Origin of the sequence: Chryseobacterium gregarium DSM 19109, assembly GCF_000430845.1 — a bacterium.
Classification (GTDB): domain Bacteria; phylum Bacteroidota; class Bacteroidia; order Flavobacteriales; family Weeksellaceae; genus Chryseobacterium; species Chryseobacterium gregarium.
This window is the reverse complement of the sequence record NZ_KE387264.1, coordinates 60,421-175,763: the sequence shown is the minus strand read 5'-3', so window position 1 is coordinate 175,763 and position 115,343 is coordinate 60,421. Positions and strand designations below refer to the sequence as shown.

The 115,343-nt window shown below is 39.7% G+C and carries 88 protein-coding genes and 2 pseudogenes (2 of these 90 only partly in view); 32 read left to right on the top strand and 58 right to left on the bottom strand.

Annotated elements, in window-relative coordinates; genetic code table 11:
- From H561_RS0121070 to H561_RS0120945, 25 genes are all read right to left on the bottom strand, one after another.
- On the bottom strand, positions 1-477 hold the beginning of the coding sequence (locus tag H561_RS0121070; protein WP_027388747.1) for a glycosyl hydrolase 115 family protein. It extends 2,052 nt beyond the left edge of the window; 477 of the gene's 2,529 nt are visible here — the first part of the coding sequence; it begins with the start codon at positions 475-477; its stop codon lies beyond the left edge, outside the window.
- Positions 478-737: 260 nt separating this feature from the next.
- Positions 738-2,681, bottom strand: coding sequence for a glycoside hydrolase family 97 protein (locus H561_RS0121065; protein ID WP_027388746.1), 1,944 nt, complete (start codon positions 2,679-2,681; stop codon positions 738-740).
- Positions 2,682-2,687: 6 nt separating this feature from the next.
- Positions 2,688-4,055, bottom strand: a complete 1,368-nt coding sequence (locus H561_RS0121060) for a glycoside hydrolase family 43 protein (protein ID WP_027388745.1) — start codon at positions 4,053-4,055, stop codon at positions 2,688-2,690.
- A gap of 24 nt (positions 4,056-4,079) precedes the next feature.
- The gene (locus H561_RS0121055; protein ID WP_027388744.1) at positions 4,080-5,486 is read right to left on the bottom strand and encodes a glycoside hydrolase family 43 protein; all 1,407 of its coding nucleotides are present in this window, start codon (positions 5,484-5,486) and stop codon (positions 4,080-4,082) included.
- A gap of 17 nt (positions 5,487-5,503) precedes the next feature.
- Positions 5,504-8,086 carry a glycoside hydrolase family 31 protein gene (locus tag H561_RS0121050; protein ID WP_027388743.1) on the bottom strand — a complete coding sequence of 861 codons (2,583 nt, stop codon included), beginning with the start codon at positions 8,084-8,086 and terminating at the stop codon, positions 5,504-5,506.
- Positions 8,087-8,107: 21 nt separating this feature from the next.
- Positions 8,108-10,117 carry an NPCBM/NEW2 domain-containing protein gene (locus H561_RS0121045; RefSeq protein WP_027388742.1) on the bottom strand — a complete coding sequence of 670 codons (2,010 nt, stop codon included), beginning with the start codon at positions 10,115-10,117 and terminating at the stop codon, positions 8,108-8,110.
- A 50-nt stretch (positions 10,118-10,167) separates the two neighbouring features.
- Positions 10,168-11,559, bottom strand: a complete 1,392-nt coding sequence (locus H561_RS0121040; protein WP_051349486.1) for a glycoside hydrolase family 43 protein — start codon at positions 11,557-11,559, stop codon at positions 10,168-10,170.
- Positions 11,560-11,576: 17 nt separating this feature from the next.
- Entirely contained in the window at positions 11,577-12,695 is a 1,119-nt protein-coding gene (locus tag H561_RS0121035; RefSeq protein WP_081411712.1) for a glycoside hydrolase family 43 protein, read from the bottom strand.
- An 11-nt stretch (positions 12,696-12,706) separates the two neighbouring features.
- Positions 12,707-15,226: a glycosyl hydrolase 115 family protein gene (locus H561_RS0121030; protein ID WP_228372324.1), complete on the bottom strand. Its 2,520-nt coding sequence runs from the start codon at positions 15,224-15,226 to the stop codon at positions 12,707-12,709.
- Positions 15,227-15,316: 90 nt separating this feature from the next.
- Positions 15,317-17,782 (bottom strand): glycoside hydrolase family 31 protein, encoded by a 2,466-nt coding sequence (locus H561_RS0121025; RefSeq protein ID WP_081411711.1) that lies wholly within the window; start codon positions 17,780-17,782, stop codon positions 15,317-15,319.
- Positions 17,783-17,840: 58 nt separating this feature from the next.
- Positions 17,841-19,769: an alpha/beta hydrolase gene (locus tag H561_RS0121020; protein WP_027388737.1), complete on the bottom strand. Its 1,929-nt coding sequence runs from the start codon at positions 19,767-19,769 to the stop codon at positions 17,841-17,843.
- A 365-nt stretch (positions 19,770-20,134) separates the two neighbouring features.
- The gene (locus H561_RS0121010; RefSeq protein ID WP_034763097.1) at positions 20,135-21,748 is read right to left on the bottom strand and encodes a glycoside hydrolase family 43 protein; all 1,614 of its coding nucleotides are present in this window, start codon (positions 21,746-21,748) and stop codon (positions 20,135-20,137) included.
- 121 nt (positions 21,749-21,869) lie between these two features.
- A complete protein-coding gene (locus H561_RS0121005; protein WP_027388734.1) occupies positions 21,870-23,588 on the bottom strand; it encodes a glycoside hydrolase family 43 protein in 1,719 nt (572 codons plus the stop codon).
- A gap of 19 nt (positions 23,589-23,607) precedes the next feature.
- Positions 23,608-26,070: a glycoside hydrolase family 95 protein gene (locus H561_RS0121000; protein ID WP_027388733.1), complete on the bottom strand. Its 2,463-nt coding sequence runs from the start codon at positions 26,068-26,070 to the stop codon at positions 23,608-23,610.
- Between the two features lie 25 nt (positions 26,071-26,095).
- Entirely contained in the window at positions 26,096-27,379 is a 1,284-nt protein-coding gene (locus H561_RS0120995) for an MFS transporter (RefSeq protein WP_027388732.1), read from the bottom strand.
- A complete protein-coding gene (locus tag H561_RS0120990) occupies positions 27,379-28,014 on the bottom strand; it encodes a bifunctional 4-hydroxy-2-oxoglutarate aldolase/2-dehydro-3-deoxy-phosphogluconate aldolase (RefSeq protein WP_027388731.1) in 636 nt (211 codons plus the stop codon). Before H561_RS0120990 ends, H561_RS0120995 begins: the two co-directional genes overlap by 1 nt.
- Positions 28,011-29,018, bottom strand: a complete 1,008-nt coding sequence (locus H561_RS0120985) for a sugar kinase (RefSeq protein ID WP_027388730.1) — start codon at positions 29,016-29,018, stop codon at positions 28,011-28,013. The genes H561_RS0120990 and H561_RS0120985 overlap by 4 nt, the downstream gene beginning before the upstream one ends.
- Positions 29,019-29,023: 5 nt before the next feature.
- Positions 29,024-30,442 carry a glucuronate isomerase gene (gene uxaC / locus H561_RS0120980; protein WP_027388729.1) on the bottom strand — a complete coding sequence of 473 codons (1,419 nt, stop codon included), beginning with the start codon at positions 30,440-30,442 and terminating at the stop codon, positions 29,024-29,026.
- A gap of 99 nt (positions 30,443-30,541) precedes the next feature.
- Entirely contained in the window at positions 30,542-31,357 is an 816-nt protein-coding gene (locus H561_RS0120975; protein WP_027388728.1) for an SDR family oxidoreductase, read from the bottom strand.
- Positions 31,358-31,462: 105 nt separating this feature from the next.
- A complete protein-coding gene (gene uxuA / locus H561_RS0120970; protein ID WP_027388727.1) occupies positions 31,463-32,638 on the bottom strand; it encodes a mannonate dehydratase in 1,176 nt (391 codons plus the stop codon).
- Between the two features lie 82 nt (positions 32,639-32,720).
- A complete protein-coding gene (locus tag H561_RS0120965; RefSeq protein ID WP_027388726.1) occupies positions 32,721-34,676 on the bottom strand; it encodes a RagB/SusD family nutrient uptake outer membrane protein in 1,956 nt (651 codons plus the stop codon).
- 11 nt (positions 34,677-34,687) lie between these two features.
- Positions 34,688-37,597: a SusC/RagA family TonB-linked outer membrane protein gene (locus H561_RS0120960; RefSeq protein WP_027388725.1), complete on the bottom strand. Its 2,910-nt coding sequence runs from the start codon at positions 37,595-37,597 to the stop codon at positions 34,688-34,690.
- A 95-nt stretch (positions 37,598-37,692) separates the two neighbouring features.
- A complete protein-coding gene (xylA, locus tag H561_RS0120955; protein ID WP_027388724.1) occupies positions 37,693-39,021 on the bottom strand; it encodes a xylose isomerase in 1,329 nt (442 codons plus the stop codon).
- 99 nt (positions 39,022-39,120) lie between these two features.
- Positions 39,121-40,605 (bottom strand): xylulokinase, encoded by a 1,485-nt coding sequence (locus H561_RS0120950; protein WP_027388723.1) that lies wholly within the window; start codon positions 40,603-40,605, stop codon positions 39,121-39,123.
- A 17-nt stretch (positions 40,606-40,622) separates the two neighbouring features.
- The gene (locus tag H561_RS0120945; protein WP_027388722.1) at positions 40,623-41,348 is read right to left on the bottom strand and encodes an NUDIX hydrolase; all 726 of its coding nucleotides are present in this window, start codon (positions 41,346-41,348) and stop codon (positions 40,623-40,625) included.
- A 607-nt stretch (positions 41,349-41,955) separates the two neighbouring features.
- Here H561_RS0120945 and H561_RS0120940 point away from each other — a divergent pair.
- Entirely contained in the window at positions 41,956-42,381 is a 426-nt protein-coding gene (locus tag H561_RS0120940) for a hypothetical protein (RefSeq protein ID WP_027388721.1), read from the top strand.
- Positions 42,382-42,641: 260 nt separating this feature from the next.
- Here the strand turns inward: H561_RS0120940 and ribA are convergent, their stop codons facing one another.
- Positions 42,642-43,232 carry a GTP cyclohydrolase II gene (gene ribA / locus H561_RS0120935; protein WP_034763026.1) on the bottom strand — a complete coding sequence of 197 codons (591 nt, stop codon included), beginning with the start codon at positions 43,230-43,232 and terminating at the stop codon, positions 42,642-42,644.
- A gap of 93 nt (positions 43,233-43,325) precedes the next feature.
- Between ribA and H561_RS0120930 the strand changes: the two genes are divergently transcribed.
- The 10 genes and pseudogenes from H561_RS0120930 (at position 43,326) to H561_RS0120870 (ending at position 51,347) form a co-directional block, all read left to right on the top strand.
- Positions 43,326-43,979, top strand: a complete 654-nt coding sequence (locus H561_RS0120930) for a TetR family transcriptional regulator C-terminal domain-containing protein (protein ID WP_027388719.1) — start codon at positions 43,326-43,328, stop codon at positions 43,977-43,979.
- Positions 43,980-43,998: 19 nt separating this feature from the next.
- Entirely contained in the window at positions 43,999-45,318 is a 1,320-nt protein-coding gene (locus tag H561_RS0120925) for an ABC1 kinase family protein (RefSeq protein WP_027388718.1), read from the top strand.
- 3 nt (positions 45,319-45,321) lie between these two features.
- A pseudogene (locus tag H561_RS23085) lies at positions 45,322-45,444 on the top strand (DUF2256 domain-containing protein); the annotation flags it as partial.
- A 96-nt stretch (positions 45,445-45,540) separates the two neighbouring features.
- A complete protein-coding gene (locus tag H561_RS0120915) occupies positions 45,541-45,822 on the top strand; it encodes a TIGR03643 family protein (protein ID WP_027388717.1) in 282 nt (93 codons plus the stop codon).
- Positions 45,823-46,018: 196 nt separating this feature from the next.
- A complete protein-coding gene (locus H561_RS0120910; RefSeq protein WP_027388716.1) occupies positions 46,019-46,717 on the top strand; it encodes an SDR family NAD(P)-dependent oxidoreductase in 699 nt (232 codons plus the stop codon).
- Positions 46,718-46,764: 47 nt separating this feature from the next.
- Complete coding sequence (locus H561_RS0120905) at positions 46,765-47,409, top strand: MarR family winged helix-turn-helix transcriptional regulator (RefSeq protein WP_027388715.1); 645 nt, start codon at positions 46,765-46,767, stop codon at positions 47,407-47,409.
- Positions 47,410-47,617: 208 nt separating this feature from the next.
- Positions 47,618-47,821, top strand: coding sequence for a helix-turn-helix domain-containing protein (locus H561_RS0120900; RefSeq protein ID WP_027388714.1), 204 nt, complete (start codon positions 47,618-47,620; stop codon positions 47,819-47,821).
- A 544-nt stretch (positions 47,822-48,365) separates the two neighbouring features.
- Positions 48,366-49,469, top strand: a complete 1,104-nt coding sequence (locus H561_RS0120890; RefSeq protein ID WP_027388713.1) for a calcium:proton antiporter — start codon at positions 48,366-48,368, stop codon at positions 49,467-49,469.
- 675 nt (positions 49,470-50,144) lie between these two features.
- Complete coding sequence (locus H561_RS23080; RefSeq protein WP_228372323.1) at positions 50,145-51,077, top strand: DEAD/DEAH box helicase; 933 nt, start codon at positions 50,145-50,147, stop codon at positions 51,075-51,077.
- A gap of 75 nt (positions 51,078-51,152) precedes the next feature.
- A complete protein-coding gene (locus H561_RS0120870; RefSeq protein ID WP_027388712.1) occupies positions 51,153-51,347 on the top strand; it encodes a cold-shock protein in 195 nt (64 codons plus the stop codon).
- A 257-nt stretch (positions 51,348-51,604) separates the two neighbouring features.
- Here H561_RS0120870 and H561_RS0120865 read toward each other — a convergent pair whose 3' ends face one another.
- On the bottom strand, positions 51,605-52,294 hold the full coding sequence (locus tag H561_RS0120865; RefSeq protein ID WP_027388711.1) for a phosphatase PAP2 family protein: 690 nt from the start codon (positions 52,292-52,294) through the stop codon (positions 51,605-51,607).
- A gap of 187 nt (positions 52,295-52,481) precedes the next feature.
- The gene (locus H561_RS24210) at positions 52,482-52,640 is read right to left on the bottom strand and encodes a hypothetical protein (protein ID WP_170207320.1); all 159 of its coding nucleotides are present in this window, start codon (positions 52,638-52,640) and stop codon (positions 52,482-52,484) included.
- 270 nt (positions 52,641-52,910) lie between these two features.
- Between H561_RS24210 and H561_RS0120855 the strand changes: the two genes are divergently transcribed.
- The 3 genes from H561_RS0120855 (at position 52,911) to H561_RS0120845 (ending at position 56,544) form a co-directional block, all read left to right on the top strand.
- Positions 52,911-54,338: an SDR family oxidoreductase gene (locus H561_RS0120855; protein ID WP_027388709.1), complete on the top strand. Its 1,428-nt coding sequence runs from the start codon at positions 52,911-52,913 to the stop codon at positions 54,336-54,338.
- Between the two features lie 336 nt (positions 54,339-54,674).
- On the top strand, positions 54,675-56,186 hold the full coding sequence (locus H561_RS23075; protein WP_034763089.1) for a PAS domain-containing sensor histidine kinase: 1,512 nt from the start codon (positions 54,675-54,677) through the stop codon (positions 56,184-56,186).
- Positions 56,179-56,544, top strand: coding sequence for a response regulator (locus H561_RS0120845; RefSeq protein WP_027388708.1), 366 nt, complete (start codon positions 56,179-56,181; stop codon positions 56,542-56,544). Before H561_RS23075 ends, H561_RS0120845 begins: the two co-directional genes overlap by 8 nt.
- A 305-nt stretch (positions 56,545-56,849) precedes the next feature.
- On the opposite strand, the gene H561_RS0120840 is transcribed toward H561_RS0120845, so the two are convergent.
- The 3 genes from H561_RS0120840 to egtD are packed head-to-tail and all read right to left on the bottom strand — an operon-like array spanning position 56,850 to position 59,530.
- The gene (locus tag H561_RS0120840; protein ID WP_027388707.1) at positions 56,850-57,335 is read right to left on the bottom strand and encodes a DUF4385 domain-containing protein; all 486 of its coding nucleotides are present in this window, start codon (positions 57,333-57,335) and stop codon (positions 56,850-56,852) included.
- A 16-nt stretch (positions 57,336-57,351) separates the two neighbouring features.
- Positions 57,352-58,524 carry an ergothioneine biosynthesis protein EgtB gene (egtB, locus tag H561_RS0120835; RefSeq protein ID WP_034763021.1) on the bottom strand — a complete coding sequence of 391 codons (1,173 nt, stop codon included), beginning with the start codon at positions 58,522-58,524 and terminating at the stop codon, positions 57,352-57,354.
- Positions 58,514-59,530 (bottom strand): L-histidine N(alpha)-methyltransferase, encoded by a 1,017-nt coding sequence (gene egtD, locus H561_RS23070; protein ID WP_034763019.1) that lies wholly within the window; start codon positions 59,528-59,530, stop codon positions 58,514-58,516. The genes egtB and egtD overlap by 11 nt, the downstream gene beginning before the upstream one ends.
- A 217-nt stretch (positions 59,531-59,747) precedes the next feature.
- Here egtD and H561_RS0120825 point away from each other — a divergent pair, with 217 nt between their 5' ends.
- A complete protein-coding gene (locus tag H561_RS0120825) occupies positions 59,748-60,752 on the top strand; it encodes an SDR family oxidoreductase (protein WP_027388705.1) in 1,005 nt (334 codons plus the stop codon).
- 58 nt (positions 60,753-60,810) lie between these two features.
- Positions 60,811-61,128, top strand: a complete 318-nt coding sequence (locus H561_RS0120820; protein ID WP_027388704.1) for a hypothetical protein — start codon at positions 60,811-60,813, stop codon at positions 61,126-61,128.
- 390 nt (positions 61,129-61,518) lie between these two features.
- Here the strand turns inward: H561_RS0120820 and H561_RS0120810 are convergent, their stop codons facing one another.
- A complete protein-coding gene (locus H561_RS0120810) occupies positions 61,519-61,815 on the bottom strand; it encodes a hypothetical protein (protein ID WP_027388702.1) in 297 nt (98 codons plus the stop codon).
- 413 nt (positions 61,816-62,228) lie between these two features.
- Here H561_RS0120810 and H561_RS0120805 point away from each other — a divergent pair, with 413 nt between their 5' ends.
- Positions 62,229-63,086: a lamin tail domain-containing protein gene (locus H561_RS0120805; RefSeq protein WP_027388701.1), complete on the top strand. Its 858-nt coding sequence runs from the start codon at positions 62,229-62,231 to the stop codon at positions 63,084-63,086.
- Between the two features lie 526 nt (positions 63,087-63,612).
- Here H561_RS0120805 and H561_RS23525 read toward each other — a convergent pair.
- From H561_RS23525 to H561_RS0120785, 4 genes are all read right to left on the bottom strand, one after another.
- Complete coding sequence (locus tag H561_RS23525; RefSeq protein WP_051349485.1) at positions 63,613-63,951, bottom strand: hypothetical protein; 339 nt, start codon at positions 63,949-63,951, stop codon at positions 63,613-63,615.
- Between the two features lie 231 nt (positions 63,952-64,182).
- Entirely contained in the window at positions 64,183-65,148 is a 966-nt protein-coding gene (locus tag H561_RS0120795) for a gluconolaconase (protein ID WP_027388700.1), read from the bottom strand.
- Positions 65,145-66,332 carry a PQQ-dependent sugar dehydrogenase gene (locus H561_RS0120790; protein ID WP_027388699.1) on the bottom strand — a complete coding sequence of 396 codons (1,188 nt, stop codon included), beginning with the start codon at positions 66,330-66,332 and terminating at the stop codon, positions 65,145-65,147. The genes H561_RS0120795 and H561_RS0120790 overlap by 4 nt, the downstream gene beginning before the upstream one ends.
- Positions 66,333-66,388: 56 nt before the next feature.
- Positions 66,389-66,949: a YciE/YciF ferroxidase family protein gene (locus H561_RS0120785; RefSeq protein WP_027388698.1), complete on the bottom strand. Its 561-nt coding sequence runs from the start codon at positions 66,947-66,949 to the stop codon at positions 66,389-66,391.
- A gap of 456 nt (positions 66,950-67,405) precedes the next feature.
- Here H561_RS0120785 and H561_RS0120780 point away from each other — a divergent pair, with 456 nt between their 5' ends.
- On the top strand, positions 67,406-67,777 hold the full coding sequence (locus H561_RS0120780) for a hypothetical protein (RefSeq protein ID WP_155845879.1): 372 nt from the start codon (positions 67,406-67,408) through the stop codon (positions 67,775-67,777).
- Between the two features lie 282 nt (positions 67,778-68,059).
- Here the strand turns inward: H561_RS0120780 and H561_RS0120775 are convergent, their stop codons facing one another.
- Positions 68,060-68,797 (bottom strand): SDR family NAD(P)-dependent oxidoreductase, encoded by a 738-nt coding sequence (locus tag H561_RS0120775; protein WP_027388696.1) that lies wholly within the window; start codon positions 68,795-68,797, stop codon positions 68,060-68,062.
- A 676-nt stretch (positions 68,798-69,473) separates the two neighbouring features.
- Between H561_RS0120775 and H561_RS0120770 the strand changes: the two genes are divergently transcribed.
- Genes H561_RS0120770 through H561_RS0120760 form a run of 3 tightly spaced genes read left to right on the top strand, consistent with a single transcriptional unit; the run spans position 69,474 to position 70,534 of the window.
- The gene (locus H561_RS0120770) at positions 69,474-69,812 is read left to right on the top strand and encodes a hypothetical protein (RefSeq protein WP_155845878.1); all 339 of its coding nucleotides are present in this window, start codon (positions 69,474-69,476) and stop codon (positions 69,810-69,812) included.
- Positions 69,730-70,284: a hypothetical protein gene (locus tag H561_RS0120765; protein ID WP_162143043.1), complete on the top strand. Its 555-nt coding sequence runs from the start codon at positions 69,730-69,732 to the stop codon at positions 70,282-70,284. Before H561_RS0120770 ends, H561_RS0120765 begins: the two co-directional genes overlap by 83 nt.
- Positions 70,277-70,534 (top strand): hypothetical protein, encoded by a 258-nt coding sequence (locus H561_RS0120760; RefSeq protein WP_155845877.1) that lies wholly within the window; start codon positions 70,277-70,279, stop codon positions 70,532-70,534. The genes H561_RS0120765 and H561_RS0120760 overlap by 8 nt, the downstream gene beginning before the upstream one ends.
- Here H561_RS0120760 and H561_RS23520 read toward each other — a convergent pair whose 3' ends face one another.
- Positions 70,535-70,999, bottom strand: a complete 465-nt coding sequence (locus H561_RS23520) for a hypothetical protein (RefSeq protein WP_051349484.1) — start codon at positions 70,997-70,999, stop codon at positions 70,535-70,537.
- A gap of 108 nt (positions 71,000-71,107) precedes the next feature.
- Between H561_RS23520 and H561_RS0120750 the strand changes: the two genes are divergently transcribed.
- The 4 genes from H561_RS0120750 to H561_RS23515 all read left to right on the top strand — a co-directional run bounded on the left by H561_RS0120750 (position 71,108) and on the right by H561_RS23515 (position 76,001).
- Positions 71,108-71,479: a DUF6876 family protein gene (locus H561_RS0120750; RefSeq protein ID WP_034763015.1), complete on the top strand. Its 372-nt coding sequence runs from the start codon at positions 71,108-71,110 to the stop codon at positions 71,477-71,479.
- Positions 71,480-72,152: 673 nt separating this feature from the next.
- Positions 72,153-72,950 carry an alpha/beta fold hydrolase gene (locus H561_RS0120740; RefSeq protein WP_027388691.1) on the top strand — a complete coding sequence of 266 codons (798 nt, stop codon included), beginning with the start codon at positions 72,153-72,155 and terminating at the stop codon, positions 72,948-72,950.
- The gene (locus H561_RS23055) at positions 72,940-74,073 is read left to right on the top strand and encodes a PAS domain-containing sensor histidine kinase (RefSeq protein WP_051349483.1); all 1,134 of its coding nucleotides are present in this window, start codon (positions 72,940-72,942) and stop codon (positions 74,071-74,073) included. Before H561_RS0120740 ends, H561_RS23055 begins: the two co-directional genes overlap by 11 nt.
- Positions 74,074-74,393: 320 nt before the next feature.
- Complete coding sequence (locus tag H561_RS23515) at positions 74,394-76,001, top strand: ice-binding family protein (RefSeq protein WP_051349482.1); 1,608 nt, start codon at positions 74,394-74,396, stop codon at positions 75,999-76,001.
- A 288-nt stretch (positions 76,002-76,289) separates the two neighbouring features.
- Here H561_RS23515 and H561_RS0120725 read toward each other — a convergent pair whose 3' ends face one another.
- Together H561_RS0120725 and H561_RS0120720 are read right to left on the bottom strand one after the other, a co-directional pair.
- Complete coding sequence (locus tag H561_RS0120725; RefSeq protein ID WP_027388690.1) at positions 76,290-76,796, bottom strand: DinB family protein; 507 nt, start codon at positions 76,794-76,796, stop codon at positions 76,290-76,292.
- Between the two features lie 53 nt (positions 76,797-76,849).
- Positions 76,850-77,698, bottom strand: a complete 849-nt coding sequence (locus H561_RS0120720) for a helix-turn-helix domain-containing protein (RefSeq protein WP_027388689.1) — start codon at positions 77,696-77,698, stop codon at positions 76,850-76,852.
- 546 nt (positions 77,699-78,244) lie between these two features.
- Here H561_RS0120720 and H561_RS24345 point away from each other — a divergent pair.
- Both H561_RS24345 and H561_RS0120710 read left to right on the top strand, forming a co-directional pair.
- Positions 78,245-80,620: a PAS domain-containing sensor histidine kinase gene (locus H561_RS24345; RefSeq protein ID WP_051349481.1), complete on the top strand. Its 2,376-nt coding sequence runs from the start codon at positions 78,245-78,247 to the stop codon at positions 80,618-80,620.
- A gap of 316 nt (positions 80,621-80,936) precedes the next feature.
- Positions 80,937-81,293 carry a response regulator gene (locus H561_RS0120710; protein WP_027388688.1) on the top strand — a complete coding sequence of 119 codons (357 nt, stop codon included), beginning with the start codon at positions 80,937-80,939 and terminating at the stop codon, positions 81,291-81,293.
- A gap of 112 nt (positions 81,294-81,405) precedes the next feature.
- On the opposite strand, the gene H561_RS23035 is transcribed toward H561_RS0120710, so the two are convergent.
- Positions 81,406-81,852 (bottom strand): energy transducer TonB, encoded by a 447-nt coding sequence (locus H561_RS23035; protein WP_027388687.1) that lies wholly within the window; start codon positions 81,850-81,852, stop codon positions 81,406-81,408.
- Between the two features lie 381 nt (positions 81,853-82,233).
- On the opposite strand from H561_RS23035, the gene H561_RS23030 reads away from it, so the two are divergent.
- The 3 genes from H561_RS23030 to H561_RS24205 all read left to right on the top strand — a co-directional run bounded on the left by H561_RS23030 (position 82,234) and on the right by H561_RS24205 (position 83,697).
- Positions 82,234-83,196 carry an alpha/beta fold hydrolase gene (locus H561_RS23030; protein WP_034763011.1) on the top strand — a complete coding sequence of 321 codons (963 nt, stop codon included), beginning with the start codon at positions 82,234-82,236 and terminating at the stop codon, positions 83,194-83,196.
- 184 nt (positions 83,197-83,380) lie between these two features.
- On the top strand, positions 83,381-83,524 hold the full coding sequence (locus H561_RS24090; protein ID WP_155845876.1) for a bacteriocin-like protein: 144 nt from the start codon (positions 83,381-83,383) through the stop codon (positions 83,522-83,524).
- 26 nt (positions 83,525-83,550) lie between these two features.
- Entirely contained in the window at positions 83,551-83,697 is a 147-nt protein-coding gene (locus H561_RS24205) for a bacteriocin-like protein (RefSeq protein WP_170207319.1), read from the top strand.
- Between the two features lie 186 nt (positions 83,698-83,883).
- Here H561_RS24205 and H561_RS0120675 read toward each other — a convergent pair whose 3' ends face one another.
- The 7 genes and pseudogenes from H561_RS0120675 to H561_RS0120640 form a co-directional block, all read right to left on the bottom strand.
- Entirely contained in the window at positions 83,884-84,720 is an 837-nt protein-coding gene (locus tag H561_RS0120675) for a carboxylesterase family protein (RefSeq protein ID WP_027388686.1), read from the bottom strand.
- 165 nt (positions 84,721-84,885) lie between these two features.
- Positions 84,886-86,310 carry a sugar MFS transporter gene (locus H561_RS0120670; protein ID WP_034763008.1) on the bottom strand — a complete coding sequence of 475 codons (1,425 nt, stop codon included), beginning with the start codon at positions 86,308-86,310 and terminating at the stop codon, positions 84,886-84,888.
- Between the two features lie 144 nt (positions 86,311-86,454).
- Positions 86,455-88,914: a glycoside hydrolase family 3 N-terminal domain-containing protein gene (locus tag H561_RS0120665; RefSeq protein ID WP_027388684.1), complete on the bottom strand. Its 2,460-nt coding sequence runs from the start codon at positions 88,912-88,914 to the stop codon at positions 86,455-86,457.
- Positions 88,915-89,035: 121 nt separating this feature from the next.
- Entirely contained in the window at positions 89,036-89,914 is an 879-nt protein-coding gene (locus H561_RS0120655; RefSeq protein WP_027388683.1) for an alpha/beta hydrolase, read from the bottom strand.
- Between the two features lie 260 nt (positions 89,915-90,174).
- A pseudogene (locus H561_RS23025) lies at positions 90,175-90,984 on the bottom strand (alpha/beta hydrolase).
- A gap of 452 nt (positions 90,985-91,436) precedes the next feature.
- A complete protein-coding gene (locus H561_RS0120645) occupies positions 91,437-93,728 on the bottom strand; it encodes a glycoside hydrolase family 3 protein (protein ID WP_027388682.1) in 2,292 nt (763 codons plus the stop codon).
- A gap of 9 nt (positions 93,729-93,737) precedes the next feature.
- Positions 93,738-96,005 (bottom strand): porin family protein, encoded by a 2,268-nt coding sequence (locus tag H561_RS0120640; RefSeq protein ID WP_027388681.1) that lies wholly within the window; start codon positions 96,003-96,005, stop codon positions 93,738-93,740.
- 435 nt (positions 96,006-96,440) lie between these two features.
- On the opposite strand from H561_RS0120640, the gene H561_RS0120635 reads away from it, so the two are divergent.
- On the top strand, positions 96,441-97,190 hold the full coding sequence (locus H561_RS0120635; RefSeq protein WP_027388680.1) for an NUDIX hydrolase: 750 nt from the start codon (positions 96,441-96,443) through the stop codon (positions 97,188-97,190).
- Positions 97,191-97,238: 48 nt separating this feature from the next.
- On the opposite strand, the gene H561_RS0120630 is transcribed toward H561_RS0120635, so the two are convergent.
- The 10 genes from H561_RS0120630 to H561_RS0120580 all read right to left on the bottom strand — a co-directional run bounded on the left by H561_RS0120630 (position 97,239) and on the right by H561_RS0120580 (position 114,277).
- Complete coding sequence (locus H561_RS0120630) at positions 97,239-98,369, bottom strand: serine hydrolase domain-containing protein (protein WP_162143042.1); 1,131 nt, start codon at positions 98,367-98,369, stop codon at positions 97,239-97,241.
- Positions 98,370-98,528: 159 nt separating this feature from the next.
- Positions 98,529-98,984, bottom strand: coding sequence for a GNAT family N-acetyltransferase (locus tag H561_RS23020; protein ID WP_051349479.1), 456 nt, complete (start codon positions 98,982-98,984; stop codon positions 98,529-98,531).
- Positions 98,985-99,318: 334 nt separating this feature from the next.
- The gene (locus H561_RS0120620) at positions 99,319-100,230 is read right to left on the bottom strand and encodes a carbohydrate kinase family protein (RefSeq protein ID WP_027388678.1); all 912 of its coding nucleotides are present in this window, start codon (positions 100,228-100,230) and stop codon (positions 99,319-99,321) included.
- Positions 100,230-101,771: a glycoside hydrolase family 32 protein gene (locus tag H561_RS0120615; protein WP_027388677.1), complete on the bottom strand. Its 1,542-nt coding sequence runs from the start codon at positions 101,769-101,771 to the stop codon at positions 100,230-100,232. Before H561_RS0120615 ends, H561_RS0120620 begins: the two co-directional genes overlap by 1 nt.
- 11 nt (positions 101,772-101,782) lie before the next feature.
- Positions 101,783-103,177, bottom strand: coding sequence for a DUF4960 domain-containing protein (locus H561_RS0120610; protein ID WP_051349478.1), 1,395 nt, complete (start codon positions 103,175-103,177; stop codon positions 101,783-101,785).
- 12 nt (positions 103,178-103,189) lie between these two features.
- The gene (locus H561_RS0120605) at positions 103,190-104,887 is read right to left on the bottom strand and encodes a RagB/SusD family nutrient uptake outer membrane protein (RefSeq protein WP_027388675.1); all 1,698 of its coding nucleotides are present in this window, start codon (positions 104,885-104,887) and stop codon (positions 103,190-103,192) included.
- A gap of 18 nt (positions 104,888-104,905) precedes the next feature.
- Entirely contained in the window at positions 104,906-108,013 is a 3,108-nt protein-coding gene (locus tag H561_RS0120600; protein WP_081411709.1) for a SusC/RagA family TonB-linked outer membrane protein, read from the bottom strand.
- Between the two features lie 11 nt (positions 108,014-108,024).
- Entirely contained in the window at positions 108,025-109,587 is a 1,563-nt protein-coding gene (locus H561_RS0120595; RefSeq protein ID WP_027388673.1) for a glycoside hydrolase family 32 protein, read from the bottom strand.
- Positions 109,588-109,682: 95 nt separating this feature from the next.
- Positions 109,683-110,993, bottom strand: coding sequence for a sugar porter family MFS transporter (locus tag H561_RS0120590; RefSeq protein ID WP_027388672.1), 1,311 nt, complete (start codon positions 110,991-110,993; stop codon positions 109,683-109,685).
- Positions 110,994-111,508: 515 nt separating this feature from the next.
- The gene (locus H561_RS0120580) at positions 111,509-114,277 is read right to left on the bottom strand and encodes a substrate-binding domain-containing protein (protein ID WP_051349477.1); all 2,769 of its coding nucleotides are present in this window, start codon (positions 114,275-114,277) and stop codon (positions 111,509-111,511) included.
- Positions 114,278-114,784: 507 nt separating this feature from the next.
- Between H561_RS0120580 and H561_RS0120575 the strand changes: the two genes are divergently transcribed.
- On the top strand, positions 114,785-115,343 hold the 5' portion of the coding sequence (locus tag H561_RS0120575; protein WP_027388669.1) for a pepsin/retropepsin-like aspartic protease family protein. The gene runs 377 nt beyond the window's last position; the window shows 559 of its 936 coding nt (coding positions 1-559); the start codon lies at positions 114,785-114,787; the stop codon falls past the right edge of the window.

The window sequence follows — 115,343 nt, the reverse complement described above, 5'->3', positions numbered from 1 at the left end:
AATCTGCTGAGATACTTCATAAATTCCGTAAATGGTTCCTCTTTTGTCGCTTCCTGCAATGACAATTGCTTCGGAAACTCCGGGAAACGGATTGCTGATATTCTGGATGATGTATTTTTCCCTTTTTCCGGTTAAAGATTTTCCGTCAATCTTTTTTTGTCTGATTAAATCATCAATAATAGATTTTGTTCCGACCGTTCCGATGATAATCAAAGGAGAATTCATTCCTGAAATCTGATTCAAAATAGTTGGTTGCTCACTTGTTACTTTCTGAAAATCGGACTGCAGGTTTTTTACGGCTCTTAATATTCCTGCATCGATGTTATTATTTGTAAATAATGAAATCTTGACCGATTTATCTTTCAGGAGAATAGCATCATCGCTTTTTTTTGTTGTGATAAACGGTTCTGTTGCCTGTAAATTTAAACAAGCACCAAACAGTAATATGGCAAGGAGTAGTTTCGGTAATCTTTTCATAATCTATATTTTATTTTGATTATTTGGCTTTATAATTAATTGAACCCTTTCAAGGTTCGTTTTTTGTAGTTTTTTTGTTCCATAGGCTTCGCCGAATCTCGTTCCTCGATTTCACTACGGCTATTCATATTGAACCCTTCGGGTCTTATTGTGTTGAATCTCTAGCAGCCCGGCTTGAACGGAGCTCTTTTTGTGAGGAGGAACGACGAGCAAAAAAGCGGGAGTGGAAGACGGATTAAGCTGCCCAAATCATTCTTGTCTTAATTCTTCAACACAAAACCACCATTCGGCTGGATTTCAATATCGTATGTTCCTTTTTTATTGATGGAAACTGTTTTTGTAAAAGTGTTTCCGGCTTTATCATCATTGATTAGTTCAACATTTTTGCCTATCAGCATCGGAAGATTAAGTTTAAGTTTTTTAGCAATTTTTTCCGCATTCACACCTGCGATGTACCATTTGTCCTGATGTCTTCTCGCAATGACCGAATATTTCCCGGGATAGCCGTCGATGAAAACCGTCTCGTCCCAAAGTGTGGGAACTTCTTTCATAAAATCCAATTGAAATTTTGGAGCATCGGTCAGGTTATTCGGCATTACCCCAAACATCTGAACCGGATTCTGAAACAGAACGGCTGTCGCCAGTTGGAAACCGTCGGTGGTTAGTCTTTTATTTTTGTCTTTGTTTGATTTGGTTAAAAATTTATTGAGAAAAGTTCCGCCAAACTCCATACTTCCGACCGTATTTCGAATGAACGGATGTAAAGTGGCAAAAAATGCTTCCTGTTTGCGGACATCTTCCGAAAAGTAAAGCATTTCTGAGGCAAGAACAGCTTCGCTTCCTGCATAGTTCGGATACATTACTTCCCAGCCTCTCGGCAAAGTAGCTCCGTGGAAAATAATCATCAAACCAAAATCATTGGCATCCGACAAAATATCTTCGTACAGACGCATTGTTTCTTGTTTGTCTCCTCCGAAAAAATCGACTTTCAAACCTTTTACACCGATTTGTTTCAGCCATTTCATCTCTTTTTTTCTTTCGATGGAAGAACTCATTTTATTTCTCGGTCCCATCGGTGCATCATTGGCGGTTCCGTTTGAATTGTACCAAAGCATTACCCCAACATTTTTAGATTTTGCGTATTGGATGAGTTCTTTCATTCTTTCTTTGCCGATATTTTTATCCCAAAGAGCATCAATCAAAATGAATTCATAACCGAGTTTTGATGCCAAATCAATAAAGAGAGTTTGATCATCATAATTCATACTGTTATCCTGCCATAGAATCCAGCTCCAGGTAGATTTTCCAAATTGATATTTCTGCGAAGGCTCGTAAAGTGTTTCTACAACATCAAAAGGAATGGTAGTTTCAACGATTGGTTTTAAAGATTCTCCGATTGTAATCGTTCTCCAAGGTGTTTTTCCTGGAAGAGAAAGTGATGCTCCCGAACTTCCGAAACCATTGTTTTCAGCCATATTGGGATAAGCAACTTGGTAAAGATTTTTTTCTGAAGTGGTGTCAAGATGAGAAGCACAATACAAACTGTTGACTCCCGTTTCCGAAAGTAAAATCCACCCGTCGTTTCCGATATGAAAAAGTCCCGGAAAAACGTAACCATAATCTGCTTTTGTTCCTAATTCTGCATCGGCTTTGTAACCACTTTCGTAGCTTGGTGCTGTTCGGGCAAAACCGGTCATAGGCTTCATCATTGGTGACAAAAAAGTGGTTGTTTGTGACGGAAATTTAAACCCTGTTACTTCCGATAGAATCACACAACTAAAACGGTCTTTCATTGGCAGAATATCGTATCGGAATGCAATATTATTGTCACTTACCTGAAACTCAATTCCGATATTATGTTGGTCTGCATTGGTAAAATTGACAGTCAGCGTATTGGCTTTGTACTCAACTTCAGATTTTTTGATTTTTTCGTTACTGTATCTTTTGAAAACCAAATCTTTTTTGCTGTTGATGAATTTTAAATTTTTAGAGAAATCTGATTCATTGGTGATTAAACCCAAAGGAGATTTTTCCAACATTATTTTCCCCTGAAAAGTCACGGAATACAATGCTTTTCCTTCTTCTGAAAATACATTCAGTTTCAGTTTTCCGTCTGGACTTGAAATTTCGGCAACCTGCGCTTTAATTTCCGATAAAAAACAGAAGCTTATTAATACAAAAAATAGGAGCATAATTTTTTTCATTCTAATTTATTTTGAAAACATCCAATAATCGAAAAACATAATGTCTTTTTCCGCTTTGCCATTGAACACGAAATAAAGATTATGAATACCTGTAATTTTGTTGGATACATTAATTTTAACGGTTTCATATCGGTCGTCTCCGCCAGTCATCGGGACTTTTACAGTTCCTGCAATCGGTCCATCGAAACTGTCTAAACGAACGTCCATTGTTACTCCGCTGTTATGCGTGGTTCCGACTCTTGCAGAAAAAGTTGTTGCGCCATCTTTCCCAAAATCAATATTTTTTACGCTTGTGTAAGCTCCATTTTTCTTTGCTTTAATGAAAACTCCTGCGACTTTATTCTGATAAGATTTTACATTTTCCGACCACGAAATCATCTCCGCCTGATTGAATGCGTAAGGATTAACGGTTGCAATAGCTTTCGTAATACCATTGGTCATTTTGAAAGGTGAAATAGAACCGTCTTTATTAAATTCTAATTCCTGCACACTGACCGACCTTGTGAATCCACTTCCGCCTGGCAAAGCACCGTTGTGATAGAAAAAATAGGTTTTCCCTCTGAAATCAATCACTCCGGGATGATTGGTAAAAGATTTTCCCTCGGCAGGCATTATGATTCCGCCGTATTTCCAAGGACCTTGCGGATTTTTGCTGGTGGAGTAACCTATAAACTCTGGAAGTGCACCGCCGGGCCAAAAGAGATAATATAAATTTTTGCGTTTGTACAGCCACGGACCTTCTTCATATTTCGTTGGTCTTTCCGGATTTCCTTCTCTTTTTCCGAAAGATTCTTCGGTCATCGGAACCTCAACAATATCGCCGGAATAAGAAATCATATCTTCATTCAGCTTTACATATTTAAGTTTTGGATTTCCCCAATACAGATGTGCCTGACCGTCATCGTCTATAAAAACCGTCGGGTCGATATCTCCCCATTCGCTCTGAACAAGCGGTTTTCCCAACGGGTCGTGAAACGGACCAAACGGACTGTCGGCAACCGCAACACCAATCGCTCCTTTGTTATTGGTTTTAGAAATCATCGGTACATACATAAAGAATTTGCCGTTTCTTTCGATACATTGCGATGCCCAGGCATCACGTTTTGCCCAATCAAAATCTTTATACGATAAAACAACACCGTGATCTGTCCAATTGACCATATCATTGGTGGAAAACAGTTTCCAGTCGTTCATCGTAAACCACGTAGAATCGTCTTCATCGTGACTCGTGTACACATACAAACGATCATTGAAAACCATTGGAGCCGGATCGGCTGTAAATGCAGTCTGAATGATGGGATTCTGTGCAGACAAATTTCCTACCACTCCGAGAAACAGAGCACTCAATATAGATTTTATGGTATTGATTTTCATTTTAAAATTAATTAATATTCAACATTACTTCTTCTGAAAGCTCCAATAATCAAAATTAAAAAGCTCCCGACCCGCTGTGATATTTTTTCCCTGAAAGACAAAATACACATCGTGAACGCCTGAAACGGATTCTGAAATCTGTGCAGTTAACGTTTTCCAGTCGTCCCATCCTCCTGTTCTCGGTACGTCAATTTGTGCTAATTTTATTCCCGTGACACTGTCCAAATGCACTTCCAGAATTCCGCCATCAATCCCGGAAGCTATTGATGCTGAAAACGCAGAAGCTCCCTGATTTCCGAAATCTACGGAACGGACTTTAATGAATCCATTCACTCGGGTTTCAGTTACATACACTCCGGTTTTCTTATTTTCGGTAGTTTTGCATTTCTCGGACCAAGCCATCATTTCTGCTTCGTTTCTTTTGTAAGGATTTACGGTTGCCACAGGGTTAATGCCTTCTTTGGTCATTGTGATTTTCGGAATGCTACCATCTGAATTATATTTGAATTCTTCAATCGCAGTCGACCTTCCATAACTTCCCGCACCCGGCAATAATCCGGTGTGATAGAACAGATAGGATTTCCCTTTGAAATCAATGATTCCGCCGTGGTTGGTGAAGCTGTTGGTCGGCTGGTCGGTCATTATTTTGCCCTGATACTTCCAGGGACCTATTGGTGATGAGCTCGTGGCGTAAGAAAGACATTCTGTACGTCCCGTCATTCCGGCATACATCATATAATATTGTTTATTACGCTTATAAAACCAAGGTCCTTCCACGAAAACATCTTCAAATTTCTCTTGCTTTTGCAAAACCTCATCACTTTTTCCGGGTCTTCTGAGTCCACCAAATGAATCCACCGACTGCGGAATTTCAGTAATTTTTCCTGCGTAAGAAACCATATCTTTATTAAGTTTCACATAAAAAAGATGGCCATTACCCCAATAGAGATAGGCTTGCCCGTCATCATCTATAAAAGTCGTCGGATCGATATTGTCCCAGCTTCCCGTTGTAATCAGCGGTTTTCCAAGCGCATCTTTAAATGGTCCTGTTGGACTATCCGAAACAGCAACTCCGATTGCCATATCATTATTAACGGTTTGAGCACAGATGTACCAATAAAATTTGCCGTTTCGCTGTATACATTGTGATGCCCAGGCGCGGTCACGAGCCCAACTGAAAGACTCTAGGGAAATAGGAACACCGTGATCTGTCCAGTTGACCATATCTTCAGATGAATGTACCCTCCATTTTGTCATATAATAAAAATCAAACCCCGGAATGTCGTCACCTGTGTAGACATACATTTTATCTTTGTACACCATTGGCGCCGGATCTGGTGAAAAATGGGTCTGGATCACCGGATTCTGAGCAAATATCGATGCACTTAAACTGCATAAAACCAAACTGGTTATTATTTTTATTTTTTTCATAGTTAGATTTATTTTCATTAAAATTCTGACTTTACAGCACTACCTTCATACAAAACCGTCTTGTTTATTGTTTTACCATTCAATCCAATTACACTGATGTTGAAAGTTCTTTTTTCTGTGATTCCTTCAAAAGTTCCCTGACGTGAGCCAATCTTCAAAGTTTTGTTTTTTTCGTTCCAGGTAAATGGAATTATGCTGTAATTTCCTTTTTCGTAATTGTAGTTATCGCCTTCATCTTCATAAAGTTCAAAAAAACCGTTTTTGCCTGAATAAACTTTAATCGTCATTGTTTCATTTGATTTTTCGGAAGAATATTGCATTATCGGTCCGGAAGGGATGATAGAACCTGATTTAGTAAACAAAGGGATTTTGTTTTTTGAAGCATCAGCGGTTATATTTTGTCCGCCGTCATAGCTTTTATCCGTCCAGAAGTCATACCAGGAAGTTCCATTCGGAAGATATACTTTCCAATCTTTTGCTTCCGGCATTGTAACAGGAGCAACCAATATAGACTTCCCGAACATATACTGATAAGCCTGTTTCAGAGCCTCCGAATCATCTTTGAAATCCATCACCATCGGACGCATTATCGTAGAATTATTGTGAGATACTTCCCACGACTGACTGTAGATATATGGCAACAACTGATATCGCAGATTGATTAATTCACGCATTTCTCCTTCCACTTTATCACCGTATTTCCAAGGTTCTGTTTCGGATTGATAGCCGTGAGTTCTGAAAATCGGACAAAAGACACCCCACTGAAACCAACGCATCAAAATATCGTGGTATTTCGGGTCGGTATACTGAGAAGAGCCTGGTCGGAAAAAGCCACCGATATCGGTTGTCCAATAAGGCATTCCGGTCAAAGAATAATTGAGTTCGGCAACAATCTGCCTTTTGTAGGTATCCCAATCCCAGCCGATGTCTCCCGACCAATTGATAGTCCCGTAACGTTGCTGACCCGGAAAGGCTGACCGTGTTAATATCACCACTCTTTTATCGGGATTTGTTTTCCTTTGACCTTCATAAACTGCCTGGCTTACGAACAAAGGATAAGTCAATCTGTAAAATTCACCGGCTCCGAAATACGTTTTTTTCCCCGCCAATGCATCATTTTCCGGTTCTGTGGCATCCATCCACCAGGAATCGACTCCATATTTAAAAAGGTTATCATTTAAAGCATTCCAATGAACGTTTTGGGTTTTCGGATTATAGATATCAATCCAAGGACTGTCCGGAATGTAAAGACCCTCATAATCTTTTGCAACGACCGATTTTTTATCTAAATTTTCCCATACTGATACGGAGAATTTTGAATTTAACTGATGTAATTCTTTAATAAACTGTTGCGGATCAGGGTAATTCTGTTCATCAAATTTAGGAACACCCCATCCATATTTTCCCCAATATTGCCAATCCTGGACAATCACATCCATCGGCAATTTTCTTTTTCTGAATTCTTTCACGGTCTCAACAAGATGCGATGCCGAAGTGTATCGTTCACGGCACTGCCAATATCCAAAAGCCCATTTCGGAAGCATAGGAACTTCACCTGAAATTTCACGATATGCTTCTATCACCTCATCGGTATCATTGCCTGCAAAAAAAACATAATCCAAAGCTTTGCTGTTTGGAGAGCGGAAAGTTGTGAGATTGCCCGCTTCGCTCCATTTCAAAGTTGGCGTGTTGGTGGCTTTACAAACGACCTGGATCTGATGTTCACCAGCTTTCAAACTAATTTTTGTGCTTACAGCTGGAGGTAGCCATAGATTGGACTGGTCAATCACCGGTTTTCCGTCAATCACCAAAAGATGGCGATTATCCATATCACCTAAATCCAGCATAAACGTATATTCTGAATCTTTGTTTAAGGATAATTTGCCTTTGTATGAAGCCTGCTGTTGGGAAACCTTCACGGTTCCGCTGGTCGTGGTCACTTCTTTTTCTTCTCCTTTGGAAGATGAATCCTTTTCAAGCAATATATTATTATCCGCCAGATTGAACCACGATAAGCCGTACTGATGCCACAAAATCCCATATCCTTTGGAGGAATACAGGAAAGGCAAAGCAATCTGGCTATTGACCTGAATCAGTTTTCTGCTGATATTTTTTAAATTATAATGACCATCCTGAAACTGTCCCAACCCGAAAAGATATTCATCAGGTGTTGTTTCAAAACCTTGTTCTGCAATATAGCAAGGTTCGGATGAAACGGTGTTGTCTGTTAATTTTCGACTATTAATTGCTTCAGACAGCAACACTTTTCCTTTTTTATCAAGAAAAGTAAGCCTTGAATTTTTTTTATCAAGCAAAACGGTAACGTTTCCGGATTTAAGCTTTAAAAAATCTTTATTCTCCGAACATTTAAATTTTGGAATTTCCTGCTTGTTCACAAGAACAAACTCACGCTCTTCTATCGGTAAGTCTTTTATCCATTGTATCCTGACTGCATTTTTATGAACCGGGTTTATTTTCAAAAAACCTTCTGACAGTTTCACCATCATACCATCTTTATTGACGGTATGATTGATATAGGCTTGTCCGTTCACCATTAAAGGAAACAGAATAAAAAGGTAGATGATCGTTTTCCAGTTCATATAAAATACTTTAGAATGTGATTATTTAATTCCGTTAAATTTATAATAAGCCACACCGTGTGCCGGAATATCCAGTGGTAGGCTTTCGTTAGTTGTATTTAATTTTGCAATATCTTTTTGTCTCCATAAATCACGGATGATTTGTTTTCCTGATATTCCAAGTTTTGAAAAATCTTTGTAAGAAATATTCAATTTTTCCCTTCCGAAATTGGCAAATGCAACCGCTTTGCTTCCGTCTTCCAGTTCTTTTACATAAATTTTCAGTTCTCCGATAGTTTGCAGACACTTCCCTTGTTTTCCCAGTGCATCCTGATTGACTGCTATAACTTCATCATTCGTTAAAAGATTTAATGTAAAATCATCTAATTTTTCCAAATCACAACCAATGAGCAACGGCGCTGAAAATATGCTCCAAAGGCTTATGTGCAAATACTGTTCGTCAGGTTTCAGACGGCTTTTATGAGGGTTTCCCCAACCAACTTCACCTACGACAAGCATATCTGCATCATTCCAATTGCCAGGTTTTGCAAACGGAGTGGCTTTGTCCTGAGCCAATGCAATGTTTTTGACACTTGCCCAGGTATCAGTAATATCATTGGTAGTCCTCCAAGACTGTGCATTTACTTTATCGCCCCATTTCCAGACATCTCCCATTCCGTACTGACAAAGATTGTAGACAATATCTCTCGGTTGGCGACGAAGCAAATCGCCCATTATTTTGAAAGGCTTTACTCCTTTTTCCGGGTCGCCTCCGCCCTGAAAAGCGAGGGAAGGAACTTTGAAAGGGTCGTTTTCCGGCAGACCGTCTATCACTCCGCCATAACTGCACCAGTCGTATTTCAAGTAATCAATTCCCCATTTTGTGTAGCTTTCTGCATCCTGTCTTTCGTAGCCGTAGCTTCCGACACATCCACCGCAAGTCCACGGACCAGGCGATGAATAAATCCCCATTTTTAATCCGTTAGCGTGAACATAATCGGCAAGACCTTTCATATCGGGGAATTTTGAGTTGGGAATGATAAATCCTTTTTCATCACGCATTTTTGCCTGGTCTTTGGAATCGCGGTTGTACTGCCAGGAATCATCAATGTTGATGTAGCTCCATCCGTGGTCTGCGAGACCGCTTTTGACCAAGGCATTGGTGGCACGTTTTACTTTATCGGCAGAAACTTCAAGTCCGAAACAATTCCAGCTGTTCCAACCCATTGTTGGTGTGAGGGCAATCCTGTCTCCGCAATTTATTTTTAATTTTTTTGAGGTTTTTCCTTTTGCATTCTGAGCGATTAAGTTGACTTCAAATATTCCATTTTTATCAAGTTTCCCAGTGATGATTCCGGTTTGTGAATCCAATTTTAATCCTTTCGGAAGGTCTTTTACAGAGAATGTCATTGGTCTTTCTCCTGTTACCGGAATTCTGAACAGGAATGGAGAACCGGGACGCACGCCGAAAACTGTTGCCGAATTGATTCGTGGTGTTGCAGGAGATTTTGGAGTTAAAATATACTCTTCCGATGAAATTGGATTGAATGTTTTTAAGGTGTTCACTCCTGTCGTTTCAAATTTTGCGTTGACCCAATCGGCGTGGTCATAGTAAGGACCGTTTCCGCCATCAGCAATAACTAATTCCAGCTGATTAATGCCTTCTAATGAAACCGATACAGGTTTTGCCTTGTCGCCAAGATGCATCAATTCACTGGACCAAATCTTTTTGTTGTCTCCGTAAATTTCAAAAACCACTGCCGGAGTTTGTTCTTTAATCTCATCATCAAGTCCGACCAATGCCGTAAACGTCTTTGCTTTCCCATCTAATTTAATCAATAGAGAACTTTCGGCGTGTGTTCCGAAACCTCTTTTGAAAACTTCTCCGGCAATAGTCAATGGTTTTCCGGCTACGGAAGTATTGATGCCCGGTTTGCCGTGACCTTGCGTTGAAACACTGAGATCGAGCTCATCAAGCCAAACTACATTTTGTGCATTCAGACCACATCCGAGCAATAGGAGACTGAAAATAAAGAGTTTAAATCTGTACATTTTTGAAATTTAAATGAGATGTCTAATTACTTTTAATACTCAAATCACTTTTAATTTGAACTAAATTTCCACCAGTCAAAGTAGAAAAGGTCTTTGCTACCTTTGAATACGAAATACACATCGTGTACGCCTTTAATATTTTTTACCGGAGATTGAATGGTTTTAAAGAGGTCACCTTCGGCTTTTCCTGTAACTTGTACAGTTCCTAATAGTGGTCCATCAACAGCGTCTGTATGGATTTCTATACTTCCGCCATTCATTGAAGCGACTGATACTTCCAGAAATTTTGTTCCTTTTGAAAAATCAACGCCCTGCACTTTGAGATAATCGCCATTATTAATAGACGAAACCACTAGACGGTCGGTAATTTTTTTGCCCGTGTCGTACGGATTATTTCTTTCCCACTCGGTCATTTTTTCTGTTTTCAAGCCTTCACTATAGGCGATGGTTTCGGCTTCTACTTTTTCATAAGGATTCAGCGTTGCTATTCTTTTTACGCCTTCAGGATTCCAAAACGGTAATTTTTGAATTGTACCATCGGCATTGTAAATCATTTCGCTCACACAGATTGAACGACGCTCATAATGCTTGCTTATGGTTTGTTTTCCGAGATTATAATTGAAACCAAAAACGTAAGATTTTCCTTTGTAATCAATGATTCCGGGATGATTTCCGTTGGAGCGTTTGTCACTATCCATAATCATTCCCTTGAATTCCCACGGACCGGTTGCCGACTTACCCATTGCATAACCGATTCCTTCGGGACAGCACGTTGAGGCATACGCCATATAATAATTTCCGTTGCGTTTCCACGCCCAAGGTCCTTCCTGATAATGAAACGGGTCGGGCGAACCCTTGACTTTGGCAATCGAAGGGTCTTTTACGACTGGTCCGTCTACAGAAATCATATCCTTATTCAGCTTTACGTACCATAAATTAGGATTTCCCCAGTACAAATAAGCCTGTCCGTCGTCGTCAATGAGAACAGTCGGATCTATATCATCACTTGAATTTTTCACCAACGGTTTTCCAATAGGATCTTTAAAAGGACCATACGGACTGTCCGCCACCAAAACACCGATTCCCCTTTGTCCGGGCATTGGGCAATACATATAAAACTTACCGTTTCTTTCGATGACTTGAGGCGCCCACGCTCCGTTTTCCGGATCTGTCCATTTGAAATCCTTTAATGAAGCCACAACGCCGTGGTCTGTCCAGTTGACCATATCGGTTGAAGTGTACAACAGCCAGTCTTTCATTTTAAATCCGAAAGCATCATCTTCATCGTGACTGGTGTACAGAAAAACGGTGTCTTTGTAGACCATTGGTGCAGGGTCAGCTGTAAATTTGGTCTGAATGATGGGATTTTGGGCAGACAACGATAATCCTGTAAGCATTAACCCAACATTTAAAGTATATTTTAAAACTGTTTTCTTTATCATAATTAATTTTTTTTGATTTAATATTTAATGATTTGCTCTGTCCAGGTTGGTCCTGTGATGTAGAACATTCCGTCTTTGTAATGAACCGGCTCGATTCCCATTTGCGGACCTAATTCCCAAGGCTGAAAGGTCTGACTGTACGGATAAGGTCTTTTTTCGTACATAAAATAATGGCAGGAATTCCAGAGATTTCCATCGGGACCTATAAAAAGAGCATTGTGTCCGGTTTCCTGATAAGGATCTTCGGTATCGGTAAAGAAGAGATTTTCGTAGCCATTTTCTTTTGCCATTTCGGTTCGGTACCCTTTTTTCCGAGTTCCAAAAATTGGTTCTGGAGAAGCTAATTCCCAAGGTCCCAAAGGCGATTTTGATTTTAATAAACCTACTTCGTAACCTCTTGTCCAGGTGGAGAAAAACATAAAATAAGTTCCTTCTTTTTTAATGACGAAAGGTCCTTCTATTCCGCCAACCATCCATTCCGGCCAGCCGGGTTGTTTTTTATCAAGAAATTTTTCTATTGGTGTAGTCAATTTTCCTGTTTTTAAATCAATTTTAGCTTGGAAAAGCCCGTTACCACTACAGTATAAATAAACCTGACCATCTTCGTCTTCAAATAAGGTAGAATCATTGTTATATTGTGGCGTCAAAGGACCATTGACCAATTTATATGGACCTGTCACTTTATCCGCTGAAAACAACCAAACGCTGTGCGTTGCCATTCCTTTCGGGTCTTCTTTGGTGACTTTTCCGCTGTTTACGGTCAACCAATATTTCCCTTGAATAAAATGGATTTCCGGTGCCCAGAATCGTCCGTTGTAAGGAGAATCTTTCGGAAGTTTTTTGGCATCAATGATGAATGAATGCTGTTTCCAATTGATCATATCTTTAGAAACCAACATTCTAACACCAGGATTCGGACCTGTCCAAACCGGGTTGGAAGTTCCTACGCAATACCACAAATCATCTACTTTGATAATGAAATGGTCGCGCATAGAAATGGTGGAATCTCTCGTTATTGGGTTGGTATATCGAAATTCTTTCTGAGCAGAAACCTTATCTTTTTGATTCTGTGCAAAACTCAAACTCGTTGCAGAAATGAGTAAAAATAGTGTTAAAAATAATTTGGAAATATTCATAGGATTTGGTTTTATCTTTTTTTAGGACTTTCGGGCATTTTCAGATAAGTTTCTTCGTAACCTCCATTGTCAATTACAATTTTATACAAAACAATTCCCGGATCTAATGGTTCAATTGTCAGGGTATAATTTCCATTTTGATTTGCAGGAAGGTTAAATGTTTCCGTTTTTTCAATCAGTCTTGATGCAGAGGTCGGATACATTTTGGTATAATTATTTGCCCAAGTCAATTCTTGATTAATTCCGATGGTTTTAGGATTATTCTCATCAAAAAAAGCTTTTACACTGTGACCATCTTTTTTGAACGGAAGCGTAGAATCAAAGAAAAAATGAACTTTTACAGTGGAAGAATTATTTTTTAATTTAAATTGATATTTAATGAAAGAACCTTCCGTTTTCTGGGTGTAAGGCATCAAGGCAATTCCGGAAAGCGTTCTTCCCAAATCAGGAATGACCGTCCATTTTGTGTTTTTTTGATTTTTAGTTTCAAAAAAATGTTCAGCTTCCATTGCAACTACGCTATTTTTCTCTTCGAAAATATAACCGCCTATTTTTGCTTCTTCAGGCGTGATTCTGTAAACAGTTGGTTTGATATTCCCTTCTTTCGGCTCGTCCCAGGATTTGTAACCAATGTGAGTTTGATCCATCATATGATTCCATTTTCCACTGGAGATATTCAGGTTGTAATCTTTGGTGTATTCGGCATCTCTGGCGAAACATTCATCGGCATAATCTGCCCAATAATTGGCTTTCGGATCTTTTTCTTCAGCCAGTTTGTGGTTTATTGCCACGGCATAATACATATCGTAGAGATTTGCCATCGCCCGAACGGGATGCAAAACAATCTGTTTATAAGTATCTTTATAAGCTTCATCTAAAGTCAAAAACTGTCTTAAAGCTCTTGTTTCCAAAGCTAAATACGAATCTCTTACCTGCTGAAATTCCCCACTTTGCAAATTGTAGGTTTTGTGATTCATCATTTCGGCAGAAACCCTTGAATTGTATTTACAATACAAATTGATGATTTCTGCAATTTCCTTCGCATTGTTCTTTCCAAAATGTTCTTCCGCAAATTTTACGGTGTAATTTTCAAGATTATCCTGAGTAAAAGAAGTCGGATTCCACGCCATATTCAGGAAGAAATCCATTGGATATTCGTTGGGTTTTAAATCTCCGATATTCAAAATCCAGATTTTATCTACACCATAACTGTAAGTCAACTGTAACTGTTCCCACATATGCGGAATCTGTGTCATATTCAGCCATTGATAGGCTCTTGGCGCACCGTGCAAATCGACGTGGTAATACATTCCGTAACCGCCCGGATGTTTTTTGGTATCGAGGTAAGGCAATCGGCGGACATTTCCCCAATTGTCGTCACAAAGCAGAATCGTCATATCGTCCGGAACTTTCATTCCCTGGTCGTAATAATCCAAAACTTCACTGTACAAAGCCCAAAGCTGAGGTGTTTCTTTTGCAGGTTTTTTGGTTACTTTTTCAATGATTTTACGCTGATCCTGCATAATTTTCTCCAGCAATTTGAAGTTGGCTTCGGCACTTCCCAAATCACTCATCGGTTCGTCTCCGTCGCCACGCATTCCCATTGTGACAAGATTGTCGTAGTTTTTATTTCGGCTGAATCCGTCTTCCCAGAATTTAAGAAGAGCATCTTTGTTGGTGTGGTAATTCCATTCGCCGTTTCCGTATTCTTTGCGGTGATTTCCCCATTCTTTCTGAGCACGCATCATCGGTTCGTGGTGCGAAGTTCCCATCACGATTCCGTATTCGTCAGCCACTTTCGGATTGAGCGGATCGTCTTCATTAAAGGCTTTCCCCCACATTGCCGGCCACAGATAATTAGCTCTGAGACGAAGCAAAAGCTCAAACATATTCGCATACATTTTGCTGTTGATGCCACCGAATTTGGTTCTTGCCCAAGTTCCAAAAGCCGGTTCTTCATCATTAATGAAAATTCCACGGTACTTTACTTTGGGTTCGCCTGAAGCAAAATATCCCGGAATTATGTATGCCGAAGAACGTTTTTTTACCGGCACATCATTCCAGTAATACCACGGAGAAACCCCTAATTGTTTTGATAATTCATAAATTCCGTAGATAGTTCCTCGTCTGTCGCTTCCGGCGATGATGAGTTGTTTTTTGGATTTATATTTTGGATTTTCTAAGGTTGTTATTACGAAACTTTCCCATTTTCCTTTCAAATCTTTAGCATTGATTTTTTTGGATGAAATAAGCTTGTCAATCAATTTATTGGTGCCTAAAGTTCCGATGATAATTTCAAATTCACCTGAAGTTTCTGTGGTTGAAAGATTGGGTAATTTACCTGCCACTTTTTGAATATCTGACTGCAAATCTTTCACAGCACGAATGACGGCAATGTTTTCTGAAGAGTCATAAAATATGTTTGTAGCATTTCCATCTGATGAAACAATCGGGAAACCTCTATCATTTGAAATGATATTCTCTGTAATTCCCGAAGTTTGTTGTGCGAAGACGTTTCCATTTTGTGACAAACAGAATATGAAGTTTAAAATGAAAATTTTATATATTTTTTTTTTTAGCATATCTTCTTTTTTCGATTAATTCTAAAAATTCGGATTCTGTTATTTTATTACGACTTTAGTATTTTTTCCTGAGTAAGAAACTGTCTTCTGCTGACCATCCGGAAGAATAATGGTAAAATTTCTCTTCTCAATCATTCCCTTATATTTTCCTTTTCGGGTGTCAATAGTTAGCGTATGGGATTTGTTATTCCAATGCATTGGTATTTCGGTGTAGTCGCCTTTTTCGTAATTATAATTGTCAAATTCATCTTCGTATAAAACAAAATCTGCATCTGAACCCGGATAAACTTTTAAAATTAAATTGTCCCATTTTTTCTCTGTCGCATACTGAACATCGGGACCGAAAGGAATAATGCTTCCACCTTTTACATACAATGGAATGCTTTGAATATTGACTGTTTTCTCAATTTCCTGTCCGCCGTTATGCTTTGCATTGGTCCAGTAGTCGTACCATACAGAACCGGATGGAAGATAGACTTTGACCGATTTATTTTGTGTAAAATCCACATCCGTAGCAGAAGATCCTTTTTGAATTTCCTCTTTTTTATCCCAACCGGTCTGTTCGTTGGTTTTCACTATTTTTTCAGGGGTATATTGGGCATTCAGTACGGGAGCGACCAGGAAGGATTTCCCAAACATATATTCATTATTGATGTCCCAAACTTTTTTATCTTCTGCAAAATCCATTGCCAACGCTCTCATAAAACTCGACTGATTTTTAGAAACGTCACTTGAAACAGAATAAATATAGGGTAACAAACTGTATCTTAATCTGATGAATTTCTCAACAGCATCATACACTGGCTCTCCTTTTTTTCCGAACTGGTAAATCTCTCTCGGTACATCAGCTCCGTGCGAACGCATCATCGGTGTGAAAGTTCCATATTGCAACCAACGGACATACAATTCCTGAAACATCGGATTTTTTGAACCTAAACTCTCGCTCCAGCCCTTTTTGTAACTTCCTGCAAAGAATCCACCGATGTCCGAATTGAAATTGGGATTTCCGGTAAGGGTGAAATTAAGACCAGCCGGAACCTGATTTCGCAAAGATTCCCAAGAAGAATTGACGTCTCCTGACCAGGTATTTGCGCCATATCGTTGTTGACCCGCAAATGCAGACCTTGTTAAAATAAAAACTCTTTTATCATTTGTTTCAGCCCGCTGATGGTCATAAACCCCACCAACAGTCATTAATGGATAGGCATTTCTAACTTTTCTGAAAGAGCCTAAATATGTTTTGGTATCTAAATCTTCGGGTTTCTGGCTAAGATGGTCAGGTTCTGTGGAGTCCATCCACCAAGTGTCTACTCCAAGGCTGAAAACGCCTTTGTTCAGATATTTCCAGTAAATATCTCTGGCTTCGGGATTGTAGGCATCGTAAACACGCACGCCGGAAGGATAATTCATATCGGGAGGCCAAACTTCCCTACCCGATTCCGGCCACGTTCCAAAATTGAAAAGCATTCCTTTTTTGTCCATTTCACGATATTGATTCGTCATCGGTCCGAATGACGACCAAATGGAAACAGACAAATGCGCATTCATTCCGTGGATGTCATTAATCATTTTTTTAGCATCAGGAAAATCGGGACTTATAAAATCCATCGCATTCCATTGGTAATTATTTCCCCAATATTGCCAATCCTGAATGATTCCGTCCAAAGGAACTTTCAGATCACGGTATTTTTTTACGACATCTACAATTTCATTCTGACTTTTATAACGCTCTTTACTTTGCCAGAAACCATACGTCCATAACGGAAACATCGGGACATTACCGGTAAGGTCACGCATTGAAGCAACAACGCCATCAGCATTTCCTCCGTACATAAAATAATAATCCACACCTTCTCCCACTTCAGAAGCGAATGAAGTTTTCTGCACATTATCCGTAAATTGAGTTGGCGAATAATTATCCAAAAAAATGCCATAACCTTTTACAGACTGGAAAAAAGGCACAAAATCCCAAGTGTTGTTCTGCACCATTCTGATGTCCTGATTCCGTTGTGATAATTTCCCGTTTTGAAGAATACCCAAACCGTAAATTGGCTCTTCTTTTTCTAATTGAAAAGATTGGGTTACAGAATAAGTTGGTTGACCAGCATCATTAAAAGATTTAAAATCACTTCCTTTTTCTTTCAGAAGTTCTTTTCCTGATGATGTTTTGTAGGCTATTTCTCCGTTTTTCGTATTAACGGATATTTGCAAATCATTCGTTTTTATTGATAAAATATCTTTATTTTCTGTAACCGAGAATTTTGTTTTTTGTTCCTGTTTGATAACGGACAGGCTGTTTTTTACAAATGATTTTCCTGAAGGATATTTGATAATTCTTACCGTGTGTGGTCCGTAAAATTTCACTTCCACATTCATATCAGCTGTAGAAAAGTTCAAGCCTGAATCCGTTTTTTTATACGACTGTGCATTGGCGTTCTGCTCTATTCCTGATAGTACCACAATGGTAATAATTAAAGCTTTTATGTTTATTTTTTTGAAATTCATATTTTGTGATTATGGATTTGAATTAAATTTTAACAGCTTAAAAACTGAAAATTAAATTTTAATTTTTAAAAAGCAATTGAGCAAACTGATACAGATTGTTTCTCCAAACCGGCCAGGTGTGACCGCCAGGATATTCGGAATAGGAATATTTAATACCGATCTCATCCAATTTTTTATTCATCATCTGACCATTTTTATAAGCGATATCATCTTTTCCGCCCATCGCAATCCAGAAATTTTTAATATTTGAATTGAATTTCGCCTTATTTTCAGCAAGGAATTTATACTCATCATCGGCTACGTTCTGCAACATAGGAAGCATCCATCCGGAACTGAAAACGCCCAGAGAAGAAAACATTTCCGAGTTCTGAATTCCTGTGTACAACGTATAAATCCCACCCATTGAAAGTCCTGCCAAAGCTCTGTTAGACGCATCTTTTTTAACTCTGAAACCAGACTCCGTAAATGGAATTACATATTCTTTCAGCTCTTTTTCAAACATCTGAAGGTTTCTGATACCAAAATTTCCAAATCCGGCAGGTCCGATATTCGCATCCGGCATCACCACAATCATCGGTTTTGCTTTTCCTTCGGCAATCAGATTATCAAGAATCAGATTGGTTTTTCCCTGCATTGCCCATCCGCTTTCATCCTCGCCACCACCGTGAAGAATGTAGAGAACCGGATAACTTTCATTCACATTTTTATCATATCCCGGCGGAGTATAAATGAACACTCTTCTCCACGAATTTGTAATTTTTGAATACATATTCTGAATACGAATATCGCCGTGCGGAACGTCTTTCAGGGCATAATAATCGTCTCCCGCAAAAGGAACTTCGATTCCGCTGGCGTATCTTCCCATTCCGTAAAATGTTTTGCTGGATGGGTCGGCAACCGCTACATTATCAATCAATAAAGAATAATAATGAAAGCCTTCGCTCAAAGAATCCGTAGTAGCCGTCCAAACGCCTTCCGTTTCTTTTTTGAGGTCGTATTTTTTCCCTAAATCGATCTGAACTTTCTGTGCATCCGGAGCTTTCACTCTGAAAATTGCTTTTCCGTTGGGTAAAATCTGTGGAAACTGAGCATTTCTGATGTTTGATTCGGCTGGACTTCCAAAAACAGTAAATTCCGAAAATTTGTTTTTATCAACAGGTTTAAACAACAATTGTGAAAAAATATACAAATCGTTTTTCCAGACTTTGAAATCGTGACCGCCCGGTTCTATGTAAAAAATGTGCGGAATTTTATTTTCCGTGAGATAATCGCTTGTTCTTTTACTGAAAGGCATCAATCCGTCCTGATCACCACACGAAATCCAAAGCAGTTTTAATTCTTTCGCTTTGGCAGGATTCGGAAGTAACTGTTGAGGTTCTTTGGTATTGGGAGCGGAAGAAAAACCACCAACCCAGGCGAATTTATCAATATTTCCCAATCCGAAATTCAGGGTTTGTCCGCCACCCATCGAAAGTCCGGCAATCGCACGGTTTTCTCGGTCTTTTTTAACAGGATATTTTTTTTCGATGAAAGGAATAAGGTCATTCAGCAAATCTTTTTCAAAGGTTGCGAACGCTTCCACTTTATCTTTTGCCATAATATTTCCCGTCGCTCTATCGTCTTTCATCGCTCTGCCATTGGGCAAAACCACAATCATCGGCGTGAGTTTCCCCTGAGCATAGAGATTGTCCAGAATAATCTGTGGTGTTCCGTTTTTGAACCATTCCTTTTCGTCTCCGCCAATGCCGTGAAGCAGGTACAAAACCGGATATTTATTTCCTTTTTTGAAGCCTGGCGGTGTATAAATCAAAGCTTTTCTTTGAGTTCCTACCGTTTTTGATTCATATTTTATAGAGTCAATTTTCCCGTGAGGAATTTCTTTCTTTTCGATATCAAAACCTTGTGGTGCCTGTTTATCAAAAGTTTGTGCAGAAATAAACATTCCTGACAAAATAAAACCTAAGGTAAATACAACTGAATTTCTCATAATTTTTATTTGTATTTTTTACACTTATTAATTTAGACAAAAAAATAATACCTGCAATGGTTTATCTTTTTTACATTTTTTCTGGTCAACTTTCTAAATCTTAATTGACAGGTCGCCTCTACGAGACTTTGGTTTGATGATGCAACTTTTTGCTATTAACAGCTTATTCCTACGGAGCATTAATTAGAATTACTTTTTTTACATCGAATTGCTCGTAGCCCGACTTGAGCGGAAATCCTTTTTTGCTTGTATTTAAGTTCAATTTATTCCGAATCTTCTGCAAAAAAGATTGACTCCGTCGAACCACTCCGTTAGGTTTGGGAGCGGAAGGCGGATAAGCTACCAAAAAAATTATTCTTCCTATTTTACTCTGAACTTTTACTGACTCTGAAAAAATCAACATCCACAAAACCTCCTGTACTTTTCGTTCCAAAATTGAAAATCGCAAATTTTGATCCCATAAATAACCTTCTGTAATCGAAAATCATTTTATACCCTTTTTCCATAACTGTCCAGTTTTTCTGGTCGGTGCTGTAAGAAAAATCTGCCAGGTCTTTTCCAAGGTTAAAATCGGCTTCAATACGAAGATAAATTTTATCCGAAGTTAAAGGAATACGCTTTTTCTCTTCCTTTTTAACCCTCAAAATGGCTTTTGTTTTATTATCTAAACTGACTTCATTAGTAGAAAAAGTCAAAAATTTATGATTGCCTTCTTTTATAACCGATAATAATCCTGAATCGCCATTAAATGCACCGAAACCAGTAACATCGCCGTCTTTCATTCCTTTCAAATCTAAGGCAACAACAGCACTCGATTTTGAACCGGTCATTCTTTGCGTGATTGTGTTTGGAGCCAAATAAATATTATCAACAATTCTATTGGTTTTCAGTCTCATAAATCCTTTTCTTTCGGATAAAGACCAGGCTTCATTCACAGGATTATGATTCCATTGCCATTGGATTTTCAGTTCTTTATCTGAAAATTCATCGCTTTCTACGATATTATTTTTTGGTTTAAACGGCGGAAGCGGAACTTCTCCATTCAAAGGGATTTTGCCGTTATCTCCTAAAACAGGCCAGTCATTTTCCCATTTTACAGGAATCAGAATCGGAACTCTTCCAACTCCACCTCTATCTTGAAAAATTAGTGAATACCAGTTACCATTTTTATCATCAATCAAAGCACCCTGTCCTGCATAAGAAAATCCGAGGAAATTGTCCTCCAAAATGATTTTCTTTTCGTAAGGTCCGGTCACTTTATCAGCTCTGTAGACTTCCTGACGGCGTTTTCCGCCTCTTGGCCAGGAAATCATCATCATATAATATTTTCCGTTTCTTTTAATAATCTGATTGCCTTCCAGAAGTCCGGTTTCCGAAGAATCTTTTTCAAAAACTACAGTTCCTTCCGGATTTCCGATGACTTCTTTAAAATCGGGACTTAATTCAAAAACTTTGTTGGATGTGAAAACATAAACCCTGTCGTCATCATCAAAAAGCAACGAAGCATCGTGAAAATGTCTGGTTCTGGTAATCAGTTTCCAGTTTCCTTTTTCAGGATTGTCCGTTACATAGAAATAAGATTTGAAAGGCTCGTCATTCGGAGAAAACAAAACGTAATATTTTCCTTTGTGAAAACGGATGGATGATGCCCATTGTCCACGACCGTAAACCGTTCCGTCCAATAAATCGTATTTGGAATTATCATTCAATGTATTGAAAACATAGCTTGACATTTCCCAATGTACGAGGTCTTTGGAATGCATCACCGGAGCTCCCGGCATCAGATGCATTGTAGTGCTTATGAGATAAAAATCATCGCCGTTTCTGGTGACTGACAAATCCGGAGCATCTGCCCAAATGATAGGATTGGTGAATGCTGTCGTCTGCTGTTTCTGAATAGGATTTACCTGAGCTGAAAGGAGATTCAGCCCGATAAATCCGTATAAAGAAACTATATAAAAAGGGTTACTAATTTTCAAAACTTTGGTATTTTGATTGTTGATTGAAATTTTTCTCTCGCAGATTTTACGGATTTGGCAGACGATTGTGTTATTAAAATCTGCCTCATCTTCATAATCTGCGAGATGATCATTTTTAATATTAATTTGGCACAATATCGTTAGACGATGTACTGTATAAACCAATCAAACTTCCTGTAAATCCGCCTGCAACATCGGTAGAAAGGATGTCTCCGGAAACGGAACCGCCAAGATTCTTGAAGTTTTTGCCATCCAAAGAATAATTAAATTGATGTTCATCTTTTTCACCAACTACCTGTAATTTAATCGTTTTTGAAAGTGCGATTTTTTCGCTGGCAATCAGTTTTGATTCTCCTTTTTCGGTTCTTTCCAAAACAATGTAGAAGTCTTTGTCTTTCTTTGTAATCCCGAAAACGTAATTAAATCTTTCGCTTTGGTAGCAAGTAATTCCGGCTAATTCTTTTTCAGATTTTGGTTTATAATCAAGCGTTACGGAAGTTTCAAAATCTTCGTGTTGCAACCTATGGAATAATGCCGAAACCGGAGCTAAAGCTTTGATATTCGTTTCAAAAGGAGTTACTTTCACCCCGTTTTTTGCCGTTGTAATAAAATTTTCACGCGGTCCACGCATTGCAATCCATCGATAATCCAGGTTTTTATCGGTCAGTTTATCGTTGTATGTGAAGTTTCCGTTCGGGAAAAATCCGTTTTGTCCGGTCTGATTTTTTACGCCTTCCGGTAATTTTAATTTTGGTTTCATTGGAACCAACCCGTTTTCAAAAACAGGATACTTTCCGCTCCAGTCTACGGGAAGAATGAAAGTTTCTCTTCCGTGATTCACACGCCCTTTTTCGTTGGGACGAATCGCTAAAAACACTCCGAAATATTTTCCGTCAGGAGTTTCCACCAAATCTGCGTGACCGGCCCAATCCACTTTATCTTTTCTGTCTTTCGGGAAATATCGCTGTGTCAAAATAGGATTATTCTGTGCAGGAACAAACGGACCTTTCGGAGAATCTGACATAAAAATAACTTCGCTGTGATTACCGCCTGTTCCGCCTTCTGCACACATCAGAAAATATTTTCCGTTCTTTTTATATAAATGCGGACCTTCTATCCAAATTGGTTTTTGAGAAAGATCGACACCTCCGTTTACAATAATTTTATCTGAACCCGCAACAACCTGATCTTTTTCCAAATCATAATCCCACATTTTGATGACACGGTGACCATTGTATTGCTCAGTTCCTTTTGGCGGTGCATCATTGTGAACGATATAGGCTTTACCATCATCATCAAAGAAAATTGCAGGATCGATGCCGTCAAAATTCAGTTTTTGCACTTCGCTCCAGCCTTTTGCAGGATCTTTCGTTTTCACGACCATATTCCCGATTCCACCTGCAATCTGCGTGGTGATCATATAAAAAGTGTCGTTGAATTTGTTGTATTTAATATCCGGTGCATAGATTCCCTGAGAAACACCGCCTTTTTCTACTTTAAGCTGAGAAGGCCTGTCCAGAACGTGACCAACCTGCTTCCAGTTAACCAAATCTTTTGAAGTGAAAATCGGAACACCCGGAAACATTGAAAATGAAGAATTTACAAGATAATAATCGTCTCCTTTTCTGGTAATACTTGGATCCGGATAACAGCCCTGAAGAATTGGCGAATAAAATTCATTCTCTTTCAAAGGATTGTTTGTGTATATTTTATCATTTCCACGGTAGGAAAAGTCTGAGAATGTCTGTGCTGAAACGCTACTTAAAGAAAGTAAAGAAACTGCTGTCACCAAAGTGAGTTTATTTCTTAAAAAAATCGAATGCATGATTCTCTGTCTCATTGTTATATTTTTTAGATTATTATTTAATTTTTAATGTATACGTTTTTCCTGCTTCTGTCGGAAAATCATAGATGAATCTTTCTTTCATTTTAACCTCATTCAATTTTGCTTCTGGCGAAATTATAGGTTCTTTGATTTTCGGAATTTCAAAATATGGATTTTGATTGTTTCCTGATGCCAATTTTAAAGTGTTTTTCCCTTTTAATTGCAACTCATTAGATGCACTGATTCTGCAATTTCCGCCCAGATTTGATTTGATGGCAACTTCTGTAGCTTGATTATCTTTCCAAACAATACTGACTTCAAAACCGCCATACGTTTTCAGTCCGGAAATATTTCCGTTTTTCCATTCATCGGGAAGTGCGGGTAAAATGTCAATGCTTCCATTTTGTGTTTGCAAAAGCATTTCGGTAATTCCGGAAGTACAACCGAAATTTCCATCAATCTGAAACGGCGGATGTGCATCGAACAAATTCGGATAGGTTCCTCCTTTTTCGCCCCAACCGTCATTTTCCACTAAAGTTAACTGGTCTTTTATTAATTTATTGGCGTGGTTTCCGTCTAATAATTTAGCCCAAAGATTGATTTTCCAGCCCATCGACCAGCCTGTGGAAACATCACCACGGTGTAACAAAACTGTTTTTGAAGCATCAAAAAGTTCGGGCGTTGTGACAGGATTAATCTGATTTCCTGGAAACAGTCCATATAAATGCGAAACGTGTCTGTGATTGTCTTTCGGGTTATCCCAGTCTTCCATCCATTCCTGCAATTGTCCGTATCTTCCGATTTTCATCGGTGGTAATTTGGAAATGATAGTGTTCCAAACCGGAATTTTATCTGAATCTACATTTAAGATTTGTGCTGCTTTTTTTGTCTTGTTGAACAGGTCAAACATTAACTGGTTATCCATCGTATTTCCTGATGCCAAAGCACTTCCCTTGTTTCCCTGCGGAATATTTTCGGGAGACATAGACGGACTTACGACCAACCATTTGTGGGTAGGTTCTTCAATCAGGAAATCTTCATAGAACTGTGTCGCAGATTTCAGAACGGGATAAATGGATTTGAGATAATTTTTGTCACCGCTGTATAAATATTTTTCCCAAAGATGCTGAGAAAGCCAAGCGCTTCCCATCGGCCATTGTCCTGCGTTTGCAAAGTCCACAACGCCTGTAATTCTCCAGATGTCGGTGTTGTGATGCGCTACCCAGCCACGGCTTTTGTACATTACTTTTGCTGTTTCTGCTCCGGTGACGCTCAAATCTTTTATCATTTGAATCAAGGGTTCGTGCATTTCCTGCAGGTTGGTTTTTTCCGCAGGCCAGTAATTCATCTCAGTATTGATGTTGATGGTGTATTTGCTGTCCCACGCCGGTTTGTTGGAGTTGTTCCAAATCCCCTGAAGATTCGCTGGCTGACCGCCCGGTTGCGAAGAAGAAATCAGGAGATAACGTCCAAACTGATAATATAATGAAACGAGTTCCGGGTCGTAACTGGTGGCAAAATTCTTAACACGAATATCGGTAGGAAATTGTGACGCAGGAGAAGTTCCGAGACTGAAATCTACCCTTTTGAAATAATTCTGATAAGCGTTGAGATGATTTTTAAATAAGGTGTTGAAATTTTTTGTTTCTGCTTGAGTAATGTATTTTTTGCTTTTTGAAACTTCGTCAGTATTCAAAGTTTTGTAGTCTGTGAAATTGGTGGCAATCGAAATCAGAATCATCACTTCATCTGCATCGGCAACCGAAATTCCGTTTCCTGAAACTGAAGTTGTTCCGCCTTTGGTAATGAATTTTGCCAGTGCATTGAATTTTACCTGACCCTGAACGCCATCTAATGTTGAGGAAAGTCCGTCCATCTGCAAGGTATTGGCATCAATGGCCTCCGTATTTTTTTTCAGTTCGCTGTTGAATCCGGCATTGAAATTCAGTGCGTTTTTTTTGTCTGAACTTAGTTTTATCACAATTACCTGATCCGGAATTGAAGCGAAAACTTCTCTTTTATAATGAATTCCGTTGGAGGAAAACGTAGTCGTTGTTATTGCTTTTTCAATATCAAGTTCACGGTAATAATCTTTAACATCGCCGAGATTATTAAAATCAAGATTTAAATCGCCGATATTCTGAAACGCTGAACCATCAAGTGTTTTTGCCGTTAAACCTTTATTGGAAAGGATTTCGGCTCTCTTGTAATTTCCATTAAATAAATAATACCGGATAGAATCCAACACTTTAGGACCATCAGGATTGTCGTTTCGGGAAGGACCACCCGACCAGAATGTGCCCTCATTCAGCTGAAGTCTTTCTTTTGAAGGATCGCCGAAAACCATTGCCGCCAATCTTCCATTTCCAACAGGTAATGCTTCCACCCACTGTTTTGCGGGTTTGTCGTACCAAAGCTTATATTTTCCTCCTTTCTGGGCAAAGGAAAATCCGCTTATGAAAATACAGATGGTTAATATGCAATATTTTACGTTCATTTTTATTTTTTATATTTCATTAATTTTAAATAGAAATTTCAGTTTTTTTCCTGTTGATTAACCAAATAATTCCCCAGGCAGCAACGTAAGAAACGCCGGCAATGAAAAATATGATGTTGTATCCACCGTTGATATTTCCTGCTTTCTTGAAAGTATCTAAGACAATTCCGATGAAAAGCGGGAAAATAATTCCTGCTGCTGAGCCCAACATTCCGCCAAATCCGATAACTGAACTTACATAATTGTTGGGTAATTTGTCACCAACAGTGGTCATCAGATTGGCTCCCCATCCTTGATGAGCTGCAGTGGCGAAAGCAATAATGATGGTAATCAACCACATATTATCGACATATTTTGAGAACATTACCGGAACGACCATTAAAGCAAACAAAAGCATCGTCAAACTTCTGGCTCTTCCGATTGCCCAGCCTTTTTTAATTAAAAATGAGGAAAGATAACCGCCGCCGATACTTCCAATCGTGGTTCCGCTGTAAATTATGATCAACGGAATGGAAGGTTTTGTCATATCCATTTTAAATACGTCCGAAAAATAAGCAGGCAACCAAAACATAAAGAAATACCAGATTGGATCAGTCAGAATTTTTCCAATGGCAAAAGACCAGGTGACTTTGTATTTTAATATTTCAGACAACGGAACTTTGGATTGTTCTTGCGTTTTCCCGTCCTGGTCGCTTTTGATGTATTGTAATTCTTCCTGACTTAATTTTTTAGTCTTTTCCGGAATGGTGTAGAATCTCCACCAAAGGACAATCCATAATAAACCTAAAGCACCAATCCAGACGAAAGTTTCCCGCCAACCGTAATGTCCTAAAATAAACGGCACGAGAAGCGGTGCTAAGATAGCTCCAACCGTTGCTCCGGAGTTGAAAATCCCCGTTGCCAAGGCTCTTTCTTTTTTCGGAAACCATTCTGCAACTGATTTTATCGCTGCGGGAAAATTTCCTGCTTCACTGATGCCAAGGGTACTTCTTGCAATCAAAAATCCAACGGTGCTTTTCACAAACCCGTGCCCTATCGAAGCTAAACTCCAGACAATGAGGGAAACGGCATAACCGATTTTGGTACCTACCCTGTCGATAAATCTTCCCATCGCAAGATAACCGATCGCATAAGTGGTGGTAAATGCCATCACGATGTAGCTGTAATCTTTCTCGTCCCAATCGAACTCTTTCTCAAGGACAGGCTTCAGTAATCCCATTACCTGACGGTCGAGATAATTGATCGTGGTGGCGAGAAAGACCAAAGACAGCATAAACCATCTGATATTATGATTTTTAGGAGCCTGCATTAGTTTTGATTAAGTTGTTGTAATAAATTCTGAACTTTTTCTGTGAGCTGTTCTGCCGTAAAATCTGTTTTGATGAGCGAGCTTCCCAATCCAACAGCGATTGCGCCGCCATTGAGCCATTCTGTAATGTCTTTAACATCAGCATTGATTCCTCCGGTCGGCATAAAATTCATTCCCGGAAAAACAGGCTGAATAGATTTGATATAATTTTTACCCAAAGCATCCGCAGGGAAAATCTTTACTAAGCGAAGTCCATTTTGAAAGGCCAGATTGACATCAGAAGGTGTAAAACAGCCCGGAATTAAAATAATATTTTTTGAGACTGAATGTTTTACAAGCTCTTCACTGATGACAGGTGTAATGATGAAATCTGCCTTTGCATCGGCATAATCATCCAGCTCTTTCGTATTTTTCACCGTTCCGATTCCCAATAAAAGTTCGGGAAATTCGGTGGCTGAGATTTCTTTCAGTTTAGTAAAGTTTTCCAAAGCCTGAATACCACGATTGGTATATTCTATCACACGGATTCCTGCTTCGTACAAAGCTTTTACGGTGTTTTTTGAAATTTCAAACGATTCGTTGTAAAACAACGGAACAATTTTCTGATCTTTTATCTTTTGTAGTATTACACTCATAATTCTTCAATATTAATGCTGTCATTAATCGTATCGCCTTTTACAAAAAGCTTTTTGAAAGCGACTTTTGTAGCGTCTTCTAAAATTTGCTGTGCAGGATTTTCCTTTAAAATACCGTGAATCAAAGCTGCCATAAAGGAATCGCCGCTTCCTACTCTCTCGTCAATTTTGTCTGAATGATAGTGTTCAGAAAGCAAAAGTTTTTCATCTGCAAATAAAGTCGCAAAATAATTGACTTCCTCGCCGCTTGTGAAACGGAACGTATTGGCAATCATTTCCACATTTGGATATATTTTCTGAATTTCTAAAGCTGATTTTTCCGCCTGTTTCAGAAGCTTTTTATCATCAAAATTCCCATTTAATTCATATTCAATCGGAATGTCCAAAAACTGTTGAATTGACCAGATATTTCCCATCAGAACATTCACAAAAGGCATTAATTTTTTAATTTCATCTGAAGGATTTCTGTTCTGCCAAAGGGCGGCACGGTAATTCAAATCGAGGGAAACCGTGATGTTTCTTGACCTAGCTTCTTTCATTAAATCCAGACATTTCTGATAAGCATTTTCACTTAATGCCGGCGTAATCGTGCTGATGTGAAGCCATTTTACTTCTGAAAATATTTCATCGAAACTAAATTTTTCAAAATCCGACTGCGTGAAAACCGATGGAAAACGGTCGTAAACCACCGATGCGTTTTGCATATCGCCGTCCGAAGACAGGTAAAATGTTCCTATTCTTTCGTTATTTTTCTCTGCAAGAATTTCGATTCCTTTATTTTTTAATTGAGATTCCAATTGATTTCCCAAAAAATTTTCCGGCAAAGCTGAAAGGAGTTTTACAGGATGGTTCCATTGTGCAAGCGCAGAAGCCACGTTGTATTCTGCACCGCCTACGAAAATTTTCATAGACTGCTCATTGAGCCAGTTTCCGTCGGAATCCGGAGCGAAATGCAAAAGCAATTCTCCGAAACATAGTATTTTATTGGAAAATGAATCTTGCATTTTTATTAAATTTCAAAATAATTTTTCGTGTTGTGATAACATATATCCTGAATGATTTTACCAACCCATTCTTCGTCATTGGGAAGTAATCCTCTTTCCATCTCACTACCAAACATATTGCATAAATGCCTTCTGAAATAATCGTGTCTTGAGAACGAAAGAAGACTTCGGGAATCGGTTAGCATTCCGACGAATGTGCTGATGAGACCGATGTTGGAAAGCGTGTTCATCTGTTTTTTCATTCCGTCTAATTGGTCGAGAAACCACCACGCTGCACCAAACTGTACTTTAGATTTAATTCCGCCTTCATTGAAATTTCCGGCAAGTGTCGCTAAAACTTCATTAAAAGTGGGATTAAGGTTATAAATAATGGTTTTGGTGAGTTGTCCAGCAGAATTTAGTTCGTCCAGCAAAACGCTCATTCTTTGGGTAAAATATTGTTCGCCGATAGCATCATAACCTGAGTTAATCCCAATTTTATTAAGCATTTCAGAATTATTATTTCTAGTTGCTCCTACGTGAAACTGCTGAACCCAGCCTTTTTCAGCGTACATTTTGCAAAGCTCTTTCAGCAGATAACCGCACAAGGCTTCCGGATTTGAGAATGTCGGATTATTTCCTTTTAAAAATTCAGAAAATTCGGTTTCTAATTTAAGATTCCATTTTGTGGTATCAGGAAAATATTCAAAACCGTGGTCTGCGACTTTAGCTCCGGTTTCTGCGAAATAATTAATTCTGGATTGAAGTGCATTCAACAAATCAGAAACTGACTGAATTGAAATTCCGCAAACATTTTCAAGCTTTTTGATGTTTGAAAGATATTGCTCAGGATGGATGATATTGATGTAAGAATCCGGCCGGAAAGCCGGTAGAACCTTAGTTCTGAAATCACTGTTTTTTAATTTTTTATGATAAGCTAAATCATCAGAAGGGTCGTCTGTTGTGCAAAGTGCTTCCACTTTGAAATTCTGAATAATAGATTGCGGTAAAAAATCTGAGGTCTGCAAACATTCATTCATTTGATTATAAACAGAATTTGCATTTTTAGGGGAAAGATATTCTTTTATTCCGAAAGGATTTTTGAGTTCCAGATGACTCCAGTGAAACAATGGATTTCGAAGCGTAAAAGGAACAACTTCTGACCATTTTTTAAACTTTTCCAAGTCTGAAGCTTTGCCGGAAATGAACTGTTCATCAATCCCAAAATTTCTCATTGCCCGCCATTTGTAATGATCTCCATCCAGCCAAATTGCTGTCGGAGAACGGAAATTCTGATTATTTGAAATGACATCAGGTTCTAGATGATTATGGTAATCAATAATCGGCATTTCTTTCGCATATCCGAAATATAGATTTTCTGCCTTTGCCGATTCCAGCAAAAACGATTCTCCGAAAACTTCTTTATTTTTAATGGAGTGAGTCATTATTCGATTTAAAAATGATTTGATTTTGTAAAAATCTTTAAAAACAAGACCTTAATTGAAGTCTATAATATCATCTATATGAAGAAAATAATATCTATATTAAACACCGCTGAATGCACTGAAACCACCATCAATAGGCAATAAAGCACCCGTGATAAAACTTGCTGCGTCTGAACAAAGGAACTGAACAGCTCCGTTGAGTTCATCGGCATTTCCAAAACGTCCCATTGGGGTTTTGGCAATGACTTTTTTACTCCGGTCGGTTAAAGAACCATCCGGATTCAATAAAATTGCCCGGTTTTGATCGCCGATGAAAAATCCGGGAGCGATTGCATTGACACGGATTTTGTCGCCAAATTTTAATGCTACATCAGAAGCGAGCCACTGTGTAAAATTGGTAATGGCGGATTTGGCTGCGGAATATCCTGCTACTCTTGTGATTGCAGAATAAGCAGCCATTGAGGAAATATTTACAATACTTCCATTTCCCTGCTCTGCCATTACTTTCCCGAACACATAGCTTGGGTAAACGGTTCCGTTGATATTTAAGTCGGTCACTTCGTTCCAGGCTTCCATTTTCAGGTCGAAAAAGGATTGGTCGGGAGCTAATGTTGCAGAAGGAATATTTCCACCGGCAATATTGAGTAGAATATCTATTTTACCGTATTTTTCAAGGATTTTTTTTGAAGCAGATTCAAGACTTTCCACATCCATTACATTGGCTTCCACAGCGAATGCATTACCTCCCGATTCTGTCAGTTCTTTCACACGAGCATCCAAAGTTTCCTGATTTCTTCCAAGGGCAACAACTTTCGCTCCGGCCTCGATGAAACTTTTAGCCAGACTTCCGCCTAAAACGCCGGAAGCTCCTGTAATTACGGCTACTTTATCTTGTATGCTGAATATTTCGTTCATTATTTTTAATTTATGATATTGAATCCTTCGGATTCGTTTCATTTGCTTATAAATTACACAGGTTGCACCTGCGGCTATTATTGTTGAACCCTTCGGGTTCGGATGTTATTGTTTTGACATTTCGTTTTGTACAGCTGCTATCACCCCTTCGATTTGCCCTAAAGCAAGCATTCTTCCGAGGAATGAATATCCGGGATTGTAGCCTTTATCAATATCATCTGTCAAAAGTCTGCCGTGGTCCACACGCATTGGTAAATCCGGGTTTTCTTTTTCAAAAATTTTGATTACTTCGATTAATTTTCCTCTTCCACCTAAATGATGAGCTTCGATAAAATCGCCGTTTTCAAAAACATTTGTGCTTCTTAAATGAACAAATTTTGTGCGGTGAGTATACTTTTGGGCAAGCTTCGGAACATCATTCTGAAGACCTGCACTTAAGGAGCCGGTACAGAATGTGAGCCCGTTGTGAGGATTATCGACAGCGTTTAAAAACCAGTCGATATCTTCTTCATTGGTGACGATTCTTGGTAAGCCTAATAATGAAAACGGCGGATCATCGGGATGCACACACATCTGGAGGTTCCACTTTTCGCAGACCGGCATTATTTTCTCGAGGAAATATTTCATATTCTGACGGAGCTGGTTTTTATCAATCCCATCATACAATGCTAATAGATTTTTGAATAATTGAACCGGATTTTTGTCGCCTTCCTTAATATTTCCATTAACGAAACCTTGCGTTTTTACAATGATCGAGTCTATCAGATCATTATTATCTTCTTCCGTTAAAGTATTTTTTAACTGTTCTACTTTTTGAAGAATGTCTGAATTATAATCGTTTTCTGCACCTTTTCTTTGCAGAATATGAATTTCAAAATAAGCAAATTTGGCTTTATCAAAGTATAATGACGACGAGCCGTCTTCCCACTGATAAAACAAATCTGTACGAGCCCAATCAAGAACCGGCATAAAATTGTAACAAACCGTTGTTACACCGGCTTTACCCAGATTTTCAAGACTCAGGATGTAATTTTCTATTAATTGATCTCTGTTTTCTCCTCCATATTTTATGGCTTCACTTACTGCCAGACTTTCTACAACCGACCAGCGAAGTCCGAAACTTTCTATGTAATTTTTATAATCGTTAATTGCGTCCAACGACCAAACTTCTCCGTTAGGAATATCGTGAAGCGCAGAAACAATGCCTTCTACTCCAATTTGGCGGAGCATATCTAATTGTATTTTGTCTTTTTTACCAAACCAACGCCAGGTTTTTTCCATAGTTTCTCAAAATTTAATTAAAAAACAAGGCAGATATTTAGGATCTGCCCTGTCAACTATATGAATGTGAAATTAACTAATCTTAATAACCAGGATTCTGGTATTTTGCTTTAATATCTGCCGATACTTCCATCGCATCCAACTGATTCTGAGGAATGGGTCTCAAATAGTGGAATGGTTTGATCGTTCTTGTTACAGTTTCTGGATTATGGTCTCCATATGAAGCTCCTCCAATCTGGTAAGATGCAGCAACTTCTCCCCATTTCTGTGTACGTACCAAATCATACCATCTGTAAAATTCACCATAGTATTCTCTGGATCTTTCAGCTAAGATATAATCAATGGTAATTGTTGAAGGTGTTGCAGCAATCATAGCAGCACTGTTATCCGCTACATAAGTAATATTCTGGGCATTATTAAACTTCCATTTTCCGGCCCTCGCACGGATCACATTAATCAGATCTCTTGCAGACATTGCTCCTGAAGCTCCTTTTACCGCCGCTTCTGCAGCAATGAAATAGAATTCAGAGAATTTCGCGACATTAAAAGGTCTTGTTAAACCGGCATTGGGATACCCTAGCCCATTCGGATCATCTGTACGATAGGTTCCTATTTTCCATAGGCCTGGATACACAATTCTATTGATTCCGTTTGGTGCAATCACCCAGTCTGCTCTTCCGGCTAAAGTCCCTGCTCCCACACCATTTTGACCTGCTCCTGATGGATATGCAGGCAGCTGGGAATCATCATTAAGAAAGCTAAGGATTGCTCCTCCCGGTTGTACAGGTAAATTGTTAGCATTATACATTACTGGTACATTAGTAAGTCCGGTTCCCTGTTTTTGCCAGTTTCCTCTATAGGTAGTAACAAATGTTCCATCATAACGGGAATCATTGGTTTTATCAGCAAATGTATTTTTTATCACTCCAATGGTCGGAGCCATACGTACCCATGGACGACCAAGAGACTGGGTAGCCTCACGCTGTACAGAACTTGCAACATCAGCAGAAGCCCATGCTGTTGTTTTGCTGCTTTTAATAGCTGTATAATTCCATGTCTGCATCCATGCTGCAAAGTTATCAGGAGCCCAGCCTGAACCAAGTCCTACAGGATCACTTTCGTTATAATAAGAACTTGACTGGGTATGATCTGCATATAACATACACTCACTGTTTCTATCATTAGAACCTACATTAACATCATAGAAAGTAGGCTGTAGACCATAAGTTCCCGGATTTGTAATCCCTGTCATGGCGACATCATAAGCCTGCTGGAAATACCACTGGGCATTATGTCCGTCCGGATCATTTCTTGACACTTCGGGATAAGTAGGGATATTGTTAGGATTCTGTAGCCACCATCCATAAGTAAGATAGGCTTTAGCTAAAATTAATCTTGCTGCGTTTTTAGTCACACCGCCTGTAACTCGTGGAGAAGCCGGTAGATTATCAATTGCTTTTTTAAGATCAGGGAAAATGGCTTTTGTGTATACTTCCGAAACTGTGTTTCTCACAGACGCGGTAGCTGGCAAAGTATTAAATTTTAATTCTCCGGCACCAAGATCCAAAGGCACTCCTCCATAAGTCTGAACCAGCATAAAATAATCAAATCCTCTGAAAAATCGAGCTTCTGAAATCATTGATTCTGCAATTCCGAAACCTGGCCCTTTTTCAATAATTCCATTGGCTGTATTGATGTAAGGGAAAACAGATCCCCAAACCATACTTGTCGGAAAGGTGTTAGCATTAATATTACCGTTTCCAGACATATCCAATTCTTTGAAATTGCCGTCAGCACTTTGCCCCCAAGTAGACTCATCTGTACCGTTCTGACAATTACTCATAAAGTATCCGTTACCATATAATAATCGTAACTGTCTGTATAAAGAGGTGAAACTCTGATTGATTCCATCCGGTGTACTGAAATAATCAACGGTGTACACTGATCTTGGCTGTTCGTCGAGAATCTCATTACAACCTGTAAATGTTAATGATAAGAAGATTGCTCCTAATACCATTCTTTTATTAAAATTTATCATGACTGTAGAGTTTAAAAAGTTAAATTAAGTCCCATTAAATAATTCCTTGTAGAAGGATTATTAGTTCCAATAACCAGCTGACGGCTTTGATATCCGCTTACTGCTTGATTCTGATCTCCTGTGGAGTTAGGTTCAGGATCCATCCCCGAGAATTTGTGATACGGAGAGAATAATACAACAGGATTTGTCACTGTAAAGTAAATTCTCATGCTGTTAATTTTTAAATCTTTCAAAAATTCCTTGTCCAGATTATATCCTAAAGTGATGGTACGAAGTTTAAGATACGAAGCATCAAACATAGCCAATGTAGAAGAATACTTTGGATTGTCACCACTTAAATGCCTGCCCGGACGTGGGAAATAGGCATCCGTATTATCTTCTGTCCAGTAATCTACATCTACGTTATTGCCTCTACCCGTCAGTCTGTTAAGATAACTTGCTGATCCATATAATGTGCTGATCAAGATTCCTCCCTGTTGAAAGGCACCGACAGTACTTAATTCAAAATTCTTATAGGCAAAACGCATGTTAAATCCTCCCTGAAATTTAGGTGCCGTATCAAAAATCTGCCTGTCATCTGGACCGATTGCTCTTGTCGGTGTACCATCTGCATTATATCCTCCCGTATACAATACTTTAATAGAACCTATGACATCTCTGGAATCACCCGGTTCTAAAATATTTTGGTAAGGATCACCCGCCTGCCATAGTCCAACATATTGATAATCATACAATGAATTGATATTATGTCCTACAAACCATAAATTATTCACATCACGTGGTGTTCCTGATGCAAGAGATAAGATTTTATTTCTGTTGGTATAAAAATTCACTCCAGCTTCCCAGGTAAAACCTTCTGGATTATCAACAATAACACCGTTAAGGCTCACTTCAAAACCTTTATTCTCTGTTTCAGCAACGTTGGAAACTATACTTCCGATAGCTGTGGATGCCGGAAGGTTTTTCTGAGTTAAAAGATCAAATGTATGGGTTTTATAATATTCTACGCTCCCTGTAAGACGATTATTAAATAGTCCGAAATCCATTCCGTAGTTTTGTGTTTTGGAATATTCCCATCCCAAATCAGGATTTGGAGCTTGGCTTACATATACTCCTGTATTGTTTGAACCTCCAAAATTATAAGGTGTTACGGCAAGTCTGCCTAATGTAGAGTATGGACTTACCGCTTGATTGGATGTTTGTCCCCAACCTATTCTGAATTTAAGGAGATTAAGTGCCTTAATATTCTGCATAAAGGATTCATTAGTAACATTCCATCCTACTGATAAAGCAGGATAGGTATGCCATTTGTTACCAGGAGCCAATATTGAAGATCCATCGGCACGAAGCGTTGCAGTCAACATATATTTGTTATCAAACGTATACATTACCCTTCCCATCGCTGATAACAACCCAGTCTGCCAATAAACCTGATCTTCAGGCCTTACTGTAATATCTGCTTGAGGTGACTGTCCTAAATTATAATATTGAAAAAAATCTGCAGGAACATTTCTCGCACTCATATATGAGCTTGTATATTTGTTACCTTCGGCAGAATATAATCCTACTGCATTTATTTTATGCTTTCCAAAAGTACGGTCATAGGTTAAAAGGTTTTCCAACACCCAATGATAGGTCTGGTTATTTCCTCTTCCTGCAGAAGAGGGGCCTGATGCATTGGTATTAAATACCCCTACCCCAGTATAGTTACCGCTGTTTGATGTGCGATAGTCCAATCCGACATTTAATCTGTATTTTAATCCGTTCACAGGTAGATTCAATTCGCCATACAGGTTATTATATGAGGCAAAAGACTTCGTTTCATCAACATATTTCTCACCTAAACCCTCAAGACTTTTACGGGTATAAATCCATGTTTGGTCTATTCCTCCGGCTGTACTCATCACTCTTTTCAGGCTTCCGTCTGCATTATAAGGATTAGCAATAGGGGAATATCCTAAAACAGCTCCTGGATTTACTCCATTTCCTTCCGATTTAGAATAATTGGTATTGGTTGTAAAACCGAATTTAAAGCTTTTGCCTATCTGCTGATCGATAGCCATACGTAAAGCAAATCTCTCATAGTTTTGAAGCGGGATCAATGCATCCTGCTTAAAGTAAGATAAACCCACATTATAATTTCCACCTTCTGTCCCACCGGATACCCCTACATCATGACTGGTAATCATAGCAGGCTTATAGTATAGACTCTGCCAGTCTGTATTGTTATTAGCAGATTCATCTCCATTAGTTGCATATAATGGTGAAGATGTAGTTTGCCCGGCAGACGGTACCGGTGTAGCATAAGCACGAAGTCTGGCAAATTTTTCACCATCCATCATAGGATATTTAGAGAATAAAGTCTGAACTCCTGTAAATGTATTATACGTAAATCGGGGCTTTTGTCCTTTCGAACCTCTGTTGGTTGTTACCAGAATAACTCCGTTTGCTCCTCTGGAACCATAGATAGCTGTCGCAGAAGCATCTTTAAGAATATCAAGACTTTTGATATCACTGGAACTTATATCTCCTAATGATCCTACGAAAGGAATTCCATCAAGAACAATAAGCGGATCATTGGTTCCTGTTAATGATCTGGTACCTCTGATACGAATCTGCATCGTTGCTCCAGGTTTTGTGGATGTTTGAGTAATATCAACACCCGCCGTTCTTCCCTGCAGTGCCTGCGTAATATTGGCCGAAGGAACTTCGCGAAGTGCATCTCCTTTTACAGTAGCTACAGAACCCGTTACGGCTTCTTTTCTCTGTGTACCATATCCAATAACAACCACCTCATCGATCTTCTTCTCTTTTGTTACCGTATCTTTTTTAACCTGGGAATAAACCATGCCTGAAGGCAATAAAGCCATGGCAAAAAACAGTGCCGCTTTATTGGTTTTAGCAAAATGAAATCGGTTCATAATTATTATTTTTTAATATTAGGATTGAATAAAAAAGGCTGTTAATAATGACAGTAAAAAATCCTTAGTGTTTATTTTCCAGCCTTTCTATTGTATTAGATATACATATTTACGATGGCTTCGAACAGTTCCTGTTTTCCGCTTTTTGGCTGAGGCTCACCAATTTCATGTGCTATTCTCTGAAGATCCTCGAGGGTAAGGGTCCCTTCTTCAAATGCCTTCCCGTTTCCATTATCAAAAGAAGCGTAGCGGTCTGTTCTCAGTTTTTTATAATCCGACTGTTCAAGAATATCGGCGGCTGCCAGAAGGCCTTTCGCAAATACATCCATGCCGGAGATATGAGAGATGAATAAATCTTCAGGATCAATAGAATTTCTTCTGATCTTAGCATCAAAATTAACTCCGCCTGTTCCCAAACCTCCTGCAGGAAGAAGAACCAGCCATGCCTGAACCATATCATAATAATCTACCGGGAACTGGTCCGTATCCCATCCGTTCTGGTTGTCTCCCCTGTTGGCATCAATGCTTCCCAGCAACCCTGCATCTACGGCAACCTGAAGTTCATGTTCAAAAGTATGGCCTGCCAGGGTTGCATGGTTTACTTCGATATTTAATTTAAAGTCTTTGTCCAATCCATAATGTCTCAGGAATCCGATTACCGTTTCGGAATCATAGTCATACTGGTGTTTGGTAGGCTCCATCGGTTTAGGTTCAATCAGGAAAGTCCCTTTAAAGCCCTGGCTGCGCGCATAATCTCTGGACATGGAAAGGAAACGTGCCAAATGGTCTTTTTCACGCTTCATATCGGTATTCAGAAGGCTCATATACCCTTCTCTGCCTCCCCAGAATACATAGTTTTCGCCACCCAAAGCAATGGTTGCATCAATAGAATTTTTAACCTGGGTACCTGCGCATGCCAATACGTCAAAATTCGGGTTGGTGGAAGCTCCGTTCATATATCTTTCGTGAGTAAAGACATTGGCCGTACCCCATAAAAGCTTAATTCCCGTTTCTGCCTGTTTTTGTTTTGCGTAGTCTACAACAGACTGAAGGTTTTTTTCATAATCTTTCCAGTTGTCTGCAGGATCTACAAGATCAATATCATGGAAACAATAGTATTCGAAGCCCATTTTAGACATAAATTCAAAACCCGCATCCATTTTATGTATAGCTCTGGTAACCGCGTCATTTCCCGTGTCCCAAGGATGGTGGATAGTTGCCCCCCCGAACGGATCGCTTCCGTCTGCACATAAGGTATGCCACCAGGCCATTGCAAAACGCGTCCATTCTTTCATCGGTTTTCCCATGATGATTTTTTCTGCGTCATAATAGCGGAAGGCCATCGGATTTCTGCTTTCCTTTCCTTCAAATTGAATTTTGTCGATACCTGTAAAAAACTCTTTTGTACCTGTTAAAGTGTTCATATTGATCTTATTTATTTTTTTGATTTTTTTATAAAACTCCCTGCTCACCGGTTCAAAACAGCCGGTAAGTCCAATGGAAAAATTCCGTTGTTACTTTGTTCAGATGATTTCCTTAAGATGGTTTTTCCATCTTGAATAGGCTTCTATATATTGTTCCTGTTTTTCATGTTCAGGCTCTATTACGGCTATCTTTTCAAGGGAAGCAAAGGCTTCTTTGGAATCTGCATAAAAACCTATTCCCATGCCTGCGGCTCTTGCCGCCCCTACCGCTCCGTCGGTGTCATAAAGCTCAATCACCGCATTGCTCACACTGGAAAGCGACTGGCGGAAAATCGAACTCAGAAACATATTGGCATTTCCGGCCCGGATGACCTGAATATCCATTCCCATCTTACGCATAATATTCATTCCGTATTCGTAAGAAAATACAATTCCCTCCTGTGCCGCACGCAGAATATCTCCTTTGGTATGGATGTTAAAATTAATTCCATGAATTGAACAGTTGGTTTCCTTATTTTCCAGAACCCTTTCCGCACCGTTTCCGAAAGGCACAATGCTTAACCCTTTAGACCCGATCGGTGAAAGGGTAGCTAATTCATTCATATCTCCGTAAGAAGACAGTGAAGTGGCAAAATTATGCTTCAGCCAGGAGTTTAAAATCCCGGTCCCGTTGATGCAAAGCAAAACGCCTAATCTGATCTCTTCTGGTGTATGATTAACATGGGCAAATGTATTTACCCTCGATAGCTTATCATATTCGAGCTGATCAAGAACACCGTATACAACGCCTGAAGTACCTGCCGTAGAAGCAATCTCACCCGGATTGAATACGTTCAGCGAAAGCGCGTTATTCGGCTGATCTCCTGCCCGGTACGAAATCGGAGTTCCTTCTTTTAAGCCTAATTCCCGAGCAGCGGACGCAGAAACCGTTGACTGAATACCGAAAGTCGGTACAAGTTCCGGGAAAAAGCTCTTTGGAATTCCGTAATAATTGATCACGTCTTCCGAGATACAGTTATTTTTAAAATCCCAGAAAATCCCTTCCGATAACCCTTCGATCGTTATTCCGATCTCTCCGGAAAGTCTCATGGCAATATAATCTCCCGGTAGCATGATCTTATCGATCTTGTCAAAAATTTCCGGTTCGTTTTCCTTTACCCATGCCAGTTTGGAAGCGGTAAAGTTTCCCGGAGAATTCAATAGATGTGACAGACATTTCTCTTCTCCGATCGTTTTGAATGCCTGTTCGCCGTAAGGAACCGCACGGCTGTCACACCAGATAATCGATGGCCTCAGCAGGTTCTGGTCTTTATCTACCAAGATAAGGCCGTGCATCTGCCAGGTGATGCCGATTCCCTTGATATCTTCAGGATGTACCCCGGACTCATGCATGACAGCTTCATGGGCAAGTTTAAGATTGGTCCACCAATCTGCCGGATTCTGTTCTGCCCAGCCCGGATTAACAGCAGTGATTTTCATTTCCTTTTTGGGAGAAAATTCTGAAGCAACCACTTTGCCGCTGGATGCCTCAATGAGACAAACTTTCACGGAAGAACTGCCGATGTCATAGCCTAGTAAATACATAATTTAAAAAAGGGATATTATTTTATTAGTTTAGTGTTGTTTTTCTTGTAGACTTTAGCATCGAACTTATAATATCTTGCAGCCCGGTGCGATACATTTTTTTCTATTTCATCCAATGCAACAATATAATTGAACGAAGATATCTTTTTATGAAAATTTTTAATGTCAATATGTTTCTCACTCAATGCAGTGTACAGCTGGTACAGCTGTCTGATGGTAAACCTTTTCGGCAACAGCTCAAAAATGATGGTGAAATCCGATTCTATCCATTTCCTGATCTCAATCAGCGACTCGCTGATGATCTTGTTGTGATCGAACGGCAAAGACGGAACCTCATCAATCGGAAACCAGTCTACCGTATCGTATTTTGTACTGTTGATCTTATGATCAATCTTGCAGAGTGAAAGATAGGCAACGGTAATAATCCTGTCGATGTCATGCTTATATTCCTCCCCCATCCATTTAATGTCATGCTTACTGTTGGCACGTGCAGGGTCTGCAAAACATTTGAACTGTTTAAGAACCATTTTTTTAATGCCGGTCAGTTCATGCAAAACCCTTTGCGCCGCATCATCCACATCCTCATCACTAAAAATCAGACTGCCCGGTAATTTTTTCTGCCGATCTAAAGGGACATCGTCCACATGACGCTGAACCAATAAAATATTTAACCTGTTTTCGAGATCAAATCCGAATACAACACAATCTACAGATACATAAGTATGAATAAAATTAGGGCTCATTTAAAATGTTAACATTTATGTAACATCACAAATATAAAAATTCAATTGAATAAAAAAAATAAAATTAATACTATAAGCTACATATCAATAATTTACATATCGATTTTTAATGATAAGAATTGTATAAAAAAAATGATAAGGTTATCATAAAAATGATACTCATTAACACTCTATTACGTGAATCAGCAATTGATTACATAAAAAAATAAAAAAAATACCACAATAAATTATACATTTAAATCATATGATAAGAAACGTTAAAAAGGCTTTATAATTTTTTTAATATAAAGTGTATAAAAAACACTTTTTATTGAGCATATTCCTTAAAAAAAGGATTTTTCCTTTACCATTTTTACATGCAAGGTGTCAAAATCATGTCGAAAAAGAAATTTCAAACGGTTATCTGAATTAATTTTTTGAGAACGGGACATTAAAAAATCAACAAACATCCTAAAGCAATCTGATGATTCCGATGCTTAAGTTTATTAAATACAATTGATGAAAATTTTATGTTTCCGATTCAGAGACATCATATAATTTTTCGCGATTTTACATGTATGGCATAACTTCTGATGTAGGAAAACCACAACACTTTAAATCCAATACTATGTCTATAAAAATACAGGTTGCTGTATGCACACAATGCAACGGCTATCATTCATCTGCGCCTTTGGAAAAAAAAGACTCCAATCATCCTGAAATAATTGATCACTTTTTTTATCACGGTGAGCCATGGTTTACCCTGGAGCAGGAAACGTTTGAGAAATCCAGCACTTATGAACATACGGAAATTCTGGTTGCTGATCTTCAGCAGCATTCTGAAAATGATCATCGGTATTGTCATTGCAGGAAAAAAGCGGCTTCTGAAGACAAAATTCTTTCAGTGATTCCTAAACTTCAGAAAAGCAATCCGGTTATAGAAAAATATGAAGTGGAAACGGAGATTTATTTTAAAGACCTATATTACACTTACAATAACTTTCACGGAATACATCCCCCTAATAATTATAATTCCAACAGAAAATATGGTTAATAACCAGTTCTTCCATTTTTAGAAACAACTATATCTGAGGATGGTTTAGCAGCTTAGTGCTAAACTCATGATATTTTTAACAGATAACTAATAAGAAATGCGGCACAAAAACAGTTCCGCATTTTTTTGTGGGAATAAGTCCTGGTTTTTACAGTGCTATAAATTAACCATCGGATCCTAAACAGTAAAATCTATAGTTCATTCCTTTTCTATAACATCTGTTTATCCAGAGTCTGGATTAATATGATTCTGGATGTAGTTTATACTTTCTCCAGCAGATGACCGAAATAGTCTTTCTTGGTCATCAGGTAATCTTCATTAGATGAATTGGGGTCTATTTCCAAAGGTACTCTCCCGGCGAGGATGATGTCACTATTTTCGATCGCTTTTAGTTTGTCGGGATTATTGGTAAGCAAATAAATGCTTCTTACCTCCAAAAGCTTAAGCATCTCGATCGCAACCTCAAAATTTCTTCCGTCTGCCGGTAATCCCAGCTGAAGATTGGCTTCCACCGTATCTAATCCCTGTTCCTGAAGAGCATAGGCTTTTAATTTATTGATGATTCCGATATTTCGCCCTTCCTGTCTCAGGTAAATGATCATTCCTCCGTTTTCAGAAACAAATTTCATAGCAGCATCAAGCTGCTGCCCGCATTCGCATTTTTTAGAATGGAAGATTTCACCGGTAATACATTCTGAATGGAACCGTACATTCACCGTCTTACTTAAATCTGTTGTTTCATAAACCCATACCAGGTGAGGCATCCAGTCCGTTTCTTCTTCAGAAAATGCATATACGGTAAACATCCCAAATTCAGTAGGTACAGTAGACTGTGCTTGTATTTTCAACATCATCTAAAATTTAAATCATTTATATAGTACAAATTTATACTTTATTTTAATTTAAAGTAATTTAAATTACTAAATTTGATGAAAATAAATTCAATGGATAATCAAAGCCAAAATTATATAACCCAGGAAAGAATATTGGAACTGTATGGTGATTATATTCTTAACCATGGAGAAAAACCGAAGAATGTCTACCTGTTTGCTAAAGAAAACGCGTTTGAGGAAAAAGAGTTCTACCATTTCTTTTCCGGATTTGAGCTTATGGAAAGGGAAATCTTCAATCATCTTTTTAAAAAGTCTCTGGAACTTGCTGCTGAAGTCAATATTTCAGGAGAGGTAACGGCAAAGGAAAAGATGCTTAATGTCTATTTTATTTTCTTTGAGAACCTGACCATGAACAGATCGCTCGTCCTTGCATTACTGGGAAAAGACAGAATGGAGAATGCAAAGGTCTTAAATAACCTTAAAAAGACGCATGAGCAATTTATCAGTACGCTGGATTTCAACGAATGGGAAATACTGAGGAAAGCGGATAAAATCAGGAATTTCAACGAAAAATCAAGGCAGCAGGCCCTGTGGCTCCACCTGGTTTCCTGCATCGAGTTCTGGAAAAAAGATACATCGCCGGATTTTGAAAAAACAGATATTTTCATTGAAAAAACCATTGATACGGGATTTGAACTGATCGATAACGAACCGCTGAAGAAGCTTCTCGATCTGGGAAAATTTTTATGGAAAGAAAACAGGTAAATGAAATCAATAAGAACTTATGAAAACATTAGATAAAATACCGACGGGAAAAATTGAAAGAACCGGCAGCCTTCTGAAAGCGGGTGCCAAAGTGGGCGTCAATTATCTTAAATATTATGGCAATAAAATTACCAAAGATGAAGGTGAGGCGAGAAAGATCCTGAATGAAGACAACGCTTCGGACATCTACGATTCGCTGAAAGAACTGAAAGGTTCTGCCCTTAAAGTTGCCCAGATGCTGAGCATGGAGAAAAATATGCTTCCGGTGGAATATGTAGAAAAGTTTTCCCTGTCCCAGTTTTCAGTACCGCCGCTTTCAGGAGCACTGGTGAGGAAAACGTTCAGGAAATACTTCGGGAAAAACCCTGAAGAAATATTTGATGAGTTTTCTTCGGAATCCGTAAATGCGGCAAGCATCGGCCAGGTGCACAAAGCCCGGAAAAATAACAGAGCCCTTGCGGTGAAAATACAATATCCCGGCGTGCGTGAGAGCATCAGCAGCGACCTTAAAATGGTAAAACCCATTGCGATGAAGATGTTCAATATTAAAAAGGATGGTTCGGAGTCTTATTTTCAGGAAGTTGAAGATAAGCTTTACGAAGAAACGGATTATACTCTTGAACTTCAGCGAAGCCAGCATTTTTCAGAAGAATGCATGCATCTCCCGAATATTCTTTTCCCGGCCTATTATCCCGAATATTCCTGTGAAAAAATCATTACGATGGACTGGATGCCCGGGCTTCATTTTTCAGAGTTTATCAAAAAAGACAATACACAGGATCAGCTGAATTCCATAGGCCAGACCCTCTGGGATTTTTACATGTATCAGATGCATATCCTTAAAAAAGTACATGCAGATCCGCATCCGGGAAACTTTCTCGTTTCGGATGATCAGAAGCTACTGGTGATCGATTTCGGATGCATCAAAGAAATCCCGGAAGACTTTTATACGCCTTATTTTGAGCTGGCCAGGGAAGAAAACCTGAAAAACCCTGAGATATTCAGAGAAAAATTGTATACGCTGGAAATATTGCGTGATGACGATACTCCTGAGGAAACTGCATTCTTTTCCAAACTCTTTTATGAATTGCTGGAACTATTTACCCGGCCTTTCAACCGGGGAGATTTTGATTTTTCCGATGATTCATTCTTTAATGAAATAGCAGACCTCGGACAGCGGTATTCAAAGCTCAGCGATATGAAAGGGATGAATGCCAACAGGGGTTCCAGACATTTTATCTACCTTAACAGGACATTCTTCGGGCTGTACCATATGATGCATGACCTGAAATCAAACCGCGTGGTCATCAATAATTATCAGAATTTTATTAAACCATAAAAGATGCCGGCCGGACTGCCTTCAAAGACCTGTGAAGTCTGCGGACTTCCTTTCAACTGGCGCAAAAAGTGGAAAAAGAACTGGGACGAGATTAAATACTGCAGCGAACGGTGCCGAAGAAATAAAAAATCAACATCCTCCGGTACACCAGAGATCTGCCAACAAGAAACGGGAATACTCTAACCTGATCATGCAGGAAGATAATCCCGCAAAAATAACATTATGGATAAACAATTCACTCTTCAGCAAACCGACCGGATTATTGAAATGGCATGGGAAGACCGTACACCGTTTGAAGCCATTGCCTTTCAGTTCGTCATCAGTGAAGCGGAAGTAATCCAACTGATGCGCTCCGAGCTTAAGCCATCCAGTTTCAGGCTGTGGAGAAAACGCGTCAACTCCGGACTCAGTCAAAAGCACCTTATGAAGAGAAAAGAGGAAATCATCCGTTTCAGGTGCAGCAGACAGCGTGTGATCAGCAATAATAAAATCTCAAAAAGATAAACATACTGCACAGCCCTGGATTCAATCCTTAAGACTGACTGATTTGATTTAATATTCGGTTATGGGATAATAAAGTTTGATAACATTTTGAAATAATTTCAACAATAGTTTATCGGTAATTATGCAGATTTTGTGTATTCAAATCTAAAAAACCAACTCTAAAAATTTAGTCATTATAATAAAGCAAAAAACAAATATGAAAAACATAGTCATCATCGGATGCGGATCAGGGATCGGGCTCGCCACTGCGAAAATCCTTTCGGAAAACCATAAAATCATCGGTATTTCCAGGACTTTTAATCCGGAACTGCGGCATCCCAATATCGAATTTCATGAAATGGATATCCTTACCGGAAATTTAGACGGGCTTACTTTTCCGGAAAGGGTCGATGGCCTCGTGTATGCTCCCGGAAGCATCAATCTTAAACCATTTAGCCGACTTGCGGAAGAGGACTTTAAAAAAGATTTTGAAATCAATGTTTTAGGGGCTGTCAAATGTATTCAGAAACTGCTTCCGAACCTGAAAAAACCGGAAAGCTCATCCATCATACTTTACAGTTCGGTAGCCGCAAAGTTGGGAATGCCTTTTCATGCTTCAGTTTCTGCCAGCAAAAGCGCCGTTGAAGGACTGGTAAAAAGCCTGGCAGCGGAATTTTCATCCCAGAAAATACGGGTTAATGCCATCGCGCCTTCTTTAACGGATACTGCTCTCGCGTTACAGTTGCTCTCCACACCTGAAAAAAGGGAAGCTTCGGCCAAAAGGCATCCGCTTCAGAGAATCGGAAACCCTTCTGAAATCGCGGAGATGACGGAATTTTTGCTTTCCGATAAAGCGGCATGGATTACCGGACAGGTTTTTGGCATCGACGGTGGAATGGGAAGTGTCAGACTGTAATTTTGAATCCCGTCGACAAACGTATATCTTTACATCAAAATTATCTAATGCATACTGATTTTTTTATCGATCTGCTGTTGCAGGTAAAAGATTTTGAAAATTCCGGATCCTATACGCCTCATGCTAAGGTGGAAGATTTCCGCCTGTGGCTGAACGATAAAAAATACAGGGAAGAAAGCCCTACCAAGCTTTTTAAGAACGAAAAGCATGAGGTTTCCTTCAGAGAAAACGAAATCTGTAAGCAGATCCTTCTGCTGAGCAGGTATTCCAAACAGCTGATAAGGAAAGGGCTGGGTGAATTCCCTGAACTGGCCAATGAAGAATTCACTTACCTGTACCGCCTGAAAGATGAGCCGAACCTTACCAAAATACAGTTGATTGAAAGAAACGGCCATGAAAAACAGACCGGTACCCAGATCATTAAAAGGCTCCTGGACGCCGGACTGATTGAGGAAAAAAATGATGAGGAAGACCGAAGGAGCAAAAGGCTGAACCTGACCGAAAAAGGGGAAGAGCGTTTTCACCAGTCGGTTGAGAAAGTCAACCTCACCTCTGTTATCCTGTCAGGAAAGCTCTGCGATGAAGAAAAAAGCCATTTATTAAAAACCTTAATTAAATTAAATGATTTTCATTCCCATCTGTATTCCGAGCACAGAAATTCAGATGTAAGCATGATCAGCCAATTACTTTAAAAGAAGGATCATCATTCATCTTACCTGATTTCAGAAGTGTACTATTTTATTACTTGACCTATACTATTTGCAATATTTTTTACAGAAGTGAAACATATAAGCTGAATGGTTTTTATCCGTTGCATACTGGGAATTTCCTGCACTTTTTTTGTTAATATAGGCAGACTGGCACTATATTTACAGAACGAACAAGATCTATTTATATAAAATGCCCATTATAGTCAACCTGGATGTCATGCTGGCCACCCGTAAAATGCAGAGTAAAGAATTGGCTGAAAAGCTGGGCATCAGTCCTGTCAATCTTTCAATCTTTAAAACAGGAAAAGCCAAAGGTGTACGCTTTGATACGCTTGAAGCCATCTGTAAAATCCTGGAATGCCAGCCGGGAGACATCCTCGAATATAAAGAATAGTAAACGGCCAAAGCCTGTTGTAACTGCCATACATTTTTTTTACAATTTTTCACCTTATACTTTACCGCCATTAAAAAGCAATGGAATGGCTTACAGGATTTCCATATCAATACATTATCAATCAGCAATTCAAACCTGATTTACAAAAAAGGTATCATGCTGCTACTGACTTCTCACCGGAAACCGTAAAAAGAAAACCGGCCGGTTATTTAAAAACCGAATAAAACCGAGAACCTCTGATCTATCATTTCATTTTAAATACCGCGAATTTTTCATCTGATTTCCGTGATCATCGGAGCAGATAAAGCTATCATATATAAGTCTGACAAATTAACAGTATCTTTACCGAAAGTCATGTGCCATTTATTTATCTTGCCATATGAATCGGGCAGACGCCATGATCTGATGATGCTGTTTTCGTCTGAAACATGCAGAAATTAACCTTTGCAGTTTTCAATGTCATACAAGTATTCCGGCAGAATCAATTAATTCCCTCATTTCCAACCCCTACTCTCTTGTTACTGAACCGATAGCAAAAAACTTTATGAAGAAAAAAATATATCTTTTAATCTGGACCATACTGATTCCCGTTCTCGCCTGGCTGGCGTATTTCGGCAGTCATTTTTTTTCCGGTACATTCTATTCTGCAGTCCTTTCGCTATTTCTGATAGGAAGCGTTCTGGCTGCCGTGTATCATTCAGAAGTGATCGCGTTTCGTGTCGGCGAACCTTTCGGAACGCTCCTGCTTGCCTTTGCCATTACCGTGATAGAGGTAGCCCTTATTATTTCAATTATGCTGGGCGCTAAAGGGCTTGAAACCATAACACTGGCCCGGGACACGGTATACGCAGCAGTAATGATTATTCTTACGGGCATTATCGGCGGCTGTATTATCATAGGTTCTGTTAAATTCAAAGTACAGAACTTTACCCTTCAGGGAGTCAGCACGGCACTTATTACACTCACCTCCATCAGTATCTTCGTGCTTATCTTACCGAATTATACGGTCAGCCATAAGGGTGGGGAATACACTTCCCTTCAGCTGCTTTTTGTCTCGCTGATCAGCCTTTCATTATACCTGGGCTTTACCATGATGCAGACCATCAGGCACCGCAGTTATTTTATTTCACCGGAAAACAGGTCAGCTGAAACATCTGACGGCGATGATGACGATTTTCCTGAAAAACCTTCCAACCGGCAGATGTGCATCAGTATTCTTTTTCTGATCCTTTGCCTTGGAATTGTGGTTTTACTCGCAAAACTGCTTTCCGGGGATGTGGAATCCATTGTAAAATGGGCCGGAGCACCGAAATCGCTGGTCGGGATAATTATTGCGGGAATCGTTCTCCTTCCTGAAGGGATGGCGGCATTCCGTGCGGCAAGGAATAACCAGATTCAGACTTCACTTAATCTGGCCTTTGGTTCTGCACTGGCGAGCATCGGGCTCAGTATTCCCGCCATTGCCATCACCTCCATTATTACCGGCATCAGGATGACATTGGGCATTGATATCAAATCCACCATTTTACTGGGGCTTACCCTGTTCATCATTACCATCTCCCTGGCCACAGGAAGAACCAATATTATGCAGGGATTTGTATTGGTAGCCATTTTCCTGGTATATCTGTTTACGGTAATTATCCCTTAAAAATCCTGCAAGCTTATCACAAACCGGCAGATCGTAGGTTAACTGATGTAGTTAATGATATTATTTCATTACGTTTCAATACTTATTTTCTGATAAATAGATAAAATGTAAACGTCCGAAATTCGTCTGTAATATTGGCTCAGCTTTACGATCGATAGGGGCCCAATCAATTGGTTTTTTAATAATCTTTGCAGAAAGAGCCATCTTATGATGGGCCATAATGAAGTAAACCAGCTTCAAATACGAACCGCGCAGGAAACCAAAAGCCGGGAATAAGGTTCAGTAGCTGATGTACAATTCTGTAGATTTCAGAATTTAATCATCCGCTTTATGAAAATAATCCTCCACCCTGTAAAATCCAAGAACATTTCTGATAATCAATACCTTAAAACCACTGTTATTCCGTTTTTTTATCGTATGTTTGCAAAGCATTTACAAAACAGGTTTCTGCCTTTGCCATTCTGTATGAGTTTAAAATCACAATTTTTCTTTCAGTCTAGCTTTTCAGCTGCCCGCTTTAAACTTCATTTTATTACGATAAAATAATACAGACGATTGGTTTCCGGAATATCCCATACAAACAAAACAATCCTTTTATAAAAGTTTATTTTTTTACCTAAAGATGTAAATGATCATAATGAGGATTAAGAATGTATAAAATTTTTACGCCGCCCATTGTGTAAGATATGCATTGCAAAGCCCAACAATTGTATTTTCATTGAGAATATTCTTATCGCCGCTGAAGCAAATAAAAAGGTTAAAAAGATCATTATCTTAACAACCTTTTTTAAAGATACATCAATTCAGTTCCCGGTGAAGGATCTGGTCATAAAAACAACAGAAATCCTGATGTCTATTATAAGCTTTAAAAATTTAAATTTAATCAATCCCATTGTCCGTGCTGCTACGGAAGCCGGATATTCCAAGCCTACTGAAATCCAATATACGGCAATCCCCCATATTTTAGCGAGAAAAGACATCCTTGGATGTGCACAAACGGGAACGGGGAAAACAGCAGCATTCGCAATGCCTATTCTACAATTGCTTAAAAAGAATACGCCTGATCATAATGAAATAAGAACACTGATCCTGACTCCGACACGTGAACTGGCAGTTCAGATTGAGAACAATTTTAAAATGTACAGCAAATATCTGCCTTTGTCACAGCTTTCCGTTTTTGAAGGCGTTTCTACGGGCGGCCAGCTGGCTGCTTTGAGAAAGAGAGTGGATATTCTTATTGCAACTCCCGAAAGACTTCTGGAGCTGGTGAGCCAAAGGCATATCGATCTTTCCAAAATCGAAATGTTCATTTTGGATGAAGCCGATAGGATGCTCGATATGGATTTGACCGCCGAGGTGAAAAAAGTTTTACAGCTGATTCCTAAAAAAAGGCAGACCTTATTTTTTTCTACTGCCATGACCGCAGATATCCGTGCTCTTGCAGATATACTGTTGCAGAATCCGGTAGAAATAACCGTCGCTCCGGTTTCACCGAAAGCACAGCATATTCAGCAGTCGGTATACCTGGTTGAGAAAACAGACAAATCAAATCTGCTGATTGGATTCACCATACCTGTCACAACACCTGATTTTCAGTATAAAAACTAAACCTATACTATGGTATTGATTTACCCGATTAAGATATACAAATCAAAATAACAACAATTTTAAACAACCAACACAATGCAAGAAGGCACAGTAAAATTTTTTAACGAGGCAAAAGGCTTCGGATTTATATCTCCGTCAGACGGAAGCAGTGATATATTCGTACATTCTTCAGGACTGACCGCAAGAACCATCCGTGAAAATGATAAGGTAGTTTTTGATGTACAAAAAAGCGAAAAGGGCTTAAACGCTGTTAACGTTAAACTTGCATAATTCAGATCGTTATTATTTTAAATAAGCGCTTGAAGATTTGTATGTAACGGAATTCGTAAAAACACAAATATTATATCCCGTTATTTTGTCTGATGTAACCATCTGTCAGAACAAATTTTCCGGCCTTTTCTGAATTAACTAATCATATAAAAAACAATTTTTATTTATATTATTTTAATACCCTCCCATGAATATGAGAGGGTATTTATTTTTCAGAATAGCAAATGGGACTTTCAGGTTTTAAATAAAAAATTTGATTATACAGGTTCTGTTGGTGTCTGCTCGGTTTTATTCTTCAGATATACCAGCCGGGCGATCTGCAGACACTGGATCCCGATGATCAGCCCTCCGAGAATATCGGTAAACCAATGAGCTCCGAGATAGATCCTTGAAACAGCACCGCAGATGATCATAAAGACCAGCAGAGAAATGATCACTGTTTTTAACCCTTTGCTTATCCTTTGTGAATACAAGACAATGATTGATACCATCCCAAAGAAAACTGTATAGAAAAGGACATGGCCGCTGGGGAAACTCTGGTATTTGGTTTCTTCAATAACCCTCACAATATCTGCACCGGGCCTGGACCGGTCGATGAGCATTTTTAAGGTCCAGCTTATAGCACCTGTGAGTATCGTTGAGAAGATCATAACCGCTTCTTTTCTCTTCCCGAAAATTAAAAAAAGCAACGAGGTGAGGCAAATTGCAAAAAAGGCAACCCGCACCCTTCCAAGCCAGCTGAGCCCTTTCATGATATAATCCAGAAGGCTATGCTGCTGATGCTGAAGAAACCCGGACACATAATAGTCCCAGTGAGCGGAGCGGTTCGATAGCACAAAAGAAGTTAGGAGCAAGAATGAAACAGTAAGCAGAAAAAACAATAAAGCATTTATAACTACCGCATTGGTGAATATGGACTCATAGATCCTGAATCTTTTTTTATACATGAATGAAATGAATACGTTAATAGCAATTTTAAAAATCTGCTGTGAAATGAATCAGCTTTACCGGAAAAGCCTGTACTTAAAAATACAATATAAAAATATTTATCTAAATAGAAGTTTATAATACTGTCCTTTTTGCCTATAAAAAAAGCTACCCGAGGTAGCTTATTATTCATGAAGAAAATAAAAACTAGAATAAATTATTCTGCTTTGCACTTCCGCTGGCTCCTTTAGGCAGAAAAACAACTTTTCTGCTCATCATTTTAGCTTTTTCAAGAACTTTAAGCGCTTTCTGACGTTCGATTTCCTTATTGATTGAAGTACTGTCCCCTTGAGTAGATTCTTTCATACTATATAATTTTGTGGTGTTATTCTGTTTGTCATCAGGCATAATTGACCTGCTTGTTATTCTCTTAGCATAAAGCAGACCATTTTTCTAAAATTATCAAGTAAATTTTAAAATTTTGCCTTATGGTATCAGTTTTGTAAACTTTCATGGCATCCGGTATTATAACCCGGCACATCATCTATTCTAATTTTAAACACTGAATATCAGACACCTATCGGATCGGATCATTCAGACAAATAAAATCCAAAATAACTTATAAAAAGACACCAGATGAAAATATTTCTTACAGGAGCAACAGGATACATCGGAAAAAGGCTGCTTATACAGCTTTTAAGTGATGGGCATGAAGTCATTTGTTCGGTGCGTGACAAAAAAAGGTTTGACACTTCCATGTATCAGAATTACCTGAATAAGCTGAGCATTATTGAACATGATTACAATGATCCTGAAACCCTTGTGCCTGTAGAAAAAGATATTGATGTGGCATACTACCTGATTCATTCCATGTCTTCCAATGCAGACTTCAGTAAAGCGGAAAAAATATCTGCCGGTAATTTTTCGCGGACCATTGAACAGACTTCCTGCAGACAGGTGATTTACCTGACCGGTATTGTAAATGAAGATAAGCTTTCCAAACACCTCCAGTCGCGGAAAGATGTTGAAAAAGAACTGAAATCCCCGGCCTACAGCCTTACGGTGCTCCGGGCAGGAATTATTATCGGCTCAGGGTCGGCATCCTTTGAAATCATCCGTGACCTGGTGGAAAAACTGCCCGTCATGGTAGCGCCCAAATGGCTGAAAACACTTTGCCAGCCGATCGCCATCAGAAATGTCATTGAACTGCTGACCGGCGTTATGCATCAGCCTTTTACCTATAATAAACATTTTGATATTGCAGGCCCGGATGTCCTGTCTTATAAAGAGATGCTGCTTATATTCGCCAGTGAACGGCATTTAAAAAGAGTTATTATTTCGGTACCGTTTCTCAGTCCGAAATTATCTTCTTACTGGCTGTATTTCATTACCTCAACCTCGTATGCTTTGGCCAAAAACCTGGTTGACAGCATGACGATAAATGTGGTGGCAGAAGACAATGACCTGGCTAAAAAGCTTAAGGTAAAGCTTCTGACTTACCGTGAAAGCCTTAAACTGAGCTTTGATAAAATTGAACAGAATGAAGTCCTGTCAACATGGTATGATTCATTCGGGAATTACAGATATACCAAAAATGTATGGGAGTTTCTAGAGGTTCCAAGCATGGGCGTTTTTAAGGATAGAAGAACGCATGAAGTGAAAGATGAAAACAAAACCTTAAACAAAATCTTCGGAATCGGAGGAAAAAACGGCTGGTATTATGCCAATCATCTGTGGAGCATAAGAGGAATGCTAGATAAACTTTTCGGCGGCGTGGGACTGAAAAGAGGCCGTAAAAATTCAGCGACGGTAAATGCCGGGGACAGTGTGGATTTCTGGAGGGTACTGTATGCGAGCAAAGAAGACAAAAGACTGCTCCTTTTTGCCGAAATGAAAATGCCGGGCGAGGCCTGGCTGGATTTTAAAATTGAAAACGGAAAGCTGATACAGGAAGCCACTTTCAGGCCCGTGGGCTTAATGGGCAGGCTGTACTGGTATTCTGTACTTCCGTTTCATGCGTATCTGTTTAACGGAATGATTAAAAAGCTTACTGATGATAAATAAATATGAAATGAGTCCATGTTCATTTATAAAGTTGTGTATCATTATGAATTTTGCATTAAAATGACAAAAAATTAGAAAAATTTTAGAATTACAAGATCAACTTTTAGCATAAATTACAGAAAATATAATAAAATAAATTTTCAACAGTCAGCTATCTAATGTTTTTATAGTGAATAAGTTAAATATTTATAAATTATAATTTATAACGGAGGCATACTATTTGTGTTATCAGTAAGCACCATACAGATTTGCAGAATTTTATGCTTTTCCTCATATTTGCAGATCAATGTCAACAATAACAATATAAATTTGAAAGCATCACAAAACAGTTACAGTATGATGGACAACAACATTGACATTTATATTCAGGCGCTGAATTCAGCTAACTGCGGAATTATCATTACTGACAATATGCAGCCGGACAATCCCATTATCTACTGTAATCATGCGTTTGAAACCATGACAGGATATTCTTATGACGAGATTATAGGACATAACTGTCGCTTCCTTCAGGCTCAGGACAGATCACAGCCTGAAAGGCAATATCTTAAAGACTGCATCATTAATGGAGATGAATGCAGGGTTGAGATCAGAAATTATAAAAAAAACGGACAATTATTCTGGAATGAGCTTTTTATTTCACCCGTTAAAAATAAAGCAGGTAAGATTACCCATTTTATCGGTGTTCAGAATGACATCACTGAACGTAAAAGGGCTGAACATGAACTGCGGGAAGAGAAATCTTCCGTTGAGAAAAAAATCAAGGAACGCACCAAGGAACTTGTAGAAAAAGAAGTATTCCTTTCAAGTATTATCCAGACGGTCAGGGAAAGTTTATTGGTACTGAATGCAGATTACAAAGTACTGAGTGCTAATAGTCATTTTTTGAATTCTTTCAAGGTTACTGCAGAAGATACGGTCGGAAAAATTTTATTTGAACTCGGAAATAATCAGTGGAATATCGGACCTTTAAAAGAGCTTCTGATGAAGATCCTTCCCACGAATAATCCCGTTATTGATTATGAGGTGGAACATAATTTCCCTTATATCGGTAAAAAGGTAATGCTGGTAAATGCATACCGCATCGAATTTGAAGGGCAGTATAAGGACAGAATACTGATTGCTATAGAAGATATTACGGAGAAAAAAGAAATTGACCGACGGAAAGATGATTTCCTTTCCATAGCAAGCCATGAGCTGAAAACACCGCTTACAACGATCAAAGGGCTGATACAGCTCCTCCAAAGGATGGTTCCTGAAGGTTCTCCTGAAAAATACACCACTACACTTGATAAGGTATCTGTGTATGTAGATCGTCTTAATATCCTGATATCAGACCTTTTGGATACTTCTAAAATTCAGTCCGGAAATATAGAACTCCATAAAGAACCTTTTAAAATTGATAAAACCATTGCTGATACAGTAGAGAATTTATCATTGGCGGCTCCCAACCATAAAATCGCACTGTCAGGTAATACGGAATCCACTATTTTAGGGGATGAGCTTCAGATTTCACAGGTAATCAACAATCTTATTTCCAATGCCATCAAATATTCTCCCGGTTCAGATAAGGTAGATATTTATACGAGCAAAGTAGGTAATTTTGTGAAAATTTCAGTGAAAGACTACGGAATGGGCATTAATGCCCAGGATAAAGCAAAAATTTTCGATAGATTTTTCAGAGCACGGGATATACAGAAAAAATTTCCGGGCATGGGTATCGGTCTGTATATTTCACATGAAATTATTGTCAATCACAACGGAACACTTTGGGTAGAAAGCGAAGTCGGAGAAGGATCGACCTTCAGCTTTACTTTACCTATAATGAAAAATGACGTAAATGAATAGCAAAAAAATCATCGTCTGTGATGACGATCAGGGCATATTGGATGTATTGCAGATGCTCCTTGAAACAGAAGGTTTTACAGTGTTTACTGAAATCAACAGTACCAACCTGATCAAACAGATTCAAAACAATGCCCCTGATCTTATCTTACTGGATCTCTGGATGCCGCTGTTATCCGGCGATCAGGTACTTAAGATAATCCGTACTACCGATGGCATTAAAGACCTTCCGGTTATTGTGTTATCAGCCAGTGTAGACGGCAGCGATATTGCATCTGATGCCGGAGCCAATGATTTTGTAGCCAAGCCTTTTGACCTTGATGATATTATTTTTAAAATCAATAATTTATTGGCCAATTAATCTACTATTTAAAAACTGTTTCAATTCATTTAAAATCCGCACAGATCCTGATGCGGAATATTTACTCATTCAATAAATTGCTGATCAGTATTATCATATTATTAATTGGGTAAACTCAGACATTTATAGTGCTAATTTAATATGCAGAAACCTTTTTTGTAATCTTTCTGGATGAATTTTATCAAAACAGATATTATTCATAGAAATTTCATCTGGTAATTTGATAAATTTCTATTGGCTTTTCTAATTCTATTTTACGGTGTAAAACAATGTTAACGGTTAAATATTACAGATCGATATCCTGCTTATCCTTTTTCTTTTTTCCAATCTGTTTTCATTTGCATATATTGAGGATCTGCCTCTGCTTCTTTCCATTTGTCATAAAAAACGGATGCTGAAACTGCCTTTTCAGGATCGCCTGTTCCTCTTTTCAGAGTTTTATACTCATCTTCCTTATCATATTTTTTGCCTCCTTTGTAATTATAGTACCTGCGCGCTCTGGTAAATCCCATCTGCAGATATTTCCTTGCCAGATCTGCTCCGACAAAATCATCATCTCTGATATATTCTTTAAACATGCTGAAAATCTTCTCTGAACTTTTTTCTGCAATTTCTGCGGTTTTAAAACGCCAGTGCGGCCCTATTTCACTTTTATACGGTTCACAGATCAGGACGCCCTGTTCTCCTTTTCCTACATGGTAAAGCTCAGGATGTATCCGATAGTCTATATCCGGCTTCCAGGGATAATCATCCGAATTAAAGTTCAGATAGCTGGGCTTCTTTTCTTTCATATTTAAAAGTCGACTGTTATTTCGCAAGCCTGATTCCCGAGAACTGCCATTGCAGATCTGCCGGAAAGAAGTTCCGGTAAGTGTTCCTGCTATGACCTTTTGGCGTTGCTTCGGAAGCACCGCGCAGAACCATCTGGTTAATCATAAATTTACCGTTGTATTCCCCTACGGCACCTGCTTCTTTTTTGAAACCCGGATAAGGAAGGTATGCACTGTTGGTCCACTCCCAGCGTTTGCCCCATTGAAAGTGACCGGAAGCAATCTCCCATTCCTGTTCTGTGGGAAGACGCATGCCTTTCCATGAAGCAAATGCTGAAGCTTCGTAAAAACTGATGTGGCAAAGTTCCTGATCCGGATTGACTTCCTGCAGGCCGCTTAACGTGTACATCATCCATTTTCCATCAATACAATGCCAGTATAATGGAGAGGTCATATTCTTTTCGTTTACCCAATTCCAGCCGTCAGCATGCCAGTGCCTGAAATCGGTATAGCCTCCTGCTTTCATAAATTCTAAGTATTCGCCGTTGGTGACCAGATGTTCTGAAATTTCAAAATCATTTACATATACTTTATGTCTTCCCAATTCATTGTCAAAACAGAATCCGGTACCTGAAAATCCGATTTCATATATTCCTTCGGAAAATGAAAGCATCTTATGGTTTGTAACAATCTTTTCAGAATCCGATTCATCCACTTTATACACAGGAAAAAGCGGATTATGGCCGAGAATATATTTAATATCGGTCATAAGCAGTTCCTGATGCTGCTGTTCATGGTTAAGGCCCAATTCCAGCAGAGACTCAATGGTTTTGGTCATATATTTACTTTCAAGGAACTCAGTCATTTTCTCATCTACATATTTCCTGTACCTGTAAATATCTGCTACCGACGGCCGACTCAGGTTCCCCCGGTCTGTACGGATGACACGGGCACCAATGGTTTCATAATAACTGTTGAACACAAAATTATATTGAGAATCAAATAGTTCATAAGAAGGATCATAAGGCTGCAGGATAAAGGTTTCAAAAAACCAGGTAGTATGTCCGAGATGCCATTTTGGGGGACTGACATCCACTACAGGCTGCACTACATAATCTTCAATTTCCAACGGCGCACAGATCTCTGTGGAATACCTGCGGATCTCCTGAAAGCGCTTAACCCAGGAACTGATCAATATATTATTGCCCATAATTATCTGCTTTAAGATGATCTTTTTTCCAGATACTGTCGACAAACCAGCTTTTGGAATCGTTAATTTCACCCGTTACTTTAAAACCGGTTTCTTCTGCAAGCTGATGAATCTGGTCTATGGAAAATTTCTGTGAGACTTCCATATCAATGATTTCATGTTCCTCAAACAGAACTTTTTCATCGGCAATTATCACTTCCTGTCGGGCAAGACTTATCAGAAAACTCCGGCATGAACCGCTGACAGGATTATAGCTCGCATAATGCTGAAAATGATCCGGATTAAAATCTCCTCCCAGCTCACGGTTGATCCTTGAAAGAAGATTCAGGTTAAATGCCGCCGTAATACCGGCTGGGTCATTATAGGCTTTTAAAACCGTATGGGGATTTTTCTTTAAATCAAAACCAATGAGCAGACTGTCTTCAGGATTGGAAATATCATAGAGCTCACGACAGAAACTTACGGCTTCTTCCGCGCTCATATTCCCAATATTTCCTCCGAGGAATAAAATAACTTTCCTTTTAGACGACATTGCCGATGCTTCTTTCAGCATTTCAAAATATTCCCCTTCCAATGGGATAACATTGAGATCAGGTAATTCTTTATTTAAATTTTCTTTAAGTACGGAAAGGATGTTTCCGGATATGTCAATAGGCATATAGGAAAAATCAACTCCTTTTTCGGTGAGATGCCTGAGGAGAAAGGTAGATTTCATCGCATCTCCCACTCCCAGTTCAATCAGGTCGAAAGGACCGTTATACGCATTGATCAGACCGGCAAGCTCTTCAGTTTTATTTTCAAAAATATCCAGTTCACAGCGGGTAAGATAATACTCAGGCATTGCCATTATCTTTTGAAACAGCCGGTCTCCGGTTTTATCATAGAAATATTTGGAAGATAAATGTTTCGGGTTGCTTCGGAGGCCTGACAAAACGTCTTTGAGAAAATGGTTCAAATGATCACTTTCATGTACCGTTTCAGGGTCTTCGGTGGATGGTAGATTCATATCTGTAGTTGTTTGGTTTTTAAAGTTCAGCAACTATCTTGCCGCTGGCACAAAGCTTCATAATTATTTATATACTCATCCGGGTATTATTTGAATTCTGGAAATAAATTGTATTTCTCTGTAAAAAAATACCCGATATCCCAAGCTTGGAATGTTGATTGCTATGATACTGTAACGGCTGTAAATACAGCCCTACCACACCACAAAGTTTAAGATTATGGAAAAAACGATTACAAGAAGAAATGCGATTGGAAAAATAGCAGCTACCATCGCTGTTGCTGCTGTTGCTCCGGGCACGCTGGCACAGTCGCAGAACCAGAAAGTACGCAATACGACCGGTCCGGATCTTACTGATCCCACTACCAAATATCCGAGGCCTCCTTTTAAAAGCCAGTCTCAGCCGTTTCCCGGATTGGCAAGCAAAATGGATCCAGTGCCGGATCATGGCGAGAAAAGCTATATAGGCTCAGGAAGGTTAATGGGAAGAAAAGCATTGATTACCGGCGGGGATTCTGGGATAGGACGAGCGGCAGCTATTGCATATGCCCGTGAAGGTGCTGATGTAGCCATCAATTATCTTCCTGAAGAGGAATCTGATGCAGCAGAAGTGATTGAGCTGATTAAAAAAGCAGGACGTAAAGCGGTTGCCATTCCCGGTGATATCAGGGATGAAGCATTTTGTAAAAAACTGGTTTCCCAGGCAGTACAGCAGCTTGGCGGACTGGATATACTCATTAATAATGCGGGCCATCAGAAAACCAATGAATCCATTCTCGACATCAGTACCGAAGCATTTGACAGGACCATGAAAACCAATATCTATGCACCGTTCTGGATCACAAAAGCCGCACTTCCCCATCTGAAGCCGGGGTCATCCATTATCGGACTTTCGTCTGTTCAGGCATACGACCCTTCTGAAAATCTGTATGATTATGCACAGACCAAAGCAGCAACGACCAGTTATGTAAAATCGCTTGCCAAGCAGCTTGGCCCTAAAGGCATACGGGTCAACGGTGTAGCGCCTGGACCGGTCTGGACGGCCCTTGAAGTAAGTGGTGGACAGACCCAGGAAAACCTGGTAAAATTTGGGGGTGATACGCCTTTGGGAAGGCCGGGGCAGCCTGCTGAACTCGCTTCTATCTTTGTTCAGCTAGCAGCCAACGATGCGAGCTTTGCTTCAGGACAGATTTACGGAGCCGCCGGCGGAAGCGGACAGCCTTAATAAATTGATACAATAATTAGATATTCAAAATAATCATACTAATTTAAAATAATATATTATGAACAGCAAGATAAAAATAGCATTGGCTTTATTAGGCACAGGAACATTGATCTGGGGCTTAAGAAACAGAAAAAAGAATAAAGTGAAAACCTTCACTGCCCCTGACGGGAATACGTATAAGGAAAACCAGGTGTACCGCACCGTTGATAACAAAACGTATAAGAATGGTAAAGAAGTACGTTTTGGTAAGCCTATCCCGGAGCATAACAATTCTTCTGTAAATGCATATAACAACTCTGCAGAGAACCTTTCTAAAAATTACCAGTCTGTGAACAAAGATGTCAATTACCACCAAAAAGGAGTAAGACATCATTAAACAATACTCATTAACAATTACGAATATTCCGGCTGTCTGTAGACAGCCGGAATATTTATTGTATATCCATTCTATGCGTCTACTTCGGGATAGAAAGTCGGTTAATTCAACATGGCAGATTCCGCAACAGTGAAATATAATGGCTCTTTCCCTTCTTTTTTAAGCAGTAAAGGGCATTGCAGGGCATTTTTAATCAGGGTCTGTGATGAATATTTATCGAATACCTTTTCCCAGCGTCGGGGGGATTTCCGAAATTTTTGTGGTTTGCGGCTGGCATTCCCAAGAATCATAATCCGCAACAATCCACCACGCTTTCATGTCAGTAGGGAAGTCAATTCACAATCTTATTCACGGATCATGAAATAGTTCAGGCTCTTCTGTTGCGGTACCTCATACCTGAACGAAACCTAAACCATCATTAAACAGCATAAATTTAACAATCATATCTCTATCTGTCTGTAGAGGCCTGATGAATGGTAACGGACAGCTCGTTATAATAGTTGATGTAATTTTCTTTTCTCCCAGCACCAGCTGCCAGATTTCATTTTTAGCATCTCTTTTTTCAGCAACTTTGATAAAGCCGCTGTTCAGGTCATGCTCTCTGTTCTCGGCCTTGGCTATTTCGTTAGCAAACGGAGCGGAAATATCTTTGAATAATCTCAGTCCAAGCTTGGAATCTTCTGCCACTACCGCGCCGTTGTATGTTAAATATAATACGGAACACCCTGCTTCATCTGAAAATTCATCTCAAACTTTCCGTTCGCCGACTATAAGGACTGTGCATTGATGCCTGCACAGATCATGGAGAATCGCAGACTCCTAAAGCTTTTCTTTCATATCAATACTTTAATTCGGTATTTTAAAATAACGAAAAGTTGCATCAAACAACAGCTGACCGGAGAATATATTTTTATCTTAATCCTAAACAAATAATTTATATCACAATATTTTGAAAATTAATTATTTAGCTACTGCCGACTATTTATCAGATCATTAGCGATGAAAAAAATATTTAAAATAATTCACTAAGTGTGGTATATTGACGTGAATTTGGTATTTATTTTGTACTTTTCCAATCGAATCAAACAAATATTATTATTATGAAAAAAGTATTTACTCTTATCGGACTTGTATCGATAGCTGCATTTTCTAATGCTCAGATTGTAATTAATGAAATTTACACGGGAGGCGGAATTTTAGGCGCAACGCTGACCAATGATTTCATAGAACTGAAGAATATCGGATCTGCCGCGGCTTCTCTCAATGGGGCAAGTATTCAGTATGGACCGCCATCAGGCGCGTTTACCCAGTATCATACGATCCCTAACATCACGCTGGGGCCCGGACAGACTTACTTAATTCAGGAAGGTTCAGATGGCGGGGGCATCATCAATCTTCTCAATCCTAACCTTATTGTTAATGTAGTGCTTAATTTTAACGGAGCCAATCCTACAGTGGGGGCAGGAATAAGCATTGGTTTTACTTCAGGGAAAGTTGCTTTGGCCAGTAATACCACACAGGTTACAGGGCCCACAGCTTCCAACGTTTTAGATTTTGTAGGGTACGGTGTGGTAGATCAATATGAAGGTACAGGAGCAGCTCCTTCTCCAACCATATTAAATTCAATCACAAGGATTTCAGGAGATACCAACCGTAATAATATAGATTTTACCATTGCTCTTGCATCACCACAATCGAGTGTTTTAGCCGTAAGTGATGTCTATAACAATACTGCACGACACGATTTTATTAAAAATTCTTTGGTAAAAAATAATGAAGTCGTTTTCGGATCTGATGTAAAAGACGTTAAAATCTACTCGATTTCAGGACAGTTAATCAAAACTTCTTCCGTAAAAGCTCATGAAACTTTAAATGTTTCCGAACTTCAGAAAGGAAATTATATTATCACAGGAACTATTAATAACCAACTGGTTTCCCAGAAAATCTTAAAAGACTAATTAAAATTAATTTATATATCAGACAGCTGTTTACCTACAGCTGCTTTTTTGTTTTAATACTACTTGATTCATATTAAATAAGCAAAAATTATTACGGAATATAAGAATTGTTTATATTATTAGCAAAATAGCTCCCACAGATCATGTCGATGTGCAGATTTTTATGTGTGCTAAAATTATGCTTATTTGAGAAACTTTTGAGAACAGTATTAAAAAATAATCCTTAAAGAATTGATAAATCTTTAAGACCAATGTAAATATATTCCAGAGAAAAAATTCGGAAATTTTCCGGAGACTAAGCCCCTCCAGCAACTAATGCACTATAAGAAAAGAATGAGACAGCAACTGTTGCGTTTATCACGCTGACATCTAAATTATTATCTACGAATATATAATCTAAATAAACTCTTCCTGATCATTTGATTACAAATCCAATTGATTACTGATTTACTTCATTAAATAAACCATCTTGTATATCATAAAAATATCCTTCTGATTTTAGAAGGATATTTATTTGTGGTGGTGATTAATTTAATTTTTCTGCAGTAATATATGTTTTTCCCTGCTCATCTTTCCATGAAGGGCCCTTTACGGTTATGGTATCCCCTACCTCATATCTTTTAAACTGGCTTCCGCTTTTCTGAAGATTCACCACACTGATGGTTGCGGTATATTCTTTTCCGTTAGCGTCTTTGATGGTGGCCATATAGCCGTCTTTACCGTTTTCAATATGCGTGATTGTTCCGCTTGCCGACATTACATTTTTATCATCCATACTGGTTGACTGAACTGGTTTATTCACTGTACAGCTTATAATGCTGAAAGTTCCGAATACTAAACCTCCTAAAAGAATTATTTTTTTCATGATCAATTTTTTATTGCTAATGATAACTTTAAGCAATCATAGGCGTCAAATGCTGTACCAAACTATTTGTGTGAATCATGCTTTAATATTAAATATTTTACTGAACCATTACATTCAATCTCATATATAATTGCAATAACTAACACAGCTCTTTATTATTGCAAATATTACAAATAAATAAGACAGGAAAAAATTTCCCTGCCTTATTTATTTCATACTATGAATAATCTGTTATCTTGGCAATGGCATAAGCCGCGCGTGTTGTATGGCAAATTTCTTTGAAGGGACAGAAGTACTGTCAGTAAGTTCTGAAAATTTGGCATTCATGATCCAAACCTTGTCTTTTGCCTTTGCAGCGGTAGAAGGATATGTAAAACGGTCTGCCGCTAAGGTAGATGCGGATAACTTTGCAGAGGACCAGTTGTCTTCTGAAGTCAGCTCGTAAATCTTATCACTGCCGCCGTTTTGCACCAGCACCAGTTTCTGATTGTCAGTAAGCAAGAGCCCGTCACCGTTGATAAAAAATTGTTCAGTCGACACCTTAGCAATATTTTTAGGATTGTTCAGATCAATTTTATACAATGCTCCGGTACCGCTGCTTACCGTAAGCAGATACCCGGACGGATGATATACAATGCCATTCAGTCCGATGCCCTTTGTTTTAAAAAGTGGGCTATCAGCAAAGACAGATGCCTTGCCGCTTGGTGTCACCTTATAAATAACATTGGCAAAGCTGTCGGTAACATAAGCATTCTGCTGTCCGTCAAAAGCAATATCGTTAACAAAATGTTCACCCGGAACCAATCCTGAGAGATCAATATCATCCGTCTTTTTCCCGGTAGCCATATCGATACCTACCAGACGCGCCATTTTTTTTCGCGTATCCGCCGAAGTAAATTTACTGTAATTGGCATCGCCGATACACGCAAACAAACGCTTGCCATCCGGATGTACCTTGATGCCGTAACTTGACTTAAATGTAGGATCACTGATAAGGATGCTGTAAGCACCGGCAGGGGTTACTTTACCGATGTTGCCCAACCTTGCCGAAGAAACAAAATAAGTATCGGAATTACCGTCATACTCAATTCCTTCAGGATAGGCTTCAGGTGCGTTAAATTCGATCCTGGCCGTAGGCTGATCCGGAATGGCTGCCGCACATCCTACGAAGAGTGCACATACTATTATTTTTTTCATAAAGTTTTATTTTTCTTGATACTGTACAAAACGCCGTTGGCGTCGTCGGAAATATACACAGTGCCGGATGAGGTAATGGCTACCCCAGCCGGCCGGCCGAACCTGGTTTTGCCTTTAAGAAAACCTGTGAGGAAGTCTTCTGCTCCTACCGGCTTGCCATTGACAAACTTTACATGCTGCACCTTAAAACCCACAGGCTTGCTACGGTTCCAGGAACCATGCCAGTTAACAATAGCATCTCCGCTGTAGGGTGAGCCGGCGGGGAAGAACTGAAAACCGATCGGTGCCATATGTGCCTGGAATTCCATTGTGGAAGGCTCGGTATTTTCTACCAGTTTCTCTTTGCTGTCTCCGGCAGGGTCTTCCCTGCTGGCGTCAACCTCTCTTTTGGCATAGGCAAACGGGTAGCCATAATTTTTACCCTCTTTGATCTGGTTCAGCTCTTCAGGCGGCCAGTTATCACCTTTCGCATCACCGCCGTTATCCATTCCCCAGAATTCATTGGTTTGAGGATGCCAGTCGAATCCGATAGTATTTCGGAGGCCTGATGCGAAAATGGTTCTCTTCCATGTAGACGGATCAACCTGTACGATAGTGGCTGCTTCACGATCACTTTCCTTACAATCATTACAAAGGGTTCCGATAGAAATGTACAACTTGCCGTCCGGTCCGAAATCCATAGTCCTGTTCGGATGCTGACCGGCACTTGGCATATCTTTAAACAGCATTTCTTTAGTGCCCAGCGTTCCGTCAGTATTAATTTTATAACGGCGCAGCTCATTATTATTACACAGATACAGCCATCCGTCTTTTATGGTAATTCCATGTACACCTTTGAATTCTGCTGCTACGGTCCTGATATCATCAAACTTGCCGTCGCCATTGGTATCTTTCAGTAGAAGTACATCTCCGGTATCACGCCGTGTAATATATAAGTTTCCGTCAGGAGTATGGTACAGCATTCTTGGTTTTCCGAGACCAGAGGCGGCTATGGAAACCGTCCATCCATCCGGTACCTTTAAGAGACTTACCATTTCGGGCATAAAATCGAGATGTTCCGGATAATTGGTGGAGTGTGTAATTTTAGTAATATCTCCGGGAGGAGTGCCGCGCTGTGCTGATGCATCTGAAAATACAAAAGAGGCGATAATGGGAATGATTCTGAAAATAGTTTTACTGCTCATATTATTTGGTGGTGTAAATAAATCAGGCTGCACATTGCAGCCTGATAGTTGTAAATTTATTCCTGATCTTCTTCAGCCGCTTCAAAGTTGATTGCGTTATAGGCAGATTCGGTCAGCAGCGCATCGGCTTCTTTTTCTTCTGCCAGTGTAGCTTCCAGCAGTGAAGCGATTTCGTCCTCTCCTAATGTTCTTGCGAACGCAGCCAAAGTACCGTAAGAAGCGATTTCGTAATGCTCTATTTTCTGTGAAGCAGAAATTATTCCTGCGTCGCGTACCGGGCCTTCTTCAGTTTCTTCCATAATGCTCTCCCCTTCTTTGATCAGCCCTTCCATGGCATCACATTTTTTACCGCGGTTGGATTCCCCAAGGATCTCAAAAATTTTTTCCAGTCTCTGGACCTGGCCTTCCGTTACGGCCACATGCTCTTCGATAGCAGCAGCAAGTTTAGGTTCGCTGGCATTTTTAGCCATTTTGGGCAATGCTTTCAGCAATGCTCTTTCGGCATAGATGATGTCTTTAAGTTCATCAATGAATAATTCTTTAAGTCCTTCTGCAGCGGAAGATTTCGCAGCTACTTTTCCGGAGCTTCTTCCATCCTGGGTGTCTGTCTTTTTCATATTATAGATTTAAATGGTTTGTTCTATAACAAATACAAATCTGATACCTTTGAAATCCAGAGACTTACTTTGTGGTATTTTTTTACAGAAATAAATAAATTTAAGAATATCTGACCGTTGATTTCTGCCCGGCTAATGTCCACAATTCATTTATAACTTACAGTAATACCGTTGCTGCATAAAATTTTGCTCCGCTACTCATTTCAGAATTCTTTTTAAAAAATGTATTTCTAATAACCTATTTGGATTTTTTACAAAATAATTTCCTACAGAATTTTGATTCCGAATCTCTTATGTGACTAAAATCTTAAAAATAATCCAGAATGGAATTAAAATCAAGCTTTAAAAGTTTTTATAAAGTTTCAAGACTAGTCTCGATTATCATCAATGGAACCTGTTTCCACAGAATATTTTCCAGGCAGGTAATTTGCTGTATCGATTATTATGAAAAATGTAATGACCCGAATTATCCTCATTACTGTATTATTCAGTTTGGCAGTTACTTTATCAGGAATTGCTGTCTATACTTCAACTCTGGACCGAACAAAAAGTGAAATGCCGGGATTGGTGTATGCAATAAGCACATGCATTGTCCTGTTGTTTTCACTGAGTTCATGCAGTATCTATCTTAACATCCTGTCAAAGATAAGATATTCATCAGGATACCGATTTTTATCCTTTTTTACACTGCCGGGATTAACGGCAGCATTATTATTTACTACACCGGACCTATATGAAGACAGACTGCTGTGCCTCATTATCATCATCCCGTTCTTCGGTATGCTGGCCTATCAATTTATCAGATTCTCATGGACATATGTTAACTGACAATCTCTCAAAGTGTAAATTTACCACTTAATACCATTATGGGGGTTTCCGATATTTCCATTTTACATTTTCTGTACAACATACATTCAGAGTTTGCCAGCCACCATACCAAATGTACATCCGTAAAAATATTGCCACTCAATAATGGTTTTACATGCGTATGCATGGACTTTGTCAAAATTCAAATCAGCTAAAAAATCAATATTATAAAATGAAAAAAATAAAGACCTTGAATATAATCCCGGATTTTGCCGCTATTTTAGAGATCACTGTTATTCTTTATTACCAAGGAATCTCCCCTGTTTCAGGGTTGCTTTCTTCGCTGAAAAATTTCCCCGTCGGACCGTCCTGATCTGTTAAAGCATATTTAACAATACGCTTTCCGGCTTCTTGAACTTCGCCCCCGTTATGATTGGTGAAATCTGTTTTTGTATAGCCCGGACAGACTGCATTTATTCTGAAAGCCGTGTTGCGTAATTCATAAGCCAGATGAACGGTGTACATGTTCAATGCTGCTTTTGATGAGGCATATATCGCATATTTTGCATAATCGTATGCCGGCCATTCCGGATTGCTTTGCAACGACAGCGAACCTACACTGGTACTTACATTCACTATCCTGGGCTCTTCAGACCGTTTCAGTAAACCAATAAAAGCCTGACTGACACGGATTGCCCCATACAGATTGACATCAAATACTTCATTATAATGTTCCACAGAAGTTTCAGCGGCATTTTGTGGAACAACACCGCTTATCCCTGCGTTATTGATGAGAATATCTAAATGGCCCTGTTCTTTTTCAATAATGCCCCGGGCTTCTGCAATAGTCTCTTCTTTTGTGACATCTATCCGGACCGCTTTTATATTTTTAAAGCCTATTTCATTCAGCTCCTTTACAACAGCATTTCCTTTATTAATGTCCCGGCTTCCCAGATAAACGATCAATCCCTTATCGGATAGTTGTTTTGCCGTTTCCAGACCAATGCCTTTGGTGGCCCCCGTAATTAATACTGATTTCATTTTTTTATATTTAAATTCCTGAAACAAAGGTGAAGTTTACCGCTGCATAATGATTTACCATTTGGTAAAAAGTTTTTTCTTTTTTGCTTCTTATTGCTCTGTCAACATTAATCAGGATATACTCTTCCCATGGCTTTGGGAATTATTGTCTTTTTATTTTTTAATTTGTTGCTGATTAATATGCGAGTATGTAACGATTAAAAACTAAACTGATACCAAGTTATTTTTCAGGTACTGAATGAGTTTAGAATACTTATTTTTCAAAAAATGAAGTTGAACTTTAACCCTATTATATAGAGGAAATTGGAAAATATGCTCCTATTAATCACTTCTTAAGAATTATCTTGAATAAAATATGGCAAGTATGGTCTTAATAAACAAACATTTACAAGGTAATTTGTATATTTGCAAAATATTGACCGAAAAGGAGGTTTAGGTTATTCTGTTAATTGAGATCTGGAAAATTTCTTCTTAAAATACAGACATGAGTTTGAGTGTATATGATATTAATGTAGACTCAAGTGTATTACATTTATTTTTTTCAGATCCTGGCTAAAAAGAATCATTTTTTAACCTTCTGAATTCAATAATTAGTGATTTAAATTGTATTTTTGTCGGGTAATTTTTAATTTTATATTTGGATGTAAAATTATCCTCAGTTAAAAAAAATTATATTATGAAAGTAAAACATCTATTAGTGGGAATTTCTTTATTATCTATCTTAACAGCATGTTCGGACAGACTTGATGAATACTCCAACCCATCTGATAAAAATAAGGTTGATATTAATGTAAACAAATCCAAAGATTTTATAATAGATCAGGACTCCGTTAAAACAGACAGCTTTAAAAAGGAAATAAGTAATCTGAAAACAAATAAAACGGAAACTTCAAAAACACAACAAGATTCCCTGCAAAGTAAAGAAATTATTAATGAAACCAATACACAAACCAACCCCGGAACCGGAGCCGATGGAGAAACAATTGATCCAACAAAATCGGATCGGCCGAAGTAAAATAATTATTGAAGTTGTTGCTTCTGTATTTGTAGTTCTTTCCGCTATTGCACCGTTTCTTAATAATATAATCGGCTATTTTACAGATGTAAATGTACAGCTGAGCAATAATGCCGGTGAAAGGAGATTAGATCTTGATTCTGCTATTTATTACCTGTCAATACCGTCATGTATTATTCTATTGGCGTTAGGCGGCTTGTTCAGGGCAAACAGATTTACCTATTATGCAGCTTTAATTGCCGGATACTTCCATTTGGTTACTTATATCAAATTCATTTTTTATTTTCAAAATGAAGTGTCGGCAATTGCTGATACGGCCGTTATCTGCCTGTTAATAGCGATCGTTTTCCTGATCTTCAGACTCGATAATTACTATAGGAATCTGCAGGTACTTAACAAGTTTAACAACAGTACTTTGAATCGTTTTTCAACCATTCTCTTTAAACGTAATGATATTAAAGAAAATGAGTAGCCACAGAGAACGATTGAAGATACTTGTTGCACTTTCTGATAAATTATGGGAAGACTATTCCAGTACCGTTATATCTGAAGAGGAATACCTTAAGAAGATGTATCTGGTGAAAAAGGAAATAAATAATGGTTTTCTGAATACAATGCAGGATCTGGAGCTGTTTGCCAATGATCTCGGTTATCTTATTTTAATCAAACCGACAAAAACATATCTTGGCGGCCATGAGAAAATCATTATTAATAAAAATTAACTATTTAGGCACCCCTTTCATTAAAGACAGTATTTCTTCCAGATGTTTATTTTGATTATGGATGGCCTCATCTAATTTTCTTTCTAATCTGGAAATTTGACTTTGAATAAACAATACTCCCTTATCTTGGGCATTATATTGGGCGTATAGATTGGCTAGCAAATCTCCAAGCATTTCACTATTGCTATGTAAAAGATCATCCGCAGGCTGATTTATATTTTCTTTTAAAGAAACCTTGAGAATACCATTACCGGTTATCAACCAATTTAAATTTTCCTTTTCCTGAAGGTCCGGATACAGTACAATAATTTTAGCTACTTTTTCAACCCCTAAATCACTTTTTAAAGCCGCACCTTTAAAATTAGACGAAGACAGCCCGATATCTTTATAAAAAGTTTCTTTTTTAATCCCCTTTCTTTCAAGGAATACTAAAATCCTGTCTTTTACAGTCTGTATTTTGTCCATTTTATATATAAATAGTCTAAATTTTGTCTATATTTGTCAAAGATAAAAAAACAATTCTAATATAACAATGCTCATCTCACAAATTGATATTAAATTTTAAATTATAACATGATGGTAAGGAAGGCTTTAAAAAACTCAGCAAATGATCTTTATGATTTTTATCAATATCCTGAAGAACTTCATTCGTACAGAGGTTTAATCAGTATAACCCTGGGAATACATGATCTGATTACGGAGGAGAATTGTTCATGGATTTTAGATGTTATCTTAGAAAACCAGCAAACGTTGTCTGATCATAATATTCAGATCTGGGAACTGTACAGGATTGGTCAGGATACTTTTAATTTGACAGGTTCCACCGATAATGGAGAGGTAATATTTACATGTGAAAATCAGAAATTTAAATCTTTCTGGGATTATCTTCAGATTATCAAAAAAGGATATCTGCTATGTTTGCCGGTCGAAAGAAATATTTACTGATTATTTAATATAATGGAAATACAAAAATCAGCATCTAAATAATCCAATCTTACTCTTTAGTTGCTTACCTGATTCTTAAATATTATTAGTTTAAGATTAATATATCCTTAGTTTCCAAGTATTAAATGCTCCTCTTATTGAATTAATATATAGGCCCGTTGCTTAAATATCCCATTAATTCAAAGCGGTATTGATAGGCTGATTCACCAGACATAATTCTTCTAAAAAGTTCCTGCCGTTAAAAGCAAAACAATAAATCCAGTTTTTGTTTTTAAAAAAACGAAATATATTCAGCAGCTTGTGGAAAAATAAACTCGACATTTTATTCAATAATAAATTTAAACCGTATTTTCTCTCTGAAAATGCCGTTAAGTTTATAAATTGAAAAATAACAGAGCTGATGACTTCATATTCTTATTGCTAGGATTTATTATTAAATGATGGCATATAGATCTTACCATAAACCAAATAAAGCAAAGATCACTGTCTTCTGCATATTCGAGTACATAACCTTGTAAGTATATTTACTGTAAGATAAAATCCGAACAATTTAGTGGATACTTCAGATGCATACCTATATCCTAGATTATTGACCAGATACCGTTTCTGGATTTATTCAGCAGAAGTACGTTCATGCGGAATAATGAGTTATCTTTGTAAAAAGCGGTCTTCTATGAGTGTACTTAAGAGAAACAATGTCACGGTAAGCGGAAATGGTGACACTGTAATGATGTTTGCCCATGGTTTCGGTTGTGATCAGAATATGTGGCGCTACGTTTACCCTGCGTTTCAGGACAATTACAAAACCGTTCTTTTCGATCATGTAGGCGCCGGAAATTCCGATCTTTCAGCCTACTCTTTTCAAAAGTATAATGGCCTTGAAGGCTATGCTGAAGATATCGCGGAAATTGCTGATGAACTGAATATCAGAAACGGTATTTTTGTCGGGCATTCCGTAAGTGCAGTCATGGGACTTATGGCAGCCGCTATAACCCCGGATATTTTTAAAACACTTATCCTGGTGAGCCCTTCCCCGTCTTATATCAATCAGGACGGCTATACCGGCGGGTTCAGCAGATCAGAGATCAATGAGCTGCTGGAATCGATGGACAATAACCACCTGGGCTGGTCAATGGCGATGGCTCCCGTTATTATGGGAAATCCGGAAAGGAAAGAACTCGGAGAAGAACTGACCAACAGCTTTTGTAAAACCGACCCGGAAATAGCCAGGCATTTTGCCAGAACCACTTTTCTTACGGACAAGCGCGACATCCTTCCGCAGACCCATATTCCCGTTCTGATCCTGCAGTGCAGCCATGATGTGATTGCACCGGAGGAAGTAGGCCATTATATGCATAAACAGATACCGGACAGCACACTTGTTATTATGAATGCTACCGGGCATTGCCCGAACCTGAGTGCCCCGGAAGAAACCATTTCAGCCATAAAAAAATATTTAGATGAACAATAAACTTTCCCTTCCCCCGTCCGCCGAAGATTTTGATGATTTTTTTGAATCTTCATTATGTGGCTTTGTCATCACAGACCGAGAAGGGAAAATTGCCAGGATCAACAGGCGTGCAGCCGGATGGCTGAATACGGTCCCTGAAAAATTATCAGGAAAGCGCTTTTCTGATATACTGGCTGTGGGAGGAAAAATTTATTTTGAAACCCATCTTTGGCCTTTGCTTCGGATGCAGGGATATTTTGATGAAGTCGCTCTTGAACTGGCAGATTCAGGAAACGGGAAAATGCCCGTCTATATCAACGGTGATGAAAGAAAAGATGAAAATGACCATCCGCTTTTTATCCGGTTTACGGTTTTCCGCGCCTCAGACCGCAGGCTGTATGAAGAAAATCTGCAGACTGCCAAACAGCTTGCAGAAGCCAATCTGGAAATGGAACAGCAGAATGCCCTGATCCGTGAACAGTTCATCGCCGTTCTGGGCCATGACCTCCGCAATCCGCTTGGCGGGGTTATGAGTGCGGCACAGCTGGTGGCAAGATCCAAACTGGGAGAACGCGAAGAAAAGCTCGTCAAATTAATCCAGACGGGATCAAAAAGGATGTATGACATGATTAATGATATCATGGATCTGGCGCGGGGGCGCCTTGGCGGCGGATTTCCTGTCAGTCCGGTTGAAACAGACCTTGAACAATTGCTCAACCAGGTAAGCGATGAACTGAAAGTGGTATGGCCGGAAAAAATCATCAATTCAGATTTTAATATCAACCGGCCTGTAACCTGTGATCCCGGTCGTATGTCGCAGCTCGTTTCCAACCTGCTGGCGAATGCTATTATCCATGGGTCGCCTGATGAGCCTGTACTTATAAAGGCCACTGCTACCGAAGACCTCTGGGAAATCTCGGTGATTAATCAGGGAAAACCGGTTCCGAAGGAAGCACTGCCCTACCTCTTCCATCCTTTTCGCCGGGAAGGCAAACAATCCAGCCAGAACGGATTAGGCCTCGGGCTCTATATTGCCTCTGAAATAGCAAAAGCCCACAATGGTACGCTGACCGTAACCTCGGATGAACAGCAGACCTGCTTTACATTTCGCTCTCATCTGCAGGCAACGATGCCTTATAAATAAATAAGACCTTGTATTCGGAGGGAGAAGGTTTAACTTTTACATTAAAACAGCTTATTAAAGATTGTAGATACTCAATGCAGTCTGGCTTACGGTAAGGCCTGTAACCGGTCATTTTTCTTTAGCTTTTTCAACTAACTTTTCATGGACACACACTGTTTATTAAATTATATTTTTTTTAATCATATAAACAATTAATTTATAACTTTTTAATAATAAATAATTTTTATTATTAAAAATATAAAAAATAATGCCTTACGGTATGGTTTTAGTATAATACACCTAAGCTGGACTAATTAATTTTCAGCTTTATACTAAAAATAATGAAAAAAATTTTACATCTGGTAGCTCTGGTTACCTTTATGTGCTTTAGTTCACATGCGACGGCTCAGGCGCCCGTACTTGGTGCAGCATCTAATTTTGCACTCTTTTCAACAAACGGTGCAGTAAGCAATACCGGATTATCGCACCTTACCGGAGACGTAGGCACAAATAACGGGGCCAGCACTAACTTCGGAAACGTTGACGGTGTTATGCATGATGCTGACGGTTCTGCTGCCAGTGCGGCGGCGGCTTTAACCATTGCCTACAATCAGCTTAATGCGGCTGTTCCCAATTTCTTTCCCGCACCGCTTTTAGGCAACGGACAGACACTGACTGCCGGAACGTATGCCATCGGACAGAGTGCTACTTTAAATAACAATCTGATCCTCGATGGAGGGGGAAATGCGAATTCAGTTTTTATTTTTAAAATCCAGGGCGCCTTCTCTTCTGCTGCAGGCGCACAGGTGCAGCTTACCAATGGGGCCCTGGCCTGCAACGTATTCTGGAAGATAGAAGGCCTTGTGGATCTTGCAACCAATACCGCGATGAAAGGAACGGTAATTGCCAACAATGCAGCGATTGTCCTTAACAGCGGAGTATCGCTTGAAGGGCGTGCCCTTTCAACAACAGGTGCAGTAACCGTATCTGGTGTAACCGTAACGAGACCGCTTGGGTGCGGAGCTCCGATCCTGACAGGACCTGCTAAACCGGTTTTAAATACCATAGCATGTTATACAGTATTCACAGGGAACGGAACCGTTACCAATACCGGTATTTCTTTTGTTACGGGAGACATCGGTTCAAACGCAGGGCTTACCACCGGCTTTGATGCCAATAATGTAACGGGAACGATCCATTCAAGTCCTGATACCTCTACGGCATCAGCTGCTGCTGACCTTAACAATGTTTATACGTATCTTAATACGCTTCCTACGGATATTGAACTCCTTTATCCTGCTGCATTCGGACAGAACCTTGTGCTTACCCCACATACTTACCTTATGAATGCTGCTACCGTTCTCAACGGAACCGTAATTTTAAATGCACAGGGCAACGCAGATGCCGTATTTGTGATTAAAATCAACGGCGCTTTATCAACCAGTACCTATGCTTCTGTAGTGTTACAGAACGGTGCACAGGCAAAAAATGTTTTCTGGAAGGTAGACGGAGCCATTAACCTTAATGATTATTCCAGTTTTAAAGGAACAGTGGTCGGTAACAATGGTGCAGTTAACCTGAATACAGGAACTGTAATCGAAGGCCGTATCCTGAGTACAAGCGGCGCTGTAGCCACATCCAGTATCAATGCACAGATGACTGCAGGATGTACATCTACTACGCTGGGCACAGTTTCAGTCCCTGTCAAAGATTATGCCGCTAAGGTCTATCCGAATCCGTTTTCATCAGTTCTGAATATCGTATTGGATGATGCGGAAACGGGGTCAAACCTTACAATTTTTAATGCCGCGGGATCAAGAGTCTTGGAAACCCGCCTGACAAGTAAAGCTAACGCATTGGATATGAACCTCCCTGCCGGAATCTATTTTTATCAGATAAAAGGTAAAACGGGTGCACAGCAGAGCGGTAAGCTTATTTCAAAACCATAGTATATTAAAATCAAGACCCTATTTACAAATCCTGCCCTCGGCAGGATTTTTTTTGTGAAACTAATTCATTTTTAGATTTCATATCCTTCATATTTATTGTGGATTATCTAAGGATAGCGCCCATCCTTTAAATATGGCAGGACTTCAAAAAATAATGATCTCCTAAACAGGGAAGGCATTACAAAAAGCTTTTGATTCTTTAGCATCTTTCACTTTGCCGGAACTACAAATTTCTCCGGTACATGGTAAATGCAAAGACATCAATGGCCGGGTGGTTCTCTGTTCCGACTATACCTGCTTATTCTGAATCATAAAATAAGTAAATAAATCGGTATTGGAAAAATCTGTAAACCCTGCCTGTCGCAATAACGTAACCAATTGCCCACGGTGGTAAGCAGCATGATTAACGAAATGCGGTAAAGTCTTCCAGAATATCATTTCCACTTCTTTGCCGTTTGGATATAAAACGGTTACGGGCTGCTGATAATCTTCTTCGGGATGGTTTCTGATAAAATACTGAAGGTCTTCAGATGCTTTTTCCCAGATTGTAATCAGTTCGCTTTTTGTGCCGTTAAATTCAGCAGACAGATAAACGGGACCGGGCACTTTTGTCCAGAAGTCAATCCAGATTTTTTTAGCACTTACCATATGAACGGCAGTCTGTTTAATACTACTGAAACTGCTTGTAATAGGTTGTTCCCATTGTTCTTCACTGAGTTGTTCCAGCCATTCAATGATAATACGGTCGGTCCAGTTATTATAATCTGCCAATTCCGTGAAATACTTTTTTGTCATTTTCTTTACGTTTTAAATTCAGCGCAAAGTTAGAAAGCAGTTCAGGTATGGGATTATTGATGATCGGTCAAATGCTGTCCGGAAACGGTCAGATTTTGCTGCTTAAATTCTTTAGGGCTCATGCCATAAACTTTTTTAAATACCTGTGAGAAGCTTGAATGATTTTCATAGCCCACTTTATAGGCTACAATCCCCGGATTTTCATTTTGAAGCAGCAATGATCTCGCCGTTTCCATTTTTTGATGTAAAAAGTACTGTCCGGGTGCTTGATGATAGAGCTTTATGAATTTCCGTTTGAAAGTGGAAGCACTGGTATGGCACAAAAATGCCAGTTCTTCTAATGTGAGATTGTTGGTTATGTTTAATTCAACCGCTTTCCTGATTTCAAAGTCAGAGTATTCTTCCTGATTTTTTGCATGGAACGAAAGGATTTCTTCCGGATAATTTTCAAGGAGGTGAAGCATCAGTTCTTCAAATTTCAGCGCTGTCATTTTGTCTGAAAAAGAAGCCGGTTTTAATTGGATGAGTTTAAGGGAAGTCAGGTAAGCCTTTATAAATTCATCTTTTTCAAATACGGCAAAAGGCTTTTTAAACCTTCCGGGATTTGGTGGAATCCTGTCAATTACCGAAGCATATTTTACAAAGAATTTTGACCATGCAGAATTGTCAAAAAACAGCATGGTGCTGCGATACGTATTATTTACGGGAATCTTTTCCGTCATTAAACAATTACCCGAAGAAAGTATCGCAAACTGGTTATCTGTAATAATTGTTTTGTGGTTGGCATAATACACAATTTTTTCTCCCTGTTCCAGTAATGAAACCATGTTATTCGGAAGCAGGATCTTATTTCTCGGCACCTGCCTGTCTGAAACGTAGCTGTAAGTAGTGAATGTGTCCATTATAGAGTTCTATGTCTGAGGGCTGGCTGTTTATCCTGAACTGGACGTCAACATTTTCGGCTTTTCATCGTAAAGATCACTGTACAAATGATCCGCTTTAAACCAATGCTAAATTAATGAAAAAAAATGAACATTTATTTTTATGCCATCATGTAAACATTTGTTACAGACAGTAAGATCCTGGTTAAAAGAATGATTTTTTATCCAGGCTTACAACCCCGATCCGGTAAACAGCAGTTTAAACTTTAAGACCGGCGTTATTATAAAAAACCCTTGAATAGTTAGAGGATACTGCAAAAATACCGGATAGCCTTTTGAATAAAACAGAACCCTGAAACCCTGAACTTCCTAATTCTTTTGACACTGCAAAAAAGTTGCTGATTTTTTTTAGGATTATTTACTTTGTCGTAACTTTTCAGCCAAAAATTAAGGCATTGGATTTCTGTACTCTTTTTCCGAAGATCTGATTCTACCGATTGGTAAGTGTACACAAAGCTTACGCTTTATTTATTTTTTAGTCAATCATAATTCCAGCAGCAACGATATATGACAAATTTCTCCAATAAACATACCTCTGAAAAGCAAAGAAATGCTGAAACGGAAGACCGCCTGAAAGCCTTGATTGAAGCCACGTCAAATGTCGTGTACTCATTAAGCCCTGACTGGAGGGAGATGCGTGAACTTGACGGCAGGGGCTTTCTTAAAGATGCCGATGCGCCAACCACCAACTGGAGGTCTGACAATATATATCCTGCTGATATGGATATGGTAAATGCCAAGATAGAAGAATGCATCCGAGAGAAAAAAATTTTTAGCCTGGAACACCGGGTTCTGCGGGCTGATGGCACGCCCGGATGGACTTTTTCCAAAGCCATCCCTATTCTGGATGAACAGGGTGATATTATTGAATGGTTTGGAACAGCACAGGACATCACCCAGCGTAAAGAGGCTGAGGAAGCATTATTAAATGCTAAAACGCAGTCGGACCAGCAAAAAAGGCTGTATGAAACCGTTACTTCATCAACGCCCGACCTGCTGTATGTATTTGACCTCAACTACCGCTTTACCTATGCCAATCAGGCCCTGCTGAACATGTGGGGCAAAACATGGGAAGATTCCATCGGAAAAGGACTGTTGGAAATCGGCTATGAACCCTGGCATGCGGAAATGCATGAGAAAGAAATTGACCGGATCAAGGAAACCAAACTTCCCATCCGCGGAGAAGTGTCATTTCCCCACGCAATTTTAGGCAGGAGGGTATATGATTATATTTTCACTCCCGTTCTCGATGAATATGGCAACGTTGAAGCAATAGCCGGGGCCACCCGGGATGTAACCGAACGTAAAAAATGGGAAGAAAGCCTGGAAAACGGATCAAAAGTCCTGCAGGCACTCAATGAAGAGCTGGAAAATGCCAACCATGAGCTTGCGGCTACTCTTGAAGAAGTAGCCCAGGTTAATGATGAATTAATAAAGGCCAATGAAAAAATCGAAGAAGGCCAGATTGCTTTCCGCCTGGCGGTTAATGCAGCGAATTTCGGCACCTGGTTTATCCATTCCATTACCCGGGAGTTCATTACCGATGCCCGTTTAAAAGAACTGTTCGGATACTATGAAGATGAGTCGCTTTCCATTGAGCAGGCACTGGCACAGATTACGGAAGAATACCGGCCTTATGTTGCCGCAAAACTGGAAAACGCCATTTATAACAACGGTGATTACGACGTTACCTACCCGGTTATCGGGTTCCATGACAACCATCTCCGGTGGCTGCGCGCCATAGGCAATCTTAAAGCAGACCCTTCAGGCACTTTTTCTGCTTTTACCGGCGTGGTAATGGACATCACCGAACAGCATCTTGCCAGCGCAGAGATTAAGCGTGCAGAAGAAAATCTGAGAATGGCCGTCGATGCAGCAGGATTAGGCACTTTTCAAATCAGTGCGGATGACCGTACCTTTACCGCTTCCCCAAAGCTTAAAGAATTCTTCGGGTTTCATCAGGATGAGGTTATGCCATACGAGGCTGCTGTTAATCAGATACACCCGGACTTTCGCGAATCAGTAGCGGCAAGCGTGGAACGGGCATTTATGGAAAACATGCGCTTTGATATGGAATACCAGATCATCGGCCACCATGATGAAAAGCTGCGGTGGGTGCGCGCCATAGGTGAAGTACAGCAAAAAGACGGAAAGAAATATTTTACCGGTGTCATCCATGAGATCACTGAAAAAAAGCTGGATGAAATCCGGAAAAATGATTTCATCGGAATGGTAAGCCATGAACTGAAAACTCCGCTCACCTCGATAAAAGGTTATGTTCAGCTTATGCAGCTCAAATCCGCAAAAACAGGAAACGAAACTTTTCCCGGAATATTGGAAAAAGCGGATCTGCAGATCAATAAAATGACGGCCATGATCAATGGTTTTTTAAATATCTCAAGGCTTGAATCCGGTAAGATCCATATTAACAGGCAGTTGTTTGACCTGGCCCTGTTACTGAAAGAAGCGGAAGAGGAATCCTTAGCTACGATCAGCAGCCATAGCATCATCTTTGCCCCAGCAGACTCTGTAAAGATCAGTGCTGACCGGGATAAAATCGGGCAGGTTATCCATAACCTGATCAGCAATGCCGTTAAATATTCTCCGACGGGCAGTGTTATTGATATTTCATGTACTTTCAATCATGAATTTGCCTATATCAGTGTTAAAGACCAGGGCAAAGGGATCACACCGGAAGATGCGGCTCACATTTTTGACCGCTATTACAGGGTGGAGGGTGATGACATGCATTCAATTTCCGGTTTCGGGATAGGCCTGTATCTCTGCTCGGAAATCATCAGCCATCACAAAGGCACCATTTCAGTAAAAAGCGAAATCGGCAAGGGCTCTGAATTTGTTTTTTCGCTGCCGCTAAATGTATAAAGCAAAGGAAGATGCAGAGCAATAATTACAGCATAACCGGCGTTGATAGCATAAGCGGCAATATTTCAATCATTACAGGAGTTTTTTGCCCAGGTATCCAAAACATATTAAAAAAAAGCATTCAATACCTCCCCTACTGGAGTAAATGAAGCCAGACCAAGATGGTTATCCGAAATGAAGTTGTCAAAAGCATGCACCAAAAAAATAAAGAAACGAATTAATGAGTATTATATTATAGACGATTTCTCCACAATGTGGGTTAAACGAGTATGCAATGAATTTTTTTCATACATTTACACCATATATATGACCGTTTATGAATAAAAAAATTGTCCTTATTCAGGATAATGAACAAATATTGGATATCATGGATCAGGTTTTGACGGATGAAGGCTTTAATGTTATTCCATCACTGACAACCGACCCGATTGAAGAAATTGGTGATATTGATCCTGATGTCGTGATTGTGGATGAACACATCAGAGGGAATAAAAAAGGGACAAAAGTAATTGAAGAATTAAAGTCTGACCCTGCTACCGAAGAAGTGGCAGCGGTACTTACTTCCACCTCTACCAATTTGCCTGAGCAGGCAAAGGAATGCAAAGCTGACGACTATATTGAAAAACCTTTTGATATCGGTACGATGGTTGAGGTCGTAAAGAAAAATGCTTAATTGATCCGGTTGGGGCGATGCGCTGTGTGATTTGATTACCTGATTTTTCAGTCAGATCCAACGCCTTCGTTTCTTTTTGGTGAAAATACAAGACTTTTACAGTAAATTATTATCACTCTGCAAGTTTAAAACTGACCCTCATGATATACTCAGACTCTGCCGGTTTTCCGTTCACTAAAGCAGGGTTCCATTTTGGCATTTTACCGATCAGCCTTTTCACCTCTTCGTCGCAGCCGTAACCAAGTGCCCTTATAAACTTGCCGAACCTTGCAGTGCCATCTTTGGCAATATCAAGCTGCACCACCAGCAGCCCCTGTATATTATTTTTAACCGCCTCTTTCGGATACTTCAGGTTCCTGGATATAAACGCACTCATCTCAGCCTGGCCGCCTTTAAATTCGGGCTGGACTTCCGGGTTGGACTTTTGGATTCCTTCCGATGGCGAGGTATACATAATGACAGGTTCGCCATCTCGCACGTCCGTTTTAGTAACTTTTTGGGCAAACACCAGCGGACTGTTCAAAATAATCACCGCAGCGGCAAACTTGATTTTCTTCATGACAATCGTATCTATTTTTCGCTAAGATATGCTTAAAATTCAATGCACTCACCATTTAATGATCATCAGCGGCAAGAAAACACAGGTTATTTCACCTGTAGGCAATGGTACGCATCTCAGGATATCCAGTTTTTTGTTTCAGTTTAATTGAAGATATTTTACTGATCTTACCGGCCTTTTTTCTTTTATATCAGGCACTGATCTGCTGACTGAATTTTTTGCTATCTTGCGGCCGTGCGGTATCGGACGGAATTGAGTAGAAAACCTGTATGGAATCATTCATTCCGTATGACAATGAATGGATTTGAAAAAGATTGAAATACAGCTATAAATTCCGGTAAAACGGTTTCAATAAAAATAAAAACATCTATTAAAATAATTATGAAAAGAATCTTAAGCCTTTTGGTTATTGTATTAGGCCTCAATGCATTATTTGGGCAATCCCAGCCGGACTATGACACGGTAACCGTGGGCGGCATCAGACAGGTGATCTCCTACAGCGGAAACAAAGACCGGCCGCTTATCCTTTTTTTACACGGAGGCCCCGGAAGCTCAAGGATGAAACAGGCTGAAGTTTTTTCTAATGTGCTCCAAAAACATTTTCTTGTCGTTCAGTGGGATCAGAGAGACGCAGGGAAAACGCTCGCCTTAAACAAATCCTCTGTTCCGATAACCCTGGAGTTAATGGAAAATGATACTTATGAACTGATACAAATGCTGCTGAAAAAATTCAATCAGAAAAAATTATATCTCGTAGGGGAATCGTGGGGAACAGTCCTAGGCTTCAAAATGGCAGAAAAGCATCCTGAACTCCTGGATGCCTATATCGCATTCAGTCCGGTAATCAACCAGACAAAGAGTGAGCAGATGCTGTTGAAAAAATTAAAAGATCATGCAAAATCGGAATCGAACCGTATGGCCCGGGAGGAACTGAATACCGTTACCATTCCTTTCAAGAGTTACGAAGATATGTACTATCTCAGAAAATGGATGTTCAGCTATGATGGGCATCCTTTCGCAGAAAAAGACCTTCCTCTTCTGAAGCAATATATGGAGGATTGGACCAAAACCTGGATGCCGACATGGAACCGGGTCATGCGTCAGAATCTAATGGCGGAATTGCCTGAAATCAGCTGTCCCGTCTATTTCTTTATCGGTGAAAAAGATTTTCAGACCAATTTTAATATTGCAAAAGATTACATGAAGATTTTAAAAGCGCCGAAAAAGAATATCTATGAATTTAAAAATGCAGGACATTCCGTATTAACGGAAGAACCGGAGCAGGTTCAGAAAATCATCATCAGCGATATTCTGGGAGACGTTCCGGCGGTTGACAGCAAATAGGCGCTTTACAAAGTTTGGATAAATTTATCTTCAACAAGCCTGGACTCCCCATCGGCTCAATGATTACACCATTTAAAGTAAAATAAACCGCATAATAATTCATCAATAATAAAATATTTATCAGAATAATGCTATTCAATTGATAAAAATTTATTAATTTCGAATACAACCAATTCCAAATCTTATGAAAAATTTAAAAAAAGTCAATCGACAGGAAATGAAAGCGATCAAAGGCGGGATTAACTGTCCGGGCGGACAATTATGCCTGATCAACAAAAAATGGCAGTGTATGCCCTATGACGGATGCGGCGGCGGAAACCAGCCTTAATTGATGTTTAACCCAATTACTTTATTATGAAAAATTTCAAGAAAATCTCAAGAGGCCAGCTGAAAGGCATTAACGGCGGAGCCTCAGGCTGTTCCGAAGCCTGTTGCCCTCCTCCGGGAGTAAAAAGATGTCCATGGGTAATCTGTATAGTACCTTGTGATATTTTAAGTTAAAAATAATATTTATCAGGAATAATAAGCCCTGCAGAATTAATAATTCTGCAGGGCTTATTATTCTGTATTTCATTAATGATCTTTTTTCTTTCATGTCCGTAAGAGTTAGTATATACTCTCATGACATTTCAGATATAACAGAGTAAATGCACTTAAATCTGTGTGATCACAATAAGTTATGAGAAATTATTTTTTCTGTTTGAATAACCACTTCGGTATTTCGTCACTCAGCAGCAACGGGATGGTAATATTGTTATGGTCCAATTCCGTAAAAGTTTTGAACAGTACTTTATTGCTGTTTTTTAATTTTTTATACAGTTCGTCGCTTCCTTTATACGGATTATCAAAATCCTTTGCCCCGTGAATCAGATAAATATTTTTGGAAGCTAATGCTTTTAAATGGGAAAAATCCGGAACTGCGGCGATTGAAACCATAGCCGCAAATTCTTCAGGAGCCAAACTCATCAGGTTCTGAGCGGTTGAAGCGCCCATTGAATAGCCTACCAGATATATTTTAGATTTGTCCATATTGGGATATTCCTGCTCCAGCTTTCTCAATAATTTCAGAACCAAAATTGTTGCATCGCTTCCTTTTGACACCAAAATGCCGTTTCCATTTTCAAGGTAATTTGAGGAACGTTCATTAAACTGAGGCGCCACCACAAAACAATTGTACCTTTCATAAATTTCATTTCTCAGCCAGATTTTCGCCAATGGCTCTAATTGCCTTTCATTATCATTGCCAATCCGTGTGGAATTGTGAAAAGTGAGAACTGCCGGATATTTTTTAGCCGGATCATAATTTTTAGGCAACAGGAGACGGTAAGGCAATTCTTCGTTATCCTGATTAAAAATCCGCTTCTCAAACGATGCATTCAGAAGGTTATTTAAAATGGCCTTCGTATCAGAAAATGTTAAGCTGTCTATTTTAGAATGATCAGAAGTTGAGATTTGACCGAATGCCAATGGTATGTTTAAAGTTATGACCGTGAGATTTATCAGGAACTTTAGTTGATAATTCATATCAATATTATAATTTGACTAAGATAATTATTAAGCCGCATATACTCTTTATCATATTCTGCTTTTTAAGTATGAACAAAATTTGCAACATAAAACAATTTTCTATTTCAATAAAAAAAACCTGCTCAACAGCAGGTTTTATAATTTATTTAAAGTTCAAAGATCCTAATGCCCGGATTTTGCATCAGCATCCTGCTTCACATGGCCCAGGTATTTGGTGCAGTATGCACCAAAAACCAAGATGGCAAGATAACAGAACACCGGAATGATGAATGAATGCTGAACTCCGAAAACATCAGCCAGATAACCCTGGAAAATCGGAACGATCGCCCCTCCCAGGATTGCCATTACCACCAAAGAAGACCCCTGGCTTGTGTATTTTCCCAATCCGGAGATGGCCAGTGTATAAATATTGGAGAACATGATTGAATTGAAAATCCCAATTCCTAAAATGCTGTACATGGCTAGTTCCCCGTGATTCAGCATCGCTGAAATCAGTAATAAAACGTTAATTCCCGCAAAGATGGATAACGTTCTTGCCGGAGCAGATTTGCCGATAAAGAACGCAACGAAATTCAGTACAATAAATACCAGGAAGAAACTGATTTGTGAAAACGTCAGATCTACAATACTGAAGATCACCAGGAAAACAGCCGTTGCCGCTCCCAGCATATATAATGCTTTCTTCCCCTGGCTGATCGACTGATTCAGCGAGATCGCCCCCAGGAAACGCCCGATCATCGCACCGCCCCAATACAGGGAAAGGTAGTTTTTGCTCACCACTTCGGAAAGATTCATTACCTGCGGCTGCTCCAGGAAACTGATGATAAAACTTCCTACCGCCACTTCCCCGCCGACATAACAGAACATGGCAAAAACCCCGAACAGAAGATGGTTATGCTGCAATGCGCCAAAACCTTTTACCGCTTCCTCTTCATTCGTCTGGAAAGAAGGAAGCTTCACTCTTGAAATCAGCAAAGCCACCAGAAGTAAGATGCCTGCAAAGATCAGGTAGGGAATTCTTGTGGCCACCGCAGAAAAGGATCCATCTGCGGCAGAAAAGAATTCAAAAATTAAATGCCCGCCCAAAACCGGTGCTATGGTGGTTCCGAATGCATTGAAAGCCTGGGTCATATTCAGCCGGCTGGATGCGGATTCTTCCGAACCTAAAAGCGAAACGTAAGCATTTGCGGTAATCTGTAAAACGGTAAATCCTAATCCGAGAACGAACAAAGCACCTAAAAATAGCCCGTAAGATGAAAATGTGGCCGCCGGATAAAAAAGCACGCAGCCGAAAGCCGCCAGGAAAATCCCGAAAAGGATTCCTTTCTTATACCCTACTTTGTTGATGGGGTCGCCACCGATCATGGAGACAAGAAAATAGATCATTGAACCGATAAAGTAAGCACCGAAGAAACAGAACTGTACCAGCATCGATTCGAAGAAGGTCAGACTGAAGAGCTGTTTCAGATAAGGAATAAGGATGTCATTCATACACGTGATGAATCCCCACATAAAAAATAAAAGGGTAATGGTAATCAACGGAACAATATAATTCCTGTTCGCAGATTTTACGTCATTATTGATCATATACATTAAGTTTTAAAAAGAGGCTAAAGATAGCCTCTTTTATTTATAATATCTTAATTTGAGACAATAGATTTTTTGTAGATTATCACTTTTTTGAAAAGCCCGTCTATTCACTTTAAATTAAAAGCTTCTGTTATTTAAAAATTAAGGTTTCAGGTCTTCAAACTGTTTATCAGCAGGGAAAACATGCTGCACTTTTTCAACCGTCAGTTCTTTCGGAAGAGTAAAATCTGTGGTCTGCTTAATATCCAGAGAAGATGCGCCCACGGAAACTTTGTAATTCCCGGCTTCGGCGATCCAGGCAGATTTGGCCGTTACAAATGATGCCAGATCTTTTGGTGATAAAGTCAACGTAACGGTTTGGGATTCTCCCGGCTTCAGGTCTTTTGTTTTGGCATACGCTTTCAACTCAGACTTTGGTTTGTCAATAGATTGGTTTGGTGCGGAAAGGTACAATTCCACCACTTCTTTTCCAGAAACTTTTCCGGTGTTCTTCACCTCAACACTGACCTCTAATTTGTTATTAAACGTTTTAGAATTGGTTTTGATGTTTGAATAAGCAAATTCCGTGTAAGACTTCCCATAACCGAATTCATAAGACGGTTTTACATTGAAGGTATTGAAATAACGGTAACCGACATAAACGCCTTCTTCATATGTCACATCTTTTGGATTGTCCGCCGGAACACCCGGAAAATTCTTTGCGGACGGCGTATCGGAATATTTCATTGGGAACGTCATGGTCAGTTTTCCGGAAGGGTTTATTTTCCCTGAAACGACATCGGCAACGGAATGTCCGCCTTCCTGGCCAGGCTGCCATGCTAATAAGATGGCATCTGCTTTATCTTTCCAGGAAGCCGTTTCGATAACGCCACCGATGTTCAGAATCACAACCACTTTCTTCCCTTTTGCGTGGAATGCCTTTGAGATTTTATCAAGCATTTCGAGTTCTTCTGTTGCCAGATCAAAATCGTTATCCACTACCCTGTCGCCACCTTCTCCGGAATTTCTTCCCAACGTTACGAAAGCAATTTCCGAAGTTTCCGCTTTTTTAGCGATGAAGGCATCATCCATTTTCAATTCCGGGAGCCTTTCCGGCAATGCCAGAATTCCTCTTGCTTTTCTTCTTTCTTTTTCCGCTGCAAGTTCCTTTTCAGCGTGAGGTTTGTAGAGATCAACCAGCTGTTTGTCTAATTTATAACCAGCCGCATTTAAACCTTCCAGTAATGAAACCGTGTGTTTGTTGTTCACACTTCCGCTTCCCGTTCCGCCGGTGATCCAGGCGTAAGAGGTCACTCCGAATAATGAAACTTCTTTCTGTTTATCGGCAAAAGGCAAAGCATTTTTATCATTTTTAAGCAAAACCATTCCTTCCGTCGCTGCATTTCTTGTTACTTCTGCATTTTGATCCAGATCCGGTTTATTGCTATATTTATATTGCGCAAAAGTCGGTGTTTTGAAAACGTATTCCAGAACTCTTTTCACATTAAGATTCGCAACGTCCTGAGATAATTTCCCGGAATCCAATGCAGCCAGCAACACTTTTTTCTGAGCCGGAATCCCCGGCATCAAAAGGTCGTTTCCGGCATTCATTTGTTTTACCACGTCAGAGATTCCACCATCTTTAATCGATTCAAACCCCGGAAAACCTCCGAACCAGTCGGTCATCACAATTCCTTTGAAACCCCATTCGTTTCTCAAAACCTGAGTCAGCAAATCTTTAGAATCTGAAGTGTAGACACCATTCAGTTTGTTGTAAGACGACATGACCGTCCAGGGCTGGGATTCTTTAACCGCTATTTCAAAATTTCTCAGATACAATTCCCGCATGGCCCGTTCGGAAACGTGTGCATTGATGGTCAGACGGTTGCTTTCTTCATTATTGGCAGCAAAATGTTTGATGGAAGTCCCCACTCCCTGAGACTGGATTCCGTTTACGATGGCCGCTGCCGTTTTTCCTGAAATTAGAGGATCTTCAGAATAATATTCAAAGTTTCTTCCGTTCAATGGATTCCTGTGAATATTCAAAGCCGGAGCCAATAATACATCCACACCGTATTCTCTCACTTCATTTCCCATTGCTTTTCCCACCTGTTCCAATAAGGTCTTGTTCCAGGTCGAAGCCAACGCGGTTCCCACCGGAAATGCCGTTGCATAATACGTTTTTGAATCATTTTCCCTGGTTGGGGCAATTCTCAACCCTGCAGGTCCGTCCGCAACCACCGTCGCAGGAATTCCGAACCTGTCGAAATTAGCAGTTCCACCCGCAGCTCCGGGAACCAGCCCTTGCTTTGAATCCCCGACAGGTCCCGTCAGCACTTCAATACCGGGCATTCCCGTTCCGATCAGAAGATTTACTTTTTCTGCATTGGTCATCTGTCTGATGATGGCATCAATTCTTTTATCAACGGAAAGCCGGGTGTCTTCCCAAACGTCTAATTTTCCGTTTTTGTTTAAATCCTTAAACGTTTTTCCGCCAGCCGTAACATTTTGATCTTTAGTTTGGGCCTTCGCAAAAGGCGATGCCGCCAGTAAAGCCAGGAATAATCCTGAATATTTTGCCTTCTGAGAAAGTCTGATCAGGGTAGATACATTCTTCTTCATAATTTTATTTTTTATTGTATATTTAAATTTTTCGGATCTAAAAGTCTATGTTAACAGGCATTATGATCCCTTCAAATCCCTTTAAAGTATTTGAAAATATTGATGAAATGATGAAATTGATCTATAAGAACTTATGAAACTTCAGCCAGTCAAGATAAACATCCGACCATTTGTCAACGGGTATGTTCTGAACGCCCATCCCGAAACCGTGACCGCCTTTTTCATAGATATGAAGCTCTGCAGGCTGTCCGGCTGCCAACCATTTGCTGTACAACAATACCGATTTCGGAGCCAGCTTTAGCTGGTCGTCGCTTGCCGCGCAGATGAATAACGGCAATGGTGCTGAAGGAATCTGAGTGTCCAGAATCTCCTGACTTGGCCCGCCATAGATTGAAGCTGCAAAGTTGGGCACTGTGGAAGCATCTTTGCTGTGAAGAACGCTTTCCAGAATCACGCTTGCACCCGCTGAAAACCCGATTACCCCTAACTTTTCAGGGTTGATGTTCATTTCTTTAGCATGGGTTCTGAGGTATGAAATTGCGGTTTTGATGTCTTCTCCCGCCATTACTTTAATAGGTGCCGTTTTCGCATCAAACGAGGTTCTGTCTTTAATGCTCTCCATCATTTCTTTCGCAGGATCATTGGATTTCGTTTCCAGTAACCTGTATTTTAAAACAACCGCTGTGATACCATTTGCGGCCAATTTTTTAGCGACGTCAACGCCTTCCCTATTGATGGATAAACTCTGGAAACCACCGCCCGGAGCAACAATAACAACAGTTCCGTTGGCTTTTGCCTTATCGGCCTCAAAGACCAGAATGGAAGGCTGCGTTACATTGAAAACCACTTCGGTTTTGAACAGTTCATTGAACTGCTGTGCTTCTTTCTGCATCCAGTTCTCCGTTCCCGGCGCTTTTCCTTTGTATAACGGAATTGATTTTTGAGCATTGACGGTACTCAACCCTAAAAGAAAAGCACCTGCTATGATTAATTTTTTCATTTTGAATTATTTTGTTTTAACGCAAAGAGCGCAAATATTTTTTTGATTATTACACTGTTTTTAACTTCGATAAGGCATTTTACTTAAATCAGCAGCACAAAGTTTTATGATAACATTGTTTTAATTATGATCGAATTGCATGCAGCCCGACTTGAGCGGAAATCCTTTTTTATGTGGTCTTCAAGTTCTATTGAACGCAAAACTTCAACAAAAAAGATTGAGAGCGGAAGGCGGAAAAAGCTGCCCAAACCCTTAAAATCCTACTTAAATAACTGCGGAACAAATTCATTCAGGTACGTTCTCCAATTGCTCCAGGTATGGCCGCCTTCAGATTCTGTATATTGATATTTGAAATTCATTCTGTCGAGTTTCTGACGGTATTCTGTGACATTCTTATACAGGAAATCTGTTTTTCCGATGGCAATCCAATACAGCTTGTAAGTGTTGTTCTGCTGGGTTTTCAGTTTTGCATCCAAATTCCGGTAGACTGGGCTTTTCTTTTCATCCGGCGGAAGGATCGCCGGAGAAAATAACCCTACGTAATCAAATGTCTTGGGCTGATTCGCAGAAATATACAGCGAATGAAAACCGCCCATCGAGAGCCCTGCAACCGCACGGTTTCTGGCATCTGCTTTGACACGGTAATTCAATTCTGTAAAATCTATAATTTCCCTGAAGTAGGTTTACATATCTCCCGAGAAAATATCCGGCGTTCTCATATCGATTTTGTAAAGACCTTTCGGAGATTCTCCCGGTGCTGCGGAATTGCTGGTGTGCCCGTTCGGCATCACGACAATCATCGGTTTTGCTTTTCCCGCAGCAATTAAATTGTCTAAAATCTGTGAAGCTCTCCCTAAAGTTGTCCAGGCATCTTCATCCCCACCCATTCCGTGAAGCAGATATAACACCGGGAACTTATCTTTTGAAGCTTCATAACCCGGCGGGGTATAAACGGTGAGCCTCCTGTCTTCCTTCAGCCCTTTCGATGTGTACCATCTTTTGGAAACCGTTCCGTGAGGCACATTCTGGACTTTGTAATTTTCAGACTCTTTTCCGTCTACCAAAAACATACTCATCACGGACGAAACATCACGAACCTGATAAGAATTGTTCGGATCATTGGCTTTTACGCCGTCAACAACAAATGAATAGGTGTAAAGGTCCGGTGCCAAATCATTTTTAGTAAATGTCCACACCCCGTCCGCATTTTTCTGTAAATCAACAGAACCGGCTTCCATTCCTTTTGACGGAAACCAGTTTCCCTGTAACTTCACCGTTTTTGCATCGGGCGCCAAAAGCCGGAATTCCACCTTCCGGCCATTAACCTCAGGTGAAACCATGTTTTTCTTACCGCTGAAATCAAGGCTTTCCTGAGCATGTATCATTAATGAACCGAGCATTAATGAATATAAAGTGTATCTGATCTTCATATCAATATTTTTTTGAATGATTAAAAATGAAATGAAACCGGACAGGATGCCCGGTCCCAAGCCATCAATTTAATCAATTTTTATAATGAATCTTATTTTGTGTATTTTTGAGTTCTTGCATCTTTAATCACTCCTGACCAGTTCATCCCGTATCCGAAATCATAGGAATGGCCTTCTGAATCTTTGTGCGGAACCATATCATACGGAACATCTTCCTTCTGGGTTTCCACCGTTTTCATATCTGCCGGCATCTGAAGCGGAAGCAATCCTGAAGGCTCATATTTCCCTGCAATAATATCTACAACCGCCTGATTTGACACATTGAAATTCATTAAAATCGCATCTGCGTGATTTTCAAATTCGTTAAAAACCATCGGCTTGGAAGCTGTTACAGAAATGATAACAGGTTTTCCGTTCATTACCCTGTAGGTATTCTGAATCGTCAAAAGATCCGTAGAATTGGTAACGGTTGTCGTTTTGTTTTTAAATGTCCTGTCATGAACAGTGGGTGCCACAACAGGATCCCCGGCTGCAATGCTTTTTTCCCTTGCCTCAGTTGCTGTGTACGTTTTGTACTGTAAAGAAATCGGAACATACCCGTTTCCGCCTTCTTTGGCATCGATGTCGCTGTAACCGCCTTCTTCACTGTGCGGGCTTTGTATGAAAACAATGGCAAAATCAGCTTTCGTCGGATCTTCGGTCACGTTGTAATGTTTTTTTACCATCTCCAAATCTACCGGGGATTTCAAAGAGGGTTCGGTGTAAATTCCCCACCAGTTGAACGTTGCCGGAGAATATCTCTTCGGAATATAAACCGTTTTTCGTTCTTTGATGGGAAGAATATTGGCTTTGTTTTTCAACATGACGATCGACTTAACCTGAGCATCGTAACCCGCTTTCATAAATTCAGGATTACCAACGATTTTCCTGGTTTCATCTGTGTTGACGTAGGGATTTTCAAACAATCCGGTTCTGAAGAAATTTCTCAATAAACGAACGGCAGACTGCTCAAATTTTGCCCGATAAGCTTTTTCACCGTGTTCTTTTACGCCCATTTGATACGCTTCCAGAACAGGGCCTTTGTCGTTGTTTCCTCCGAACTGGTCAACGCCTGCTTCCAACACTTTATAATGACGCTCTGCAATGGACATTTTTTCTACGCCCCAGGGTTTTCCTGCGAATCCTCCCGGAGTTTTCGGTTCATCGGATGTAATCAGCCAATCGGTACAGACCACGCCGTCATACCCGTATTTTCCACGCAGTAAATCGGTGATCAGATATTTACTGAAACCGTTTCCTACATTTTCTCCGTTTTTGGTATCCTGATTGAAACTGATGGTGTAATAAGGCATTACCGCTGCCGCTTCTTTAGTTCCTCCGCTTAATTTAAAAGCCCCTTCAGTAAAAGGCTTTACGTGGTTCTGGAAATTATTTCCGGGATATACGGCATATTTTCCCATCGCCCAGTGGCCGTCACGTCCACCCTCTTCCGGTCCGCCTCCCGGCCAGTGTTTTACCATGGCATTCACACTTTTGGTTCCCCATCCGTTTTTATTTCCGATGGTTGTCTGGAAACCGTCAATGTAACCTCTCGCCATATCTGCCGTCAGTTCCGGGCTTTCACTGAAAACGTACGCAATCCTGTACCAGCGGGGTTCTGTTCCCAAATCGATTTGCGGAGATAAAGCCGTGGAAATTCCTAATGCCCTGTATTCCTGAGCCGCAATATTCCCGAATTTTTTAACCAATTCAGGATCGAAAGTTGCGCCCATCGCCAAACCATCGGGCCAGAGCGAAATCTGTCCGCCTGCTCCTTCATTAAATTCTGCGGTTACGGTTGCAGAATGTCTCGGATCGGTACTGTTGTTGGCAGGAATTCCCAATCCCAAACCTTCAATATAAGCCTGGATGTTATTGCTCCATTTTGCAGCAGTTTCCGGAGATTCTACCGTGGTTACCAAAACGTGGCGAAGATGATCGTCTTTAAGGAATTTTTTCTGCTGGTCTGTTAAATCAAATGCTTTTGCACCGCTTTCTTTGTAGAACATTCCGTTGTATTTTCCTGCTCTGAAACCGTCTGCCGGAGCCGGAACCGATTGATGTCCGCTGTACAGCATCAGTCCTGCAATTTGCTCGACCGACATTTTTGAAGCCAGATCTTTTGCTCTTTCCTCCACCGAAAGTCTCCAGTCTTCGTATTTATCGAGCTTCCCGTTTTTATTTAAATCTTTGAATTTATTTCCGCCAACGGTCAGGATTTTCACGCCGGAATCTGCAGAATATCCCAAAACCGGACCTTTGGAATTGGTCACGGTTTGGATATTTTGTGAAAATACAGTTACCCCAAGAAATAAAGCGGCGATATTGTATACTGTTTTTTTCATTTTAAAGTTTTAGAAATTAAAGCTTACGGATAATTGTCCCGTCAATGGCATAATGTACGTTCCTGTCAACAGTTTCCCGTAGTACGGACTTGCATCGGTAATCAATTCGGCACCGTTGATGGTTCCGCTTGCTCCTCTTTGGTTCAGGAAGTTGATAACGGTTGCGCCCACGTTCAGGTTTTTGTTCACGGTATAGCTTACGCCACCGAACGTTTCCCATCTTGGTGCGAAGTATAGAGCATTGGTAAGGTTCGCATATTGTTTTGAGAAGTATCTGAAGCTTGCCCAGAATCTCCATTTGTCAACAGAATAACTTGGATCGATTTCCATCAAGACTTTAGCAACCCCCAATACATTGTTATCACTGTAGTCATAATCTTTTCCGAAAGCACTGAAATTAAATTTCTTGTACACCGGATTCTGGAAAGTCACCAGATAATGCAGGTTAAAGCCTTTGAATGGTTTTAAAACAAAATCTGTGGTCCATCCCAACGTCTGAATATCATAATAAACGGTCGTATTCTGTGCCTGTGAAGTATTCAAAGGATTCACCAGGTTGTATCTGTTCAGGTTGTTATTCTTTTTAAGATAGGTTGCCTGGGAAATCAACTGGATATAGTCCGTATTCCAGAATATTCCCAATGCCCCTAACGGGCTTTTGATCTTGTTGGTATTGGGCTCGAATGCCTGGGAATAACTTTCCAGCCTTCTGTTTTCTTCGGTATATAAGAAGTTGGCGATGACCCCGAAGTTTTTGCTGATGTTATACGTTGCATTCAAGCTTCCTGCAATCTGGAAAAAGCTTTTATTGATTTGGGTGAACTGAGCCGGATCCGTAAAATTAAATCCAACGGTTCTGGGGGTTAAAGAAAATTCACCGTCAATGCTGTGGTTCCTTAAATGCAAACCATAGCTCAGATTAAAATTATCCGTTACTTTCCACTCATCGGTTCCGTACACTGAAATTTTGTTCTCTGTCCCGCTGTGGAATTCTCCGCCTGCATTATAGTTATAGAACCCGTCTGAATCCGTATTAGTTCCAATCAGCCTCTGAGGTTGCGCACCCACGGTCTGGAAGAAAAATGATCTGTTGGAAGTGAATTTATCAACATGATAATATTGCTCCAAAACGCCAAAAGTAACGTTGTGGTTACCCAATTGTTTACCCAGAGTAAAACGTCCTGCGATATTGGTAATCGGTGTCTCCGGAGTATGCATTGCCAACTGTGTCCCTACTGCTCCTGAATAAGCCTGACCGTTTGAAGCCAGCGTATATCCCGCAGACGAATCCGCATTGAAGATACTCAGCGGGATAATGGTCGACATTTTTACTTTGGAGAAATGCGCTCTTGTTGAGAATTTGAAATTCCAGCCGTTATCCAGAAGATAATTACCGAAAATATCAATATTATGCGCGCTGGAACGGTTGTCATTTCCTGCCATGGAAGCCCAGTAATTCTGTCCTGTCAGGATATCTTTCATTTTAATCTGCCCGTCATTCACCACATAAGAATCCCTGCCGATCTTGAAGTTATCAAGTTCCGTCACTTTTCCGTTCTCCCCGTACTGGAAAACAGCGTAGTTTCCTACGTTATAAGAATCTGAATATTTATATAACATCGAGATCTTACCTTTATCACCGTTGAAGTATTTGGTAATCCCGGCTCTGAAAATCTTCGTTTCATCGACATTCCTGGCAAAGCCGAGCTTAAAAGTACTTGGGTCGTAGTTTGCAAAAGCACCCACCGTGTAAGTCCAGCCATTTTTGGAAATCGGCCCGGAGGCATTCACATCACCCTGCAGCCAGCCAAAGGTGCTGGTTGTAAATTTTCCTTTTAATTTAAAATCTTTCGTTCCGGTCTGAGAATAAGAATTTACCGCAAAACCGAGGTCGCCCATGGTATTGGCCAGCTGATCCATTTTTAAAAGCCCGGTTTTCTCCAGGCCTACACTTTGTCTCCAGGTTTTATTAGGAAGCTCCGGCCAGAAAAAATAAACTGCAGGCAAATCGTTTTCCAGAATGGTAATTCCGCCGACTGTCGAGGGCAAACCGATGTTCACGTCCCTGGGGCTTGTATTATTGGCTGCATTCAGCATCACATTCCGGTTATTGTCTTCTTTGGAAGATGCCGTAACGGTTTTTACGCCTTCCTCAGTTTTCGTAGCCGCAATTACAGCTTTTTTTACGGCAAGCGAGTCTGTCTTTTCCTGCCCGGAAACCAATGCCACGGAAAGCATGATTCCTAAAGCTGAAATTTTAAGTATGGATTTTCTCATTTCAAGTTATATATTTTTAATATTTCTTTAAAGGTTTCAAAAATTTTGACACAAGTTGATACCTCCCCCTAAAAAAACCAGACGGCAAAAACAGATAAAAAAACGTGTTAAATTTAGCTTGCAGAAACTGAAGATTAATAATTTATGTACTACGCTAATTACGCTTCAGCTTATTGCTTCAATACGAAGCATTACAATAGTACATTCTTTATTTTAATTGAACAAATAAATATTAATAAAATTTAATAATTAATACAAATACCTGAATTTCAATATAATAAATCCAATAATAAATAAATAATTTCATTGATTCCATACGAAACAATGATTTTAAACCATTTAATAAATCTCCGAAATGGTACTCAATTATTTAAAATCTACCTTTCTTAAAATTTTTTATTAATATTTTTGTAACATTGACTCAGAAATTGAATAATGGACTCTAAAGAATTAATTTTACAAAGATCAAACGAAGCAAAAGAGATCTATATCCCTCACCTGTCTGCGGATCCTGTGATTTTTGGTTTTGACCAGAATGAGCTGAAAGTTCTCCTGTTACAGATGAATTACAGGCATCAGTGGTTCCTGCCGGGAGGGTATGTAAAAAAGGATGAAGATCTGGATGATGCTGTGGTGAGGATCCTGAAAGAAAGGGCCGGAGTCAACGCTGTTTATCTGGAGGAATTTGGTGTGTTTGGCAAAAAACACAGAAGCGAAGCTTATTTTGAAGACTTTGACGAAACATTGTTCCACAAGCAGAGATTCATCACGATCGGCTATTATGCTTTATATAATCCTTCAAAAATCAACCTGACCATAGACGAATTCAGTGGCACTTGTGAGTGGATCAACGTGAGCCGGCTTTCTGAGATAGAGATGGCAATGGACCACAAGGAAATTGTAGAAAAGGCATTGCAGACGTTAAGGGAAAAAATCTCCATCAAACCCATCGGTTTCAACCTTCTGCCTGAAAAATTCACGCTTTCCGACCTTCAGAAATTGTATGAGGCCATTTTAGGAAAAGAGCTTAACCGGGGTAATTTTTACCGTAAAATAAAGAACCTGGGAATCCTTAAAAAACTGGACGAACAAAGAAAGGGCGGTGCTCACAAAGCGCCGGATCTTTATTCATTTGATGAAGAAATTTATAATAAAGCCCTGGAAAACGGCCTGATAAGCTGGTAAATAATTCAAAATTTTCTTCTGAAAAGATGAAAAGTTAAAAACAGGCTCTCAGGGATTCAGAATTTTATCGGCCAGTGCAATCAGTTCATTTTGTGTTCCCTGATCGGCTTCATTGGACAGTAAAACGATCCCTGAATTTTCATCAGGATACAAGACCATATAGCTGCTGAAACCCAGACTGCCGCCGGTATGAGAAATGCTGCGGCGGCCGTTCCCTTTTGTTTTGACTTTCCAATTCAATGCGGTAGCACCCTCTTCAATTTTTCCAAAAGTGGGTTCGTGACTCAGCTTTACAGCAGCGTTTGTTTCATTCAGATGAAAAGCCATGTACTTCAGCATATCTGAGCCTGAAGATGCGATACCTGCCGCCGCCTGCAAATCTTCCCAATCGATAACAGGCATGGCTCTTCCCTTTCCGTCATACCCCGTTGCCATGTTTGCCGGCAGCTTTCCCTGTTTTAACAGAGAAGTATTTTTCATGGTAAGCGGGCCGGTGAAATATATTTTCAGGAGATTTTCATAAGAATTATTGTATACTTTTTCCATAATATAACCGAGCAGCTGCGCAGCTGTATTACAGTGGCGGGAAATGCTTCCGGGCACTGCCTGCAGTTTTACGTGATGCAGATCCCGGTAAAAGTCTTGACGGCTGTATTTTGTATGGACAGAATCCAGAATATAGGGAATAGAGTCCGGATCAGTCTTTCCGAAGATATCTTTATCAGGCATCCAATTGGGTAATCCGGAGGTAAGGTTAGCTAAATTAAGCAACGTGACAGGTGTCCCGTTATAATTCAGATTTGGATAGTCGTCCTTCAGGTACTTGCGGATATCATCATTGAGGTTTACTTTTTTATCAATCACGGCTTTTGCCAATAAAGCTGAACCGAAATTTTTGGTAATGGATGCAAGCTCGTACACCGTATTTCCTGTCGGCAATTCTGATTTCTCTTTTTTGGTAGAACCATAATTATAAAGATATTTCTTCCCGTTTTTAATAATACCGATTGAAATGCCGACTCTGGAATTATTTTTCATAAATGCGGAAACCGATTGATCCACCAATGAATCCAATGCACTTTTTAATTGGTTATCAGCAGGTAATTTTTTTTGAATTGACTGAGCAAAACAGACCGATGTGCAGGTGGTAAGCACAAAAAACAGAAATATTTTTTTCATATAATTTAAGTAAGCTTTCTGATAAGACATTCCGCTTGCCTGTTATATTACATATACTATTTCATTACCTTGAGTCGTTGTCCTGATCTGTATTGATTATAATCATCATGAATTGTCATAGGGAATGTTATCAATGTAATACAACTTTATAAGTACGGTCTAATCGGTACTGCTAAATTCCATTTTCATTGTATACTTATGGATTCCTTTGCTGAAGCCATCCGGCACAATATCAACTGTTTTAAAGCCTCTCTTTTGATAAAAATCTGCTGTATGCTGTGAGGTTTCAATTTTAAAAGTTGTGTCAGGGTATGTCTTTTTTAAGAGATCAATCCTATATTGGGTAAAGAATTTACCGATTCCTCTGCGGTGGTAATCCGCATGTACCATTCCCCAGGAAAGCCCTGCTTCGCCATTGCTCTGATCAAGAAAAATTCCGCCGCAGCCAATGATTAATCCCTCACTTTGAACCACATAATAATTTTCCTCAATGTCATGATCCAGAAAATTTTCAAACTGCTTCAGTTCCTCATCAGCAAAATATTTAGGAAGATTACTCTTGAAGATGCCGATACAGTCCTCCCTGAAAACCGGTGTATATTTTATGATTAGCATGTGTAATTTTTTTGCCGTTAAGATAGGTATTTTATCAAAACGGTATCTCCAACTTTATAGGAGCCAGCGAATCTGCTTGAATTCAAGCAATGTTTGATTGGCCCAAGCTCCGGCTATCTATGACAATGAATAGCGAGGCACACAACCAGACTTTACTGAAAAGAGTGTTTTTACAAAAAGAAAAAATCACTGCTTGATATACCTTGCGGGCGTTTGGATTAAGTCAGACAAACCTTAGCATCTATACAATTAAAATCAAATTTTAACCTTCAAACAAAAGAAAACTTCTATAAACACAGGAGTTTTCTTCTATTATTAAAATATGATGACCTTATCAATAAGCATTCCCTTTCAAAAATGCATCGATTTCAGAGCTTTCTATTGTAGGATTTGCACCGGAATAGCTCGCTACCAAAGCACCAACGGCACTGGCAAAATTAAGGGCTTCATCGGGATTTTGATCTGAAAGCAGTTTCGCAATCAGGCTGGCCAGAAAAGAATCTCCTGCCCCTACTGTATCTGCTACTTTCACAGGATAACCTTCGTGTCTGTATAGTTGATCATTCCACAGCAGGATAGACCCGTGCTTTCCTAAAGTTACACAGATTGCCTTGGTATTTGTCTTTTCTGATACAAACTTGATATTGGCTTCGAGATTTTCAGATTCAAATCCCATTCCGGCAGCAATTTCCAGGATTTCCTCATCATTAAATTTGATAAAATCTGCCCTCTTCATAAGCTTTTCCAGAAGTTGAATATTGTAAAAGGGCTTTCTTAAATTCACATCGAAAACTTTAAACATTTTATCATTGGAATCTAACAGGGAGAAAAGCGTCTTTTGGGAAACCTCATTCCTGCAGGCAAGACTTCCATAGAAAAAAACATCGGCCTCTTTTACGGTATCCATTATTTTTTCATCGACACTGATAAAATCCCACGCAGAAGGAAATTTAATCTCGTATGTCGCAGAACCACGTTCATTTAAAGAAACCTGAACAATGCCTGTTTCATATTCCGGAGAAACAATGATTCCGGCAGTTTCAAGAGCATTTACTTTGGTATAATCAAGAATTACCTTTCCGTCTTCATCATTTCCTACAGCACTGATCATTGCCACGGGAAAGCCATACGAAGCCGTTCTGAGAGCCAGATTGAGAGGAGCGCCGCCAATTTTCTTCTCTTCTCCAAAAACATCGAAAAGCACTTCTCCAAAACTTATTACATTGATTTTCTTATTGATAAACATTAATTGGGATTTTTGATATTGATATTACTGAATGAACTCTCTGAAGAACTAAAAATACTCCATTTTTTATTAACAATATTATAAATTCTGTTGGTGAACGCTATTTTATCATTGATATAGACCACACAAACATCGTTGCTTATGGAAGCCGTTACAGTATATGATGTCCCTGAAACCGCACTCAGTGAATAGGAATTCATAAGATCCTCCGAACCGGAATTCATTACATAAGCTGAGATTCTGTTATTTGCAGGTTCAAACGCAATTTTAACTCCACTTCCGGCGTCGGTATCCTGTGCCAGAATAATTCCTGCTTTTCCTACAGATACATTCAATGTAAAGTTAATCTGATTGGCCTTCTGAAGTTTCGAAAACGTGACCTGAGAATTGGCCGATAAATTAAAACTATTCCCATTCTGAGATGCATTTCCATTAATCTTATCAACTGATAAAGCAGTATTTTGACCAAACACAGATGGTAATCCTGAAACCGGTTTCACAGCCAGTGTTCCGTCTGAATTCTGAACCAGCCTGTGAGCAACAATATTTCCTGCCCAGTCTTTTCCACCGGTATTATTTTCAGGCGTTTTTCTTGCCGTCCATCCTACCAGATAGCGGTTTGTATTATCCGAAACCGTTTTGGCTGCATAGAGGTAAGAGCCGTCAAGACGGTCATTTTGAGGTGTGGTCCAAGGTCCGTTTGGAGAAGTCGAAATGCGGTAATGCGTTCCGGTATTGCTGCTCCAGTTTTCAGAAAAAACAAGATACCAGTAATTGCCCATCTTGAAAAGATCCGGACATTCCAGCATAATATAATTTTCGGAAGAGCTGGTTGTATAAATCGGATTTTCTACGGTCCAGTTTCCGGTTGCCGGATTGGTGGTGGTCAATTTCAGTACGACTGCTTTCTTGTCAGAGGTCTGGGCAGAAACCAGCATCCAGTATTTTCCGTTTTCAGAATTAAAGAAAACGTGCGGGTCACGGAATTCATAATCATAATATCCTGCCGGAGCAGTGATTTTAAAATTCTTGACCTTCGTCCAGTTTTTCATATCTGTACTTGTTGCCAACAGAACACTCTCCCGTGGATTGCCTGAAAGAAACGAGGCTACTTCATTATGACCCGTATAATAGTAATAATAAATATTTCCCACCTTTACGAGACTTCCCGTTCCTACTCCGAAATCGGCTTCTGATGATGTTCCGTAAGGAATCTGTCTTCCCTGATAAGTAAAATCTGTAAAATTATTGGTCTCGAAGCTATGAATATCGTGAAATCCTTCTCCTGCAGGTTTTGTTTTTGCATCGTGGAGAAAGAAAAGATGGAACTTCCCGTTTTCATAATAAGGCATTACGTCCCCTGCATAACCTTCTGTATAGTAAGGATTGTTCTCTCCCATCCACTGATTGGGCGGTTGAGGAAAGATATTGGTCTTGCTGTAAATATCTTCCGGATTAACCTCCGTATCAGAATCGTGATTCTGACAGGAGAATGTCGCCAGCGAAAATACGGCTGCTACATATATATTTTTAATTGACATAGGTTCTGATATTAATGGTTTACAAGATAATTGAGACTGTTCTCTGTCATCTTTTTGATATTATCCTGAAACGAGTTGGGCTGGCTTGGGTTTCCGTTCGCAGTTTCATTGTACCAGTCGTAGGCACCTGTACAGATAACCATACATTTTTTGTTGGCCGTTCCACCGGGAAATTCAGCAATGGCAACACGTCCGTCCAAAGTATTGTCCCAAGCTTCACTGGCAATATTATTACCACCCGTCTGGCTTCTCCAGCCGGCACCATTGACGTATCCACCCCAATCCGGAAGGAACCACCAGGCCGTATGATTCAGACGGAATGTACCTTTCTCAAGCAGATTCGCTTTGCCGGATTCGTACGTCTGAAGACCATCGAAAACCGGGTGATTCTCATATCCTTTGAAAGAGATTCCCCAATCACTTCCTGTATCTGTAAATCCGTTCGGAAGAAAATCTCCGAAAACATTATTCGGTCCTTTGCCTGCAGGAACTATTCCCAGAGCGTCAACATATTGTGCAGCAAAGCTTGTTAGCAAAATATTTCCTCCGCCATTAAGATAGGTTTTGATTTTGGAAGTTACATTTGTATTCAGCGCATCGCCCGGTAGAGCGGTAGCCGAGTCGAAATGCCACCAGATCACATCAATATTTTGCAGGTTTGTCGCACCACTTGCAATATCAGCAACCGAAACGTACACTGCCCCTGAATATTTTCCGAAAAGCCAGTCAGAAGCTGCAATCTCATCCGGATTTATCAATCCTGTTCTTGTAGCAGCCGTTCCAAGGAATGCAACGGACGGTCCGGAAACAGGTGTTGTTACCTTAGCTGTATACACTTCCGTAAGACTGCCATTAGAAACAGTAAACGAAACCGGACTGGTAAAGTTAATAGTTGTTCCCGATGCAGGATTGATGCTGACACCATTTCCGGTTTCTATGATTGGCTGCAATGCGGTAAGATTTGTTCCTTCCGGCACTGTAAGAGAAATGGTTTTGCCCGGATTATTGATAGTAGCAGACAATCCGTTGATTTTAAAGCTGATAATCGGATCCTGAGCTTTTACAGTGACCTGATAATCTTTATAAATATTGCCATTTTTTACTTTGAATTTAACCGGCTGTGAAAAATCAACCGTTGCTCCTGATGCCGGCGAAACTATTGCACCCTGCGGAATTTCAATGACCGGAGCCAATGTCTTTACACTTGTTCCGTAAGGAAGCGTGACGGTGATTTTATCATTCTTATGATCAATTTCCCCAGAAACACTATTCACGCTGAAAGAAGAAATATTGACTGAAACATCTGTAACAAGCCCATCATCCATCTGACTGTCGCAAGACCAGATAAAAGCCGCGGACATCAGCAGAATGATGATCATGTGAATTTTTTTAAATATCGTTTTCATTTGTATCTTGTTTTAGTATCCGTTATTTTGTTGGTACAGTCCCTGGCTGAAATTAATCTGTGACAAAGGAATCGGGCAGTATTCTTCAATCCCGTGGTCAAATCCTGCCTGAGAATAGTAAGACCGTTTTGTTTTTTCACCGGAATAATAGGTATTCATTGTTCCTGCTGTAGTTCCCCATCTCACAAGGTCGAAGAAACGGCTTCCTTCCATGGCAAACTCCATTCTTCTCTCCCATCGCAACGCTTTTCTTGCAAAATCCTGGTTCCAGGTACAGTTCACGCCCGGCTCATATTGGCTGATCAGATTGTTGGTAGTGTAGCTTCCAGTCAAAACAGTACTATTGGCCGCTCTCTGTCTCACCTGATTGATTAATGGCAATGCTTCGTTGATTTGTCCGAGTTCAATTAAGGCTTCGGCTTTCATCAGCAAAACATCAGAATAACGGATGATAATTCTGTTTTTGGAATTTCCGTAGAAAGGGTCTACATTCACGGTACAGCCGCATCCTACAGGTACATTTTCCTTCAATGAAGAATAATACCCGTAAGTTCCGGGGCTTCTGCTCCAGCTTTCCTGAAAGATTTTGTTTTCTTCGTATTTCCAAGGCAGTCCGGGCAAAGCAACGGTGTGATATAATCTGGGATCTACTTTGTAACTGTTCAGCTGGTTGTAATTAAGATCTGTATCGTTAAAAGTATCGAACATCGGTAATCCCTGCGGTGTCGTTTTGAATGCGTTGACCAGATTCTGGCTTGGCTTATGAAAATCACAGCATCCCAGACCTTGCGGCACAGAAAGCATATCGCCGAAATTAAGCCTTCCGAAAAGCGTTCCGTCATTGTCAGAATATTGAATGGAAAAGACGGCCTCCGGACCGTTTTCGTGTGTTCCGGGCAGGAAATTATATCCAAAATCCGGCTCCAAAGTGTAATTTCCGATCACCTGATTGGCAGCATCAATAGATTTCTGCAGCGTGATCGGATTTACCTGCGTTACCGTATAGTTATCATCCTGCTCATATGCCTGATACAGCCTTACCTTAGCAAGATAAGCATAGGCTGCACTTTTCTTTGGTCTTCCGACTTCCGGCTGTGTTGCAGGCAGATTAGCGGCTGCGAATTCAAAATTAGAAGCAATGGCTTCCCAAAGTTGCTGGTCGTTCTTTGCCCTGTTGGAGATTTTAGGATAATCCTCAATTGGTGTATTTTCATCGACATAAGGCACATATTTAAATAACGTTTTCAGTAAAAAGTAGTAATGTCCTCTTACGAAACTCATCTCGGCAATCCGCTTTTGTTTGTTCGGATATTCGGCATCTGAAAGCTGCTTAAGTGCGGCAATCGCTTTGTTACATCTGGAAATCCCCACATAATTGAGATACCATAATCGGTCTAATTCACCAAAATCCGAACGGATATTGTTTGAAATTTCAAAAAAGTGAAAGGTCTGGATATCATTGGTTCCGCTTCCTCCTTTGTACGCATCATCAGAACGGACGTTTCCATACGGCCAAAGGCTGAAAGGGGTATCATAATGGTCGTTTCCGAGAGATGCATACGCTGCAACCACAAAGCCATCCACATTCTGGGGCGTTACCACATCGGCTTCCGACAGGACGCCTCTCGGCTCATTGTCCAGAAAATCATTGCAGGAAGTCGTTCCCAGCAAAAAGGCAAAAGCTATTGTCAAAAGTATATTATTTTTCATTTTTTTATCATTTAAAAATTATAGGGAAAAATTAACTCCGAAATTGAACGTCAGCGGCAACGGATAACCGAATGCCGGTGTTTCAGGATCTATTCCTGTAAAGCTTTTTGATTTTATCGTCCAAAGATTCTGAACACTTGCATACATCCTGAAATTAACGATGTGATATTGTTCCATTAAATATTTCGGGAACGTGTAGCCCAACTGTAAAACCCTCAGCTTCAGATAACTTCCGCTTTCTACATAATACGATGAGAATCTGGATTCTGCATTGCTGTCCACTGTTGTAAGCGCAGGAATATCCGAATTGGGATTCTGCGGCGACCACGCATTCAGAAGCCTTGTCCCTTTATTGGAACCTACATCATCCACGCTCCAGAAATCAGTCTGGTATTTTTTTGAATTAATGACATCTACATCACCGATGCCCTGCCAGAATGTCGAAAGATCAAAGTTTTTATATGAAAAGTTGAGGTTGATCCCGTACATAAATCCCGGATTCGGATTGCCAATCCACGTTCTGTCTTTTTCATTAATGATACCGTCACCATTTAAATCTGCATAGCGAATTCTTCCCAAACCTTCACCCCCCGATTGACTTGCAGAATTATCCACCTCTGCCTGAGTCCTGAAAATTCCGTCTGCAACATAACCGTACATTGAGTTAAAGGGACGTCCCAGAATATTATCTGTTGTTCCGTTTCCGCCGTAATTGTTGACAACAGATTGCGGAAGTTCGGTAATTTTGTTACGGTTCATCGAGATGTTTCCTGAAACTTCGTAGCGGAAACCTCCAGCAGTTTCATTCTGATAAGACAATGCAACTTCAATCCCTTTATTCTCCATCGATGCACCATTAACCCATCGATTTCCTCCTTCTCCGATCACCGCAAGATAAGGCGGCGATACCAGAATGTCTTTTGTTGCTTTTTTATAAACATCAATACTACCAGTAAGTTTTTGATTAAAGAATCCGAAATCCAGACCGAGATTGGTCTGCGTGGTGGTTTCCCATCTCAGGTCATCATTCTTTGTCTGAGTTGCGATAAATCCTGATGGCAGTAATCCGCTTCCAACACCGGAAATATCATAAGCCGCACCGTAAGATGTTGCCCACGTTGGATTGCCGCCTGCATAGTTTGCTATATACAGTGAATAAACCGCCGAATTGCTGATTTCCTGATTCCCGGTCTGTCCCCAACCTGCTCTTAATCTTAAATCTGAGAAAAACGGGATCAGATTTTCTGCAAAATGTTCTTTATTGATTCTCCATCCTGCCGAGAATGCAGGAAAGGTTCCGAAACGGTTATTTTTACCGAATCTTGAAGAGCCGTCATAACGCATGGTTGCAGAGAAAAGGTAGCGGTTGTCATAATCGTAGGAAAATTTTCCGAAGTAAGACATCAGGCTGTAATAGGTGGAACTTCCGCCGTTGAAAGCGTCTCCGGTTCCCGCCTCTGGATACATATAATCCGGTGTTTCTATCAGGAATCCTTCTTTTCTCAGCCAGGTATTTTTATAGGTATCCTTGTACATTTCCATCCCTCCTAAAAGATCAAAATGATGTTTTCCTGCTTTTGCGGTGTATTGCGCGGTATTTGACCACGTCCATTTTTCGGTGTCTGACTGGTCGATGTTCACTGCATTGGTTTCGTTATGCAGACGGCCTGAAACATAGCTTCTTTGCAGCATTCTTTTGTAATAATTGGAAAGATCGATTCCGAAACTGGATTTTAAGGTCAGATTTTTTACAGGCTGCAATTCGGCATATACATTTCCGAAGAACCTTTGGTATTGGTAGCCGTTGTCTTTATTGTATTCCAAAAGTCTGACAGGATTTTGCCTATCATTCATTCCGCCGACCGGAGGACCGCCCCAACCAATTCCGTCAACAGTATGAACCGGAATGATGGGCAAAGCACGTAAAGCAGGATCCAAAACGCCGGGATCCATTAGTTCATTGGTTTTATTGAAGGTGAAATTTTCTCCGATTTTTAGTTTTCCGTCGAAAAAGTTATAAGAAGTATTGACACGGGCAGATAATCTTTTGAAATTGGTCAGTTTCACGATTCCGTCATTATTGTAATATCCCATTGAGAAAAAGTAAGACCCTTTGTCCGAAGCACTCGAAGCAGATACATCCAGCGAATTGGCAACCCCGGTCTGAGAAACCTCATCGTACCAGTTGGTATTGGCTGATTTCATCGTTTTTCCGGCATCCAGATATTCCGGAACATAGCTGTTGTACAAAGTTGGGATACCATTCTGAACACCCCAGTCAAAACTGTAGCTCAAATTGTTGCTATTCGGGTTCAGTCCGTCATTGATATTCGCCTGCCAAAGAACCTGTCCGAATTGTTTTGCATTCAGAACCTCTGTTTTCTTTGCATATTGTGAATACGCCGTATAATAATTGAGGTCGATTCTCATCTTTCCTTTTTTTCCTTTTTTGGTAGTGATAATGATAACACCATTGCCAGCCCGTGAACCGTAGATACTTGCTGAAGATGCATCTTTCAGCACCTGCATCGTTTCGATGTCACTTGGGTTAAGCTCGTGCATCCCGGCTTTTGTGGGAACACCGTCTATTACGTACAGTGGATCTGTATTGTTCAATGTTCCAACCCCACGAATCAGGACTTTTGTATTACCGCCCGAAGGAGATCCGTCGGCTGTGATGTTAACCCCCGCTACCCTTCCCTGCAAAGCTTTGATCGGATTGGGTTCAGCCTGCTTGTTCAGGTCTTTCATATCCACCACGGAAACTGCACCCGTAATGTCTGCTTTTTTCTGCTTGGTATATCCGGTTACGATCACCTCATCGATGCTTTTTATTTTCTCTGTTGCTAAAACGATGTTAAGAACCGTCTTTTCATCCACCACCACTTCACGGGTGGAATAATCCGGATACGTAAAAATTAAAGTATTGCCTTTTTGCAGGTCATTGATCTGAAATGCGCCACTGCTGTCTGTGGTGGTATTGGCTCCGGTTTCCGAAACGGTTACAACAACACCGCTCAACGGTTTCTGATTTGAGGAAACCACCTTACCTTTAATGACTTCCTGCGCAAATACATACGAAAAAGGCAGAAGGCAAAAGGCGATGGCTATTTTGTATTTCTTCATAGTATAGTTTTTTATTTAATATTAATCTGATGAGCATTGAAGTTCACGGTACTTCCTTTGGTATCTGTGGATAAGCTCAGTTCCGAGAAGTTTTTATTAGGGAAGAAAATTTCGGTCATAACCTTTTCACCGTTATTGAAGAACATTTCGATGGAAGTTTTATCCAATACCATTTTAAGCGTTGCATTTTGGTAGCTTTTTGATAATGGCGCTTTTGAAATCCGGTCTGCAAAATTGTTCTTGAAATCGGTTTTTCCTGATTGGGTACGGTCAATAAACAGTTCCTTTTTATTATTATCAATTCCGAAAATCACTTGTTCTCCCAGTGAATTTTTCAAAGCAAAAGTATACACTCCTTTGGTCATTTTTTTGAGATCAACATCTATAACTGTTTTGGAAAGATCTATTTCTCCTTTGCCGATGAGCTTTTGATCAGAACCAAGGTTAATTTCTTTTTTAACTGCCTTTCCTTCGTAATTTTTAAGCTGGGAAACAGGAATATTTTTCAGAGTGTAACCATCTTTTGACCTTTTCAAAATCACTTCACGGGGAATAGTCGAACTTCCTCTCCATTTTTCCGTAGGCACATTTGGTGAATAATCCCAGTTCGACATCCATCCGATAATGACTCTTTTGTTATCAGGAACGTTATCAAAAGAGACGCTCGCATAATTATCGCGTCCCCAATCCAGCCAGACCACTTTTTCTTTTTCGAGCTGCTTTGTAAAAATATCATCCATTTTGAAGGTTTTTCCGTCAAAATCACCTACAAAATACTGAGCGGCAGAGCCTCCGTTCGGACCACCAGGATTGATGTTAACAATAAGCACCCATTTTTCTTCATTGGTTCCTTCTACCTTGATCGGAAAAAGATCCGGACATTCCCAAACGCCGCCGTGTCCGCCGAAATCTTTACCAAATTCTGAAAGGAAAGTCCAGTCTTTCAGGTTTTTTGAGGCATAAAAATGCTGCCGGTCCTGTACCGCCAATCCCATCACCCATTGTTTTCTTTTGGCATCCCAGAAAACTTTCGGATCCCGGAAATCTTTGATCCCCGGATTTTTCAATACCGGATTGTTACTGTATTTGGTCCAGGTTTTTCCGTTATCTAAAGAATAGGCGATTGCCTGAGACTGTGCGTCAATTTCTCCGGCTTGCTCTTTTTTCATATTGTGGTACGTAAAAATCGCTACCAACGGAACATTTTTCCCATCGCCAAAACCTGATGTATTATCCTTATCCACAACAGCACTTCCTGAGAATATGGCGCCCTTCTCGTCATAGGCAATTGCAGGAGGCAATTCTTCCCATTTGATAAGATCTTTGCTGATGGCGTGTCCCCAATGCATCTTAGCAAAATCCGGCACGCTCTGAAACGGTGTATACTGGAAAAATAAGTGATACGTTCCGTTGAGATAAAACAGGCCGTTCGGGTCATTCATCCAGCCTTTTTGAGGAGTGAAGTGATAGTTGGGTCTGTAAAGCTGCTCTTCAGACGTTTTCGAATCCGACTGTGCGTTGAGCCCGGAATAAAACGTGGCAGCGATGATTAAAGTTGATATGATTTTCTTCATTATGATTATTAATAGGAAATTTTTGAATTATTTTAAAGACACATTATTCAGTTGATATAAGTGTTCTTTCTGATGATTATAATGATCTTTTAAATCTATTTCGTCAGTGTTTTGCTTAATTTTTCAAGTGATATACCTTTGGTTTCCGGCATCATAAACATCACGAATAATAATTGGAACACCATCGCAACGGTAAAGACCAAAAATACGGTCCCTGCTCCGATCGTTGAAAATAAGGTAGGAATCAATGATGGGATGATTGCTGCCAAAAGCCAGTGTGTGGTACTTCCGAAAGCCTGTCCTGATGCCCGGAGATGATTCGGAAAAATCTCCGAAATAAATACCCAGATCACCGTTCCCTGACCAATCGCGTGAGAAGCTATAAACAGAAAAAGGAAAATTGGAATCGCCAATCCCGACCAATGGAAATAAAATGCCATAGAAACGAGTCCTAAAGAAATGATATACCCTACGGAACCCAAATACATCAATGTTCTTCTTCCGACTTTATCAATGAGGTTGACCCCGACCAAAGTGAAAACCATATTCACGACACCGATCCCGATACTGCTGAGCAATGCTGTTTTTTCGCCTAAACCGGCTTCACCAAAAATCCTTGGTGCATAATACAGGAATGCGTTAATCCCAGACATCTGATTGAAAAAGGCTACGAGAAAAGCCAGCATCAGCGGAAAACGGTATTTTTTCATAAAGATATTTTCCTTTGGCGATTCTGCGTGGTCATCTTCCATCTGCGTGATCAAGGTATCGGAATCCTGATCCGGACTCAGGATTTTCATTACTTTTTTTGCTTCTTCTATTCTGGATTGGGAAACCAGCCATCTCGGACTTTCAGGAATGGTGAGAACACATAATGTATAAATAGCTGCAGGAATGGCCTGAACGCCAAGCATCCATCTCCAGTCGTTATCACCAATACCGCTTAATAAATAATTTGATAAAAATGCAATCAGAATCCCCAGAACAATATTGAACTGATACAGGGAAACCATTCTGCCACGGTCTTTTGCAGGCGCAATCTCTGAAATATAAGCCGGTGCAGCAATCGTAGAAGCACCAACGCCCAGACCACCCATAAACCTGAAAAATGCAAACAGATAAGGATCATTGGAAAGGGCTGTTCCTATCGCAGAAAACGCATATAAAATACCAATGATTAAAAGCGTTTTTTTCCTCCCTAATGTATTGGTTGGTATTCCGCCGAAAATGGCGCCTATCACGGTACCCCACAATGCCATTCCCATCACGACCGCTCCGTGAAATGCATCTGAGCTGCCCCAGAGTGCCTGCAGTTTTTTATCTGCACCGGAAATCACTACGACATCGAAACCAAAAAGAAATCCTGCCAAAGCTGCCGTAATAGACCACATAAGAATTTTATTCATCTGTTAAAAATATTTATTTGTTTGTGGCTAATATATCCAGGGGCGGCAATCCTTAGGTTTAATTATGTAACTAAATATTTCAGCAAGGTTAATTATTTGTTAATTAATTACAACAAATTAAAAATCAGCAAATTAAACTTAAATTATTTTATTAAAATTTCATCAGGTTACAAAAATGTTACATTGTTTTATAAAAATGTTACATGTGTTTTGGCGTCTTTAAGGTTTAAGAACAATTCATATTATGAAAATTTTAACCGAAAAACGGATCAAGGTGTCCGGTTTTAGGATCAGAAAATTTTAGGAATCATAAATCATTCAGAAAGCTGTTTATTCTTCCGGATGGAGTTACGATGTTAAGAAAGTGTAAGAAAAAAGCAGCGGCTCGATTTGCTGCTGCCGAATAGGGTAAAAATATCAGAGGTGAAAATTGGTTTTAAATATAAAATTAAGCTTCCTATTTTGTCACGATACTCTTATATTTAAATAGATAATCATTTGATCCCGTATTTTTATCACTCCTTGCCTGCAGATTTCCTAAAAGCATTCGGGGATACGCCAAACTTATTCTTGAAAACGGTGGAGAAATAATTCGGGGAAGAAAAACCGGTTTTGTAGGCAATCTCAGAAATCGTCAGTTCAGGATTTTGCAGCATTGACTTGGCCTGTTCCAGACGGAAATTGTTGATATAATCGCTCACGTTCACATCAAACATTGCTTTTATCTTTCTATACAGCTGAATTCTTGAGATATTGAGTAGGTCTGCAAGATTTTCTACTGAAAAATCAGCATTGTCGATATTGGTTTTGATGAGATGGTTCAGATTGTTCACAAACGTCTGCTCTATGCTCCCGAAAGACTTGCTGTCGACAATTCTGCCGATATTGTTTGTATAGTAATAACGCAGTTTTTCACGGTTGTAAAGCAGAGCACGCAGCGACTGTATCAGAATCGGGTAACTGAATGGTTTTGTGAGATAAAGGTCAACACCGGATTTCAGGCCTTGCAGGTAAGATTCTTTATTGTCAAGAGCAGTCAGAAGAATGACCGGTATATGGGATGTACGAAGATCGTTTTTCAGGATTTCACAGATTTCAAAACCATTTTTGTCCGGAAGATTGACATCGCAAACAATAATATCCGGAATTTCAATTAAAGCTTTATCAATCGCATCCGTACCGTCAGAAACCATCACCTCAAACTCATACTGAAGCTTTTTGCTTAAAAAGAAAGACAAATCCGAATTATCCTCCACCAAAAGAAGTGAATAACGTTCGCCCTGAGATTCCTGATTTTGGGTAACCATCCCGTCTTCTAATCCTGTAAAAACGGCATCTTTTGCCAGACTTTCAGCACCTGCGAGACTGGGTTCTTTCACCATTTGATCTTCATTGAAATGCTTGTTTCCCTTATAAAGGCTGAGGGTAAATTCCGTTCCCTGAAAAGAGCTTACTTCTATCTTCCCCAGATGAAGCTCAATAAACTGTCTGCTGAGATGAAGCCCGATACCTGAACTGTTTTTTCTGTTGTTGGAACCTTTGAAATACGCCTCGAAGACATTGCTGATTTCTTTTTCTGGAATTCCGATTCCGTTATCTTTAAAGCTGATCACTGCCTGATTTCCCTTTTCCTGAATCGTGATTTCAATCTTTCCATTGTCCGGCGTAAATTTGAAAGCATTGGATAAAAGGTTAAAATAGACTTTATCCATCAGGTTTCTGTCGATATAAAGCTCAAGATTTTTATTTTGTGAATGAATTTCAAATCTGATATTTCTTTTCTTCGCTTCATTTTCAAAATCACGGAAAATGGCATACGTAAAATCGTAAATATTCGTTTTGGAAACCCTTAGGTTGAACGTTTGATTTTCTATTTTTCTAAAATCCAGCAGGTTATCCACCAATCGCAATAATCGGTTGGAATTTTTATTGATCAGCTCCAACTCATAAGATGGTTTAGTCCCCTTAGATTTTCCGGAATCCATCAAAGATTCCAATGAACTGAGGATAAGTGTGATGGGTGTTTTAAATTCGTGAGACAATCCCGTGAAAAAATTAACCCTCGCTTCGTTACTGTCTTTCAACTCATTGGCAATGGTTTCAATCTGGTTTCTCTGAATGGTAATTCTCTCGTTGGTCAGGGTAAGCTGTTTATTTTTTATCTTGATCGCATAAATAAGGTAAATAGCATAGGCAACCAGGCAAAACATCAATATCAATAATACGACAGACCAGCGGAACAATTCTTTTTGTGAAGAATAAAGCGCGATCTGCTTTTTAACCGCCTGTACCTGATTTTCTATGACACCCTGCTGTTCGATGATTTTATCAAACTGATTGCGCATAATTTCCGCATTCATCCGGTCGATGATCGTTGTGCTGAGCTTGATGCGTTTGGGAACGGCAACCCCGTTATAAACCTTAATCGCCGTCTCGATGGCTTCTGCTCCGCCAGTCGGATACAATAAAGTGGCGTTCAGCTTTCCGTCCAGAACCATCTGGATTCCGCCTTCTTTTGTATTCAGTCCGTCAACGCCGATAAATTTGATCTGATTTTCCAAACCTGTATTTCGTGCCACCTGCCACGCATTGGCAGCAAGCTCATCATTAAAGGCAAAAACATACAGACTTTGATTTCCCAGGGAATCAAGCGTTTTCCGGAAAGCCTCTGCCGGAAGGCCTTTAAAAGTTCTGATCAGATCTGTGTTGGGATTATTTCTGATGATTTCCTGAAAGCCGAGACTTCTTTCTATGGTTGGGGAAGAGTGGTCATCGCCTCTTATTTCGATTACTTTTTTATCATTTTTGGAATCTGAAAGAATGTAATGGGCCGCTTCTTTGCCAATTTCCACGTTATCGGCACCGATATAAGTCGTATATTTTTCTGAATTGATCTTCCTGTCGAGCAAAATAACCGGAATATTTTTGGCAGCCGCTTTTTCCACTACCGGAACCAGGGATTGGGGATCAATCGGTGAGATGATAATCACATCGACGTTACGGTCAATCATTTTTTGAATATCCTGAACCTGCTTGCTGACAGAACTTTCTGCTTTCTGTATATTCAGCTCTACTTCAGAATGAAGCGATGCCTGTATTTCCATAGAATGGTTCATTGCCTGTCTCCACGGATGATTTCCCAGGCCCTGTGAAAATCCGATACTGATTCTGTCAGAAGTTTTCTGAGATTCTTTACAGGAAGAAAAAACAAGGAAAAACAGAAGGAATAATATTCTATAAGTTTTAAGAAAACTGAAAACTTTCAAAAATTTTATTGTAAACATATTGAACACAATATTAATAAAGATGTGGCATACAGGCAATTTTTAGTGACAGTATTTTTGTATTAAATGATCCCTGTTCATGACAAACACCTGTTTTAACCATTTACCCATCTATATCTGCAGGAACAATATGGTAATTTTTTATTGCCAAAAATTTATATTTTATATTAAAATATTGATTATAAGCTGGTTAAATCCCTTATTTTAATATACAGCAAAATCTGCTGACCTGTGCATTAAATTAGTCATAAAATCCCTTCTATACTTACTAAAAGGATTATTTTACCGCCGATCTTTTTCACTTTACCAAGCCGGTTCAGCGATTTGATATTTTAACCGGCAGCAAATAAAAGGTCTGTAAAGCAATGACCATAAAGACATCCCAATGAAATCGGCAGTAACCGTTTATTATCCTACAGGTTCTTTATCACTGTAAAAAGTTTTCTTATCATAAATAATGGGCTGCCATCCGAATAAGCGTACATTTAACCCTATAAAATTCAAGATATGCCATTAAAAATTTATTCTGCCTTTCTCCTTTTTTCCGTTACAATCCTTATCCATGCCCAAGATATTAAATGGATATCTTTTAAATGGACCGGTGACACCATTTCCGGAAAATATTTTGACAAATCTTCTATGGTCATCCCCATAAAAATAGATAATATTCCTGTCCGTTTCAATATGCAGTTTGACCTGGGGGCAGTCAGAACCGTTATTTACGGAAACCCAATCCAGCCGTATCTGGATGCCTACCCTGATCTGAAAAGCAAAATAGACCCTTCGAAAACGTTTCTGATCCAGGGCGAAAATAACCCGATGTTCACAAATATGACACTTCATACGGGCACATCCTCATTCAGTGGCATTGAGGTCGGTTACTATAAAAATTTCGGCAGTGCTATAAGCAAAGAAGCGATGATGTCCGGTATGGAAAAACATATCGGGACCATTGGCCCGGATCTTTTTCAGAATAAAATCCTGATCATCGATTATCCAAAAAACAGGATCGGAATCTGCGAAGTGCTGCCGAAACAATATCAATCGGCAACCTTCCTGCCCTTTA

Bases quoted from the DNA above. Each gene is read 5' to 3' on its own strand.
- H561_RS0120775 (WP_027388696.1), bottom strand. From the start codon at position 68,797: ATGAAATCAGTATTAATTACGGGGGCCACCAAAGGCATTGGTCTGGAA.
- H561_RS0121025 (WP_081411711.1), bottom strand. From the start codon at position 17,782: ATGAATTTCAAAAAAATAAACATAAAAGCTTTAATTATTACCATTGTG.
- H561_RS0120995 (WP_027388732.1), bottom strand. From the start codon at position 27,379: ATGCAGGCTCCTAAAAATCATAATATCAGATGGTTTATGCTGTCTTTG.
- H561_RS0120750 (WP_034763015.1), top strand. From the start codon at position 71,108: ATGATGGTAAGGAAGGCTTTAAAAAACTCAGCAAATGATCTTTATGAT.
- H561_RS24090 (WP_155845876.1), top strand. From the start codon at position 83,381: ATGAAAAATTTAAAAAAAGTCAATCGACAGGAAATGAAAGCGATCAAA.
- H561_RS0120595 (WP_027388673.1), bottom strand. From the start codon at position 109,587: ATGAAGAAAATCATATCAACTTTAATCATCGCTGCCACGTTTTATTCC.
- H561_RS0121055 (WP_027388744.1), bottom strand. From the start codon at position 5,486: ATGAAAAAAATAAAAATAATAACCAGTTTGGTTTTATGCAGTTTAAGT.
- H561_RS0121005 (WP_027388734.1), bottom strand. From the start codon at position 23,588: ATGAGACAGAGAATCATGCATTCGATTTTTTTAAGAAATAAACTCACT.
- H561_RS0120795 (WP_027388700.1), bottom strand. From the start codon at position 65,148: ATGAAAAAAATAATAGTATGTGCACTCTTCGTAGGATGTGCGGCAGCC.
- egtB (WP_034763021.1), bottom strand. From the start codon at position 58,524: ATGGGCAATAATATATTGATCAGTTCCTGGGTTAAGCGCTTTCAGGAG.
- H561_RS24205 (WP_170207319.1), top strand. From the start codon at position 83,551: ATGAAAAATTTCAAGAAAATCTCAAGAGGCCAGCTGAAAGGCATTAAC.
- H561_RS0120670 (WP_034763008.1), bottom strand. From the start codon at position 86,310: ATGATCAATAATGACGTAAAATCTGCGAACAGGAATTATATTGTTCCG.
- H561_RS0120740 (WP_027388691.1), top strand. From the start codon at position 72,153: ATGAGTGTACTTAAGAGAAACAATGTCACGGTAAGCGGAAATGGTGAC.
- H561_RS0120855 (WP_027388709.1), top strand. From the start codon at position 52,911: ATGAAAATATTTCTTACAGGAGCAACAGGATACATCGGAAAAAGGCTG.
- H561_RS0120590 (WP_027388672.1), bottom strand. From the start codon at position 110,993: ATGAATAAAATTCTTATGTGGTCTATTACGGCAGCTTTGGCAGGATTT.
- H561_RS0120615 (WP_027388677.1), bottom strand. From the start codon at position 101,771: ATGTCAATTAAAAATATATATGTAGCAGCCGTATTTTCGCTGGCGACA.
- H561_RS0120580 (WP_051349477.1), bottom strand. From the start codon at position 114,277: ATGTTTACAATAAAATTTTTGAAAGTTTTCAGTTTTCTTAAAACTTAT.
- H561_RS0121050 (WP_027388743.1), bottom strand. From the start codon at position 8,086: ATGAACTGGAAAACGATCATCTACCTTTTTATTCTGTTTCCTTTAATG.
- H561_RS0120845 (WP_027388708.1), top strand. From the start codon at position 56,179: ATGAATAGCAAAAAAATCATCGTCTGTGATGACGATCAGGGCATATTG.
- H561_RS0121035 (WP_081411712.1), bottom strand. From the start codon at position 12,695: ATGAATATTTCCAAATTATTTTTAACACTATTTTTACTCATTTCTGCA.
- H561_RS0120720 (WP_027388689.1), bottom strand. From the start codon at position 77,698: ATGGACACATTCACTACTTACAGCTACGTTTCAGACAGGCAGGTGCCG.
- H561_RS0120940 (WP_027388721.1), top strand. From the start codon at position 41,956: ATGTCTATAAAAATACAGGTTGCTGTATGCACACAATGCAACGGCTAT.
- H561_RS23075 (WP_034763089.1), top strand. From the start codon at position 54,675: ATGATGGACAACAACATTGACATTTATATTCAGGCGCTGAATTCAGCT.
- H561_RS0120790 (WP_027388699.1), bottom strand. From the start codon at position 66,332: ATGAGCAGTAAAACTATTTTCAGAATCATTCCCATTATCGCCTCTTTT.
- H561_RS0120905 (WP_027388715.1), top strand. From the start codon at position 46,765: ATGCATACTGATTTTTTTATCGATCTGCTGTTGCAGGTAAAAGATTTT.
- H561_RS0120925 (WP_027388718.1), top strand. From the start codon at position 43,999: ATGAAAACATTAGATAAAATACCGACGGGAAAAATTGAAAGAACCGGC.
- H561_RS0121060 (WP_027388745.1), bottom strand. From the start codon at position 4,055: ATGAAAATCAATACCATAAAATCTATATTGAGTGCTCTGTTTCTCGGA.
- xylA (WP_027388724.1), bottom strand. From the start codon at position 39,021: ATGAACACTTTAACAGGTACAAAAGAGTTTTTTACAGGTATCGACAAA.
- H561_RS24210 (WP_170207320.1), bottom strand. From the start codon at position 52,640: ATGAAAGAATCTACTCAAGGGGACAGTACTTCAATCAATAAGGAAATC.
- H561_RS0120785 (WP_027388698.1), bottom strand. From the start codon at position 66,949: ATGAAAAAGACAGACACCCAGGATGGAAGAAGCTCCGGAAAAGTAGCT.
- H561_RS0120770 (WP_155845878.1), top strand. From the start codon at position 69,474: ATGAAAGTAAAACATCTATTAGTGGGAATTTCTTTATTATCTATCTTA.
- H561_RS0120635 (WP_027388680.1), top strand. From the start codon at position 96,441: ATGGACTCTAAAGAATTAATTTTACAAAGATCAAACGAAGCAAAAGAG.
- H561_RS0120725 (WP_027388690.1), bottom strand. From the start codon at position 76,796: ATGACAAAAAAGTATTTCACGGAATTGGCAGATTATAATAACTGGACC.
- H561_RS0121000 (WP_027388733.1), bottom strand. From the start codon at position 26,070: ATGAACGTAAAATATTGCATATTAACCATCTGTATTTTCATAAGCGGA.
- egtD (WP_034763019.1), bottom strand. From the start codon at position 59,530: ATGAATCTACCATCCACCGAAGACCCTGAAACGGTACATGAAAGTGAT.
- H561_RS24345 (WP_051349481.1), top strand. From the start codon at position 78,245: ATGACAAATTTCTCCAATAAACATACCTCTGAAAAGCAAAGAAATGCT.
- H561_RS0120630 (WP_162143042.1), bottom strand. From the start codon at position 98,369: ATGAAAAAAATATTTCTGTTTTTTGTGCTTACCACCTGCACATCGGTC.
- H561_RS0120825 (WP_027388705.1), top strand. From the start codon at position 59,748: ATGGAAAAAACGATTACAAGAAGAAATGCGATTGGAAAAATAGCAGCT.
- H561_RS0120710 (WP_027388688.1), top strand. From the start codon at position 80,937: ATGAATAAAAAAATTGTCCTTATTCAGGATAATGAACAAATATTGGAT.
- H561_RS0120675 (WP_027388686.1), bottom strand. From the start codon at position 84,720: ATGAATTATCAACTAAAGTTCCTGATAAATCTCACGGTCATAACTTTA.
- H561_RS0120870 (WP_027388712.1), top strand. From the start codon at position 51,153: ATGCAAGAAGGCACAGTAAAATTTTTTAACGAGGCAAAAGGCTTCGGA.
- H561_RS23035 (WP_027388687.1), bottom strand. From the start codon at position 81,852: ATGAAGAAAATCAAGTTTGCCGCTGCGGTGATTATTTTGAACAGTCCG.
- H561_RS0120990 (WP_027388731.1), bottom strand. From the start codon at position 28,014: ATGAGTGTAATACTACAAAAGATAAAAGATCAGAAAATTGTTCCGTTG.
- H561_RS0120820 (WP_027388704.1), top strand. From the start codon at position 60,811: ATGAACAGCAAGATAAAAATAGCATTGGCTTTATTAGGCACAGGAACA.
- H561_RS0121065 (WP_027388746.1), bottom strand. From the start codon at position 2,681: ATGAAAAAAATTATGCTCCTATTTTTTGTATTAATAAGCTTCTGTTTT.
- H561_RS0120965 (WP_027388726.1), bottom strand. From the start codon at position 34,676: ATGATAAATTTTAATAAAAGAATGGTATTAGGAGCAATCTTCTTATCA.
- H561_RS0120890 (WP_027388713.1), top strand. From the start codon at position 48,366: ATGAAGAAAAAAATATATCTTTTAATCTGGACCATACTGATTCCCGTT.
- uxaC (WP_027388729.1), bottom strand. From the start codon at position 30,442: ATGACTCACTCCATTAAAAATAAAGAAGTTTTCGGAGAATCGTTTTTG.
- H561_RS0120865 (WP_027388711.1), bottom strand. From the start codon at position 52,294: ATGTATAAAAAAAGATTCAGGATCTATGAGTCCATATTCACCAATGCG.
- H561_RS0120645 (WP_027388682.1), bottom strand. From the start codon at position 93,728: ATGAAAAAAACAGTATACAATATCGCCGCTTTATTTCTTGGGGTAACT.
- uxuA (WP_027388727.1), bottom strand. From the start codon at position 32,638: ATGGAAAAAACCTGGCGTTGGTTTGGTAAAAAAGACAAAATACAATTA.
- H561_RS23520 (WP_051349484.1), bottom strand. From the start codon at position 70,999: ATGGACAAAATACAGACTGTAAAAGACAGGATTTTAGTATTCCTTGAA.
- H561_RS23020 (WP_051349479.1), bottom strand. From the start codon at position 98,984: ATGCTAATCATAAAATATACACCGGTTTTCAGGGAGGACTGTATCGGC.
- H561_RS0120780 (WP_155845879.1), top strand. From the start codon at position 67,406: ATGACCCGAATTATCCTCATTACTGTATTATTCAGTTTGGCAGTTACT.
- ribA (WP_034763026.1), bottom strand. From the start codon at position 43,232: ATGTTGAAAATACAAGCACAGTCTACTGTACCTACTGAATTTGGGATG.
- H561_RS0120665 (WP_027388684.1), bottom strand. From the start codon at position 88,914: ATGAAGAAGAATGTATCTACCCTGATCAGACTTTCTCAGAAGGCAAAA.
- H561_RS0120900 (WP_027388714.1), top strand. From the start codon at position 47,618: ATGCCCATTATAGTCAACCTGGATGTCATGCTGGCCACCCGTAAAATG.
- H561_RS0121045 (WP_027388742.1), bottom strand. From the start codon at position 10,117: ATGTACAGATTTAAACTCTTTATTTTCAGTCTCCTATTGCTCGGATGT.
- H561_RS0120605 (WP_027388675.1), bottom strand. From the start codon at position 104,887: ATGAAAAATAATATACTTTTGACAATAGCTTTTGCCTTTTTGCTGGGA.
- H561_RS0120760 (WP_155845877.1), top strand. From the start codon at position 70,277: ATGAGTAGCCACAGAGAACGATTGAAGATACTTGTTGCACTTTCTGAT.
- H561_RS0121040 (WP_051349486.1), bottom strand. From the start codon at position 11,559: ATGATAAAGAAAACAGTTTTAAAATATACTTTAAATGTTGGGTTAATG.
- H561_RS0120840 (WP_027388707.1), bottom strand. From the start codon at position 57,335: ATGAAAGAAAAGAAGCCCAGCTATCTGAACTTTAATTCGGATGATTAT.
- H561_RS0120655 (WP_027388683.1), bottom strand. From the start codon at position 89,914: ATGAAAAAATTAATCATAGCAGGTGCTTTTCTTTTAGGGTTGAGTACC.
- H561_RS0120985 (WP_027388730.1), bottom strand. From the start codon at position 29,018: ATGCAAGATTCATTTTCCAATAAAATACTATGTTTCGGAGAATTGCTT.
- H561_RS0120930 (WP_027388719.1), top strand. From the start codon at position 43,326: ATGGATAATCAAAGCCAAAATTATATAACCCAGGAAAGAATATTGGAA.
- H561_RS23515 (WP_051349482.1), top strand. From the start codon at position 74,394: ATGAAAAAAATTTTACATCTGGTAGCTCTGGTTACCTTTATGTGCTTT.
- H561_RS0120600 (WP_081411709.1), bottom strand. From the start codon at position 108,013: ATGAAGAAATACAAAATAGCCATCGCCTTTTGCCTTCTGCCTTTTTCG.
- H561_RS23055 (WP_051349483.1), top strand. From the start codon at position 72,940: ATGAACAATAAACTTTCCCTTCCCCCGTCCGCCGAAGATTTTGATGAT.
- H561_RS0121020 (WP_027388737.1), bottom strand. From the start codon at position 19,769: ATGAGAAATTCAGTTGTATTTACCTTAGGTTTTATTTTGTCAGGAATG.
- H561_RS0120765 (WP_162143043.1), top strand. From the start codon at position 69,730: ATGAAACCAATACACAAACCAACCCCGGAACCGGAGCCGATGGAGAAA.
- H561_RS0120620 (WP_027388678.1), bottom strand. From the start codon at position 100,230: ATGTTTATCAATAAGAAAATCAATGTAATAAGTTTTGGAGAAGTGCTT.
- H561_RS0120910 (WP_027388716.1), top strand. From the start codon at position 46,019: ATGAAAAACATAGTCATCATCGGATGCGGATCAGGGATCGGGCTCGCC.
- H561_RS0120610 (WP_051349478.1), bottom strand. From the start codon at position 103,177: ATGAAAACGATATTTAAAAAAATTCACATGATCATCATTCTGCTGATG.
- H561_RS23525 (WP_051349485.1), bottom strand. From the start codon at position 63,951: ATGAAAAAAATAATTCTTTTAGGAGGTTTAGTATTCGGAACTTTCAGC.
- H561_RS0120950 (WP_027388723.1), bottom strand. From the start codon at position 40,605: ATGTATTTACTAGGCTATGACATCGGCAGTTCTTCCGTGAAAGTTTGT.
- H561_RS0120945 (WP_027388722.1), bottom strand. From the start codon at position 41,348: ATGAGCCCTAATTTTATTCATACTTATGTATCTGTAGATTGTGTTGTA.
- H561_RS0120915 (WP_027388717.1), top strand. From the start codon at position 45,541: ATGGATAAACAATTCACTCTTCAGCAAACCGACCGGATTATTGAAATG.
- H561_RS0120975 (WP_027388728.1), bottom strand. From the start codon at position 31,357: ATGAACGAAATATTCAGCATACAAGATAAAGTAGCCGTAATTACAGGA.
- H561_RS0120640 (WP_027388681.1), bottom strand. From the start codon at position 96,005: ATGAGAAAATCCATACTTAAAATTTCAGCTTTAGGAATCATGCTTTCC.
- H561_RS0120960 (WP_027388725.1), bottom strand. From the start codon at position 37,597: ATGAACCGATTTCATTTTGCTAAAACCAATAAAGCGGCACTGTTTTTT.
- H561_RS0120805 (WP_027388701.1), top strand. From the start codon at position 62,229: ATGAAAAAAGTATTTACTCTTATCGGACTTGTATCGATAGCTGCATTT.
- H561_RS23030 (WP_034763011.1), top strand. From the start codon at position 82,234: ATGAAAAGAATCTTAAGCCTTTTGGTTATTGTATTAGGCCTCAATGCA.